The organism is Streptomyces sp. NPDC127097 (genome assembly GCF_042724075.1).
Classification (GTDB): domain Bacteria; phylum Actinomycetota; class Actinomycetes; order Streptomycetales; family Streptomycetaceae; genus Streptomyces.
Map to the genome: position 1 here is coordinate 1 of NZ_JBHXFI010000008.1, position 115,343 is coordinate 115,343.

88 protein-coding genes, 1 pseudogene and 1 riboswitch (1 of these 90 running past the window's edge) are annotated in these 115,343 nt (G+C 72.2%); of the genes and pseudogenes, 56 read left to right on the forward strand and 33 right to left on the reverse strand.

The window, feature by feature from the left end; genetic code table 11:
* Positions 1–191: 191 nt before the first annotated feature.
* From ACFWJW_RS09225 to ACFWJW_RS09245, 5 genes are all read right to left on the reverse strand, one after another.
* Positions 192–1,700, reverse strand: a complete 1,509-nt coding sequence (locus ACFWJW_RS09225) for a maltokinase (RefSeq protein WP_387236999.1) — start codon at positions 1,698–1,700, stop codon at positions 192–194.
* 375 nt (positions 1,701–2,075) lie between these two features.
* On the reverse strand, positions 2,076–3,806 hold the full coding sequence (gene treS, locus ACFWJW_RS09230) for a maltose alpha-D-glucosyltransferase (protein WP_387237001.1): 1,731 nt from the start codon (positions 3,804–3,806) through the stop codon (positions 2,076–2,078).
* Positions 3,803–5,806 (reverse strand): maltotransferase domain-containing protein, encoded by a 2,004-nt coding sequence (locus ACFWJW_RS09235; RefSeq protein WP_387237003.1) that lies wholly within the window; start codon positions 5,804–5,806, stop codon positions 3,803–3,805. The genes treS and ACFWJW_RS09235 overlap by 4 nt, the downstream gene beginning before the upstream one ends.
* Positions 5,807–6,480: 674 nt before the next feature.
* Complete coding sequence (locus tag ACFWJW_RS09240) at positions 6,481–8,049, reverse strand: sensor histidine kinase (RefSeq protein WP_387237005.1); 1,569 nt, start codon at positions 8,047–8,049, stop codon at positions 6,481–6,483.
* Positions 8,046–8,735 carry a response regulator gene (locus ACFWJW_RS09245; protein WP_387237007.1) on the reverse strand — a complete coding sequence of 230 codons (690 nt, stop codon included), beginning with the start codon at positions 8,733–8,735 and terminating at the stop codon, positions 8,046–8,048. The genes ACFWJW_RS09240 and ACFWJW_RS09245 overlap by 4 nt, the downstream gene beginning before the upstream one ends.
* A 170-nt stretch (positions 8,736–8,905) precedes the next feature.
* Here ACFWJW_RS09245 and ACFWJW_RS09250 point away from each other — a divergent pair, with 170 nt between their 5' ends.
* Positions 8,906–9,505: a hypothetical protein gene (locus tag ACFWJW_RS09250; RefSeq protein WP_387237008.1), complete on the forward strand. Its 600-nt coding sequence runs from the start codon at positions 8,906–8,908 to the stop codon at positions 9,503–9,505.
* A gap of 134 nt (positions 9,506–9,639) precedes the next feature.
* Here ACFWJW_RS09250 and ACFWJW_RS09255 read toward each other — a convergent pair whose 3' ends face one another.
* The 7 genes from ACFWJW_RS09255 to glgX all read right to left on the reverse strand — a co-directional run bounded on the left by ACFWJW_RS09255 (position 9,640) and on the right by glgX (position 24,169).
* Entirely contained in the window at positions 9,640–11,271 is a 1,632-nt protein-coding gene (locus ACFWJW_RS09255) for a M4 family metallopeptidase (RefSeq protein WP_387237010.1), read from the reverse strand.
* Between the two features lie 286 nt (positions 11,272–11,557).
* Complete coding sequence (locus ACFWJW_RS09260) at positions 11,558–13,837, reverse strand: M4 family metallopeptidase (RefSeq protein ID WP_387237012.1); 2,280 nt, start codon at positions 13,835–13,837, stop codon at positions 11,558–11,560.
* Between the two features lie 385 nt (positions 13,838–14,222).
* Positions 14,223–16,067 carry an ABC transporter ATP-binding protein gene (locus ACFWJW_RS09265; RefSeq protein WP_387237014.1) on the reverse strand — a complete coding sequence of 615 codons (1,845 nt, stop codon included), beginning with the start codon at positions 16,065–16,067 and terminating at the stop codon, positions 14,223–14,225.
* Positions 16,067–18,001, reverse strand: coding sequence for an ABC transporter ATP-binding protein (locus ACFWJW_RS09270; RefSeq protein WP_387237016.1), 1,935 nt, complete (start codon positions 17,999–18,001; stop codon positions 16,067–16,069). Before ACFWJW_RS09270 ends, ACFWJW_RS09265 begins: the two co-directional genes overlap by 1 nt.
* 25 nt (positions 18,002–18,026) lie before the next feature.
* On the reverse strand, positions 18,027–19,913 hold the full coding sequence (locus ACFWJW_RS09275; protein WP_387237018.1) for an ABC transporter ATP-binding protein: 1,887 nt from the start codon (positions 19,911–19,913) through the stop codon (positions 18,027–18,029).
* On the reverse strand, positions 19,910–21,829 hold the full coding sequence (locus ACFWJW_RS09280) for an ABC transporter ATP-binding protein (protein WP_387237020.1): 1,920 nt from the start codon (positions 21,827–21,829) through the stop codon (positions 19,910–19,912). The genes ACFWJW_RS09275 and ACFWJW_RS09280 overlap by 4 nt, the downstream gene beginning before the upstream one ends.
* An 84-nt stretch (positions 21,830–21,913) precedes the next feature.
* The gene (glgX, locus tag ACFWJW_RS09285; RefSeq protein WP_387237022.1) at positions 21,914–24,169 is read right to left on the reverse strand and encodes a glycogen debranching protein GlgX; all 2,256 of its coding nucleotides are present in this window, start codon (positions 24,167–24,169) and stop codon (positions 21,914–21,916) included.
* Positions 24,170–24,408: 239 nt separating this feature from the next.
* Here glgX and ACFWJW_RS09290 point away from each other — a divergent pair, with 239 nt between their 5' ends.
* From ACFWJW_RS09290 to ACFWJW_RS09320, 7 genes are all read left to right on the forward strand, one after another.
* Positions 24,409–25,719, forward strand: a complete 1,311-nt coding sequence (locus ACFWJW_RS09290; protein WP_387237025.1) for an Ig-like domain-containing protein — start codon at positions 24,409–24,411, stop codon at positions 25,717–25,719.
* Positions 25,720–25,895: 176 nt separating this feature from the next.
* Entirely contained in the window at positions 25,896–27,134 is a 1,239-nt protein-coding gene (locus tag ACFWJW_RS09295; RefSeq protein ID WP_387237028.1) for an Ig-like domain-containing protein, read from the forward strand.
* Between the two features lie 95 nt (positions 27,135–27,229).
* Entirely contained in the window at positions 27,230–27,997 is a 768-nt protein-coding gene (locus ACFWJW_RS09300; RefSeq protein ID WP_387237031.1) for an enoyl-CoA hydratase/isomerase family protein, read from the forward strand.
* A gap of 264 nt (positions 27,998–28,261) precedes the next feature.
* On the forward strand, positions 28,262–28,807 hold the full coding sequence (locus ACFWJW_RS09305; protein ID WP_387237034.1) for an ATP-binding protein: 546 nt from the start codon (positions 28,262–28,264) through the stop codon (positions 28,805–28,807).
* A gap of 126 nt (positions 28,808–28,933) precedes the next feature.
* Positions 28,934–29,428: a hypothetical protein gene (locus ACFWJW_RS09310; protein ID WP_387237037.1), complete on the forward strand. Its 495-nt coding sequence runs from the start codon at positions 28,934–28,936 to the stop codon at positions 29,426–29,428.
* Between the two features lie 58 nt (positions 29,429–29,486).
* Complete coding sequence (locus tag ACFWJW_RS09315) at positions 29,487–30,269, forward strand: DsbA family protein (protein WP_387237040.1); 783 nt, start codon at positions 29,487–29,489, stop codon at positions 30,267–30,269.
* Positions 30,266–31,102 (forward strand): cytochrome c biogenesis CcdA family protein, encoded by an 837-nt coding sequence (locus ACFWJW_RS09320; protein WP_387237043.1) that lies wholly within the window; start codon positions 30,266–30,268, stop codon positions 31,100–31,102. Before ACFWJW_RS09315 ends, ACFWJW_RS09320 begins: the two co-directional genes overlap by 4 nt.
* A gap of 191 nt (positions 31,103–31,293) precedes the next feature.
* Here ACFWJW_RS09320 and dgt read toward each other — a convergent pair whose 3' ends face one another.
* The 5 genes from dgt to ACFWJW_RS09345 form a co-directional block, all read right to left on the reverse strand.
* Positions 31,294–32,619: a dGTP triphosphohydrolase gene (dgt, locus tag ACFWJW_RS09325; RefSeq protein ID WP_387237046.1), complete on the reverse strand. Its 1,326-nt coding sequence runs from the start codon at positions 32,617–32,619 to the stop codon at positions 31,294–31,296.
* Positions 32,620–32,682: 63 nt separating this feature from the next.
* Positions 32,683–33,036: a hypothetical protein gene (locus ACFWJW_RS09330; protein ID WP_387237049.1), complete on the reverse strand. Its 354-nt coding sequence runs from the start codon at positions 33,034–33,036 to the stop codon at positions 32,683–32,685.
* A gap of 215 nt (positions 33,037–33,251) precedes the next feature.
* Positions 33,252–34,082, reverse strand: coding sequence for an ammonia-dependent NAD(+) synthetase (nadE, locus tag ACFWJW_RS09335; protein ID WP_387237051.1), 831 nt, complete (start codon positions 34,080–34,082; stop codon positions 33,252–33,254).
* Positions 34,083–34,213: 131 nt separating this feature from the next.
* Positions 34,214–34,768, reverse strand: a complete 555-nt coding sequence (locus ACFWJW_RS09340) for a GH25 family lysozyme (protein ID WP_387237054.1) — start codon at positions 34,766–34,768, stop codon at positions 34,214–34,216.
* 331 nt (positions 34,769–35,099) lie between these two features.
* Entirely contained in the window at positions 35,100–36,320 is a 1,221-nt protein-coding gene (locus ACFWJW_RS09345; protein ID WP_387237057.1) for a glycosyltransferase, read from the reverse strand.
* A gap of 234 nt (positions 36,321–36,554) precedes the next feature.
* Here ACFWJW_RS09345 and ACFWJW_RS09350 point away from each other — a divergent pair, with 234 nt between their 5' ends.
* Both ACFWJW_RS09350 and ACFWJW_RS09355 read left to right on the forward strand, forming a co-directional pair.
* Entirely contained in the window at positions 36,555–37,346 is a 792-nt protein-coding gene (locus ACFWJW_RS09350; protein ID WP_387237060.1) for a response regulator transcription factor, read from the forward strand.
* A 1-nt stretch (position 37,347) separates the two neighbouring features.
* Positions 37,348–38,937, forward strand: a complete 1,590-nt coding sequence (locus ACFWJW_RS09355; RefSeq protein WP_387237063.1) for an ATP-binding protein — start codon at positions 37,348–37,350, stop codon at positions 38,935–38,937.
* 31 nt (positions 38,938–38,968) lie between these two features.
* On the opposite strand, the gene ACFWJW_RS09360 is transcribed toward ACFWJW_RS09355, so the two are convergent.
* On the reverse strand, positions 38,969–39,385 hold the full coding sequence (locus ACFWJW_RS09360) for a BlaI/MecI/CopY family transcriptional regulator (protein ID WP_387237066.1): 417 nt from the start codon (positions 39,383–39,385) through the stop codon (positions 38,969–38,971).
* Positions 39,386–39,517: 132 nt separating this feature from the next.
* Here ACFWJW_RS09360 and ACFWJW_RS09365 point away from each other — a divergent pair, with 132 nt between their 5' ends.
* The 3 genes from ACFWJW_RS09365 (at position 39,518) to ACFWJW_RS09375 (ending at position 40,930) form a co-directional block, all read left to right on the forward strand.
* On the forward strand, positions 39,518–39,688 hold the full coding sequence (locus ACFWJW_RS09365; RefSeq protein WP_387237069.1) for a hypothetical protein: 171 nt from the start codon (positions 39,518–39,520) through the stop codon (positions 39,686–39,688).
* Complete coding sequence (locus ACFWJW_RS09370; RefSeq protein WP_387237071.1) at positions 39,685–40,410, forward strand: phosphatase PAP2 family protein; 726 nt, start codon at positions 39,685–39,687, stop codon at positions 40,408–40,410. The genes ACFWJW_RS09365 and ACFWJW_RS09370 overlap by 4 nt, the downstream gene beginning before the upstream one ends.
* A 220-nt stretch (positions 40,411–40,630) precedes the next feature.
* Complete coding sequence (locus tag ACFWJW_RS09375) at positions 40,631–40,930, forward strand: hypothetical protein (protein ID WP_387237075.1); 300 nt, start codon at positions 40,631–40,633, stop codon at positions 40,928–40,930.
* Positions 40,931–41,000: 70 nt separating this feature from the next.
* On the opposite strand, the gene ACFWJW_RS09380 is transcribed toward ACFWJW_RS09375, so the two are convergent.
* The 4 genes from ACFWJW_RS09380 to gcvT all read right to left on the reverse strand — a co-directional run bounded on the left by ACFWJW_RS09380 (position 41,001) and on the right by gcvT (position 45,868).
* The gene (locus tag ACFWJW_RS09380; RefSeq protein WP_387237078.1) at positions 41,001–42,386 is read right to left on the reverse strand and encodes an L-serine ammonia-lyase; all 1,386 of its coding nucleotides are present in this window, start codon (positions 42,384–42,386) and stop codon (positions 41,001–41,003) included.
* A gap of 465 nt (positions 42,387–42,851) precedes the next feature.
* On the reverse strand, positions 42,852–44,111 hold the full coding sequence (gene glyA, locus ACFWJW_RS09385; protein WP_042149005.1) for a serine hydroxymethyltransferase: 1,260 nt from the start codon (positions 44,109–44,111) through the stop codon (positions 42,852–42,854).
* A 127-nt stretch (positions 44,112–44,238) separates the two neighbouring features.
* The gene (gcvH, locus tag ACFWJW_RS09390; protein ID WP_042149008.1) at positions 44,239–44,616 is read right to left on the reverse strand and encodes a glycine cleavage system protein GcvH; all 378 of its coding nucleotides are present in this window, start codon (positions 44,614–44,616) and stop codon (positions 44,239–44,241) included.
* 124 nt (positions 44,617–44,740) lie between these two features.
* Positions 44,741–45,868, reverse strand: coding sequence for a glycine cleavage system aminomethyltransferase GcvT (gcvT, locus tag ACFWJW_RS09395; protein WP_387237082.1), 1,128 nt, complete (start codon positions 45,866–45,868; stop codon positions 44,741–44,743).
* A gap of 151 nt (positions 45,869–46,019) precedes the next feature.
* Positions 46,020–46,115, reverse strand: a riboswitch (glycine riboswitch).
* Positions 46,116–46,413: 298 nt separating this feature from the next.
* Between gcvT and ACFWJW_RS09400 the strand changes: the two genes are divergently transcribed.
* From ACFWJW_RS09400 to ACFWJW_RS09440, 9 genes are all read left to right on the forward strand, one after another.
* Positions 46,414–47,061: an AAA family ATPase gene (locus tag ACFWJW_RS09400; RefSeq protein ID WP_387237363.1), complete on the forward strand. Its 648-nt coding sequence runs from the start codon at positions 46,414–46,416 to the stop codon at positions 47,059–47,061.
* A gap of 90 nt (positions 47,062–47,151) precedes the next feature.
* The gene (locus tag ACFWJW_RS09405; protein WP_387237085.1) at positions 47,152–47,958 is read left to right on the forward strand and encodes an enhanced serine sensitivity protein SseB; all 807 of its coding nucleotides are present in this window, start codon (positions 47,152–47,154) and stop codon (positions 47,956–47,958) included.
* A 74-nt stretch (positions 47,959–48,032) separates the two neighbouring features.
* Positions 48,033–48,824 (forward strand): enhanced serine sensitivity protein SseB C-terminal domain-containing protein, encoded by a 792-nt coding sequence (locus ACFWJW_RS09410; RefSeq protein WP_387237088.1) that lies wholly within the window; start codon positions 48,033–48,035, stop codon positions 48,822–48,824.
* 383 nt (positions 48,825–49,207) lie between these two features.
* Positions 49,208–50,206, forward strand: a complete 999-nt coding sequence (locus tag ACFWJW_RS09415; protein WP_387237091.1) for an ABC transporter permease — start codon at positions 49,208–49,210, stop codon at positions 50,204–50,206.
* 125 nt (positions 50,207–50,331) lie between these two features.
* Positions 50,332–52,083, forward strand: coding sequence for an ABC transporter substrate-binding protein (locus ACFWJW_RS09420; RefSeq protein ID WP_387237094.1), 1,752 nt, complete (start codon positions 50,332–50,334; stop codon positions 52,081–52,083).
* A 78-nt stretch (positions 52,084–52,161) separates the two neighbouring features.
* On the forward strand, positions 52,162–53,172 hold the full coding sequence (locus ACFWJW_RS09425) for an ABC transporter permease (RefSeq protein WP_387237097.1): 1,011 nt from the start codon (positions 52,162–52,164) through the stop codon (positions 53,170–53,172).
* The gene (locus ACFWJW_RS09430; protein WP_387237100.1) at positions 53,169–54,305 is read left to right on the forward strand and encodes an ABC transporter ATP-binding protein; all 1,137 of its coding nucleotides are present in this window, start codon (positions 53,169–53,171) and stop codon (positions 54,303–54,305) included. The genes ACFWJW_RS09425 and ACFWJW_RS09430 overlap by 4 nt, the downstream gene beginning before the upstream one ends.
* Positions 54,302–55,411 (forward strand): ABC transporter ATP-binding protein, encoded by a 1,110-nt coding sequence (locus ACFWJW_RS09435; protein ID WP_387237103.1) that lies wholly within the window; start codon positions 54,302–54,304, stop codon positions 55,409–55,411. The genes ACFWJW_RS09430 and ACFWJW_RS09435 overlap by 4 nt, the downstream gene beginning before the upstream one ends.
* Before the next feature lie 98 nt (positions 55,412–55,509).
* The gene (locus ACFWJW_RS09440; protein ID WP_387237106.1) at positions 55,510–56,916 is read left to right on the forward strand and encodes a M1 family metallopeptidase; all 1,407 of its coding nucleotides are present in this window, start codon (positions 55,510–55,512) and stop codon (positions 56,914–56,916) included.
* 15 nt (positions 56,917–56,931) lie between these two features.
* Here ACFWJW_RS09440 and ACFWJW_RS09445 read toward each other — a convergent pair whose 3' ends face one another.
* Positions 56,932–57,567 carry a trimeric intracellular cation channel family protein gene (locus ACFWJW_RS09445; protein ID WP_387237109.1) on the reverse strand — a complete coding sequence of 212 codons (636 nt, stop codon included), beginning with the start codon at positions 57,565–57,567 and terminating at the stop codon, positions 56,932–56,934.
* A gap of 96 nt (positions 57,568–57,663) precedes the next feature.
* Between ACFWJW_RS09445 and ACFWJW_RS09450 the strand changes: the two genes are divergently transcribed.
* The 7 genes and pseudogenes from ACFWJW_RS09450 to ACFWJW_RS09480 all read left to right on the forward strand — a co-directional run.
* Complete coding sequence (locus tag ACFWJW_RS09450) at positions 57,664–58,512, forward strand: thioesterase family protein (protein WP_387237112.1); 849 nt, start codon at positions 57,664–57,666, stop codon at positions 58,510–58,512.
* Positions 58,513–58,621: 109 nt separating this feature from the next.
* Complete coding sequence (locus ACFWJW_RS09455; RefSeq protein ID WP_387237116.1) at positions 58,622–59,089, forward strand: CU044_2847 family protein; 468 nt, start codon at positions 58,622–58,624, stop codon at positions 59,087–59,089.
* Positions 59,086–61,254 (forward strand): trypsin-like peptidase domain-containing protein, encoded by a 2,169-nt coding sequence (locus tag ACFWJW_RS09460; RefSeq protein WP_387237119.1) that lies wholly within the window; start codon positions 59,086–59,088, stop codon positions 61,252–61,254. The genes ACFWJW_RS09455 and ACFWJW_RS09460 overlap by 4 nt, the downstream gene beginning before the upstream one ends.
* Before the next feature lie 41 nt (positions 61,255–61,295).
* Complete coding sequence (locus tag ACFWJW_RS09465; protein WP_387237122.1) at positions 61,296–62,309, forward strand: AAA family ATPase; 1,014 nt, start codon at positions 61,296–61,298, stop codon at positions 62,307–62,309.
* Complete coding sequence (locus ACFWJW_RS09470) at positions 62,306–67,186, forward strand: SAV_2336 N-terminal domain-related protein (RefSeq protein ID WP_387237125.1); 4,881 nt, start codon at positions 62,306–62,308, stop codon at positions 67,184–67,186. The genes ACFWJW_RS09465 and ACFWJW_RS09470 overlap by 4 nt, the downstream gene beginning before the upstream one ends.
* 130 nt (positions 67,187–67,316) lie before the next feature.
* Positions 67,317–67,982: an ArsR/SmtB family transcription factor gene (locus ACFWJW_RS09475; protein WP_387237128.1), complete on the forward strand. Its 666-nt coding sequence runs from the start codon at positions 67,317–67,319 to the stop codon at positions 67,980–67,982.
* A pseudogene (locus tag ACFWJW_RS09480) lies at positions 67,979–68,212 on the forward strand (MFS transporter); the annotation flags it as partial. The gene ACFWJW_RS09475 and the pseudogene ACFWJW_RS09480, both read left to right, overlap by 4 nt.
* A gap of 255 nt (positions 68,213–68,467) precedes the next feature.
* Here ACFWJW_RS09480 and ACFWJW_RS09485 read toward each other — a convergent pair.
* On the reverse strand, positions 68,468–69,460 hold the full coding sequence (locus ACFWJW_RS09485; protein WP_387237131.1) for a helix-turn-helix transcriptional regulator: 993 nt from the start codon (positions 69,458–69,460) through the stop codon (positions 68,468–68,470).
* A gap of 92 nt (positions 69,461–69,552) precedes the next feature.
* On the opposite strand from ACFWJW_RS09485, the gene ACFWJW_RS09490 reads away from it, so the two are divergent.
* Positions 69,553–69,960, forward strand: coding sequence for a VOC family protein (locus tag ACFWJW_RS09490; RefSeq protein WP_387237134.1), 408 nt, complete (start codon positions 69,553–69,555; stop codon positions 69,958–69,960).
* Positions 69,961–69,992: 32 nt separating this feature from the next.
* On the opposite strand, the gene ACFWJW_RS09495 is transcribed toward ACFWJW_RS09490, so the two are convergent.
* Positions 69,993–70,853, reverse strand: coding sequence for an alpha/beta fold hydrolase (locus ACFWJW_RS09495; RefSeq protein WP_387237137.1), 861 nt, complete (start codon positions 70,851–70,853; stop codon positions 69,993–69,995).
* A gap of 178 nt (positions 70,854–71,031) precedes the next feature.
* Between ACFWJW_RS09495 and ACFWJW_RS09500 the strand changes: the two genes are divergently transcribed.
* The gene (locus tag ACFWJW_RS09500) at positions 71,032–72,201 is read left to right on the forward strand and encodes a cysteine desulfurase family protein (RefSeq protein WP_387237140.1); all 1,170 of its coding nucleotides are present in this window, start codon (positions 71,032–71,034) and stop codon (positions 72,199–72,201) included.
* Between the two features lie 46 nt (positions 72,202–72,247).
* Here the strand turns inward: ACFWJW_RS09500 and ACFWJW_RS09505 are convergent, their stop codons facing one another.
* Positions 72,248–72,976, reverse strand: coding sequence for an N-acetylmuramoyl-L-alanine amidase (locus tag ACFWJW_RS09505; RefSeq protein WP_387237143.1), 729 nt, complete (start codon positions 72,974–72,976; stop codon positions 72,248–72,250).
* A 45-nt stretch (positions 72,977–73,021) separates the two neighbouring features.
* Here ACFWJW_RS09505 and mnmA point away from each other — a divergent pair, with 45 nt between their 5' ends.
* The 15 genes from mnmA to ACFWJW_RS09580 all read left to right on the forward strand — a co-directional run bounded on the left by mnmA (position 73,022) and on the right by ACFWJW_RS09580 (position 91,744).
* Entirely contained in the window at positions 73,022–74,152 is a 1,131-nt protein-coding gene (gene mnmA, locus ACFWJW_RS09510) for a tRNA 2-thiouridine(34) synthase MnmA (RefSeq protein ID WP_387237146.1), read from the forward strand.
* 270 nt (positions 74,153–74,422) lie between these two features.
* Positions 74,423–75,106 carry a VC0807 family protein gene (locus ACFWJW_RS09515; protein ID WP_387237366.1) on the forward strand — a complete coding sequence of 228 codons (684 nt, stop codon included), beginning with the start codon at positions 74,423–74,425 and terminating at the stop codon, positions 75,104–75,106.
* A gap of 456 nt (positions 75,107–75,562) precedes the next feature.
* Complete coding sequence (gdhA, locus tag ACFWJW_RS09520; protein WP_387237149.1) at positions 75,563–76,939, forward strand: NADP-specific glutamate dehydrogenase; 1,377 nt, start codon at positions 75,563–75,565, stop codon at positions 76,937–76,939.
* Positions 76,940–77,168: 229 nt separating this feature from the next.
* Positions 77,169–77,711, forward strand: a complete 543-nt coding sequence (locus ACFWJW_RS09525) for a TIGR00730 family Rossman fold protein (protein WP_387237152.1) — start codon at positions 77,169–77,171, stop codon at positions 77,709–77,711.
* Positions 77,712–77,758: 47 nt separating this feature from the next.
* The gene (locus ACFWJW_RS09530) at positions 77,759–78,448 is read left to right on the forward strand and encodes an SDR family oxidoreductase (RefSeq protein WP_042149069.1); all 690 of its coding nucleotides are present in this window, start codon (positions 77,759–77,761) and stop codon (positions 78,446–78,448) included.
* A 144-nt stretch (positions 78,449–78,592) separates the two neighbouring features.
* On the forward strand, positions 78,593–78,970 hold the full coding sequence (locus ACFWJW_RS09535) for a MarR family winged helix-turn-helix transcriptional regulator (RefSeq protein WP_042149983.1): 378 nt from the start codon (positions 78,593–78,595) through the stop codon (positions 78,968–78,970).
* 169 nt (positions 78,971–79,139) lie between these two features.
* A complete protein-coding gene (locus ACFWJW_RS09540) occupies positions 79,140–80,624 on the forward strand; it encodes an MFS transporter (protein WP_387237155.1) in 1,485 nt (494 codons plus the stop codon).
* Between the two features lie 215 nt (positions 80,625–80,839).
* Entirely contained in the window at positions 80,840–81,853 is a 1,014-nt protein-coding gene (locus ACFWJW_RS09545) for a methionine synthase (RefSeq protein WP_387237158.1), read from the forward strand.
* A 31-nt stretch (positions 81,854–81,884) separates the two neighbouring features.
* A complete protein-coding gene (gene ligA / locus ACFWJW_RS09550; RefSeq protein WP_387237161.1) occupies positions 81,885–84,101 on the forward strand; it encodes an NAD-dependent DNA ligase LigA in 2,217 nt (738 codons plus the stop codon).
* 156 nt (positions 84,102–84,257) lie between these two features.
* Complete coding sequence (locus ACFWJW_RS09555; RefSeq protein WP_387237164.1) at positions 84,258–86,366, forward strand: putative bifunctional diguanylate cyclase/phosphodiesterase; 2,109 nt, start codon at positions 84,258–84,260, stop codon at positions 86,364–86,366.
* Positions 86,367–86,868: 502 nt separating this feature from the next.
* Entirely contained in the window at positions 86,869–87,165 is a 297-nt protein-coding gene (gene gatC, locus ACFWJW_RS09560) for an Asp-tRNA(Asn)/Glu-tRNA(Gln) amidotransferase subunit GatC (RefSeq protein ID WP_006602950.1), read from the forward strand.
* A gap of 5 nt (positions 87,166–87,170) precedes the next feature.
* Entirely contained in the window at positions 87,171–88,664 is a 1,494-nt protein-coding gene (gene gatA, locus ACFWJW_RS09565; protein WP_387237168.1) for an Asp-tRNA(Asn)/Glu-tRNA(Gln) amidotransferase subunit GatA, read from the forward strand.
* Positions 88,665–88,669: 5 nt separating this feature from the next.
* Positions 88,670–88,903: a hypothetical protein gene (locus tag ACFWJW_RS09570; protein ID WP_033266953.1), complete on the forward strand. Its 234-nt coding sequence runs from the start codon at positions 88,670–88,672 to the stop codon at positions 88,901–88,903.
* A 16-nt stretch (positions 88,904–88,919) separates the two neighbouring features.
* A complete protein-coding gene (gatB, locus tag ACFWJW_RS09575) occupies positions 88,920–90,428 on the forward strand; it encodes an Asp-tRNA(Asn)/Glu-tRNA(Gln) amidotransferase subunit GatB (RefSeq protein ID WP_387237171.1) in 1,509 nt (502 codons plus the stop codon).
* A 413-nt stretch (positions 90,429–90,841) separates the two neighbouring features.
* Positions 90,842–91,744, forward strand: a complete 903-nt coding sequence (locus ACFWJW_RS09580; protein ID WP_387237175.1) for an LLM class F420-dependent oxidoreductase — start codon at positions 90,842–90,844, stop codon at positions 91,742–91,744.
* Between the two features lie 124 nt (positions 91,745–91,868).
* Here the strand turns inward: ACFWJW_RS09580 and ACFWJW_RS09585 are convergent, their stop codons facing one another.
* The 3 genes from ACFWJW_RS09585 to ACFWJW_RS09595 are packed head-to-tail and all read right to left on the reverse strand — an operon-like array spanning position 91,869 to position 93,984.
* A complete protein-coding gene (locus ACFWJW_RS09585; protein WP_387237370.1) occupies positions 91,869–92,873 on the reverse strand; it encodes an aldo/keto reductase in 1,005 nt (334 codons plus the stop codon).
* Between the two features lie 17 nt (positions 92,874–92,890).
* Positions 92,891–93,154: a DUF397 domain-containing protein gene (locus ACFWJW_RS09590; protein WP_387237178.1), complete on the reverse strand. Its 264-nt coding sequence runs from the start codon at positions 93,152–93,154 to the stop codon at positions 92,891–92,893.
* The gene (locus ACFWJW_RS09595) at positions 93,151–93,984 is read right to left on the reverse strand and encodes a Scr1 family TA system antitoxin-like transcriptional regulator (protein WP_387237181.1); all 834 of its coding nucleotides are present in this window, start codon (positions 93,982–93,984) and stop codon (positions 93,151–93,153) included. Before ACFWJW_RS09595 ends, ACFWJW_RS09590 begins: the two co-directional genes overlap by 4 nt.
* A 112-nt stretch (positions 93,985–94,096) precedes the next feature.
* On the opposite strand from ACFWJW_RS09595, the gene ACFWJW_RS09600 reads away from it, so the two are divergent.
* Positions 94,097–94,525: an ATP-binding protein gene (locus ACFWJW_RS09600; protein WP_387237184.1), complete on the forward strand. Its 429-nt coding sequence runs from the start codon at positions 94,097–94,099 to the stop codon at positions 94,523–94,525.
* 25 nt (positions 94,526–94,550) lie between these two features.
* Here the strand turns inward: ACFWJW_RS09600 and ACFWJW_RS09605 are convergent, their stop codons facing one another.
* Positions 94,551–95,576 (reverse strand): hypothetical protein, encoded by a 1,026-nt coding sequence (locus tag ACFWJW_RS09605; RefSeq protein WP_387237186.1) that lies wholly within the window; start codon positions 95,574–95,576, stop codon positions 94,551–94,553.
* Positions 95,577–95,761: 185 nt separating this feature from the next.
* On the opposite strand from ACFWJW_RS09605, the gene ACFWJW_RS09610 reads away from it, so the two are divergent.
* The 6 genes from ACFWJW_RS09610 (at position 95,762) to ACFWJW_RS09635 (ending at position 107,801) form a co-directional block, all read left to right on the forward strand.
* The gene (locus ACFWJW_RS09610; protein ID WP_387237189.1) at positions 95,762–97,873 is read left to right on the forward strand and encodes a phosphocholine-specific phospholipase C; all 2,112 of its coding nucleotides are present in this window, start codon (positions 95,762–95,764) and stop codon (positions 97,871–97,873) included.
* Positions 97,874–98,110: 237 nt separating this feature from the next.
* A complete protein-coding gene (locus ACFWJW_RS09615) occupies positions 98,111–100,345 on the forward strand; it encodes an MMPL family transporter (RefSeq protein WP_387237192.1) in 2,235 nt (744 codons plus the stop codon).
* A gap of 141 nt (positions 100,346–100,486) precedes the next feature.
* The gene (locus ACFWJW_RS09620; protein WP_387237195.1) at positions 100,487–101,131 is read left to right on the forward strand and encodes a hypothetical protein; all 645 of its coding nucleotides are present in this window, start codon (positions 100,487–100,489) and stop codon (positions 101,129–101,131) included.
* Positions 101,132–101,327: 196 nt separating this feature from the next.
* The gene (locus ACFWJW_RS09625; RefSeq protein WP_387237198.1) at positions 101,328–104,045 is read left to right on the forward strand and encodes an ABC transporter substrate-binding protein; all 2,718 of its coding nucleotides are present in this window, start codon (positions 101,328–101,330) and stop codon (positions 104,043–104,045) included.
* A gap of 230 nt (positions 104,046–104,275) precedes the next feature.
* A complete protein-coding gene (locus tag ACFWJW_RS09630) occupies positions 104,276–104,473 on the forward strand; it encodes a hypothetical protein (RefSeq protein WP_387237201.1) in 198 nt (65 codons plus the stop codon).
* A 187-nt stretch (positions 104,474–104,660) separates the two neighbouring features.
* A complete protein-coding gene (locus ACFWJW_RS09635; protein ID WP_387237204.1) occupies positions 104,661–107,801 on the forward strand; it encodes an AAA family ATPase in 3,141 nt (1,046 codons plus the stop codon).
* Here ACFWJW_RS09635 and ACFWJW_RS09640 read toward each other — a convergent pair.
* The 3 genes from ACFWJW_RS09640 to ACFWJW_RS09650 all read right to left on the reverse strand — a co-directional run bounded on the left by ACFWJW_RS09640 (position 107,798) and on the right by ACFWJW_RS09650 (position 110,630).
* Positions 107,798–108,091, reverse strand: coding sequence for a DUF6191 domain-containing protein (locus tag ACFWJW_RS09640; RefSeq protein ID WP_387237207.1), 294 nt, complete (start codon positions 108,089–108,091; stop codon positions 107,798–107,800). The genes ACFWJW_RS09635 and ACFWJW_RS09640 overlap by 4 nt on opposite strands.
* 85 nt (positions 108,092–108,176) lie before the next feature.
* The gene (locus tag ACFWJW_RS09645) at positions 108,177–109,349 is read right to left on the reverse strand and encodes a PQQ-dependent sugar dehydrogenase (protein WP_387237210.1); all 1,173 of its coding nucleotides are present in this window, start codon (positions 109,347–109,349) and stop codon (positions 108,177–108,179) included.
* Positions 109,350–109,592: 243 nt separating this feature from the next.
* Positions 109,593–110,630 (reverse strand): aldo/keto reductase, encoded by a 1,038-nt coding sequence (locus ACFWJW_RS09650; RefSeq protein WP_387237213.1) that lies wholly within the window; start codon positions 110,628–110,630, stop codon positions 109,593–109,595.
* Positions 110,631–110,718: 88 nt separating this feature from the next.
* Here ACFWJW_RS09650 and ACFWJW_RS09655 point away from each other — a divergent pair, with 88 nt between their 5' ends.
* The 3 genes from ACFWJW_RS09655 to ACFWJW_RS09665 form a co-directional block, all read left to right on the forward strand.
* The gene (locus ACFWJW_RS09655; protein WP_387237216.1) at positions 110,719–111,681 is read left to right on the forward strand and encodes a 2-hydroxyacid dehydrogenase; all 963 of its coding nucleotides are present in this window, start codon (positions 110,719–110,721) and stop codon (positions 111,679–111,681) included.
* A 305-nt stretch (positions 111,682–111,986) separates the two neighbouring features.
* Entirely contained in the window at positions 111,987–114,905 is a 2,919-nt protein-coding gene (locus ACFWJW_RS09660) for a putative bifunctional diguanylate cyclase/phosphodiesterase (protein ID WP_387237219.1), read from the forward strand.
* Between the two features lie 206 nt (positions 114,906–115,111).
* Positions 115,112–115,343 carry the start of an acetolactate synthase large subunit gene (locus tag ACFWJW_RS09665; RefSeq protein ID WP_387237222.1) on the forward strand. 1,640 nt of this gene lie beyond the right edge of the window, so only the first 232 of its 1,872 coding nucleotides appear in the window; it begins with the start codon at positions 115,112–115,114; its stop codon lies off the right edge, out of view.

Consider the following 115,343-nt stretch of genomic DNA (forward strand, 5'->3'; position numbering starts at 1 on the left):
GATGGCGCAGCCATTCCGGCCGGGGTGGTGGCGGGTGACGGAGAGGCGGAGGGGGATGGCGCAGCCATTCCGGCCGGGGTGGTGGCGGGTGACGGGCGGGCGGTCACGAGAGGGCCTCCTCGGGGCGGGGCATGGGTCAGGTCTCGGGGACGGACGGGCGGGCGGCGGTGGGGCGGTTCGGCTGCGGGCCCTCACCCCCGGCCGTCGGGCCCGGTGGCCCGGGCCGGGCCGGTCCCGTCCCTTCCCATGGCCCGCTCCCCGCCCGCCGCCAGGCGCCGGACGGCGGCCATCGGGACGGCCAGCCAGTCGGGCCGGTGCCGGGCCTCGTAGAGCACTTCGTAGACGGCCTTGTCGGTCTCGTAGGCGCGCATCAGTTCGGGCGCGGAGCGCGGATCGAGCCCGCCGGCCTCGGCGTATCCGAGGCAGAAGGCGTCCCGGGTGCGCCGCGCCCACTCCAGCGACCAGGGGTCGCCGCCCGCCGGTCCGCTGCGCGCGGCATAGTCGAACGAGCGCAGCATCGCCGCGACATCACGCACCGCGGGCTGCGGCCGGCGCCGCTCGGCGAGCGGGCGGGCCGGTTCGCCCTCGAAGTCGATCAGCGACCAGCGGCCCTCGTCGGCGGAGCGCAGCGTCTGGCCCAGGTGCAGATCGCCGTGGATGCGCTGGGCGGCCCAGCTGCGGCCGTCGTGACCGACCGCGGCCAGCGCGTCGAAGGCGGTACGCAACCGGGCCCGGTAGGGCTGGAGCACGGGCACGGCGCGGGCGGTGGCCGTCAGCCGCTCGGTCATCTGGGCCGCGATCACCTCCAGCTGCGGGCGGCGCAGCTCGGTGGTCGGCAGCGTCTGGGCGAGCGCGGTGTGCACCTCGGCGGTGGCATGGCCGAGCGCCCGCGCCGAGCCGGTGAAGTCGGCGCGTACGGCCAGCGCGTTCAGCGCCAGCTGCCAGCCGTCCGCCGAGCCCGGCAGGAAGGGCTGGAGCACGCCCAGCGTGGTCGGCTCGCCGCCCTCGTCGGGGGCCGCCGACTCGAACCACGCCGCGGGCGCGGGCACCCGTGCGCACTTGGCGTCCGCGAGGGCGCGCGGCAGCTCCAGATCCGGGTTGATGCCCGGCTCGACCCGCCGGAAGACCTTCAGGATGAAGGAATCGCCGTAGACGATCGAGGAGTTGGACTGCTCGACGGCGATCGGCCGGCCCGGCAGCCCGGCGGGGATGACGGCATCGGGCTCCCGGCAGAAGCGCAGCGCGCCGAGCCGGCCCGGGACCCGCAGCCGCTCCAGCAGCACCCCGCAGAGCCTGCTGTCGAGCAGCGCGTCATAGACGGTGCGGCCGCGCAGCGGTCCGCCGCCGGGGCGCCCGACCACCGCGGGCGCCAGCTGGGGCGGCGGCGCGGGGTGCACTCCCAGCAGCAGCTGGTAGCGGTCGCCGCCGGCCGGGGTACGGCTCGGTGGCGCGCTCTGCTGGGCGCGGACGAGCAGTTGCAGCAGGCCCGGTGCGGTGCCGTCGCCGGTGCACGGCAGCAGCTCGGTCGCCGAGAGCAGGGTGAAGCCGGTGACCAGCCGCCCCTTCCCGGCGAACCAGCGCTGGCGTGGCACCCAGTCGGCGAGCAGCGGAACCAGCGAGGACAGCAGATCGGGGGCCGAGACGAGCGGGCGGCGATCTGGGGTGTTGCGGGTGGCACGGGTCGAGGCGGTGTCCGACATGGCGTCGAGTCCTTTCCCCGGGCACACGACATATAGGACGAAGTGTCCCGGAATGCGGCCTTGACTGTGCGGCGGCGCGGTGGGGGTACCCCCAGACGGAGTCCGGGGCTCGGGCGTATCCGCAAGGTCCCGTCCGGCTCGCGGCGGACGACGGGACCTTGCGGACACGCCCGGGCGGGCGAGAGCGTCCGTACGGCAGCGGTCTTCCGGCGTGCGCTGCTTCCGCTGCGCGGCGGGCCCCTCCCGAGCCGGGGGGACCGACGATGGCTCACCCGGCCCGTGCGGTAGTAGGGAGGCTGCCCGAGCGAAAGGTCAAAAAACGCCCGTACGTGCCAGGTGGCCGCGTACGGGCGTCTTTCCGGCGCCCGTGCCCGGTCAGGGCACCGGCTGACTTGCGTTTCTGCGCAGCCGGAACCAGTAGAACCCGTGGCCGGCGAGGGTCAGCAGATAGGGCAGCTCCCCGATGGCCGGGAAGCGGACCCCGCCGATGAGTTCCACCGGATGGCGGCCGCTGAACGACCGCAGGTCCAGCTCCGTGGGCTGGGCGAAGCGCGAGAAGTTGTGCACGCACAGCACCAGGTCGTCGTCCGCGCCGCCGGTGCCCGGCGCCTCCCGGAGGAAGGCCAGCACCGCCGGGTTCGTGGAGGACAGCTCGGTGTAGCTGCCGAGCCCGAACGCCGGATTCTGCTTACGGATCTCGATCATCCGCCGGGTCCAGTGCAGCAGCGAGGAGGGTGAACTCATCGCGGCCTCGACATTGGTGACCTGGTAGCCGTAGACCGGGTCCATGATGGTCGGCAGGAAGAGCCGGCCCGGGTCGCAGGAGGAGAAGCCGGCGTTGCGGTCCGGCGTCCACTGCATCGGAGTGCGCACCGCGTCCCGGTCGCCGAGCCAGATGTTGTCGCCCATGCCGATCTCGTCGCCGTAATAGAGGATCGGCGAACCCGGCAGGGAAAGCAGCAGGGCCGTGAAGAGCTCGATCTGATTGCGGTCGTTGTCGAGCAGCGGGGCCAGTCGCCGGCGAATGCCGATATTGGCCCGCATACGCGGGTCCTTGGCGTACTCCGCGTACATGTAGTCGCGCTCTTCGTCCGTGACCATTTCGAGGGTCAGCTCGTCGTGGTTGCGCAGGAAGATGCCCCACTGGCAGCCGGACGGAATCGCCGGGGTCTTGGCGAGGATTTCCGAGACCGGATAGCGCGATTCGCGGCGTACCGCCATGAAGATGCGCGGCATGACCGGGAAGTGGAAGGCCATATGGCATTCGTCGCCGCCGACGCCGTAATCGCCGAAGTAGTCGACGACGTCCTCCGGCCATTGATTGGCCTCGGCCAGCAGTACGGTGTCCGGGTAATGCGCGTCGATTTCCGCGCGGACCCGCTTGAGGAAGGCGTGCGAGGCCGGCAGGTTCTCGCAGTTGGTGCCCTCTTCGGCGTAGAGATACGGCACCGCGTCCAGCCGGAAGCCGTCGATCCCCAGGTCCAGCCAGAACCGCAGGGCGGAGATCATCTCTTCCTGGACCGCCGGGTTCTCGTAGTTGAGATCCGGCTGGTGGGAGAAGAAGCGGTGCCAGTAGTACTGCTTGCGGACCGGGTCGAAGGTCCAGTTGGAAGCCTCGGTGTCGACGAAGATGATGCGGGCGTCGGCGTACTGCTTGTCGTCGTCGGCCCAGACGTAATAGTCGCCGTACGGCCCCTCGGGGTCGGTGCGCGATTCCTGGAACCACGGGTGCTGGTCGCTGGTGTGGTTCATCACCATGTCGATGATGACCCGCATACCGCGATGGTGTGCGGCGTCCACGAATTCCACGAAATCGGCCAGGTCACCGAATTCGGGGAGCACCGCGGTGTAGTCGGCGACATCGTAACCGCCGTCCCGCAGCGGGGATTTGAAGAACGGCGGCAGCCAGAGGCAGTCCACCCCCAGCCATTGCAGATAGTCGAGCTTGGCCGTGATGCCCTTGAGGTCGCCGATGCCGTCGCCGTTGCTGTCCTGGAAGGAGCGCACCAGGACTTCGTAGAAAACGGCCCGTTTGAACCAGTCGGGATCGCGGTCCTTCGCCGGGGTGTCCTCGAATGTGTCGGGGACAGGCTCATTGACGATCAATTGGGTGACCCTCCGATCGGTGAGGACGGTCGCAGCGACAGCACATGGGCGGGCGCGAGAGAGCGGCCCGGCTCCAGGCGCACATAGTTGTCCCTGCCCCAGTGGTAGGTATCGCCGGTGAGCTCGTCGCGCACCGGAAAGGACTCGTGCCGGCCGAGGCCGAGTTCCGGCATGTCCAACGACACCGTCGCCTCGTGGGTGTGGTGCGGGTCGAGGTTGACCACCGTGAGCACCGTGTCGGCCCGGTCGCCGTGCCCCTCGCGCTTGGAGTAGGCGAGGACGGCCTCGTTGTCGACGTGGTGGAAGCGCAGATTGCGCAGCTGCTGAAGGGCAGGGTGCCGGCGGCGGATGCGGTTGAGCGTGGTGATCAGGGGGGCGATGGTGCGTCCCTCCCTGGCCGCCGCATCCCAGTCGCGCGGCCTGAGTTGGTACTTCTCCGAGTCCAGGTACTCCTCGCTGCCGCGGCGTACCGGCGTCGACTCGCAGAGCTCATATCCGGCGTAGACGCCCCAGGTGGGGGACAGGGTGGCGGCCAGTACGGCGCGTACCTCGAAGGCGGGGCGGCCGCCCTCCTGGAGGTAGGCGTGCAGGATGTCCGGGGTGTTCACGAAGAAATTCGGCCGCAGGTAGGAAGCGCTCTCGCCGGTCAGTTCGGTGAGGTAGTCGGTCAGCTCCTGCTTGGTGTTGCGCCAGGTGAAGTAGGTGTACGACTGGTGGAAGCCGATCTCGGCGAGGGTGTGCAGCATGGCCGGGCGGGTGAACGCCTCGGCGAGGAAGAGCACGTCCGGATCGGTCCGGTTGATGTCGCCGATCACCTTCTCCCAGAAGGCCACCGGCTTGGTGTGGGGGTTGTCCACCCGGAAGATCCGTACGCCCTTGGCCATCCAGAAGCGCAGCACGCGTTCGGTCTCGCGGACCAGCCCGCGGAAGTCGGTGTCGAAGGCGAGCGGGTAGATGTCCTGGTACTTCTTCGGCGGGTTCTCCGCGTAGGCGATCGAGCCGTCCGCGCGGTGGTGGAACCACTGGGGGTGCAGGGTGACCCAGGGGTGGTCCGGGGAGCACTGGAGCGCGAAGTCCAGGGCCACCTCCATCCGCAGGTCACGGGCGGTGCGGACGAAGTGTGCGAAGTCGTCGAAGGTGCCCAGGTCCGGGTGGAGGGCGTCATGGCCGCCGGCCGGTGAGCCGATGGCCCAGGGGGAGCCGACATCGTCCGGGCCGGCCGTGAGCGCATTGTTGGGGCCCTTGCGGAAGGCGGTGCCGATGGGGTGGACGGGCGGGAGGTAGACCACGTCGAAGCCCATGGCGGCGACGGCCGGCAGCCGGTCGGCGGCGGTGCGCAGGGTGCCGCTGACGGCCGTGCCGTCCGGGGTGACGGTGGCGCCCTCGGAGCGCGGGAAGAGCTCGTACCACGAGCCGAACAGCGCCCGCCGGCGCTCGACGACCAGCGGCATCGGACGCGAGACGGTGAGCAGTTCGCGCAGCGGATGGCGGGCCAGCGCCTCGGTGACCTGGGGGGTGAGCGCCGCGGCCAGCCGGGTCGCGGCGGACAGCCCGGCGTCGCGCAGCGCGTCCACGGCGGCGAGCACCGCCTCGCGCCCGTCGCTCTTGGGGACCTCGGCCGCCGCCCGCTCATGGAGCTCGGCACCCTCGGCGAGCATCAGCTCGGTGTCGATGCCCGCCGGGATCTTGATGGCGGCATGCCGCCGCCAGGTGGTGACCGGATCGGACCATGCCTCGACGGTGAACGTCCAGCGGCCCTCGATGCCGGGGGTGACCTCGGCGCTCCACCGGTCGGTGCCGGGTTCCCGCTCCTGCATCGGCGTCCAGGGGCCGCAGCGCCCGGCCGGATTGCGCAGCACCACATTCGCCGCGACGGCGTCATGCCCTTCGCGGAAGACGGTGGCCGAGACCTCGAAGGTCTCACCCACCACGGCCTTGGCCGGGCGGCGGCCGCAATCGATCTGCGGGCGGATGTCCAGAACAGGAATGCGACCGATCATGGGCTCACCTGGGCTTGTGGTGCTTTGCAGGGTTTTGTCCTTTGTATCCGCTTCACGGCAGGCGGACCGGCTGCGGGCATGGGCGCTCCTGTCCGCTTTCACTCGGCTGGCGGATGGCACGGCGGGGCGGATCGGTGCTTCCCCGGCCCCTGGTCGGCGGTTCCCCCGCGGGACCCGGTGCGGGTGGGCGCCGCGGGTGCCGGACGGATACGGGGCGCCCCGCCCCGGACGACGACCGGGACGCGCGGCGGAACGGGCCTCACCGGCGGCCGGTCATCATGCGCCCGCCATGACCCGGCGGACGCCTTCCCGCCCCCGCGCGGACGACTGCGGCGCTGCGCTGACACGGTCGGCGTTCGCCTCCTCAACTCGGTCTGATCACAGCGGAGTTGCGGTGTGCGGATGTCCGGTGCCGCGCCGGGGCCCATCGGCGCCACACCGCAGCCTCTCTCCAGGAGGGAGTCCGTACAAGAGCGCATGAGGGGGTGGAATCAGCCATATCGGCGGACGGGGCGGTAGGAGGCATCGGAGCGGAGTCCGGGCGGGGGACGGCGGGGGAAGGCGCCTGTGACGGGGGCGAGTTGCGGGCGCCGGTCCGCGGGTTCGGCGCCGGCGGGGTCGGCTTCGGCGGGGCCGGTCCGGCGGGCCTACGGAATGGCGCCCGGCGCGGCCGCCTAGCGGTCCCGGCGCTTCACCACGCTCTTCTTGACCAGCCGCTCGTCGTCGCCGAAACAGAGCTCGTAGGCGGAGTCGGAGCCGGGGCGGACGCTGTAGTAGACGCAGGTCCAGTCGTGCGGGGGCGGCGGGGTGCCGTCCGGCGGGGCGTCCAGGGCGAAGAACGGCAGCTGGGACGCCACCCGGGAGCGGTCGGCGCCGAGGCGCAGCGCCGTGTAGTGCTGCCGCTCCAGCACCGTCCAGGACGGGCTGACCAGGTGGTAGATGCTGCTCAGCACCACTACGGCCGCCAGCAGCGCCACCGGGGCCGCCACCATCTGCCGGAGCCGGCGCCGCAGCTGCCGCCGGGCGTGCGCCAACTCCCGCTGGGCCGCGGTGGGTTCGGGGCGGGCGAAGGCTTCCGGGCGGGCGCCGCCGGCGGTCGGCAGCCGGGCCGAGACCATGAAGCCGCCCTCCGGGGTGGGGCCGGCCCGCAGCGCGCCGCCCGCCAGCCGTACCCGCTCGTCCAGTCCCACCAGCCCGCTGCCGCCGGAGACCGGCCCGGCCCCCGGACCGGCCGATCCCGCGGTGTTGGCCACCGTGACCTGCACCTGCCCGTCGGCCCGTCCGATCCGCACCCGGACGGCCGCGCCGGGGGCGTGTTTGGCGGCATTGGTCAGCGCCTCCTGGACGACGCGGTGCAGGGCGTGTCCGGTCATGGCCGGAAGCGTGCCGTTCCCGGTGCCGTCCGCCTGCTCCAGGGTCACCGTCATCCCGGACGCCCGCGCCCGCTCCACCAGCCGCGCCACGCTCTCGTCCGCCGGTACCCGGGGCGCGCTCTCGTCATCGGTGCGCAGCACGCCGATGATCTCCCGCAGCCGTTCGGTCGCCGTCCCGGCCGCGGCCCGTAGCTCACCGGCAGCCGCCTGTCGGTCCGCGTCCAGCCGCGGATCGACCTCCAGCGCCCCGGCCCGCAGGGCGATCAGGGCCAGGTCATGGCCGAGGGAGTCATGCATGTCGCCGGCGATCCGGGCCCGTTCACGCAGCCGGGTGCGATCGGCGACGGCCTGTTGTTCGCGCTCCATCCGCTCGGCGAGCTGCCAGCCGGTACGGGCGAGTTCGGCGTACTGCCGGCGGTAGCGGCCCAGCAGCCACGGCAGCACCACATTGAGCAGCAGCGTCAACAGCAGCGAGAACCACGGCCACACCGTGCGGCCCACCACCGCGGCCAGCGGCAGCCCGCCGGCCGCCACGGCGGAGAAGAACCACAGCGCCGGGCGGGCCCGGGACAGCCGGACCCCGGCCAGATAGCCGAACGCCGCCAGCGCGACGCAGTAGCCGGTGGTGAACAGATCCAGCGAGATCACCAGGCTCGGCGCGATCGGCAGCGCCAGCGCCGTGAGCGGACTGCGCCGGTGCAGCAGCACACAGACGCCGAGCAGCGGGAAAGCGGCCGCGGTGGCCCACCGCTGGGCGCCGTCGAGGGAGGCGACGACGAGCGCCGCCGGACCGCACAGCGCGAGCCAGAGTCCCAGCGCGGGGGCGAGGGCGCGCAGCCGCCGGGCGTCCGGGCGCGTCCACGGCGTCATGACGCCGGGACCAGGCCCGCCTCGTACGCGAGGATCGCCGCCTGGACGCGGTTCCGGAAGCCCAGCCGGGCGAGGATCGCGCTGACATGCGCCTTGACGGTGCCCTCGACCAGGAACAGCCGCTGGGCGATCTCCGCGTTGGACAGCCCGGCGCCGACCAGCCCGAGCACCTCGCGCTCCCGCCCGGTCAGCTCGGCGACCCGCGTGCGGGCGGCCGCTCCGCGGCCCAACTGCCCGCCGCCCAGGTGCGAGATGACGCGCCGGGCGACGGACGGCGAGAGGCAGGAGCCGCCCTCGGCGACGGCCCGCACCCCGGCGATCAGCTCCCGCGGATCGCCGGACTTGAGCAGAAAGCCGGCCGCGCCCGAGCCGAGGGCGCCGGCGATGTACTCGTCCTCGGAGAACGTCGTCAGCATCACGACGGCGGTGGCGGGCAGCGCCCTGGCCAGCTCCGCGGCGACCCCGAGGCCGTCCAGCCGCGGCATCCGGATGTCCAGCAGACAGATATCGGGCCGGTGCCGGAGCGCCTGGTCGATCGTCTCGCGGCCGTCGGCGGCCTCCGCGACGACCTCGATATCGGGCGCGGTGCCGAGGATCGCGCGCACACCGGCCCGCATCAAGGGCTCGTCGTCGGCGAGCAGGACCCTGGTACGGCTGACGGGCGGGCCGCCGCGGGACTCAGTCATACCGTCAGACTAAGCGGCGGGCAGGGTGCTCCGGCCTGCTCCCGGCCGCGCCGCCGTGGTGTGCGGTTCCTCCCCCAACCGGGCGGGCTCCCGGGCCCGTCCGGCACGGTGCCGGGGCCGGCGGCGCGGGGTGCCGGATGCTGAGGGCCTCCGACCCGCAGGAGCGGCCCGTGAACCAGCCCAGCCCGCACGGCACCCGGGAACCGGCAGGCCCCGGCGCCGGCCGGGCCGCCGGCGGTGAGGCCGGGGTCATCGGCATCGCCCTCGCCGCCGTGCTGACGGCCGCTCTCGCGCAGGGCTCCTGGCAGTGGTTCGCCACCTACGTAGGGGTGACGCTGCTCGCGGTGGTCTGCTCCTTCTACGCACTGCCGGCCTGGACGCCCGGCCTCCGCACCGCGTATCTGCGGAAACTGACCGCGTTCGCGCTGACCGTCGGTCTGTGCCTCGCGATCACCTTGGCGCCGATGCTCCAGCGCTGGGCGTGGCTGTTCCCGATGGAGGGGACCCGCAGCGGGTGCGGTGAACTGGGCAGGTACGAGAGCCTCCGGACGGAGGCGGAGCTGGCGCAGCTGAGCGGTCGCGACCGGGCCGCGCTGGCCCGCGCGCAGCAGGCCCGCAGTCATGTGGCCGTCGCCGACTGCCTGTCCGCCACGACGACCCTCTGGCTGCCGCTGTACGGGGCCGGGGCGGCGGTGCTGGTGGGTGCGGGCGCATGGAGCTACGGCCGGGCCCGGGCGCGGAAGGAGAACGGGCCGGAGGCGTCCTGCTGAGGACCGTTCCGTCATCCCGGGCGGGTGAACTCCCGCCCCCGTCACGCGCGAAGGCGGTGCCCGGAGATCTCCGGACACCGCCCGCGCCGGGGTCAGATCACCCCGGGACGATCAGCACGTTCCCGCACGTTGCGTCACTTGACGGCGACACCGGTCCAAGCGGCCTCGACGCCCTTGACCTCGGCGCTGCCGGCCTTGTACAGGTCGGTGGCGGCCTTGACGGTCGCCTCACGGGCGGCCTTGTAGTCGGTGTTCGAGGTCATGTACTCGGTCAGGGCCTTGAACCAGATCTTCTCGGCCTTGTCCCGGCCGATGCCCTCGACCTTCTTGCCGTCCGCCGTCGGGCTGTCGTACTTGACGCCACCGATCTCCTTCGGGCCGCTGCCCTCGGACAGCAGGTAGAAGAAGTGGTTGGCGACACCCGAGGAGTAGTGCGGGTCGAGGTCACCGGTCTTGGAGTCCCAGTTGTCCTGCGACTGACCGTCCTTGGACGGCTTGTCCATGTAGCGCAGCGGGGTACCGTCACCGTTGATGTCGATCTTCTCGCCGATGAGGTAGTCGCCCGGGTCCTTCTCGCTCTTGGCGAAGAACTCGGCCGAGGTCCCGAAGATGTCCGAGGTGCCCTCGTTGAGGCCGCCGGACTCACCGCTGTAGGTGAGGTTGGCGGTGGCGGAGGTGACACCGTGCGACATCTCGTGCGCCGCGACGTCCAGCGCGGTCAGCGGGGCCTTGTCGCCCTCGCCGTCGCCGTACGTCATGCAGAAGCAGCTGTCGTCCCAGAAGGCGTTGACGTAGCTCTTGCCGTAGTGGACACGCGAGGAGGCACCCTTGCCGTCGCCCTTGATACCGCTGCGGCCGTGCACCTCCTTGTAGTAGTCCCAGGTCACGCCCGCGCCGTAGTGCGCGTCGACGGCGGCGGTCTGCGGGTTGTCCGGCTTGCCGGTGCCCCACTTGTCGTCCTCGTCCGTGAACGCCTTGCCGTCACCGGACTCGCCGTTCTCGAGGTTGGTGGTCTTGTGGCCACCGCGCTCCTTGTCGGTCAGCGTGAAGCCGTTGCCCTCCTTGGAGGTGCCCAGCTCGACGCTGCCGCTGTACTCGCTCTCGCCCTTGCCGGTACGGATCTCGTCGTACTGGAACAGCTTCTTGCCGCTGTTGGCGTCGGTGATGACGTGCATCCGGCTCGGGGTGCCGTCCTTCTTCACGCCCTTGACGACGGTGTCGTAGGCGAGCGTCGGGGTGCCGGAGGCGGCCCAGACGACCTTCTTGGGCGCCTGCGCGTCGGCCTTCTTCGCGCTGAGCGACTTCACCGCGGTGCCCTGGGCGGACTTCGCGGCGGCGGTCGGGGCGATCTTCGCCGTGGTGGAGGCCACCTTGACCGACTTCTCGGTCGACTTGGTGGTGCTCTTGACCGCGCCGCCCTTGGCGGTGTGCACGATCAGGTCGCCGCCCAGCACCGGCAGGCCGGCGTAGGTGCGGTCGTAGCGGGTGTGCGTGGTGCCGTCAGCGTCCTTGATGACGTCCTTGACGACCAGCTTCTCCTGTGCGCCCAGGCCCAGTTCCTTGGCGGTCTGCGCCTTGGTCGCGCTCGCGTCGCGCAGCAGTTCCGCGCGGTGCGAGGCGGTGAGCTTGAGGGGCGAACCGTCCGCGGTGGGGGGCTGGGCGGGGGAGGCGCCGGCGGTACCAGCGGTGATGCCGGCGGCCACGAGGGCGGCAACGGCGATCGAGGTACCGACGACACGGGTCTTACGGGATATGCGGGGGGTCACGCGTGCTCCTTCAACTTTGCCAAGTGGTGGGGGTGCAAAGCGATGCGGGTGTGACGTGCGTTCGGGAAGACTGCCATTCGAACGCGTGCATGTCAGGAGGGTGTTCGGGGATTGGCTGAAAATTGTCCGTAGAGAGGGACACGCCGTTCGCATAACGGAGCTGGGCGCCGCCCCCGGATTTCAGGGAACGACGCCCAACGCGCGTGCCGTGTGTGTCAGTTGTGCGGTGGCGAGATCTGTGACCCGCCTATGTCACACCTAAGTGACGGCTGAGTGCTGCCTCCGGTCAGAAGGTCAGCTTCCAGCCGTTGATGTAACCCGTGTCCTGGGAGTAGACGTCCTGGACCCGCAGCTTCCAGGTGCCACTGGCCTTCTCCGAGGAGGCGTTGACGGTGTACGTGGTCTTCACGTTGGCCGCCGAGTCGAACGCGCTGGCGTTCTTCAGCCGGTAGGCCGTGCCGTCCGGGGCGACCAGGTCCACGACCAGGTCACCGCGGTAGGTGTGCACGATGTCCACCGCGACCTTCAGCGTGCTCGGCGCGTTGCCGCTGCGGCCGACGTTGATCGGCGAGGTGACCGCCGAGCCCGCGTCCGGGATCTGCACATCGTCGGCGTTCTCGAAGACATTGCCGCCGCCGGCCGCGTTGACCGTCCAGGTGAAGGCGGTGGTGCCGGTCTTCTTCGCGGCGTCGGTGACCGTGACCGTCACATTGCTGGTGGCGGCCGTGGTCGGCGTACCGGAGATCAGACCCGTGGTCGCGTTGAGCGACAGCCCGGCGGGCAGCCCGGTCGCCGCGTAGGTCAGTGCGCCCGCGGTGCCGCTGGTCGCCTTGATCTGGAGGCTCGCCGCCTGGCCCACGGTGCTGGTCTGGTTGCCCGGGTTGGTGACGGTGACGCCGCCGCCGTCCGGGACGCGGGCGCCGACGTTGACCGCCGCCCAGGTGTTGGCGACCGTGTTGTACGAGGCGCTGCCCTCGCCGAACAGGTCGGCGGCGGCCTTGAGGGTGGCGGTGCGGGCGGCCGCGTAGTTGGTGTTGGCGCTCATGTACTGGCTGAGTGCCTTGAACCACACCTTCTCGGCGTTGGCCCGGCCGATGCCCGGGACCGGCAGGTTGTCGAAGGTCGGGCTGTCGTAGTGGACGCCGCCGATGTCCTTCGGGCCGCTGCCCTCGGACAGCAGGTAGAAGAAGTGGTTGGCGACACCGGACGAGTAGTGCACGTCCTTGTTGCCGACGTTGCTCGACCAGTAGTCGGCCGACGCCCCGTCCTTGGACGGCTTGTCCATGTAGCGCAGCGGGGTGCCGTCGCCATTGATGTCGATCTTCTCGCCGATGAGGTAGTCACCGGGGTCGGAGGAGTTGTTGGCGTAGAACTCCACCGCCGTACCGAAGATGTCGGAGGTCGCCTCGTTGAGGCCGCCGGACTCACCGCTGTAGGTGAGGTCGGCGGTGGCCGCGGTGACACCGTGCGACATCTCGTGGCCGGCCACGTCGATGGACGTCAGCGGGGCGGCGTTGCCGCTGCCGTCGCCGTACGTCATGCAGAAGCAGCCGTCGTCCCAGAAGGCGTTGACGTAGCTGTTGCCGTAGTGCACCCGGGAGTAGGCGCCCACGCCGTCGCCCTTGATGCCGCTGCGGCCGTGCACGTTCTTGTAGTAGTCCCAGGTCACCTGGGCACCGAAGGCAGCGTCGGCACCCGCCGTCTGGGCGTTCTGCGGGGTGCCGTCGCCCCAGGTGTCGTCGGCGTCGGTGAACAGCGAACCGGTGCCGGACGAGCCGTGCTTGAGGTCGTAGGTCTTGTGGTTGCCGCGGGTGGGGTCGGTCAGCGAGAAGTTCGGCGCCGAGCCCGACGAGCCGACGGTGACCTTGCCGCTGTACTGGGTGTTGCCGACGCCGTTCTCGATCCCCTGGTACTCGAAGATCTTGGCGCCGGTCGTGGCGTCCGTGATGACGTGCAGCTGGTTGGGGGTGCCGTCGTCCTGGAGCCCGCCGACCACCGTCTCGTACGCCAGCAGCGGCTTGCCGTCGGCGACCCAGACCACCTTGCGCGGGGCCTTCGCGGCCTCGGTCTTCTCCGAACCGCGGGCCTGCGCCGCCTTGACGGCCTTCGCCTCGGCCGCGGCCGGCTTCACCTTCGCGGTGGTGCTCGCGACCTTCAGCTGGGAGCGGACGGCCTTGGTGACGCCCTTGAACGTGCCGCCCTTGCTCTCGTGCACCACGAGGTCACCGCCGAGGACGGGCAGTCCGTCGTAAGTGCGCTCGTAGCGGGTGTGAACGGTGCCGTCGACATCCTTCGAGACGTCCTTGACGACCAGCTTCTCCTTCGCGCCGAGCTTCAGCTGCCGCGCGGTCTCGGCGGTGGTGGCGCCGGCTGCCCGTATCAGCTCCGCACGCTGGGACGGGGACAGCTTGGCCGGCAGGGCGCCGGGATCGGGGGTGGCATGCGTGCTGCCCGGCCGCGGGGCGGCCGCCGTGCCGGTACCGGCCTGAACGCCGACGGCCAGCATCGCCGTGACGGCGACCAGTGCGCCGGTCGCGACGGCGCGTCCATGGGGGGTGCGTCTCACACTGACTCCTTCTGCGGTGGCCGCCACATGACGCTGCGGCCGAGGGGGACCGGGCGGCGAAACGGCCGTCCGGGCAGAGCGAGGCAGAACTCTTGGAGCGTGTGGGGGGAGACGTACGTGAGGTGCTGGGTGTTCGGGTGGAACGGGTGGAACGGGTGGTGCGGGTGGAACTTCCGGCCGCGGGGTGTGGTGCTGTGGGGGCCCGTGCGGCGGTTGCCGGGAAGAGTCCCACCGTCAGCGGCTCGTTGTCAGGCTCCGTTCAACTAATTGGCCGGAAACCGTCCGTTGCCCGAAATCGGTGTCCGGAAGCCGGACGGAGGACTGAACGTCCGTACGAGCCGGGGCGGCCGCACCGGCCCGGACGGAGGTCTTCCACGGACACGCCCTAGCCGTGCCACGAGCGCCACAGGCCGGCGTAGGCCCCGTTCGCCGCCACCAGGTCGTCATGGGTGCCGAGTTCGGTCAGCCGGCCCTCCTCCATGACGGCCACCCGGTCCGCGTCGTGGGCGGTGTGCAGACGGTGGGCGATGGCGATGACCGTACGGCCCGTCAGGACGGCGGCCAGGGCGCGTTCGGTGTGCCGGGCCGTCCGCGGATCGAGCAGCGCGGTCGCCTCGTCCAGGATCACCGTGTGCGGATCGGCCAGCACCACACGGGCCAGGGCCAGTTGCTGCGACTGGGAGCCGCCGAGGCGCCGGCCGCCGGCGCCCAGCTCGGTGTCCAGGCCGGCCGGCAGCTCCGCGGCCCACTCCGCGCCCACGGCGGCCAGTGCGGCACCCAGCGCGGCGTCCCCGGCGTCGGGCGCGGCGATCTGGAGATTGTCCCGGAGGGTGCCCAGGAACACATGGTGCTCCTGGGTGACGAGGACGACCTGGCGGCGCAGCGCGGCCGGATCCAGCGCGGCGACCGGCACCCCGCCGACCGTCACCGAGCCGTGCCGCGGCGCGTCGATCCCGGCCAGCAGCCGCCCCAGGGTGGACTTCCCGGCGCCCGAGGGGCCGACCACGGCGAGGCGTTCGCCGGGGCGGACGGTCAGGTCCACACCGTGCAGGACATCCCGGTCCGCGGCCGGGCCCGGACCCCCGGCCCCGTAGGCGTAGTGGACGGCGGTGACCTCGATGCGGTCGTCGGCGGGGACGGTGGGGGAGGACTCCGCGGCAGGGTGTGGGAGGAGGGCGGCGGGGGCGGCGGGGGCGGTCCTCGTCCGCGGGGCCCGGCCCAGCCCCTCGACACGGGCGAACGCGGCGCCGCTGCTCTGGAGTTGCTCGGCCCAGAACAGCACCGTCGCCAACGGGTCGGACAGCTGCCGCAGATACAGCGCCGCGGTGATGACCACGCCCAGGCTGATCCCGCCCCGCCCGTGCAGCGCCCCGCCGGCCAGCAGGACGGCGACCACCGGGACGACATAGGCGACATCCACCGCCGGCAGCAGCACACTGCGCAGGAACAGCGTGCGGGTGCGGGTGCGGCGGCAGCGCTCGACGGCCTGCTCGCTCGCCGCCGTCCGGCGCTCCTGGAGCCCCAGCGCCTCGACCGTCCGCGCGCCCGCGGCGGTGGCCGCCAGCAGCTCGGCGAGCGCCGACGTCGCCGCGCCCTCCGCCAGATACGCGCCGTGCGCCCGGCGCAGATACCAGCGGACCGCGAACACCCCGCTGAACACGCCCAGCCCGCACAGGCCGAGCAGCGGATCGAGCACCACCACCGCCCCCAGCAGGAACAGGGCCTGTGCCGCGGCGACGCACACCTCCGGCACGGCGTCCCGCAGCGCCCGGGCGACCGAGGTGACATCGGCTGTCCCACGGGCCGTGAGATCGCCGGTACCGGCCCGCTCCACGACGGCGGCCGGCAGCGCCAGCGCCCGCTCCACGTACTGCACGCGGACCCGCGCCACGGTCCGCTCGCCGAAGCGGTGCCCGACGTACCGGGCGTAGCGCGCCAGCAGCAGCTGTGCCACCCCGCACGCCAGGATGACCAGCGCCAGCCGGTCCACCGTGTGCACGCCGCCGCCGGAGCGCACGGTGTCCACGATCCGGCCGAGCAGCCAGGGGCCGGCCAGTCCGGCGCCGGCCGCCAGGGCGTTCAGCGTGAGCATCAGGGCGACGGCCCGGCCGTCCCGCCGGACCAGCCGGAGCGCCGCCCGCCGGGTGGCGGCCGGATCGGCCACCGGCAGCGCCGCACCACCCGGCAGTGCGTCCTCGGGCCGTGCGGGCCGGGTAGCGGTCGCCGTCATCACACGTCCTCCTTGGTCACGGGGGCCTCGGGGCGGCGGGGGGCTGTGCCGTTGTCCGTGCGGGGCAGGTCCGTGCCGCTCCCGTTCGTGCCGTCCTCGTCCGTACGGTCTTCGTCCGTACCGTCCTTGTCCTCGCCGCGGGCCACCAGGCGGCGGTATCCGGGCTGTTCGGCCAGGAGTTGACGGTGGCTGCCGACGGCGGCGACCCGGCCGCCGACGAGGAAGTACACCCGGTCGGCCCGGTCCAGCAGCAGGGGCGAGGTGCTGGTGACGACGGTCGTACGGCCCGCCCGCGCGCGGTGCAGCCGGGCCGCGATGCCGGCCTCGGTGTGCGCGTCGACGGCGGAGGTCGGTTCCACCGCGAGCAGCACCTCGGGGTCGGCCAGCAGTGCCCGCACCAGGCGCAGCCGCTGCCGCTGCCCGCCGGAGAGATTGCGGCCCTGCGCCTCGACCGCCGAGTCGAGCCCGTCCGGCAGCCCGCGGACGATGTCCTCGGCCAGCGCCGTCCGGACGGCCCGGCCGATCGCCTCCTCGGTGCGGTCCCGGCGCCCGGCCACCACCTCGCGCAGCGTCCCCGCGAACAGGTCGGCTTCGTTGTCGGCGACCAGGATCCGGTCGCGGACCTGCGGGAGCGGGATCTGGTCGAGACGGACCGCGCCCCAGGTGGCGGCCGAATCCGCGAACCGGCCCAGACGGTCGACCACCGCCGCCGACTCGCCCGGCCGGGCGGCGGCCACCGCCGTCAGCAGACCGGGCACCACCTCGACGCCCGACGCCGGATCCCGCAGCACGGACGCGGCCTCGGGGGCGTCCCCGGCCGCGCTCCCGGCGTCGGGGGCGTCCCTGGCCACGCTCCCGGTGTCGGGGGCGTCCCCGGCGGCCACGCTCCCGGCCGTGCGCCCCGCCGCGTCCCCGGCCGTGCCCCCGGAGCCCTCCGCGTCATCCGGCTCCAGCCGCAGGAACCGCACCACCCGCCGGGCCGCGACCAGCCCACGGGTGAGGTCGTAGCCGCCCTCGATGAAGAACGAGACCGGCACCACCAGCGCCGCCGCGTATCCGTAGACGGCTACCAACTCGCCGACGGTGATGGTCCCCTGTGCCGCCATCCTGGCCGCGAGCCAGGTCACCGCGGCCAGGAACAGCGTCGGCAGGCCGACCCCGAGGGCCTGCACCCAGCTCGTCACCGCACCGACCCGGTAGCCCTCGTCCCGCAGCTCCCGCGCCTCGCGCCGGTGACGTTCGGCGAACACGTCCTTGCCGCCCAGTCCGTTGAGCACCCGCAGCCCGCCGACCAGGTCCGTCAACCGGGCCGCCAGCCCGCTCTGCCGCTTGCGGTATCGCGACTCGGCTCCCTGTAACCGCCCCAGCAACGGCCCGACCAGCAGTGCGAGCAGCGGGACACCCAGCAGCACCACCCCGGCCAGCAGCGGCGAGACGGTCAGCAGCAGCACGGCGACGACCCCGTAGGCCAGCACCCCGCCGACACCGGGCCCGGTCATCGTCAGCGTCTGGCTGATCACCCCGACATCGCCGATCCCGATCATGACGACCTCCCCGGCCGTCACCTTGTGGGGCAGCGCGGCCCCCAGCCGCAGGGTGTGCGCCACCAGGACCCGCACCGTACGGAAGGTGGCGTCCATCCGGATCCTGGTCATGGTGCGATGCCGCATGACCGCCAGCCAGGCGTTCGCCACCCCGACCCCGAGCAGCACCGCCACCCAGCCGAGCAGCACCGGCATCCGGCCCGGCACCAGCCCCTCGTCGATGGCCCGGGACAGCACATAGGGCGGCAGCATCAGCCCGACCATCCACAGGCTCCCGTAGGTGGCGCCCGCCGCCACCCGCCCCCGCTGACTGACCACCAGCCACCACACATAGCGTCCGGCACTGCGGAGGTCGGGGAATCCCGGCCCCCGTGCGGCCCCGTTCCTCATGGCGCCCCCTCGCGTCGTTGCCGCCCTACCCCACGCTGTCCCGCCACGCCTGGTGCAGCTGCGCGAACCGGCCCCGTGCGGCGATGTGTTCGTCCGGCGGGCCGTCCTCGATGATCCGGCCGTCGGCCATGACCAGGACCCGGTCGGCGATGTCGACGGTCGAGAGGCGGTGGGCGATCACCAGGGCCGTACGGCCCTCCAGGACAGTGTCCATCGCGCGCTGCACGGCGCGTTCGCCGGGTATGTCCAGGGAGCTGGTGGCCTCGTCGAGGATGAGCACGGCCGGGTCGGCGAGCAACGCCCGGGCGAAGCCCACCAGTTGGCGCTGGCCTGCGGAGATGCGGCCGCCGCGCTTGCGGACATCGGTGTCGTAGCCGTCCGGCAGGGCGGTGATGAAGTCATGGGCGCCCAGGGCCTTCGCGGCGCGTTCGATCTCCTCGCGGGTGGCGTCCGGGCGGCCGAGGGCGATGTTGTCGGCCACCGTGCCGGAGAACAGGAACGCTTCCTGGGTGACCATGACGACGCCCCGGCGCAGCGCGGCCGTGGACAGCTCACGCAGATCGACGCCGTCGAGCAGCACCTGGCCCTCGGTGGGGTCGTAGAAGCGGGCCAGCAGCTTGGCGAGGGTCGACTTGCCCGCGCCGGTGGCACCCACCACGGCCACGGTCGACCCGGCCGCGAGGGTCAGATCGAAGCGGGGCAGCACCTCGCCGCCGGTGCGGTAGGCGAAGCGGACCCCGTGGAAGGTGACCTCGCGGCCCGGCCGGCCGGCCACGACAGGCGGCAGCGTGGCCGAGGCGGCCGGTTCCGGGACGCCGGGGCGCCGGGCGAGCAGTCCGGCGATCTTGTGGAGCGAAGCGGCCGCGGACTCATAGGAGTTGAGGAACATCCCCAGCCGGTCGATGGGGTCGTACAGCCGGCGCAGATAGAGCACCGCGGCGGCGAGGACGCCGAGCGCCAGGCCGCCCGTGGCCACGCGGTAGGCGCCCCACAGGACGATCGCGGCGACCGCGATATTGGCCACCACCCGGGAGGCGACGACATAGCGCGCCATCTCCAGGAGCGTGTCGCCGTTGAGCCGTGCGTGCCGGTGGTTCAGCCGGGCGAAGGCGGCGTCGTTCGGGCGCTCGCGGCGGAACGCCTGCACCGGCCGGATGCCGTTGAGGGTCTCGGTGAACTTCACGATGACGGCCGCCATCGCCGTGGACTTCGCGCCGTAGGACCGGTGCGAACGGTGCCGGAAGGAGCGGACGAGGAGGGCGAGCGGCCCGGCGGAGGCGAGGGCGGCGGCACCCAGGCCCCCGTCCAGCCAGAGCAGCATCACGGTGATGTAGACCGACGAGAGGAAGACCGTGATCAGCTCTTGCAGCCCCTCGTCGAGGAGTTCGCGCAGTGCCTCCACATCGGTGGTGGCGCGGGAGATCAGCCGGCCGGACGTATAGCGCTCGTGGAAGTCCAGGCTCAGCGCCTGGCCGTGCCGGAAGATCCGGCCGCGCAGATCGAGCAGCACATCCTGGCTGACCCGCGCGCTGAGCTCGATGAAGCCGAACTGGAGCCCGCCGGACACCGTCGCGCACAGCACCGCCGCCACCGCCACGGCGAACAGCGGTCCGTGGTCGCCGGCCCGCAGCGCCGGCACCACCCGGTCGAGCGCGTAGGCGACCAGCAGCGGACCGGCCTGCACGGCGGCCTGCTGGAGCAGCAGCAGGACGGCCACCAGCCCGACGCGGCGCCGGTGCGGGGCCAGCAGGGAGGCGAGGAGGGTGCGCGCGGCCCCCTTGGGGGCGGGCAGCGCGTCCTGGGCGAGCGCGTCGGGGGCGAGGCCCGCGGACTCCGGGGGCTCCGGGGCGGGCCGGGGGCCGGGGCGGTCCTCGGGGTTGTCGGACGGGCGGCCGGTCGTGGTGGTGGTCATCGGGCGCCCTCTCCGTCGCCGGACATCAGCGTGGCGTACTCGGGGTGGTCCCGGAGCAGTGCGTGGTGGGTGCCGACGGCGGTGATCCGGCCGTCGGACAGCAGGGCCACCCGGTCGGCGAGCAGGACCGTGGAAGGCCGGTGGGCGACGACGAGGGCCGTGGTGGTCGCCAGGACCTGCCGCAGGGCCGCCTCCACCAGCGCCTCGGTGTGCACATCGAGGGCGGACAGCGGATCGTCGAGGATCAGGAAGCGCGGCCGGCCGACCACGGCACGGGCCAGGGCGAGCCGTTGCCGCTGCCCGCCGGACAGGCTCAGGCCCTGCTCGCCGACCTGGGTGGCCGCGCCCTCGGGAAGGGCGTCGACGAAGCCGGCGGCCTGCGCCACCTCCAACGCCCGCCGGAGGTCGCTCTCCTGGGCGCCCTCGCCGCCCATCAGGACGTTCTCCGCGGCGGTCGCCGAGAAGAGCGTCGGCTCCTCGAAGGCCATTGCGACCAGCGCACGGACCTCGTCCCGGCCGAGGGCCGCCAGATCGCGCCCGTCGAGGCTGATCCGGCCCGCGGTGGGGTCGTACAGCCGCGGCACCAGCGCCGTGAGCGTGGTCTTGCCGCTGCCGGTCGCCCCGACCAGCGCCATCGTCTCGCCGGGCCGGATGTGCAGGGTGATGTCCTTGAGCAGTGGCGGGGAGTCGGCCGGCGCGTCCGGGTAGCGGAACTGCACGCCGGAGAAGACCAGGCCGCCGGGGGCGGGTGGCTCCGGGGTGTGCCGTATCGGCGTGTTCCGTATCGGTGCGTCCGCCGCCCGAGCGTCCGCCGCTGGTGCGTCCGAGGCCCGTGCGTCCCGGGCCGCCGCATCCCGTGCCCCCGCGTCGCGGCCCGCCACGCCCCCCGCCGCCTCGTCCACGGCCGGCACGTCCAGCACCTCGAAGTACCGGTCGGTGGCCGCCGCCGCCTCGTTGCTCATGGCCAGCAGGAAGCCGATCGACTCCACCGGCCAGCGCAGCGCCAGGGCGGTGGACAGGAAGGCGACCAGGGTGCCCGCGGACAGCGCGCCGTCGGCCACCTGGAGGGTGCCGAGCACCAGCGCGCCGCCGAGCGCGAGCTCCGGCAGGGTGGTGTTGCACCCCCAGATCCACGCCAGCAACCGCGCCTTGCGGAGCTCGGACGTACGGAGCGCGCGGGTCAGTTTCCGGAAGTCCTCGGCCTGGCTGCGATGGCGCCCGAAACCCTTGATGATGCGGATGCCGAGCACCGACTCCTCGACCACCGTCGTCAGGTCGCCGAGCTGGTCCTGGGTCCGGCGCGCCGCGTGCCCGTACTTCGCCTCGAAGACGGAGCACAGCACCATCAGCGGCAGCACCGGCGCCAGCAGCACCAGCCCCAGCGACCACCGCTGGGCCAGCAGAAGCACCGCGCCCACCAGGATGGTGACGCCGTTGACCAGCAGAAAGGTCAGCGGGAAGGCGAGGAACAACCGCAGCGTCTGGAGATCGGTCGTGCCGCGCGACAACAACTGGCCCGAGGGCCAGCGGTCGTGGAAGGCGACCGGAAGGCGCTGGAGATGGCGGTAGAGCGCCTCGCGCATCGCCGCCTCCACCCCGGCCAGCGGACGCGCCACCAGCCAGCGCCGCAGCCCGAACAGCAGCGCCTCCGCGAGCCCGAGCAGCAGCAGATACCCGCCGCCGAGCCACGCCCCGCCGGGATCGCGCTCCGCCACGGGCCCGTCCACCAGCCACTTGAGCACCAGCGGAATGACCAGGCTGACGCAGGAGGCGAGCACCGCCACGAAGGCGGCCGTGAACAGCCGCGCCCGCACGGGCCGGGCGAACGGCCACAGCCGCACCAGCGAGCGCACGGCGGAGCGCCGGGGTAAGTCGGTCGGGTCGGTCCGGTTCGTCGTCTGCGCGGTATCAGCCATCACTCGCGAGCGTAAGGCGCGGCACTGACAACGCTCACCTGGATTTCGGCCGACGATCCGCCCGGCTCCGCCGCGCCGTATGCCTCAGTCCGGCACCGCCCGGAACAACAGCACCGACCGCCCGCCGAGCGTGATCGGCGCGCCTGCCGCGTAGGGCGCCTCCGCGGCCCCCGGCTGCTCCTCCCGCGCGGTGTCGACGAGGAGTTCGTAGCCGCCGGCCCAGGGCGGCCCGGGGAGGGTGAACGGGCGCGGCCGGTCGCCGGCGTGGAGCACGGCGAGGAAGCTGTCGTCGACGATCCGGAGGCCGCGGGCGTCGCGCTGCGAGATGTCGTTCCCGGAGAGGTACATGCCGAGCGTGGCCCCCGGGGTGTACCAGTCCTGTTCGGTCATCTCCGTCCCGTCCGCGGTGAACCAGGCGAGGTCGCGCAGACCGCCCTGCTGATGCGGCCGGCCGGAGAAGAACGCCCGGCGGCGCAGGACGGGATGGGCCCGCCGCAGGGCGATGAGCCGGGCGACGAGCCCGGCCAGCGGGCGCCACTCCGGGTCCTCCAGGAGCGACCAGTCGAGCCAACTGGTCGCGTTGTCCTGGCAGTAGGCGTTGTTGTTGCCGTGCTGGGTGCGGCCCATCTCGTCACCGGCGACCAGCATCGGTACGCCCGTCGACAGCAGCAGGGTGGTCAGCAGGTTGCGCAGCTGGCGGTGGCGCAGCGCGCGGACGGCCCGGTCGTCGGTCTCGCCCTCGGCGCCGCAGTTCCAGGACCGGTTGTCATGGGTGCCGTCGCGGTTGCCCTCGCCGTTGTCCGCGTTGCGCTTGTGCTCGTAGCTGACCAGGTCGCGCAGGGTGAAGCCGTCGTGTGCGGTGATGAAGTTGACCGAGGCGTACGGGCGGCGGCCGCCCCAGGCGTAGAGGTCGCTCGATCCGGAGAGCCGGTACCCCAGATCGCGGACATCGTGCTGGGCGCCGCGCCAGAAGTCCCGGACGGTGTCCCGGTAGCGGTCGTTCCACTCCGTCCACAACGGCGGGAAGGCGCCGACCTGGTAGCCGCCGTTGCCCACGTCCCAGGGCTCGGCGATCAGCTTGACCCGGCGCAGCACCGGGTCCTGGGCGATCACCGCGAGGAACGGGGAGAGCATGTCGACGTCGTGCATGGAGCGGGCCAGCGCGGCCGCCAGGTCGAAGCGGAAGCCGTCCACGCCCATTTCGGTGACCCAGTAGCGCAGCGAATCGGTGATCAGCCGTAGTACCTGGGGCTGGACGACGTGCAGGGTGTTGCCGCAGCCGGTGTAGTCGGCATAGCGGCGGGCGTCGTCCGCCAGACGGTAGTAGCCGCGGTTGTCGATGCCCCGGAGGGACAGCGTCGGCCCCAGTTCACCGGCCTCCGCGGTGTGGTTGTAGACGACGTCGAGGATCACCTCGATACCGGCGTCGTGCAGCGCCCGCACCATCCGCTTGAACTCGCCGACCTGCTGCCCCCGGGTACCGGTGGCGGCGTATCCGGCGTGTGGCGCGAAGTAGCCGATGGAGTTGTAGCCCCAGTAGTTGCGCAGCCCCCGGCGCACCAGGTGGTCCTCGTGCGCGAACTGGTGCACCGGCAGCAGTTCGACGGCGGTGACCCCGAGCCGGACGAGGTGCTCCAGCGCCGCGGGGTGCGCCAGCCCGGCGTAGGTGCCGCGCAGCCGCTCCGGGATACCGGGGTGACGCATCGTGAAACCCCGTACATGCAGCTCGTAGAGCACCGAATCCGGCCAGGGCGTCTTGGGCCGGCGGTCGTCCCGCCATTCGTCGGCACCGCCCTCGCCCCCGGTGTCGTCGCCGACCACGACGCCCTTGGGGACGTACGGCGCCGAGTCCCGGTCGTCGCGCACGGTGTCGGCGACCTGCTGCTGCGGCCAGTCGCGGACGTGCCCGTACAGCGGGGCGGGCAGCGCGGCCCCCGTGCCGGCCCCCTCCGTACGGGTGCCGAAGTCGCCGTCCACGGCTCTGGCGTACGGGTCGAGCAGCAGCTTCGCCGGATTCCAGCGGGCGCCGGACCAGGGGTCCCAGCGGCCGTGCACCCGGTAGCCGTAGCGCTGCCCGGGGCGGACACCGGGCAGGAAGCCGTGCCAGATCTCATGGGTGAGCTCGGTCAGCGCATGGCGCGTCTCGCGCTCCGCGTCGTCGAAGAGACACAGCTCGACCGCCTCGGCGCCGCCCGCCCACAGGGCGAAGTTGGTGCCGGCGATGCCATCGGGGGCGGTGCGGTAACGGGCCCCCAGGGGAGTGGGGCTGCCGGGACGGATGTCCGCGGGTGGGGCGAGTGGTTCGTCCGCCACTGCCTCCTGCTCGGGTGCGCTCGACACGTGCCCGCCTCCTGCGGCTCATGGCTCGGTCGGGCGGTGGGTCCCGGCATGGCGGTGCCCACCAGCGTGCGCTGGGGAGTCCGGCCGTGCGGGTGTCCGCCCTCCCCGTTGTTCTTCCCGCAACCGGGCGTTGCCGCACGCTTCCCGTGGGAGGCTCCGCGCGCCGCACCGTTCCGCCGATGACATCCCGTTACGCGGCATACGTCCTTACTCAGGCATCATCCAGCACAATGCGGTATATGACCGCCCATCAGCAGGACCGAGCAGGGGACCGAGCGAAGCGCCGCGGCGGCGCCCGGGTGCGGCTGCCGGACCGGTCGGGGCGCCGCGCGGCCCGTGGCACGGCGGTGCGGGCGGCCCGCCGTACCCGTCTCGCCCTCGTCGTCCTGGCCGGGCTCACCGGGGCGGCGGCACTGGCCGGCTGTGGGGACCCGGAGGTCTTCACCGGCGGCAAACCGCCCTCCCCGGAGGGGACGATCACGGTCGTCCCGCACAACGGCGCGCGCGGTGTACGGGCCGACGGGCGGTTCGAGGTCCGGGTGCCGGCGGGGCGGCTGGAGCGGGTGGCGGTCAGCCGGACCGGTGACGCCGCCCGGCGGCCCGTCGCCGGGCGGATCTCACCGGACGGCCTGACCTGGCGGCCCGCCCCCGGGCGCCTCCGGCTCGGCGCGAAGTACACCGTCGACGCGGTCGCGCTGGACGGCGCCGGCCGCCGCTTCGCCCGCCACACCAGCTTCACCACGGCCGCCCCCGCCCGCCACGTCGTCGGCCACTTCTCGCCCCAGCGCGATGCCACCGTGGGCACCGGCCTGATCTTCTCGATGGTCTTCAGCCGGCCGATCGCCGACCGCGCGGCCGTCGAACGCGCCGTCCGGGTCAGCGCCCGGCCCGGCGTCGAGATCGCCGCCCACTGGTTCGGCCGCCGGCGGCTGGACTTCCGGCCCCGCGACCGCTGGCGGCCGGGCACCGAGATCACCGTGCAGCTGCGGCTGCGCGGGGTGAAGGCCGCCCCGGGCGCCTACGGGACCCAGCGCCGCACCGTCCGCTACCGGGTGGGCCGGGATCAGGTCAGCACCATCGATGCCGCCCGGCACACCATGACCGTGCGGCAGAACGGCCGGGTCGTGGCGGTGCTGCCGGTCACCGCGGGCGACGACGAGAGCCCCACGTACAACGGGCGGATGGTGATCCTGGAGCGCCATTCGATGACGCGGATGGACGGCGACACCGTCGGCTTCGGCGGCGAGTACGACATCCCGGACGTGCCGCACGCCATGCGCCTCACCAGGTCGGGGACCTTCCTGCACGGCAACTACTGGGCGCCGCCCGAGGTCTTCGGCGGCGTCAACACCAGCCATGGCTGCGTCGGGCTGAAGGACATCAAGGGCGGCGGCCCGAACACCCCGGCCGGCTGGTTCTTCGGCCACTCGATCGTCGGCGACACCGTGGTGGTGCACAACTCCCCGGAGCGCACGGTCGCCCCGGACAACGGCCTCGGTGGCTGGAACATGCCGTGGGGGTTGTGGCGGGCCGGGACCGCGCTGCGCTGACCCGCGCGCGGCCGTCCGCGGCAAGTGCCCCGCACCACCCCCGCACTTGGGACTAAACAGTGACATTCACGGGGAGTTCACTGTCACCGCGGTGTGGTTATCTAACGGCAAGCGCGCGGCTGTCCGCATCCGCGGGCGGGGGACCGCGGGCCGTGCGAGGGGAAAAGGGGCCAGTCGTGAACGTCCAGCCGAATTCGGGGGTGCCGGCTCGCCGGCGTCGGTGGCCGCACCGGAGCGGGGGCCCGCTCGCCGTGCTGCTCGCCGCCGTGCTGCTGCTGGTGGCGGGCTGTGGTGGCGATGACGGTGACGGCAAGAAGGCCGGCAAGGCGGGCGGGGACAAGGACGCCTCGCAGGCCGCCGTGACGATAGCGCCCAAGGACGGCGCGGACGAGGTCGCCACGAGCGGCGCGCTGAAGGTGACCGCCCAGAAAGGCCGGCTCAAGTCCGTCAAGGTCAAGGACGGCAAGGGCAATGAGGTCGACGGGAAGATATCGGGCGACGGCGCCATGTGGAAGCCGAGCGGCCACCTGGGCGCCTCGACGAAGTACACCGTCGACGCGATAGCGGTGGACGGCCAGGGCCGGGAGGCCGCCGAGCACTCCGGCTTCACCACCCTCGTCCCCAAGAACACCTTCATCGGCCAGTACAGCCCCGAGAACGGCCAGCGGGTCGGCGTCGGGATGCCGGTCTCGATCCGCTTCACCCGCGGCATCACCGACCCCAAGGCCGTCGAGGACGCCATCAAGGTCAGCGCCAAGCCGTCGGTCCCGGTCGAGGGCCACTGGTTCGGCAACGACCGGCTCGACTTCCGCCCCGAGAAGTACTGGGCTCCCGGCACCAAGGTCACCCTCAAGCTCGACCTCAACGGCGTCGAGGGCCGGCCCGGTGTCTACGGCACCCAGGCCAAGGAGGTCTCGTTCACCGTCGGCCGCAGCCAGGTCAGCACGGTCGACGCCAAGTCGAAGCAGATGACCGTGGTCCGCGACGGGAAGACGGTCAAGACCATCCCGATCACCTCGGGCGCGCCGGGCACCGAGACGTACAACGGCAAGATGGTGATCAGCGAGAAGCACCTCGTGACGCGGATGAACGGGGACACCGTCGGCTTCGGCGGGGAGTACGACATCAAGGACGTGCCGCATGCGATGCGGCTGAGCACGTCCGGCACCTTCATCCACGGCAACTACTGGTCGGGCCGCGCGGCGTTCGGCACCCGCAACGCCAGCCACGGCTGTGTGGGCCTGTTCGACCAGCGCGGCGGCGGTGACGGCTCCACCCCGGCGGCGTGGTTCTTCCGCAACTCCGTCATCGGCGATGTGGTCGTCGTCAAGAACTCGCATGACGAAACGATCCAGCCCGACAACGGCTTCAGCGACTGGAACATGTCCTGGGAGAAGTGGAAGGCCGAGCAGTAGGCCGCCCCGTAGGACGGCCGGAAGGCGACCGGGCCCGCTGCACTGTGACCGAGTGCACCGGGCCCGGCGTCGTTAACGCGTACTAACCTTCCGGCATGACTGTGAATCTCGAGGTCGCCGACGGCGTCGGCACCATCCGCCTGGACCGTCCGCCGATGAACGCACTGGACATCGCCACCCAGGACCGGCTGCGCGAGCTGGCCGAGGAGGCCACCCGCCGCGATGACGTCCGCGCGGTCGTCATCTGGGGCGGGGAGAAGGTGTTCGCGGCCGGCGCGGACATCAAGGAAATGCAGGTCATGGATCACGCGGCGATGGTCGTGCGGTCCAAGGCGCTCCAGGACTCGTTCACCGCCGTGGCCCGGATCCCCAAGCCGGTGGTCGCCGCGATCACCGGCTATGCGCTGGGTGGCGGCTGCGAGCTGGCGCTCTGTGCCGACTTCCGGATCGCGGCCGACAACGCCAAGCTCGGTCAGCCGGAGATCCTGCTGGGGCTCATCCCGGGCGCCGGCGGCACCCAGCGGCTGGCGCGGCTGGTGGGCCCGTCCAAGGCCAAGGACCTGATCTTCACCGGCCGTCAGGTGAAGGCCGACGAGGCGCTCGCCCTCGGTCTGGTCGACCGGGTGGTGCCGGCCGCCGAGGTCTACGAGCAGGCGCACGCCTGGGCCGCGCGGCTGGCGGCCGGTCCCGCGCTGGCGCTGCGGGCCGCGAAGGAATCGGTCGACGGTGGTCTGGAGGCCGACATCGACACCGGCCTCACCATTGAACGCAACTGGTTCGCGGGGCTGTTCGCGACCGAGGACCGGGAGACCGGCATGCGCAGCTTCGTCGAGGAAGGTCCGGGCAAGGCCAAGTTCCGCTGAAACAACTGGTGTTGACGGGACATCTGAGGTTTGGCCGGGACGTGATGCCCCTTGTGGGGGAATGATGCATCACTTAATTACGCCTTAAGCCAGCCTTGTTGAGGCTTTCCGTCCGCCCTGTGGATGCCGAGCGTCGTCGCAGGTCAGCAGGTGCGACCCGGAACCTTAACTGCCTTTGGCATATGTCTCGGCGCGGGGATGGAACCGGCGATTCCGGACAGCGGATTCCGTCGGTTCCACCTTCGTGACCGTCAAGTAACGGCCATGATGGGGGGCATGGCGGGCCTCGAAGGAATGGAGCAGCCGCGGCCGCGGAGCGAACCGGCCGCCGCAGGGCGGGGCACCCCCGGCGCGGACCGGGACCGGGACCGGACCCCGGCTCCCCGCAGACCGGTGTCCGCGGCAGCCGAACCGGCCGGCGATCCGACCCTCGGTGAGGTCCGGCTCCCCTCCCGCCCCCAGTCCGCCGGTATCGCCCGCCGGCTCACCGCCGCCGTCCTCCTCAAGCAGTGGTCCCTGACGCCCCAGCTCGCCGAGCATGCCGTGCTGCTCGTCTCCGAGCTCGTCGGCAACGCCGTACGGCACACCGGCGCCCGCACCTTCGGGCTGCGGATGCTGCGCCGCCGTGGCTGGATCCGCATCGAGGTGCGCGACCCGTCCCGCGGACTGCCGTGTCTCATGCCGGTGCAGGAGATGGACCTCAGCGGCCGCGGTCTCTTCCTCGTCGACACGCTCTCCGAACGCTGGGGCGTGGATCTGCTGCCCCGCGGCAAGACCACCTGGTTCGAGATGCGGATCGCCGACCGCTGAACACCGGGCCCCGGCCCGGCCGGTCGGCCCGCGACAGGCGACGGGCTCCGGCGGTGCTCCGCTCGCGCGGGGACGATCCGTAGGATGGGTTGTTCATGCTCGTGCGAGGTACGGAGAGGGAGGGACATGCATTCCGTGCGCCGGTCGGCCGCGCTGACGCTGCTGCTCCTCCTCGCCGTCACCTTCGGGCCGCTGCTGTGCCGGATCGGCGGCGACCAGGCATGGCTGGCGGGCCGGGCGGCGACGGCCGCGGCGGACCGGCGGACGGGTGACGCGACGCCCGTGGCCGCCCCGGACACCACGGGCCCGGCGGACCGGACCGCCACCGCGCGCCAGGCCACCGCCCCTCCGGCCACCGCGCAGCACGGCCCGCGGCTCGACCCCGCCGCCCCGCTCGCCGTCGCCAAGGCGCCCAAGAGGTGCTCGGACCGGCATGCGCCGGGGCCCGACGAGACCGTCCCGCTGCCCGCACCGCACCGCGGTGAGCCCCTCGCCCCCGCCACCGTCGGCCCGGGGCCGCTCGCCGTGGATCTGCCCGCGCAGTGCGCGCTCGCCCGGCCACCGACGGACAGCGCGTCCGTCATCGACCACACCGCGCTCCTCCCCGTACTGCGGATATAGGCCGCTGCCCCGACGCACCCGGCCTTGAATTCCCCCTCCGTACGTCTGGAGCTTCCGCATGCCCGTTTCCGCCTCTCCCACCCGCAAACTGGCCGCCGTCGGCGCGGTCATCGCCCTCGTCGTCGCCCTGATCGCCCTCGCCGTCGCCGTCGGCTCGTCCGTCGAGGGCGACCGCGACACCGGCCGCACCGATGCGCCCGAGGCCGCCGCCTCCACCGACCCCCAGGTGGACCCCGCCCAGCAGAAGATGTTCGACGACCTCGCCAAGCGGACCAGCCGGCGCGCGGACGGCGACCCGCTGGCCATCGGCAAGAAGGACGCCCCGGTGGTCCTCGTCGAATACGCCGACTACCAGTGCTCGTTCTGCGGCCGGTTCACCCGGGAGACCCAGCCCGGCCTGATCAAGAAGTTCGTCGACAAGGGCACCCTGCGCATCGAATTCCGCAACTTCACCGTCTTCGGCGCGCACTCCGAGCGGGCCGCCCGCGCCTCCTGGGCCGCCGGGCAGCAGGGAAAGTTCTGGCAGCTGCACGACGAGCTGTACGCCAAGACCCGCAAGGGCGCGGCACTCGCCGAGGACAAGCTCGTCGAGATGGCCCGTAAGAGCGGCGTGGACGACCTCGACAAGTTCCGTACCGACATGAACAGCGCGGACGCCGAGCGGGCGCTGAAGAAGGATCAGGACGAGGGCTACCAGCTCGGGGTGCAGTCCACCCCGTCCTTCCTGGTCAACGGCCGTCCGGTGGCCGGGGCCCAGCCCCAGGAGGTCTTCGCACAGGCCATCGAGGAGGCGGCGGCACGGGCGAAGCACGGCACGGCGGACAAGGGAGCCGGCGAATGACCGACATCGGCTATCTCGCGGCGTTCCTGGGCGGCGCGCTCGCGCTGCTCAGCCCGTGCAGCGCACTGCTGCTGCCGGCGTTCTTCGCGTACTCCCTGTCCACGCCCGGCCGGCTGGTCGCCCGTACCGGCGTGTTCTATCTGGGACTGGCCACCACACTGGTGCCGCTCGGCGCGGCCAGTACGGCGGCCAGCCGGCTGTTCAACGGCCACCGCGATCTGCTGATCGCCGTCGGCGGCTGGGTCGTCATCGCGATGGGCCTCGCCCAGATCCTCGGCCTGGGCTTCGCCTCCCGGCGCGCCCAGGCCGCCGCCGCGCGGATCACCCCGCGGTCGGCCGTCTCGACCTTCCTGCTCGGCTGTGTCTACGGCCTGGCCGGGTTCTGCGCGGGGCCGATCCTCGGCGCGGTGCTGACGGTGACGGCGGTCAGCGGCTCACCGGTGTACGGCGCCTCGATGCTCGCCGTCTACGCGCTGGGCATGGCGCTGCCGCTGTTCGTACTGGCGCTGCTGTGGGACCGCTGCAAGCTCGGCACCCGGGGCTGGCTGCGGGGCCGTGAATTCACCCTCGGCAGGCTGCGGTTGCACACCACCTCGCTGCTGTCCGGGGTGTTCTTCATCGGTATCGGCGTGCTGTTCCTGCGCTTCAACGGGACCAGCGCGCTGCCCGGCATCCTCGACGCGGACAGCGAATTCCGGGCCGAGGAGTGGGCCACACGGATCGGCAACGGCGTCCCGGACGCCGTACTGATCGCGATCGCCGCGCTGGTCGTCGCCGGGGTGCTCGGCCGGCTCGCGCTACGGCCGGAGAAGAAGCGGGAGGGGGGCGAGTAGGGGGGCGGGACGGGGCGTTGGGGGACCGGCCGTTGGGGGACGGGCCGACGTGGCCCGACGGGCGGGAGGCGGGGCAGCGCGCGCCCCAGCCCCGTCCTCCCGCCTCGTCGTTCCCGGCCCCCCGGCGGTTCACCGCCCCGTCGTTCCCGGGCCCCGGCCGGTTCACCGGCCCGCGGTGCCGGCTCCCGGCCTCACAGCCACACGTTGTCGTTGACCGAGCCCAGGCCCGTGCCGGACAGCCGCCGGTGGAGGGCCAGCGCCTGATCCTCGGTCAGCGAGGCGACATGGTCCGCGGCGGCCCGCAGCCGGTCGCCGTGCAGCGCCAGCTCCTCGGCGCGGTCCGGCGGCAGCAGCTCGGGGGCGTCATGGCTCCAGCGCAGCAGCTCGCTCACCACCCGCCGCTTGCCGTGCTGCTGGGTGGCCAGCGCCGGCCGGTCGATGACATAGCACCACACCAGCTCCTTGAGCAGATCACAGGCGGCACGCCGGTCCGCCGGGATCACCAGCTGCGCCCCGTAGCGGATCGCCGCCGCGCCGCCCACCTCCAGCTCGATGCCGCGGGTGAAGTACGAGATCAGATCCGCGGTGCGGCGATTGACCGCCACCGCGTCCTCATGGCTGCCGCTGTACGGGGCGGGCACCGCCAGCCGCTTGCCGATGTCCTCCATCATCACCAGCGCGGCCGCCCGGTCGAACGCCTCGCCGGCCCGCGCCCGCTTGGCCTGCACATAGTCCAGGAAGCGGCGGGTCTCCCGCTCGGTGTCGCTGCCCGCGGCGCCGTCCGGCGGGAACAGCGCGGCCAGCGGGATCAGGCCCGTGCGGTAGAAGTCCTCGACGTCATGGCAGGCGTAGGTGACATCGTCCGCCCAGTCCATGACCTGTTCCTCGACCGGTACGGCGGTGTCCGTACGGCCGTACCGCACCCAGGAGAACGCCTCCCGGTCGGCGACGTACACGCCCCACTTCACATGCCGCGCCGGATCCTGGTCGACGGGCGCCCGCTCCCACGGGTACTTCGTGGCGGCGTCCAGACAGGCGCGGGTCAGATGCAGCCCGCGGTGGCCCGGGTATTTGTGGGCGGCGAGGAAGGTCAGCACCCGCAGGGTCTGTGCATTGCCCTCGAAGCTGTCGAGCACACCGTCCGCGAAGTGCAGTTCGTCCATCGTGGCGCGCAGCGCCAGCTCACCCGCGTGCCCGAAGGGCGGATGGCCGATGTCATGCGCCATGCACGCCGCCTCGACGAGCGCCGGATTCGGCCCGCCGTACTGCCGCTCCAGCCGCTCCGCCATCCGCCGGCCGAGCTGCGCCACCTTCATCGAGTGCGTCAGCCGGGTGTGGTACGCGCCCAGCTCGGCGCTCGCCACCACCTGGCTCTTGCCGGCCAGCGCCCGCCACTGCGTCGAGTACAGGATCCGGTCGACGTCATGCTCGAACCCGGACCGCTGCCCGTCGTCGGGCACCCGTCGCTGGAGAGAGTGCTGCTCTAGATCCTCATCGCTGTATGTGGCAGGTCGCATGCGCGGATGGTAGTCCTGCCCCGTTCACCGGGGCCCCTCCCGGGCCCCCGGCAGCCACCGGCTCTAGGCACTGAGGCGTCTCCGCCAGCGCGGATGCGGTCGGGCATACGGGCGGGTGTGCGGAGGGTGGGCGTCCGCCCGGCGGCGGCGGTCGTTGCAGAGCAGGCACTTTCCGTAGCCCGGCGGAAGGGGATCTTCCGGGTCGCCGTACAACGGGTCGACCGCACCGTGCGGATGCAGGGCGCAGCCGGTCGGGCCGGTCGCCGAGCCCAGCGAGCTGGCGGCGGTCAGTGCTTGGCGGAGGACGTCGACGAGCCGGTCCGCGTCACGCCGGGTGGGTGCGGACTGCATGGCCGAGGCAAGGTCGGAGGCGGTGGTCAGCGCGGTCTGGAGTTCGCGCAGGTTTGCGTAACCCATGTCCCGGAGCGTAGGCGGACCCACTGACAGTTGATCTTCCGATCGCACTTCGCGGCTTCCCATGGCCGGATGCATGCCCGCTCACACCCACGATTTAGCACCGGGATGATGACGGTCCCCTAGCCGGGCCATGACATGACGGTGCGGGGGCGGGGCGGGGCGGCGCTGCGAGCCCGTCCGCCCGGCCCCGCCCCAGCCCGCCGGCACGCATCCCCTCAAGGCGCGATCGGCAGTGCCCGCTTGTGCTCCGTGAGGTGGTAGCGGCGGACGATCGCCTGGGCGGCTGCGGCGTCGACCGGCTTGCCCTCCAGGAAGTCGTCGATCTGGTCGTAGCTCACGCCGAGCGCGTCCTCGTCCGGCTTGCCCGGGTCGAGCGTCTCCAGGTCGGCCGTGGGCACCTTGTGGACGAGTTCCTTCGGGGCGCCCAGTGCCGCCGAGACGGCGCGTACCCGGCGCTTGGTGAGTCCGGTGAGCGGTACGACATCGGCCGCGCCGTCGCCGAACTTGGTGAAGAAGCCGGAGACCGCCTCGGCCGCGTGGTCGGTGCCGACGACCAGGCCGTCGTGCGCACCGGCGACCGCGTACTGCGCGATCATGCGCTGCCGGGCCTTGATGTTGCCCTGGACGAAGTCCTGGTGGTGGGCGTCGCGGAAGGTGAGCCCGCCGTCCAGCGCGGCCTGGAGCGCCGCGTCGCTGGCCGGGCCGATGTCGACGGTCAGCTCACGGTCGGCGCGGATGAACTCCAGCGCCCGCTGGGCGTCCTTCTCGTCCGCCTGGACGCCGTACGGCAGCCGCATCGCGTAGAAGGTCGCGTCGTGCCCGGCGGCGCGGGCCCGCTCCACGGCCAGCTGGCAGAGCCGGCCCGTGGTCGTGGAGTCGACGCCGCCGCTGATGCCCAGGACGAGCGAGCGCAGGCCCGTGGAGGTCAGCCGCTCTGTGAGGAAGGTCACCCGGCGCTCGATTTCCTGCTCGGCGTCGAAGGACGCGGTCACCTGGAGATCCCGGGCGATCTCCTGTTGCAGGGCCTTGGACGCCGGGTCGGTCACGGATGCTCCTCTTGTCTCGTGCTGCGTCGCGCGGTGGTCGTGACGCGCTGTTCCTGTGCCCCGTACGCAGCGTTTTCCGCCCGCTCGCGTGCGGTGCCCGGCGACGCGAATCAGCGTGCCGGTAGGAAACCTTATGCCGGGTGCGCCCACTTCTTGAGGGCGGCCTTGGAGGAGAAGTCCGCGACGTCCTTGTCCAGTGGGTGGTCGGTGTACTGATGGATGCGCCACTTCGCCTTGATCCGCGGGTGCCCGGCGGTGACGTAGTCGGCGATCCACAGGCCGTCGGCCGCGTAGGACGTGGTGTCGTGGTGGAGCCAGAAGTCGCGGTTGCAGTAGAGCATCACCCGGTGCGTGGGGCGCAGCCTTTTCACCTCGCGCAGGAACTGGTCCTTCTGCGCATTGCTCGCATAGGTCCCCTCGCCGGTGCGCTCCCAGTCGCAGGCCAGAATGTCGCCCTGGACCGAGGCGCACTTCTCGACGAAGTATTTCGCCTGGGCGGCGATATTGCCCGGCCACAGAAAGTGGTAGAAACCGACCACGCAGCCCGCTTTACGGGCCTTTGACGCCTGCGCCGATTGGTGCGGGTTGATGTAGGAGCGGCCTTCTGTGGCCTTGACGAAAACGAAGTCCAGCCCCTCGGTGGAATACGAGGTGTTGTAGGAGCTGACATCGACACCATGCAGCATGAGCGGCCTCCTGCCCTCGGACCTGCGGATTCGAAGCGTCAACTGCTCGAAGCGCCAACTGCGTTGCCGTGTTCCGGGCGTCCGGTGATCGGCAATTCGGTGATCCGGTGGTGATCCCGTGCTGTGATCCAGCGATCCAGCGATCCAGCAATCCCGTGATCAAGTGATCCAGTGATTCCGCGTTCCGTGCGATTCCGTTCGTTTCCAGCAGTTCAGCATGTTCGCTACCGGGGACGCCAGAGAAGGGACGGGAAGTTCCTTGTGACGCGGTCAAGTTGAGGCGGGAACGGTCCCGCCGGCCGGACCGGCCCCGCCATCCGGGGCGGTCGCCTCAGTGCCGCAGGGCGCGTCGCAGCAGCCGTCGTGCGCGGGCGCGGATCCGAGCCATGGCGCGCTGCCGGGCCCGCCGTCCGCGCGTGGACCGCAGTTCCCCGAAGAGGAGTTGATACCGCTCGGCGATCGGCTCCGGGTCGTAGCGGTGCGAGCTCTCCCGCGCGGCCGCGGCCATCTCGCGGCGGCGCTGCGGGGCCTCGATGAGCTCCAGCAGGGCGTCGGTCAGCGCCGGGCCGTCGCCGCGCGGCACCAGCAGCCCGTCCGTACCGTCGTGAATGATCTCGGCCGGGCCCAGCGGGCAGTCGGTGCTGACGACCGGCACCCCGCAGCGCATCGCCTCGACGAGGGTCATGCCGAACGACTCGGCGTCCGAGGCCGAGGCGACGATCGACGCCTTGGCGAACTCCGCCTCGATCGGTGAGCGCGGCCCGGTCAGCTCGGCCTGCCCGCCCAGCCCGAGCCCGTCGATCAGCCCCTGGAGCCGGGCCCGCTCGGCGCCGCCGCCGTGTATCCGCAGCCGCCAGTCGGGGTGCTTGGCGGCGACCCCGGCGAACGCCTCTATCAGCAGGTCGAAGCGCTTGCCGCGGACCAGCCGGCCGGCCGCCGCGATCACCTTCGAGGTGCCCTCGGACGGCGGACCGGCCGGCGCGGGCACGATGTTGGGCACCGCCAGCACCCGTACGCCGGGCAGCGGCATCCGTGCCCGGTAGACGGCGGCGTCCGCCTCTGTGGTGGTGACCACGGCGTCCAGCGTCCGGTAGTGGCGGGCGAGTTCGGCGCGCAGCCGCTTGCTGTGCGCGTCGTGCCGGAGGTGCTCCTGGGCGATCCGCAGCGCCCGGCGGGGACCGAACCGGGCCAGGTAGACATTGATGCCGGGCCGGGTGCCGATCAGCACGTCCGCGTCGGTGGTCCGCAGCAGCTCCGCGGCGCGGACGTCGACCAGCCGGCTGTACTGGTGGTGCCGCTTCTCGGCGAGCGGGAAGTCCCGCGCGGGCTCACCGAAGAGCGGGTCGGCCATGTCCTCGCTGCCGACCCGGGTGTCCACCAGCGGGATCAGCCGCACCCGGGGGTCCACGGTGAACCGCGGGACCTCGCGGTGCCGCAGCATCGAGACGATCTCGACGTCGTGCCGGTCGGCGAGCGCGGCGGCGAGGTTGAGGGTGGTGCGGACCGTGCCGCCGATGGCATAGGCGTTGTGCAGCAGGAGGGTGATCTTCATGCGGTGTGGTGTCTTCCCCGAGGTGTGCCGAGTCATTCCGACCGGCCGGTACCTGCGCGGCCGGTCGCCGCGACCGGCCCGTCCGGCACGGGGCCACCGTGTCGCCACGGGGTAAGCCGATGGCGTGGCCCGGGTGAGAGCCCGGTAAGAACCAGGGGTGAGAGCCGGGTAAGAAAGCCGCCGCCCCACCGGCCGCCGGTCCGCGCACCGCCGGGCCCTTGGCAGACTTGCCGGGTGACCCATTCCGTACTGCTCGCCGAGGACGACCGCCCCATCCGGACCGCGCTGGAGCGTGCGCTGACCCTGGAGGGCTACCAGGTCACGGCCGTCGCCGACGGCATCCAGGCGCTGGCCGCCGCGCACCGCGAGCGGCCGGATGTGATCCTGCTGGACGTGATGATGCCGGGGATAGACGGGCTCCAGGTGTGCCAGGTGCTACGGGCCGAGCAGGACCGCACCCCGATCCTGATGCTGACCGCCCGGGTCGAGACCGCGGACCGGATCGCCGGCCTGGACGCCGGGGCGGACGACTACGTGGTCAAGCCGTTCGAGGTCGAGGAGGTCTTCGCCCGGCTGCGGGCGCTGCTGCGGCGGACGACGGCCGGGGCGGCCGGGGCGGACGACGGCGCGGGGCCGGGGACCGGTCCGGACGCTGCCGAGGAGCCCGGCGAGGCGGGTGGGGGCGCGGAGGCGGGCGGGGCGTACGAGGCCAGGGTGGCGGACAGCGGTGTCGTCGAGGCCGCGGATCTGCGGATCGACGGGCCCTCGCGCCGTGCCTGGCGCGGCGAGCGGGAGCTGGAGCTGACCCGGACCGAGTTCGAGCTGCTGGAGCTGCTGGCCCGTAACGCCGGGATCGTGCTGGACCATTCGACGATCTACGACCGGATCTGGGGCTACGACTTCGGGCCGGGCTCGAAGAACCTCGCGGTGTACGTGGGCTATCTGCGGCGCAAGGTCGACGTCCCGGGCAGCCGCCCGCTGATCCACACGGTGCGTGGCGTCGGTTACGTGCTGCGGGAGGACTGAGATGTCCGGGCCCCGTGACCGCGCCGGGAGCGGCACCCGCGGCGGAAGCGGTCCGCGCGCCGGCCGCCGCCGGCTGTGGGTCCGGCTGTGCGCCCGGCTGCGTTCCTGGCGGCGCGGCGGGTCGGCGGCCTGGGTGCGCACCCGCAGGCCGGCCAGTCTGCGCACCGCCTTCGCGGTGGCGTTCGCGGCCGGCGCCGCGGCGGTGACCGTCCTCGTCGGCTTCCTCAGCTACGACGCGGCGGCCCGGCTGGTACGGGTCGATGAGAAGTCGGTGTTCTCACAGGTCGTACGGGACCTGCGGACCCAGGTCCAGGAGAAGCCGTTCTGGCCCGCCGACTACGCGACCGCCGACCCCGACCACGACGGGCCGCGCGACGACCTCACCCGGCCCAGCCGTACCGAGGTGCAGATCCTGGGGGCCGGCGGCCAGATCGTGGAGCGGGGGCGCCCGGTGCTCCCGGCCGGTGCCGCGGAGCGCCGGATCGCCGACGACGACCGGGCGGGCCTGCACGCGGAGCGGGAGGCGGACATCGGCGACGAGGAGTACCACGTCGCGACCGTCGCGCTCGGCGGCGGCCGCGGGGCGGTCCAGGTCGCCCAGAAGTTCAGCGAGACCGAGGATCTGCTCTCCGCGCTCCAGCAGCGCACCGCCCTGCTGGCCGCCGTGGTCATCGCGCTGGCCGGTGCGGGCGGCTGGTGGCTGGCGCGGCGGATCACCGGCCGGCTGGTACGGCTGACCGCGGTCGCCGAGAGCGTGGCGGAGCACGGGCGGCTGGACGTCCCGGTGCCGGTGGCCGGGCGCGACGAGGTCGCCCGGCTCGGCCGGGCCTTCGACGACATGCTCGGCCGGCTGGCCAGCGCCGTCCAGGACCAGCAGCGCCTCGTCCAGGACGCCGGCCACGAGCTGCGCACCCCGCTGACCTCGCTCCGTACGAACATCTCGCTGCTGAAGCGGTTCGAGGAACTGCCGCCGGACGCCCGCGAGGAGCTGCTGGCCGATCTTGCGGGCGAGGCCCGGGAACTCAGCGATCTGGTCAATGAGCTGGTGGATCTGGCCGCCGGACAGCGGGACGACGACCCGCTCGCCGAGGTGGGGCTGGCCGAGGTCGCGGAGAAGGCGGCCGCCTCGGCCCGCCGCCGCACCGGCCGCGAGATCACCGTACGCACCGTGCGCCCGGCGGTGGTCGAGGGCCGGCCCGCCGCGCTGCACCGTGCGCTCACCAACCTGCTGGAGAACGCCGCCAAGTTCGACGCGGGCGGCACGGCGCCGATCGAGGTCGTGGTCACGGGCGCCCGGATCGAGGTCCTGGACCGCGGTCCCGGGATCGAGGACGCCGACCTCACCCGGGTCTTCGACCGCTTCTACCGCGCCGCGGCCGCCCGGGGTCTGCCCGGCTCCGGCCTCGGCCTCGCCATCGTCCGCGAGATCGCCACCGCCCACGGCGGCCATGCCTTCGCCACCCACCGCCCCGGAGGGGGCGCCACCCTGGGCTTCACGGTCGGCACCGGCACGGGGACGGGGGCGGGGCCGGGGAGCAGCACGGGTTCCGGCGGCGGCGCCCATGCGGAGACCGGGGGGCCGGGCTCCTAGGAACCGGCGTCACCCCTTGAGGGGGGCCGGATCAGGAAGCGTCCCCGGCCCCGGGCTGCGGCCCCCGGCGCGCGCCGTCCCCCGCCCCTCCGAGCAGCTTCCGCAGCAACTCCTCGTCCTCGCCGGTCAGTTGGGAGACGAAGCGGGCGAGCGCGGTGCCGCGGTCGTGCTGCTTGTCGAGCTCATGGCGCATCCGCCGGGCGGTGAGCCCCGCGGAGTCCTCTATGGGCGAGTACACGAAGCCCCGGCCCGCCCGGGAGCGGGACACCGCCCCCTTGTCGTGCAGTCGGGTGAGGATCGTGGTGACGGTGGTGCGCGCGAGCCGCCCGCCCAGGGCGGTCTGCACCTCGGCGGGGCTCAGCGGGCCCTCGGCCGCCCACAGCGCCGCGAGCACGCTCGCCTCCAGCTCGCCGGACGGGCGCCGCCGCACCGGTGATGTCTCCGCCATGGCACGCCCTCCACCTGTTCGTCGTCTACAGTGCCGTAGACCGTTACAGTGCCGTAGACCGTCTCTGTGACGGTAGTCGGTCGGGCCGGTCGCACGGCAGGCCCGCAACCCATGGTCAAAGGGGCCGCCGACATGGCCGTAGCCGCCGCCTTTCCGCGGGTGAGAAGGGTCGCCCAGGCCGTGGACGCGGCCGCCGTCGGCTCCCTGCCCGCGCAGCCCGGAGCGCTCGCCACCGCCGTCGCACCGTGTGCCGGGACCAGCCTCCAAGACACCCGCCTGCACTCTCCGGCGGCCGTACGGTGACCGCCTCGGGACGGGAATCGGGACCGGAATCGGGACCGGAACCGGCAGCGCCGGAGCCACGGCCGGCGCCGGTCCCGCGCCGCGATACCGCCGTCCTCCTCACCGTCGCCGCGGTCTGTGCGGCGCTCTTCGCCGCCACGGCCGTGGCCGTATCCGTACGGCACGGCGTTCCGTTCGCCGCCGAACAGGCCGCCGTCCGCTGGTCCGCCGCGCACCGCGGGGAGCCGGCGCACTCCCTGGCCGGGGCGCTGACCGCCACCGGCAGCGGTCCGGTCCCGTATCTGATGGCGGTGCTCGCCGGCCTGCTGGCCGGCCGGCGGGTGCGCGGGCGGCTGCGCGCGGTGTGCTGTGCCGTCGTGGTCCTCGCCGCCGGCCAGGCGATCCGCTACGGCCTGATGGAGCTGCTCGCCCGCCCCCGCCCGCCGGTCGTCGACTGGACCGGCCCCGCCTCCGGATACGCGTTCCCCTCCGGCCACGCCACCACCTCGGCGCTGGCGGCCGGAATCCTGGCCTGGGGCATCGCCCGCCGGGCCCGCCCCGCCGTGGCCCGCACCTGGTGCGTGGTGCTCGCCCTCTGGGCCGCCGGCGTCGGCCTCACCCGCGTCCACCTGGGCGTCCACTGGCCCGGCGATGTCCTCGGCGGCTGGTTCCTGGCGGCCGGGCTGCTCGCCCTCGCGCTGCTTCTGGAGCCGTTCGCCCTCCGCCGGCCGGACCGCGCCTGACCGGTCCGGTCCACGCCCCGCGCCCACACGGCCCGGCGCCCGGCCGCGCCCCGCGGTACCCATTCCCATGAATAGCTGACGATCGGACCAGGTCTTCCCCAAGGCGGCATGGACGTGTCCCGGGCCGAGCAGCACTGTCCTGGGCGCCGGGACGGCGAAGCGATCCGGCCACGGCGCCGCTCACGGCACGTACCACCGCACCACCAGGGGGAACGCACCGATGAACCAGCCACTCGACACCCCGCCGCCGTGGCGCACCGCCGGCGCGCACGCCGCGTCCCACGGGCGCTGTCCGGCCGCCGCCGCCAAGGACCCCACACCGTGCGAGGGACCACGGGACGCGGCCACCATCGTCGACCGCCACGGCCGGGAGTCCGCCGGCTGTGTCCACCACTGCGCCCGCCTGCTGGCCGGCCTCGAAGGCGCCCGGGTCCACCCCTTCGTCCCCGCACCCCAGGCCCTGGACGTCTACTCCCGGGCCCGCGAACTCCCGCCCTTCGCCTGGGAGATCGGCAGATAGCCCCCGGGAATGCCGGCTTGGTGCCGGGCCGGGGCGCGATGTCGGCCACCGCGCCCGGGCCCGGTACCTGTCAGCACTCGATGATGTTGACGGCCAGGCCGCCCCGCGCCGTCTCCTTGTACTTGACGCTCATGTCGGCGCCGGTGTCCTTCATGGTCTTGATGACCTTGTCGAGGGACACGTGGTGGCGGCCGTCGCCGCGCAGCGCCATCCGGGCGGCGGTGACGGCCTTGACGGCGGCCATGCCGTTGCGCTCGATGCACGGGATCTGGACGAGGCCGCCGACGGGGTCGCAGGTCAGGCCGAGGTTGTGCTCCATGCCGATCTCGGCGGCGTTCTCGACCTGCTCGGGGGAGCCGCCCAGGACCTCGGCGAGGCCGCCGGCGGCCATGGAGCAGGCCGAGCCGACCTCGCCCTGGCAGCCGACCTCGGCGCCGGAGATGGAGGCGTTCTCCTTGAAGAGCATGCCGATGGCGCCGGCCGCGAGCAGGAAGCGGACGACCCCGTCCTCGTCCGCGCCGGGCACGAAGTTGATGTAGTAGTGCAGGACGGCGGGGATGATGCCGGCCGCGCCGTTGGTGGGGGCGGTCACCACCCGGCCGCCGGCCGCGTTCTCCTCGTTCACGGCCATCGCGTAGAGCGTGGTCCACTCCATCGCGCGGGCGGTGGCATCGCCCTCGGAGCGCAGCTGCCGGGCGGAGTGCGCGGCGCGGCGGCGGACCTTCAGACCGCCGGGCAGGATGCCCTCACGGCTCGTCCCGCGGGTCACACACGCCTGCATGACCTGCCAGATCTCCAGCAGCCCGGCGCGGATCTCGTCCTCGGTGCGCCATGCCTTCTCGTTCTCCAGCATGAGGGCGGAGATCGACAGGCCGGTGTCCTGGGCCAGCCGCAGCAGCTCGTCGCCGGTGCGGAAGGGGTGGGTCAGGACGGTGTCGTCCGGCACGATCGGGTTCTCGCCGGCGACGGCGTCCTCGTCGACGACGAAGCCGCCGCCCACCGAGTAGTACGTCTTCTCCAGCAGGGGGGCGTCCGCGGCGTCGTAGGCGAAGAGCGTCATGCCGTTCGCGTGGTAGGGCAGCGCGCGGCGGCGGTGCAGGATCAGCTCGGCCGACTCGTCGAAGTCGATCTCGTGGGCGCTGCCTATTTCGGCGCCCAGCAGCCGCAGCCGCTTGGTGCTGCGGATGCGCTCGACCTCGTCGTCGGCGGATTCGACATCGACGGTGCGGGGGGAGTGGCCTTCGAGGCCGAGGAGGACGGCCTTGGGGGTGCCGTGGCCGTGGCCGGTGGCGCCGAGTGAGCCGAAGAGCTCGGCGCGGACGCGGACCGTCTGGGAGAGCAGGCCGTCCTTCTTGAGGCGTCCGGCGAACATCCGGGCGGCGCGCATCGGGCCGACGGTGTGGGAGCTGGAGGGGCCGATGCCGATGGAGAAGAGGTCGAAGACGGAGATGGCCACGGGGGCGGACTCCCTTGTCTGCTCGTGGTGGACGGTGGAGCAATGGGGCAGGAGGGGGTTTCTGCGCCGTTTGTCGAGCGTAACGCGGACGCGGCGCAGCGCCGTCGGACGGAAACCCTCGGGTGCCCGTCGTCAGGGGTAACAGTTGGTGTCGGGGTGGATACGGAGCCGGCAGCCGGCCGCGCGAGGGCCGGGCCGTCGAGGGCCCGGTGGCCGCGCGGGCGGGGGCCCGGCTTCCGGGTCCGGGTGGGGGCCGGGGCCCGGTGGACCGGTCCGCCGGCGGGGCTGTCGCCGTCCGCCGTGCCGGCATCGTGTGCCGCAGGTCTCACCGTAAGCCGCCGGGACCTGCGGAAGGGGGGAGGAGGGCCGGCGGCCGTGAGCCCGGGACGGTCGGCCCCGGGCTCACGCTCCGCGGCCCGTCGCCCGCCGGATGGCGGCGGGCGGGGGTTCAGCGGAGGTGACGCGTCACAGCGACGGGTAGAGCGGGAACTTGTCCGCGAGCGCGGTGACCCGGGCCTTGAGGGCGTCGGCGTCGTAGCTGGGCTTGAGGGCCTCGGCGATGATGTCGGCGACCTCGCGGAAGTCCTCGGCCTGGAAGCCACGGGTGGCCAGGGCCGGGGTGCCGATGCGCAGGCCGGAGGTGACCATCGGCGGGCGGGGGTCGTTCGGGATGGCGTTGCGGTTGACCGTGATGCCGACCTCGTGGAGGCGGTCCTCGGCCTGCTGGCCGTCCAGCTCGGAGTCGCGCAGGTCGACCAGGACGAGGTGGACATCGGTGCCGCCGGACAGGACCGAGACGCCGTGCTGCTTGACGTCGTCCTGCACCAGACGCTCGGCCAGGATGCGGGCGCCGTCCAGGGTGCGCTGCTGGCGCTCCTTGAAGTCGTCGGAGGCGGCGACCTTGAAGGAGACGGCCTTGGCGGCGATGACATGCTCCAGCGGACCGCCCTGCTGGCCGGGGAAGACCGCGGAGTTGATCTTCTTGGCGAGCTCCTGGGTGGAGAGGATCACACCGCCGCGGGGGCCGCCGAGGGTCTTGTGGGTGGTGGTGGTGACCACGTGGGCGTGCGGCACGGGGGAGGGGTGCAGGCCCGCCGCCACCAGACCGGCGAAGTGCGCCATGTCGACCATGAGGTAGGCGCCGACCTCGTCCGCGATCCGGCGGAAGGCGGCGAAGTCGAGCTGGCGGGGGTAGGCGGACCAGCCGGCGACGATCAGCTTGGGGCGGTGCTCCTTGGCGAGGCGCTCGACCTCCTCCATGTCGACCAGGTTGGTCTTCTCGTCGACGTGGTAGGGCACCACGTTGTAGAGCTTGCCGCTGAAGTTGATCTTCATGCCGTGGGTCAGGTGCCCGCCGTGGGCGAGGTTCAGACCCAGGATGGTGTCGCCCGGCTTGATCAGCGCGAACATGGCCGCGGCGTTGGCCTGGGCGCCGGAGTGCGGCTGCACGTTGGCGGCCTCGGCACCGAAGAGCGCCTTGATGCGGTCGATGGCGATCTGCTCGACCACGTCGACGTGCTCACAGCCGCCGTAGTAGCGGCGGCCGGGGTAGCCCTCGGCGTACTTGTTGGTGAGGACGGAGCCCTGGGCCTCCATGACGGCGACGGGGGCGAAGTTCTCCGACGCGATCATTTCGAGGGTGGACTGCTGGCGGTGGAGCTCGGCGTCGACGGCGGCGGCGACGTCGGGGTCGAGCTCGTGGAGGGAGCTGTTGAGAAGCGACATGAGAGTTCCTGGGGAGTCAGGGGCGCGAGGCGGCCTCTCCGGACGGCGTCCGGGGGAGCTTCCGCGCGGGCGGTGGCGGTCGGGGCTCCCGTCCGGGCGGGCCCGGGAGCGGAGGGAGAGCCGGGGCTCAGCTCTGGATGAAGGCGGCGTACTCGTCGGCCGAGAGCAGGTCGCCCGGCTCGCCGCTGATCTTCACCTTGAACAGCCAACCACCCTCGAACGGGGCGGAGTTCACCAGCGAGGGGTCGTTGACGACATCCTCGTTGATCTCGGCGATCTCACCGTCGACGGGCGAGTAGAGGTCGCTGACCGACTTCGTCGACTCCAGCTCACCGCAGGTCTCGCCCGCCGCGACCGTGGAGCCGACCTCAGGGAGCTGTACGTAGACGACGTCGCCGAGCGCGTTGGCCGCGTGCTCGGTGATGCCGACCGTCGAGACGCCGTCCTCGGCGCCCGACAGCCACTCGTGCTCCTTGCTGTAGCGCAGCTGCTGGGGGTTGCTCATGGCTCGATTCTCCTGTACGCGAGGGTGTGATCGTGAAGGGGGGCACCACCCGGACGAAGCCCGGGGGAACGTCGTGCGCGGTGAGACGCGCGGGCGCGCGCCTCCGCCTGCCGTAGGGGAGCGGTTACTTCTGCCGCTTGTAGAACGGCAGCGCGGTGACCTCGTACGGCTCATGGCTTCCACGGATGTCCACGCAGACACCCTCCGTGCCCGCCGTGGCGTAGGCCGCGTCGACATAGGCGATGGCGATCGGCTTGCCGAGCGTGGGGGACGGGGCCCCGGAGGTGACCTCGCCGATGACCGTGCCGTCGGCCGTGACGACCGGGTAGCCGGCCCGCGGCACCCGGCGGCCCTGGGCGATCAGCCCGACCAGCTTGCGCGGCGGCCGGGTCTCGGCGCGCTCGGCGGCCTCGGCCAGCGCCTCGCGGCCCACGAAGTCCCCGCCGTTGGTGGTCTTCTCGAACTTCACGACCCGGCCCAGGCCCGCGTCGAACGGCGTGGTCGCGGTGGTCAGCTCGTGCCCGTAGAGCGGCATGCCCGCCTCCAGGCGCAGGGTGTCCCGGCAGGACAGCCCGCAGGGCACCAGCCCGGCGTCCTTGCCCGCCTCGGTCAGCGCCTCCCAGAGGGCCACCGCGTCCGCCGGCCGGACGAACAGCTCGAAGCCGTCCTCACCGGTGTAGCCGGTACGGGCGATCAGCGCCGGCACCCCGGCGACCGTGCCGGGCAGCCCGGCGTAGTACTTCAGACCGTCCAGATCGGCGTCCGTCAGCTTCCTGAGGATGCCGGGGGACTCCGGGCCCTGGACCGCGAGCAGCGCGTAGGCGTCCCGGTCGTCACGGATCGCGGCGTCGAAGCCGCCCGCTCGCGCGCTCAGCGCGTCCAGCACCACCTGGGCGTTGGAGGCGTTGGCGACGACCATGTACTCCTGGTCGGCGAGGCGGTAGACGATCAGGTCGTCGAGGATGCCGCCCTTGTCCTCACAGATCATGGTGTAGCGGGCCCGGCCCGTTTTGACGCCGCCGATGTTGCCGACCAGCGCGTAGTCGAGCAGGTCGGCGGCCTGCGGCCCGGTGACGGTGATCTCACCCATGTGGGAGAGGTCGAAGAGGCCGGCGCGGGTACGGACGGCGAGATGTTCGTCCCGCTCGCTGCTGTAGCGCAGCGGCATGTCCCAGCCGGCGAAGTCGGTCATGGTCGCGCCGAGCGCGCGATGGGTGGCATCCAGCGCGGTGCGGCGGGGGGCATCAGTCATGGTTCTGGGCTCCCAGGCAGGGGTGACAAGACGTTCTCCCCATCTGTCATCGGAACCTGAGAGGTTCACCGGTATCCCGCGAACGGACCCGGTTTGCACCTTGGGTGGAGCCGCCCCGTCAGCCGGGCGGCGGCTCGCTTTTCAGATCTGCCTCGCCCGTGCGGTATAGGGGCCTGAGAGATTCAAGGGAGGACTTGCTCCTTCGGCGCCCCGCCGTGGCGGCCGGGGACTCTCCCGCGCGGGTTCAAGCGGCCGGTATGCAGTTGGCGGTGCACAGGTGAGCTGTGATGTGCACGTGGCGGCCACATCATTGCACGGGAACGCCGGATAAAGGAGCCCCCGCCGCCGCCCCGCCCACCACGTGGGCAGATCGGACAATCGCCTTGATGGGCATTACCTTTTCTTGACACTCTGCGGGTAGGGGACGGACGCGAACCGGACCAGAACGGGCGGGGAGGGCGATCACGGTGCACAGCGAAGCGGCATTCGGGGCGACTTCAGGGGTCGTGCCCCCGGACGTCGTGCCGACGGCGCCGTCCGCCGCCATGTCCCGGACCGGCCGTGCGCGGCGGGCCGTCATCCGGCCCGGACGCCGCACCGCGGTCGTGGACCTCCGGGGCGAGCGGCGCCCGCCCGGCGCCACCGAGCTGCGGTACCCGGCCGGCGACCTGGTGGTGGTCTCCGGGCTGCCGGGCAGCGGCAAGAGCACCCTGATGCACCGGGTCGTGCCGTCGCTGGACGGGCACGGCGCCGTCGTCCACCGCATCGATTCGCAGGACGTCCGGGAGCGCTGGGAGCACGGCAGGCTGCGCCGGCTGCCGTACGGCCTCTACCGCCCGCTGGTCCGCGCCGCCCACTATCTGGCCCTGGGCCGTGCGCTGCGCTCCGGCGACAGCGTGGTGGTGCACGACTGCGGGACGCTGGCGTGGGTGCGCCGCTGGATCGCGCGCGCGGCGCGGCGCGGCGGCCGCGGGGCGCATCTGGTGCTGCTCGATGTGGCGCCCGAGGTGGCGCTTTCCGGCCAGGAGTCACGGGGTCGCGGGGTGTCGGGGTACGCCTTCGCCCGGCACCGCGGGGCGGTGGGGCGGCTGGTCGGCGCCGCGGAGTCGGCCCGGCTGCCGGAGGGCTTCGGCTCCGCCGTCCTCCTCGACCGGCGGGCGGCGAGCGCACTGGAGACCCTCGCCTTCCACTGATGCGCCCGGGCACGCCCCCGCACACCACACCGCGCGTCTTCTCGTCTAGGGTCTTTGGCCAGATGGCGCGGTTTGGAACGGGTGGGACGAATGACATTTCCGGAGCAGGGGATACCGCAGCTGGCCTGGCCGGCGAACGAGCTCGAAGAGGTGCTGTCCGCGTCCGTCGGACACCCGGGCGCCGGCGGCCGGATCGTCGAGGTCCTCGGCCGTAGCCGGCTGTGGGTGCCGCTGCCCGAAGGCGGCGGCCCGGAGAGCGCGGGCCCCGGTGCCCGCGGCCTCGATCTGCCCACCGTCGAGCTCGACGGAGCGCACTACGTCCCGGTCTACAGCTCCGAGCAGGAATTCCTGCGGGTGATCGGCTCGCACATGTCCTTCACCGTCGCCCCGGCCCGGGAGTTCGCCCGCGGGCTGCCGCCGCAGATCGGCATGGCGGTCAACCCCGACGGCACGGTCGGCGTCCCGCTGCCGCCGCCCGCGGTGGCCGAACTATGCCGGGAGCGGCGGCTGGGGCAGCCGGAGTTCGAGGGGCTGCCGAGCGGTGGCCGGGTGCGGCTCTTCGAGCCGGACTGGCAGGACGAGCCGGTGGACTTCCTGGCCTCGGCCGGGCTGGAGTTCTCCGGTGCCGGAATTGTCCTGACTGCCCGGCGTGCCCTGGCAAGCGTCGAGGGCGACACGCCCGCGCTGTTCGTCGGTGTTCAGGTCGCGGCGGACGCCACCGCGCTGCACGACGGCACCGCCCGCGAGACGGTACTGTCAGCCCTCGGACGTGCGCTCGGCGCGGTACCGCTGCCCTGGCCCGTACAACTCGTCATGCTCGACCTCGCCCAGGGCGACCCGGTCGCCGACTGGATGCTGGAGCGGGTACGCCCCTTCTACTCCCGGGACCACCCGTAGGGCACGCCCTAAGCTGGTTGGATGACAGGCGGGCGCACCCCCACGTGCCCTGCTGAAGAGAAGGGACGGACCACGTGAGCGCGGGTGCGCATCAGGGGCCGGCGGCGGCGGGGCAGCTGGAGCAGCTGCTTCAGCAGGTCTCGCCCGGCCGTTACGACGCCTATGAGGCGCTGCTGCAATCGCTCGCCGCGGGCCAGGTCTGGATGCTGCTCTGGCAGGGCCGGGCCGGTATGCCCGATGCGCAGTACGGAAACATGGAGGTCGAGGGCCTCGGCTATGCGCCGTGTGTGACCTCGGCGCCCGAGCTCGCCGCCTCCGGCTGGAACCGCGACCACGAGGTGGTCACCGGTACCGAAATCGCCGCCGCGCTCTTCCCCGACCGCTGGGGCCTGTGGCTGAATCCGCATGCTCCCGGCGGCGGCGTCGGCATCCCCTGGCTGGATCTGCGCCGGATCGCCGGTGGTCTCGACCGGCTGCCCGCCGGGCCGTTGCGGATCTCGGAGCCGGTGATCGACATCCCGCAGTTCTACGCGCTCCTCGCCCAGAACGCCCACCGGACGCCCGCCGTCCGTTCGCTGCGCCGGGCCTGGGTGCAGCCCGCGCTGGGTGCCCCGTATCTGGCGATCGGTCTGGATCTGTACGACACCGGCCAACAAGCGGTGGATTCGGTGCGGTTGATGATCCAGCAGTCGATCGGCGCGGTTCCGGACGGTCTGCCCGTCTCCACGGTCGCGATGAACGACGAGTACGACCCGGTCGGCATGTGGATGCGGGCCTCCACGCGCCCCTTCTTCGACCGTGACGGCTACGTCCAGCCGCAGGCCCCCGCGCCCTCCTACGGCTACGGCTACCCGCGTCCGTACTGACGTCCGGCGCCGCCGCCCGGCGCCGGGCTTGCGGTGAATTCGCCCCATGCGCCCCGCCGTTGAGCGCCCTTCTCACGCGTATACACACCGCTCAGCCCGAACTTTTGTCCGTATAACGGAATGCCGCGGATCACATCACAGTTACGCATCCTTTCCCCTTCAGGGCTGGTGACTGATCGCGAATCGGATGAAGACTCCCGGCAAGCAAAGGGTCATCGGTCCTTTGTGCGAGCGTCATCCGAGAACGGCGTCGCACCTTTTGAATTTCCATAAAACGCGAACTTCCGCGATGCCTGCATGACTTGCACCAGTGATGTGAACAAGGCCGCTACCGCGGCGGGGCATGGGCCGGCCACTGTCGGCCGAGAGGGGTCAAAGGCACCGTGACCGCACCGATCGAGACCACCGGAGCAGCTGCTGAGGCGCAGCCGGAAGCGGTGCTGAAAGGCGTGGAAGGAAAGCGGATCGAGGGGCGCTCGCTCGGTCAGATCGCCTGGCTGCGCTTCCGGCGGGACAAGGTCGCGGTGGCCGGTGCCATCGTTGTCATCCTGCTCATCGCCGTCGCCGCGCTCTCCCGCCCGATCCAGGCGCTGCTGGGGCTGGATCCCAACAACCCCAACCAGTCGCTGATCGACCCCAACACCACGCTTCCCAAGGGCGACTTCGGCGGCATGAGCGGGGACCACCCCCTGGGTGTGGACCCGAAGTTCGGCCGCGATCTGCTCGCCCGGATCCTGGAGGGCTCCTGGGTGTCGCTGATCGTGGCGTTCGGCGCGACCCTGCTGTCGGTCGCCATCGGCACCGTCCTCGGTGTGGTGGCCGGCTTCTACCGTGGGCGGGTGGACGCCTTCATCAGCCGGATGATGGACGTCTTCCTGGCCTTCCCGCTGCTGCTGTTCGCCATCGCGATCTCCGCCTCGCTCCAGGGCGGCGCCTTCGGCCTGGAGGGCCTGCCGCTGCACATCTCGGTGCTGATCTTCGTGATCGGCTTCTTCAACTGGCCGTACATGGGGCGGATCGTGCGCGCGCAGACGCTGTCGCTGCGCGAGCGGGAATTCGTGGACGCCGCCCGCGGCATGGGGGCCCGCGGTCCGTTCATCCTCTTCCGGGAGCTGCTGCCCAACCTGGTGGGTCCGATCATCGTCTACTCGACGCTGCTGATCCCCTCCAACATCCTCTTCGAGGCGGCGCTGAGCTTCCTGGGCGTCGGTATCCAGCCGCCCCAGGCGTCCTGGGGCGGCATGCTCAACCAGGCGGTCAAGTACTACGAGGTCGACCCGCAGTACATGATCGTCCCCGGCCTCGCGATCTTCGTCACCGTGCTGGCGTTCAACCTGCTCGGTGACGGTCTGAGGGACGCGCTGGATCCGCGCAGCCGCTGATGGCCGTGCCTGGCACCCGCTCAGAAGTCTCACCAGCGTTTTTCGCAGTTCTGTAGTTCTGGCATACCGACGTACCGACGTACCGACGTACGACGTTTCTCGACGAACGAAGGGGACACCGACCCATGCGAAGGTCAGTTCCGGTCGCGGCTGTCGCGGCCATCACCAGTGCGGGCCTTTTGCTGGCCGGCTGTAGCGGGGGCAAGGGCTCCTCGGAAGGCTCCGGCGAGGCGAACGCCGCCACCAAGGGCATCGTCAACGCCTCGGACGCGAAGGGCGGCACGGTCACCTACGCGATCAGCGACGCCCCCGAGTCGTTCGACCCGGGCAACACGTACTACGCCTTCATCTACAACTTCAGCCGGCTCTACGCGCGCCCGCTCACCACGTTCAAGCCGGGCCCCGGCCCCAAGGGCAACGAGCTGGTCCCGGACCTCGCCGAGTCGATGGGCAAGCCCAGCGACGGCGGCAAGACCTGGACGTACAAGATCCGCAAGGGCGTCAAGTACGACGACGGCTCCGAGGTGACCTCGCAGGACGTCAAGTACGCCGTCGAGCGCAGCAACTTCGCGCGCGACACCCTCTCGCTGGGCCCGAACTACTTCCAGCAGTTCCTCAAGGACAACGACGGCGGCTACAAGGGTCCCTACAAGGACAAGAGCAAGGACGGCCTGAAGTCCATCGAGACGCCGGACGAGCAGACGATCGTCTTCCACCTGAAGAAGCCGTTCGCCGAGTTCGACTACCTCGTCAGCGCCCCGCAGACCGCTCCGGTCCCGCAGGCCAAGGACAAGGGCGCCGACTACACCAAGTCCGTGCTGTCCACCGGCTCGTACAAGTTCGAGAGCTACGAAGAGGGCAAGAAGCTCACCCTGGTCCGCAACCCGCAGTGGTCCGCGAAGACCGACCCGCTGCGCAAGCAGCTGCCGGAAAAGATCGTCCTGAACCTGAAGGTCGCCCAGTCGACCATCGACAAGGACCTCAAGTCCGGTAACACCCTGGTGGACCTGGCCGGCCGTGGTGTCGACGGGCAGACGCAGGCCCAGCTCCTGACCGACCCCAAGGAGAAGGCCAACACCGACAACACGCTCGGTCAGCGGCTCGTCTACACGGCGCTCAACACCAAGGTGAAGCCGTTCGACAACATCGAGTGCCGCAAGGCGGTCCAATACGCCATCGACAAGAAGGCCGTACAGACCTCGCTCGGTGGTCCGATACGCGGTGAGCTGGCCTCCACGGTCCTGCCGACCGACATCGACGGCTACCAGAAGTACGACCTGTACCCGCAGAAGTACGACGGCGACAAGCTGGATCTGACCGAGGCCAAGAAGCACTGGGACAAGTGCGGCGCCGGCAAGACCACGACCACGATCCTGGCCCGCAACGACCGCCAGGACGAGGTCGACGCGGCCACCACGGTCATCGACTCGCTCAAGAAGATCGGCGTCACCGCCAAGATCCAGTCCTACCCGACCAGCAAGTACTTCTCGGACTACGCCGGTGTGCCGAAGTTCAACAAGAAGAACAACGTCGGCCTGATCATGATGCAGTGGGGCTCGGACTTCCCCACCGGCTACGGCTACCTCCAGCAGATCCTCAACGGCAAGGCGATCAGCCAGTCCGGTAACACCAACCTGTCGGAGCTGGACGACCCGGAGATCAACAAGCTGCTCGACAGCGCCATCGCCAACACCGACAAGGCGGCCCGCGAGAAGGCGTACGCCGAGATCGACAAGAAGACGATGGAGCAGGCGGCGATCGTTCCGCTCACCTACTTCAAGGTCCTGATGTACCGCTCGCCCAAGGCCACCAACCTGGTGTCCACCTCGGCCTTCAGCGGTCAGTACGACTACCTCAACATCGGCGTCAAGAAGTAGCAGCCCTGGAAGGCAGGTGAAGGCATTGGTGTCCGCGGGCCGGCCCCGGCCGGCCCGCGGCGCCGAGGCCGCATCCCCGTGTTCTCGTACATCATCCGCAGGTTGATCAGCGCAGTGATTCTGCTGCTGATCGTCAGCGCGGTCACCTTCGGCATCTTCTTCCTGCTGCCGAAGCTGGCCGGGCAGAGCACCGACCAGCTTGCCCAGCAGTACATCGGAAAGGCCCCCACGCCCGCGGACATCGCCGCGGTGAAGAAGAATCTCGGCCTGGACAAGCCCGTGTACGAGCAGTACTGGGACTTCCTCAAGGGCATTTTCGTCGGCGTCGACTACAAATTCGGTCCGGAAGCGGCCAAGTGCCATGTGCCGTGCTTCGGTTACTCCTTCAAAACGCATATCGAGGTCTGGCCGGAGATCCAGTCCCGGCTTCCGGTGACCCTCTCGCTGGCCGGCGGCGCCGCCGTGCTGTGGGTCGTCTCCGGTGTCGCCACCGGTGTGCTCTCCGCGCTGCGCCCCGGCTCGCTCTTCGACCGGATGGCGATGGGCGTGGCGCTGGCCGGCGTCTCCCTCCCGATGTTCTTCACCGGCGCGCTGGCGCTGGCCCTGTTCACCTACCAGTGGCCGATCTTCGAACGCAGCGACTACGTACCGCTGCTGGAGGATCCGTTCCTGTGGGCCCGGACCCTGGTCCTGCCCTGGGTCACCCTGGCCTTCCTCTACTCCGCGCTCTACGCCCGGCTCACCCGGGCCGGCATGCTGGAGACGCTGAGCGAGGACTACATCCGTACGGCCCGCGCCAAGGGCCTGCGGGAGCGCAAGGTGGTCGTCCGGCACGGTCTGCGGGCCGCGCTCACCCCGATCATCACGGTCTTCGGCATGGACCTGGGCCTGCTGCTCGGCGGTGCGCTGATCACCGAACAGGTCTTCTCGCTCAAGGGCGTCGGTGCCTTCGCCGTCGAGGCGATCAACTCCAACGACCTGCCGAACATCCTCGGCGTCACCTTGCTCGCCGCGTTCTTCATCGTCATGTGCAATCTGGTGGTGGACGTTCTGTACGCCGCCGTCGACCCGCGGGTGAGGCTCTCGTGACCGACTCCTCCGAGGACAAGACCGAGACCGCGGCGGCCGGGGCCGCCGCGGCCACCACCACCGAGAAGGCACCGGCGCCGTTCCTCCAGGTACGCGACCTCAAGGTGCACTTCCGCACCGACGACGGGCTGGTGAAGTCCGTCGACGGCCTGAACTTCAGCCTGGAGAAGGGCAAGACGCTCGGCATCGTCGGCGAGTCCGGCTCCGGCAAGTCCGTCACCTCGCTCGCCGTGATGGGCCTGCACCGTGCCTCGCGTCAGCAGCGCAGCAAGGTGGAGATGTCCGGCGAGATCTGGCTGGACGGCAAGGAGCTGGTCTCCGCCGATCCGGACGAGGTGCGCCGGCTGCGCGGCCGCGAGATGGCGATGATCTTCCAGGATCCGCTGTCCGCGCTGCACCCCTTCTACTCGGTCGGCAACCAGATCATGGAGGCGTACCGGGTCCACCACGACGTGGACAAGAAGACCGCGCGCAAGCGGGCGATCGAGATGCTCGACCGGGTCGGCATCCCGCAGCCCGACAAGCGGGTCGACGACCATCCGCACCAGTTCTCCGGCGGTATGCGCCAGCGCGCCATGATCGCGATGGCGCTGGTGAACAACCCCGAGCTGCTGATCGCGGACGAGCCGACCACCGCACTGGACGTCACCGTCCAGGCGCAGATCCTGGACCTGATCCGCGACCTCCAGAAGGAGTTCGGCTCGGCGGTCATCATCATCACCCACGACCTCGGCGTGGTCGCCGAGCTCGCCGACGATCTGCTGGTGATGTACGGCGGCCGGTGCGTCGAGCGCGGCCCGGCCGAGAAGGTCTTCTACGAGCCCCAGCACCCCTACACCTGGGGCCTGCTCGGGTCCATGCCGCGCATCGACCGGGAGCAGACGGACCGGCTGATCCCGGTCAAGGGCTCCCCGCCCAGCCTGATCAACGTCCCGTCCGGCTGTGCCTTCAACCCCCGCTGCCCGTATGCGGACGTGCCGAAGGACAACCTCACCCGTACGGTCCGCCCCGAGCTGCGCGAGGCCGGCAGTGGGGGCACCCCCGCCAATGGGGGAGGGCACTCCTCCGCCTGCCATATGTCGCAGGAGGAGCGGGAGCGTATCTGGACCGAAGAGATTGCGCCGAAGCTATGACCGAGACGACTGACGACCAGAACAAGAAGATCCCGCTCCAGAAGGGGACCTCCGTGGCAGCCCCGGCCGACGCCGAGCCGCTGCTGAAGGTCCGCGGTCTGGTCCGGCACTTCCCGATCACCAAGGGCCTGCTCAAGCGGCAGGTCGGCGCGGTGCAGGCGGTCGACGGCATCGACTTCGACGTACGGCCCGGGGAGACCCTCGGCGTGGTCGGCGAGTCCGGCTGCGGCAAGTCGACGATGGGCCGGCTGATCACCCGGCTCGACGAACCGACCGGCGGCTCCATCGAGTTCCAGGGCCAGGACATCACGCATCTGTCCCAGGGCCGGCTCCGGCCGATGCGCCGGGACGTACAGATGATCTTCCAGGACCCGTACGGTTCGCTGAACCCGCGGCACACCATCGGCGGCATCGTCTCCACCCCCTTCCGCCTCCAGGGCGTCGAGCCCGAGGGCGGGGTGAAGAAGGAGGTGCAGCGGCTGCTGGAGCTGGTGGGCCTGAGCCCGGAGCACTACAACCGCTATCCGCACGAGTTCTCCGGCGGCCAGCGGCAGCGCATCGGCATCGCCCGGGCGCTGGCGCTCAAGCCCAAGCTGGTGGTCGCCGACGAGCCGGTCTCCGCGCTGGACGTGTCGATCCAGGCCCAGGTCGTCAACCTGATGGACGACCTCCAGGAGGAGCTGGGCCTGACGTACGTCATCATCGCCCACGACCTCTCGGTCATCCGGCACGTCTCGGACCGGATCGCGGTGATGTACCTCGGCAAGATCGTGGAACTGGCGGACCGCAAGGCGCTCTACGAGTCGCCGATGCACCCGTACACCAAGGCGCTGCTGTCCGCCGTCCCGGTGCCCGATCCCAAGCGGCGCACCCAGCGCGACCGGATCCTGCTGAAGGGCGATGTGCCGTCGCCGATCAACCCGCCCTCCGGCTGCCGGTTCCGTACCCGCTGCTGGAAGGCGACCGAGGTGTGCGCCACCACCGAGCCGCCGCTGGTCGCGCTGCGGACCGGTCACCAAGTGGCCTGCCACCACCCCGAGAACGCGCCCGACCCGGCGCCGGCCGGGGCGTCCGGCGGGGCCGGCCAGGAGCCAACCGGTAAGTAACACCGAGGAATTGGCAAAGTCCCGGGCAAAGCGGCACGGGAGGGTGCAGAGTCGGCGCGATTGTTCTTCATTCGCCCGTGTGTCCGAAAGGACGGCTCATGGCACTCTCCCGTTCTGCGCGTCGCACCTCCCGCTGGCTCGCCCTGGCCACCGCCGTGGCCTCGGCCGCCTCCATCGCCGCCGCTCCCGGCGCGTCCCCCGGCGCCCCCGGCGTCGGTGACCCGTACTTCCCCCGCCTGGGCAACGGCGGCTTCGACGCCCTGCACTACGACCTCGGGGTCAGCTACCAACCCGGCAGCGGCCGGCTCGACGGCCGCACGAAGCTCACCGCCCGCGCCACCAAGAACCTCTCCGCCTTCGACCTCGATCTCCAGAAGCTGACGGTCGACAGCGTCCGGGTGAACGGCCGGCGGGCGCACTTCGGCAGATCCGGCGACGAGATAACCGTCCGCCCCGACTTCCCGCTGCGCCGCGGCACGAAGTTCACCGTCACCGTCGCATACCACGGTGTCCCCAAGCCGCTGAGCGGCCCGATCGTCTTCGGCTCCGACTACGGCTGGATGAAGACCAAGGACGGCGTCTTCGTCGCCTGCGAGCCGAACGCCGCCTCGACCTGGTTCCCCTCCAGCGACCACCCGGGCGACAAGGCCACCTACGACATCCGCATCGACGCCCCCAAGGGGCTGACCGGTGTCTCCAACGGGCGGCTGGTCGGCACCCGGGAGGCACACGGCCGCTCGTACGCCCATTGGCGCGAGAGCCGTCCGATGGCGACCTACCTCGCCACCGCCACCATCGGGAAGTTCGACGTCCGTACGGGCACCACGCCCGGCGGCACGCCCATCTACGTCGCCACCGACCCCACCCTGCCCACCGGCAAGGTCGACGTCTACGGCATCACCGCGGAGGCCACCGACTACTGGTCGAAGGTCTTCGGGCCGTACCCCTTCGAGGAGACCGGCGCGATCGTCGACGACATGCCGCAGGCCGGCTTCTCCCTGGAGGTGCAGTCCAAGCCGGTCTACTCGGCGGTGCGCAGCGAGTCGACCATCGTCCATGAGCTGGCGCACCAGTGGTTCGGCGACTCGGTCTCCGTGAAGCGGTGGCAGAACATCTGGCTCAACGAGGGCTTCGCCACGTACGCGCAGTGGCTGTGGAGCGAGCACCGCGGCACCCGCAGTGCCCATGACGCGCTCCGTGCGCAGTACGCCGGCATCCCGGCCGACAGCGCCTTCTGGAAGGTGAAGGTCGGCGATCCGCAGCGGGACACCATGTTCGCCGACGCGGTCTACGTCCGGGGCGCGATGACGCTCCAGGTGCTGCGGGAGCGGATCGGTGACAAGGCGTTCTTCGAGCTGCTGCCGGCCTGGACCGCCCGCCACCGCTACGGCAACGCGGAGACCTCCCAGTTCATCGCGCTCGCCGAGAGGATCTCCGGGCAGCAGCTGGACGACCTCTTCGACGCCTGGCTGAACACGGACGGCAAGCCGGCGCTGCCGCAGTAGGCCCCGGCCCCCGGGTCAGCCGGCGTCCGGCCGGCCGCCCCGGGGGCGCAGCTGCTGCGGCCGCGGCAGATGCAGCCCGAGGTAGACGGCCCCCATCCGCAGGGCGAACACCAGCGCCGCCGAGACCACCGCGGCGGGGGTGGCGCCGGTGCCGAGGTGGTGCAGCAGCAGATAGCAGCCGCCGCCGGCCAGCGCGGCGATCGCGTAGACGTCCTCCCGCAGCAGCAGCGGCGGGAACTCCCCGCACAGCACATCGCGGATGACCTCACCGGCGACACCGGTCAGCACCGCCAGGATGATCACGGCGAGCGGGGTGGCGCCCGCGTCGATCGCGGCGCGGGCGCCGATCACCGTGACGACGGACAGCCCGATCGCGTCGACCACCAGCAGTGACTTGTGCGGCAGCTGCCAGAATCGCAGATAGATCATGGTGCCCACGCCGACGCAGATGATCACGGTCAGCAGTACCCAGTCGTGCGTCCAGTACAGCGGGCGCCGGTCGAGGATGAGATCGCGCAGCGTGCCGCCGGAGATGGACGCGGCGAAGGCGAGCACCAGCCCGCCGAAGGGGTCCATGTTGGCGCGGTAGGCCGCCAGCACCCCGCTCGCCGCGAAGGCCGCGACCCCGACCAGGTAGAGGACGTGAAGCATGGCGCACATCATCGCAGGCGCGGAAGGAGGGGTTCCGCCCGAGGCGGTAAAAACTGACACTACCGGTCGGTAACTATCCGGTGTAGCGTGCAACCCATGGCTCTGGCGACCCACCGCACCAGCGAGTTCGACCGCGATACGGCGGTCACCCGCCGCGCACCCGGCGTCTATGACGCCCACCTCTCCGCCGGCTGGACGATCATCCAGGCGGTCAACGGCGGCTACCTCCTCGCCCTCATGGGCCGCGCCCTGGGCGACGCCCTCCCGCACCCCGACCCGATGTCGGTCACCGCGCACTACCTCACGGCCTCGGTCCCGGGCCCCGCGGTGATCCGTACCGAAGTGGTCCGCACCGGCCGCACGATGTCGACCGGCACCGCCACCCTCGTCCAGTTCGCGGAGGACGGCAGTGAGGTCGAGCGGCTGCGGGTGCTCGCCGCGTACGGCGACCTCGGCGCGCTGCCCGACGACGTCCGCACCACCGCCAAACCTCCGGCCATCCCGCCGTACGAGCACTGCCTGGGCACGGACAGCGCCCCCGACGGCCGCCCCGCGATCCCCGGCAGCACCGCCATCGCCGAGCGGCTCGCCCTCCGTCTGGACCCGGCGACCGCGGGCTGGGCCGTCGGCGCCCCCTCCGGCAAGGGCGAGATGCGCGCCTGGTTCGGCCTGGCCGACGGCCGCGAACCCGACCCGCTCTCCCTTCTGCTGACCGTGGACGCGCTGCCGCCCACCGCCTTCGAGATGGGCCTGTCCGGCTGGGTCCCCACCGTCGAACTGACCGCCCACATCCGGCGGCGCCCGGCCCCCGGCCCGCTGCGGGTCGCCATCACCACCCGCAACCTCGCCGGCGGCTTCCTGGAGGAGGACGCCGAGGTCTGGGACTCCGAGGACCGACTCGTCGCCCAGTCCCGGCAGTTGGCGCGCGCGGTGCTTCAGGGGTAGGGAGGATGCCGCTTCCGTGCCCTTTTCGCAGGTGGCTGCGGGTGCGGAAGCGGAAGAAGGACGGGAAAGTGCGGGCGGTGACCCGGCGGCTCATGTCAGACTGACCGGCATGGGGGATGTGGCTCTCAGAATCGATGAGGCAACCGTCGTCTGGCTGCGGGCCGAGGAGCCGGCCGCCACCGGCCGTCCGGGCACGCACGAACACTCCGGCGCACAACCGCCGTCCGGCTACGGCCGACCGCAGCAGTCCGGCAGCGACGGCGAGTTGGAGCTCCCCGAGGAGTTCGGCTCCGCCCAGCCGGTCAGCGCCGACAGCCGGGTGGCCCGGGCGCTGACCCGCGGCGGGGAGGCCCTCGAAGAGGCCCTGCGGCCGCTCGGCGGCGTCCTCGGCCAGATCCATCGCTCGATCGCCGCCGGCAGCCACCGCCCCGACGCGGTCACCGTGGAGTTCGGGGTCACCCTCGGCTCCGATCTGAGCCTCGGGGTGTTCTCCGGCAAGGGAGACGCGAGCTTCAAGGTCTCGGCCACCTGGAATCTCGCCCAGGACGCGGGGGAACCCGGCGGGACGGCCCCGTGAGCGCAGGCGCAGGCCCGGACACCCCGCTCCAGCAGTCCTTCGCCTCCGTGCGCCATGGCGACCACGCCATCGGCGCGGGGGTGCTGGTCGCCGAACGGCTCGTGCTGACCTGCGCCCATGTCGTCAACAGCGCGCTGGGCCGGGACCGTTTCGCCCAGCAGACCCCCGGCCCCGGCGACACCGTCACCCTCCGGCTGCCCCATGTCGCCGCCGGCCGCGACCTGACCGCCCGGGTCTTACGGGAGATGTGGGTGCCGCCGCGGGCCACGGCGTCCGGGACCGCGCCCGTCGAGCCCGGCCGGGTGCCGTACCACGGCGATCTCGCCGTCCTGGAGCTGACCTGCGCCGCACCCGAGGGCGCCGAACCGGCCCCGTTCCTCCAGCACAACTACGCCAACGAGACCATCGCCTTATGGGCCAGCGGCAACCCGCTGCCCACGGTGCGCGCCGTGCCCCGGATCTCCGCGCCGCCCTGGATCGCACTGGACGTGCTCGGCGGCGCGCAGGTCACCGAGGGCTTCAGCGGCGGGCCGCTGTGGGACCGCGAGCGGCAGGCCGTGGTCGGTCTGGTCGCGGCCGTGCACCGAGCCCCGGAAGGCGCCGCCCCCGGGGCCCGGCCGACGACGATGTACGCCATCAGCGTCCCCGCCATCGAGGCCGAACTCCCCACCCTGCCGCCCTCGGCGGTGCCCACCGCCCGGCGCGGGGTCCAGCAGCTGCTCACCGCGCTGGAGCGGGTACTGAAGGGCCGCGAGGCGGTGCTCGCCTGCGAGGAGCGGCTCGCCGCCCGGCTCGGCAGGCCCTCGGCGGGCCCGGCCGCCGACCTGGAACGGCTGGTCGGCCTGGCGGCCGGCGTCCGCCGCGGCATCCCCGAACTCCTCGACCTGGTACGGGACCACGAGCCGCCGGTCGCCGACCCGTATGACCCGCACGCCCGGCCCGGCCTCTACGGTGCCCGCGAGGACTGGGAGCGCCTGCGCCGCGCCGCCCGTACGGTCCGCCCCGCCGAATACCTGACCACCCGCCAACGCCGCGACCTCTCCGGCCTGTTGGCGCACTGCACCCGTACGGACCCCCGCGACCTCCTGGCACGCGTCCTGCCGCACGCCCCGGAGCTGCCCGCCGTCACCGGCCTGGCCGACGCGATGGACGCCTTGGAGGGCTTCAGCTCCACCACCGGGGCGCCGGTGCCGCCGCTGCTCCAGGGCGTGGTGCGGATCAGCGTCGCCGAACGCGCGGCGGGGGCGTACCCGGCCGAGGACCTCGACGCATGGGTCGAGCGCGTCGCCGCCCGGTCCGGGGTCGACGAGGCGGCGGTCTGGCAGTTCCGCGCCGATGTCACGGCCGCCGCGGCCCCGGTCCGCGTCCCGGCCCCCGTCCGGCCGGCCACCGGCACCCCGGCGGCGCTGGCCCCCCGCGTCCAGGTGGAGCTGCTGCCCACCGCGACCGGACGCCGCTTCACCTACCAGATCTGGACCCTCGCCGACCGTCAGCCGCACCGGCTCGCGCTGGTCCGCGATGCCGAGGCGGGCAGTGAGCAGGTGGTCGACGACATCCGCCGGGTGCTGCGCACCGAGGTCCGGGAGGACCCGGAGACCGCCCTGGTGGAGTACTTCCTGCCGTCCGCCTGGCTCGGTCTGGACGTCGACTCCTGGGAGTCGCCCGACAGCGACGAGGACGGGCCGTTCGCGCCCGGGATCACCCGGCGGGTGGTGGTGCGCACCACCGAGCGCTCCCGGGAGAGCTACGCCGGCTGGAAGCAGCGCACCGCCGCCCTGCCGCACGCCAAACGCCTGGTCCTCGACCACCGGCACACCGACCGCAAGGTCGCCCGCGCACAACTGGAAGTGCACCGCGACGCCGGCACGGTCATCGTGTGCTGCGAACCGCACCACCACGGCACGCTGTTGCGGCAGTGCGTCCAGGCCGGCGTCCACACCGTGCTGTGGCACCGCGCCGAACACGGCGAACACATCGCCCAGGACCTGCTGGCCCTGGTCGACGGCACCGACCACGCCGAGGTCCCCGAAGTGGTGCGCCTGGAACGGGCCCGGGCGATGGCCGAGCCGGACCATGACACCCACCACGGCCGCCGGCTGTCCCTGCTCTACGACGCGCCCGACCATCGTCCCCCACAACTCGCCCCGGACGCCTGGGTGCCCTGAGTGCCGGAACCTGGACGCAGCAATGAACGAGGAGAAGTGCGGTGACCGGACAGAGCGCAGCAGGCCCACACGACGACCCGGGGGCGGCGCCGGAGGACTGGTGGGTGTTCCGCGGCCCCGCGCGGCTGCCCGCCCCGCCGCCCTGGCGCCATCTGCCCGCCGGCCGCGGGGAGACGCCCCGGGCGCCGTATCTGCTGGAGCGCAACGAGATCTCCGTCGTCAACGCCGCCCTGCATCTGCACCGTCCGCTGCTGGTCACCGGCCGCCCCGGCGCCGGCAAGAGCTCGCTGGCCCGCGCCGTCGCCGAGGAACTCGGGCTCGGTGACGTCCTGCGCTGGTCGGTCAACAGCCGCTCCACGCTCCAGGACGCCCTCTACCGCTACGACGCCGTGGGCCGCCTCCGGGAGGCTTCGCTGCGCCGGGAGCGCGAGACCCCGCACGGCTCCGCGCGCCGCCCCCGGGTCCGGCGCGCCACCGGGGCCGGCGACATCGGCCAGTATCTGCGCCTCGGCCCGCTCGGCAGCGCGTTGGCGGCCGGCCGGCCCCGGGTCCTGCTCGTCGACGAACTCGACAAGGCCGATATCGACCTGCCCAACGACCTGCTGGTGGTGCTGGAGGAGGGCGAGTTCGAGATCCCGGAGCTGGCCCGGCTGCCCGAGCACCAGCAGGAGGTCCAGGTCCTGCTGAGCGGGAGCCGGGAGCGGGTCGCCGTCCACCGCGGGGTGGTCCGCTGCACCCACTTCCCGGTCGTCATCATGACCAGCAACGGCGAACGGGACTTCCCGCCCGCCTTCCTGCGCCGCTGCGTACGGCTGGATCTGCCGGAGCCGACCGGCGACCGGCTGCGGAAGATCATCGAACACAACCTGGGGGAGCAGGCGGTCGCCGCGGCGGAGGACCTCATCGAGGTCTTCCACCAGCGCGCCAAGACCCAGACCCTGGCCACCGACCAGCTGCTGGCCGCCGTCCATCTGCGCATCAGCGGCGCCGACCTCACCAAGGAAGAGCTCCTCGCCGCCGTGCTGCACCGCCTCGACGAGTCCATGTCGCCATGATCGACCGACTGCGACAGGCGATGTCGGCCGCCGGCTACGACCTCGGGGCCACCGAACTCCTCGATGTGCTGTGGCTGTCGCGGGCGATGGAGGGGCGTGCGGCGGCCGGGGCGCCGGGGGATACGGGGGAGCCGGGGGATGCGGGGGAGCGTGTGGGTGGGACGGGGAGTACGGGCGGGGTCGGGGCCGAGGGGGCTGAGGGGGACGGTAAGGCCGATGGGACCGGTACGGCCGACGGGACCCGCAGCCGGCCGGCTGACGGGCGGCGTGGGGACGGGGGGTGGGACGCGTCCGATGCGGCCGAGGCGCCCGGTGAGTCCGACGCGGCCCACGCATCCGACGAGGCCCACGCGGCCGACGGAGCCGAGGCGTGCGCAGCTGCCGCCGAATCCGCAGGTTCTGCCGGCTCGGCCGGGACCGCCGCCGAGCCCACTGGCCGCACCGAGCCCACTCACCCCACCAATCACGCCGACTCCACCGATCACGCCGACTCCACCCACCGTACCGATCCCCACGACCCCAACGACCCCACCGACCCCCTGACCCCGGCCCTCCCGCCCCGTCGCGCGCTGTACGCGATGGGCAGCCAGGGCGGCGGGACGGGCGCGGAGCGGGCCCGTCCCGCGCGGGTCCCCGGTGGGCGGGCGCTGCCCGATGCCCAGCAACTGGGCCGGGCGCTGCGCCCGTTGCGCCGGTCCCGGGACCACCCGCACCGCACCGTCACCGATATCGAGGCCACCGTCCGGCTCGCCGCCGAGACCGGGTTCCTCGATGTCGTCTCCCGGCCGGACCAGGAGCGGTGCTGGTCGGCCGTGCTGCTGGTGGACTGCTCGCCGTCCATGCAGGTGTGGGGCCCGCTCGCGGCCGAGCTGCGCGCGCTCCTCGCCCGGAGCACGGTCTTCCGTTCCGTCCATGTCCTGCCCGTCGATCCCCGGAATCCGAGCGGCCCCGCGGGGCGCCGGCGGTCCGCGGGCGCGGCGGTGACCTTTCTGCTGACCGACGGGACGAGCCCGGGATGGCGCAGCCCGCAGGCCGTACGCGCGCTCGCCGCATGGGGCCGCGGCGGCCCGCTGGCCGTACTGAACCCCCTGCCCCGGCGGCTGTGGCGGGGCACCGCCCTGGACGCCCGTCCAAGGCTCCTGGCCGCACCGGGTGAGTTCGACCCCCTCGGCCGGCTCATCGTCTGCGACGCGCTGAGCGGCGAGCGCGATCCGGAGGCGGACGGCCTCCTCGCGCTGCCCGTATTGCACCCGACCGCCTCCGCGCTGGAGCAGTGGGCCGGGCTGCTCACCCGCCCCGGAGTGCCGCATCTGATCGAAACGGTGCTGCTGGACGAGGCGCCCCCGGCGTCCGCCCGGCCCGCCGTACCCCAGGGCACGGCCGAGGAGTTGCTGTCCCACTTCAGAGGGGCGTTCTCGCCCGAGGCATACCGTCTCGCCGTCCGCCTCTCGGCCATCCGTCCCCTGACCACACCCCTGATGCAGCTGGTCCGTGCCGCCACGATGCGGGACGCCGGGCCCACCCATGTCGCCGAGATCCTGCTCGGCGGACTCCTGGAGCGCACCGACCAGGCGCCGGACGCGGCCGCCGCCCACACCCTGGACCGCGCCCTGGGCGCGCCGCCCCCGGGCCAACTCGTCCAGCCCGTCTACGACTTCCGCCCCGGCGTACGGGAGCTGCTGTTCAGCGGGCTCGGCGCCGAACAGGCCGTGGAGGTCGTCGAGGCGGTGGGACGCTCGCTGGAGCCGTACATGGGGCGGTTGCCGGACTTCCCGGTCCTGATGGGGGACGAGGAGGGGGAGCTGCGGCTACAGGCGTCGGCGCGGGCCTTCGCGGTGCTGGCCAGTCCGGTGCTGGAGCGGATGGGGGGTGTGGTGCCCGAGCTGACCGACCACCCCGTGCCGGCCCAGCGCCGCGCCGCGCCCCCACCCCCGCCGCCACCGCGCTTCGGCGTCCTCGGACCCGTCCGCGCCTGGCGCGGGCCGACGCCGCTCGCGCTGGGCGGACCGGAGGAACAGGCGCTGCTGGCCGCCCTGTTGCTGCGCCCGGGACACTCCGCCGCCACGGCCGAGCTGATTCCCGGCCTCTGGGGCGCCCGGCCGCCCCGTAACGCCCTCTCATCGCTGTACGCCTGCGCCACCCGGCTGAATGCGGCCCTCGGCGCCGACACCGGAGCGGGCCCCGGCGCGGATCCCGGCCCAGACCTCCTGGTCAGGGAGCAGGACGGGGACTATGCCCTGCGCCGCCCCGACGGCAGCGCACCCGTCCTCGATCTCGACCTCGACCGGGCCGAGCAACTGATCGACCGGGCCCGCCGCGCCGGGGATCCGGCCGCCGCCCGCCAACTGCGCGACGAGGCACTGGCGTTGTGGGACGGCGAAGCACTCGCCGGCCTGCCGGGGCCGTTCGCCGCCGCCCAGCGGGCCCGTCTGGAGCGCTGGCGCAGCGACCTCAGGGACGGGCGCTTCCGCCCCCTCGCCGAGGAGCCCGCACCCGATCCGTCCGGTCCACGGGCCGACGCGGTCGCCCTGCCGCCCGCCCCGGAACCGTTCGCCGGCCGCAGCGAGCAGATCTCCCGGCTGGCCGCCGTACTGACGGGAGGGACAAGCGACGCCCCTCCCTGCCGCTTCCTCCACGGACCGGCCGGGACGGGCAAAACGGCGCTCGCGCTGCGCGTCGCCCACGAGGTGGCGGAGCACTTCCCGGACGGACAGCTGTTCCTGGATCTGCGCGGCAGCGCCGAGGCGGCAGAGGAGCGGGTCACGCCGACCGGAGCCCTCGAAGCGCTGCTGCGCGCACTGGGCGTGCCGGACGACCGCATCCCCCTGTGGCGCGACGGGCGGGCGGCCCTCTACCGCTCGCTGCTGGCCGAACGCCGCGTGCTCATCGTGCTGGACGATGCACCCGACGCCGACGGGACGGAGGGGGCCGACGCGGCAGCCGCCCTGGCCCCCCTCCTCCCCGGCCGCACCGGCAAGGCCGCGGCCCGCTGCGCCGCCGTCCTGGTCACCGGCCGTGGGCGCCCGCCGCTGCCCCCGTCCGCCGAGGCCCTCGAACTGGCCCCGCTGACCCCCGCCGAGGCGCAGGGCCTCTTCACCGACCCCGGCCCCGCGGCGCTCCGGTGGCTCGACGCACAGCTCTCCCCGGCGGCTCGGCGGGCCTTCCGCCTCCTCTCCGTGACGGACACCGCCGGGGCCTCGTCCACCGACCTCTCCTCCGGCGCCGCGGCCGCCCTCCTCGATGCCACGGCACAGCAGACCAACTCCCTCCTGGACGAGCTGCGTTCGGTCGGCGCGCTCCACAAGGCAGGCGCCGACCGCTATCGCTATACGGGCCAACTGCGGCGCCTGGCCTGCCGCTCCGCCGGTCAGGAGCTACCGGCGGCGGCCCGTGACGAGGCGCTGGTCCGGCTGCTGACCTGGTATCTGGCCATGGGCCGGCAGGTCCACGCCCTCCGCTGCCCGGGCGACCGGATGCTCCACGACCTCGCCCGCGTCCCCTCCGACGGACCCCGCCCCACCACGAAGGACCAAGGCCAAGGCCGGGACCGGGACCGGGCCCTGGCCACCTGGGCCGAGGAGACCCCCCGGCTGCTCGCCCTCGTCCGCCGTACCGCGCTCCGCACTCCGGGCATCGTCCGCCAGGCCGCCGACCTCCTGCTGCTCGCCCAGGTGACGGCGGACTCCGGGGTGCTCTCGGCCGCGTACGAGCCGGCCGCCCGGACGGTGGCGGCGCGGGCGGCCCGGGACGGCGACGCACGGGCGGAAGGCCGGGCCCGGCTGGCGCTCGCCGAGGCGTATCTCGCGCTGGGCAAGTGCGCCGAGGCCGAGCCGGAGGCGCGGCGCGCGGAGCAGCTGGCCGACCGTGCCGGAGATGCCCTCACGCGGTTCCGCGCCATGTATGCGCGCGGCCTGATCGCCCTCCACCAGGGGCAGCACGACACCGCGGAGCGGCAGCTCACCGCGGCCTGGGAAGAGTGCCGCCGCCGCAACGACCAGCTGGGCGAGGCCGATGCGCTCGCCGCGCTGGCCCGGCTCTGGGCGGCGACCGGCAACAGCGACGAAGCCGTGCTGTTCGCCGAGCGGAGCGTGGGCGTCCACCGCCGGCTCGCCGCCGGCTCCGCCCGCCTCGCACACGGCCGCTACGCACTCTCCGAAGCGCTGTCGGCGGCCGGCCGGCACGCCGACGCGCTCCGCGAACTCTTCCAGGCGCTGCCCCTCTTCGAGCAGGACCGCCAGCGGCTGTGGGCGGGGCGGACCCGCTGCCGGACGGCCGAGGCGATGGTCGCCCTGATCCGCCCCGGCGAAGCGGTGACCGCCGCCGAGGACGCGGCGAAACGGCTGCTGGTACCGGGCGGCGAACGGTGGCGGGCCGACGCCCTGACCGCCCTGGGCCACGCCGAGACCGCCCTGGGCCGCAAACAGAGCGCTCAGGCGCACTGGCGCGAAGCCCTCACCGCCCACGAGGCGTTCGGCACCCCGGAGGCAGACACCCTCCGCACACTGCTACGGGACAAGGAAGAAGCCCCGCCGGCCGCCGCCCGCCACCCCGGCCTCTCCCGCACCGCGGACCTCGCCCGCACCGGCACCGCCCTGCGCGACCTGACCGCCGCCGTCCGCACCCTGATCGACCAACTGCGCCTCCAGACCCCCGACGACGACTCCGCCCCGCCCACCCCCCTCCACACCCTCGACACCGAACTCACCACCATCCTCACCTACTTCACCCACACCCCACGCCCCTCCCGCCTCGACCTCCGCCGCCTCCGCACCACCCTGGAATCCCTGACCTCACCGGAGGCCCTGCCGACCTCGTCGGCCGCCGTGGCGGAGGCGGCGGCTGTGGTGCGCGGGCTGGGGAGGCGGATGGCTCCGTAGGGGGAAAGCGGCAGGCCCAAGTCGACTTGCCCGGCGGGTGGTTGAGCGGGCAGCGGTACCCGGTATTCCGCAAACACTTCTTTGCGAAGAAGTCTTCGCAAAGAAGTGTTTGCGGTCTAGGCTGCCCGGCATGACCGACCCACAGGAGAAGCCCCACGATCCGGACGCCGGGACGCACGCGGCCGTCCTCGATGCGAAGGGGCTGCGTGCCCTGGCGCACCCGCTCCGGTTGCAGTTGGTCGGGTTGCTGCGAAAGCACGGCCCGTCAACGGCCACCCGGCTCGCCGAGCGGCTGGGCGTCAACTCCGGCAGCGCCAGCTACCACCTGCGCCGGCTGGGCGCGGCGGGGTTCGTCGAGGAGGACGCCGAGCGCGGGAACGCACGGGAGCGCTGGTGGCGCTCGGTGCACCAGGTCACCTGGTTCAACGACCCCGAGCTGGCCGAGCGGGAGCCCGACGCCGCCCTGGCCTATCTCCAGTCCGTCGCGGCCACCTACACCCTGCGCACCCAGCGCACGCTCAACGAGCTCCAGACGATGCCCCGCGCGTGGCGGGAGACGTTCGACATGAGTGACTGGCCGCTGCGGCTGACGTCCACGGAAGCGGCGGCGCTGTACGGCGAATTGCGGGACGTCATCTCCCGGTACCGGCGGGATACGCCGGAGGAGGCGGCCGGGGCGCCCGAGGGTGCCGAGCGGATCTCCGTGATCACCCAACTGCTGCCCGAACCGGGGGAGCCCGCCGCGCCGTCCGGCCGTTCCGGCCTCGGGGAAGCGGCAGGACCGGCAGCCCCGTGACGGGCGAAGTCCCGGGCGGCGACGGCATATCGGGCAGCCGGTCCTTACGGCCGCTGGGCGGACTGCTCGCGGCGATGGCGGTTTCGTTGACCGGCACCCGCGTCTCGGCCATCGCGCTGCCCTGGTTCGTGCTCGTCACCACCCACAGCGCCACCTGGACCGGGCTGGTGGGTTTCTGCGAGATGGCGCCGTACGTCGTGGTCAAGGCGCTCACCGGGCCACTGGGCGACGCGCTGGCCTGGGCCGGCATCCCGCTTGGCGGGCTGATCGCCGGAGCGGCCGTCACCTCGTTCGGACTCGTGCCGGTGCTGCTGCTCGGAGGGGCGGCGTACTTCCTCACGACGAACGTGGCCGGACTGCGACCGGAATGGCGTGAGATGGACCGCCACCGCCACCGCCACCGCGCCCGCGACCTCCGGGAACGCCGCCCCGAGTCGGACGCTCACGAGACCGGCGGCAGCCTCACCTGGTGACGGCGCAGGACGTCATCGGTCTTGAAGCGCGCAGGACGTAAGACGACCGGCGAGGGCGACGACGAGGTCGCGCAGTTCATCGGGGCGTTCGATGACGAATGGCCGGTCGATCGAGGCGAGGGCCAGAGGCAGCCAGTCGAGTCGCTCCGCCCGTAGTTCGACGCGTAGCCAGCGCTCGGGGGCCGGGGCCGTGTCCGTTGTCGGCTCGTACTCCTCCAGGCGCGCGACGGCGGCGGGAAGGTGGGCGCGGATCTGCTCCGCCGTCCCGTGGATCCGCAAGGTCACCTCGTGCCGGTACTCCGCCGTGGCGAACCCTGACAGCACGCGCTGGGCCGGGCCGGGACCCTCGGGCACCTCGAACGAGCCGGGCAGGGTCCGCGCGTCCGTGAGGCGATCGAGCCGGAAGGTGCGGTCCTCGTCGATGCCGGCGTCCGTGCCCGTGACGTACCACCGGCCCGCATGTGCGACGACCCCGTACGCGTGCAGGGTGCGTTCGCTGCGTCGGCCGTGACCATCGGTGTATCTGAGGGAGACCGGTCGGCGGTGGCGTACCGCATCGGCGAGGGTGAGCAGGACTCCCGCGTCCGGGGCGGCGAACTCGCCGGGCTCGTCGGTGAAGGCGAGGGCCTCCAGGAGCGTGTCGAGCCGGCGGGCGAGGTGCTTGGGCAACACCCGCCGGATCTTGGCCGTTGCCGTCTCGCTCGCCGTGTGCTCCGTCGTCCGCAGCCCTGTTCGGCGGCCGGCGATCAGGCCGAGCAGTACGGCCAGCGCCTCGTCGTCGCTGAGCATCAGGGGAGGCAAGCGGTAACCGGGGGCGAGCCGGTACCCGCCGTACCGGCCGCGCACCGACTCCACGGGTACGTCCAGGTCGATCAGTTGGTTCACGTACCGCCGCACGGTGCGTCCCTCGACGCCGAGCCGGTCGGCGAGTTCGGCCACGGTCCGGGTGCCGCCCGACTGAAGCAGCTCCAGGAGTGTCAGTACGCGGCCGGTGGGTCGAGGCATGGCCACAGGTTACGGCGAATACCGGACCGATTCTGTCCCCTATTCCTCCTAACCTGCGAAGTCCCGTCACTCCGGCAGCCAAGGAGATCACCATGGACTTCGTCTCGATCCGCATCATCACCGGCGATGTCGCGCGCCTCGTCGCGTTCTACGAGCGCGCCACCGGAGTGCCGGCGAGGTGGGCCACCGAGGACTTCGCCGAACTCAGGACCCCGCGCGCCACCCTCGCGATCGCCGGCACCCGTACCGTCCCGCTGTTCGCTCCGGGCTCCGCCCGCCCGGCGGAGAACCGCAGCGTGATCATCGAATTCCTCGTCGACGACGTGGACCGCGTGCACCAGAACCTGTCCGGGTTCGTCACCGACGTCGTCACCGAGCCCACCACGATGCCCTGGGGCAACCGGTCACTGCTGTTCCGCGACCCCGACGGCAACCTCGTCAACTTCTTCACCCCCGTCACCACGGCGGCCATCGAGAAGTTCGGGGCACGGACGTCCTGAGGTGCCACGCCCAAGGGACAACGCCTTCGGCCTCACCCACCGCCCGTCAGGAACTCCCCCAGTACTGCCGCGAGTTCGGCCGGTGCGTCCTCCTGCACCAGATGGCCCGCGCCTTCGATGAGGTGGAGGCGGGCGCCGGGGATACGGGAGGCCAGGTCGTGGCCCTTCGTGGGCGGGATCCAGGTGTCCTGGGTGCCCCAGCAGATCAGGGTCGGGAGGGCGAGTTCGCCGTAGTGGCCCTGGATCTCGTCCGTGAAGCGCTGGTCGTTCTGCGCGATCTGGCGGTAGAAGGCCGGGCGGCCGGCGTCCGTGCACCAGGGTTCGACCAGCCGGTCGAGGACGGCCGGGTGGAGGCCGGGGTGGCTGGCGGAGGAGACGTACTCCCGTACCAGCGCGCGGTGGAGGTCCGGCGGCAGCTGGGCGAACACGTCGGGGTGGGCGCCCAGCAGCCGGTACGTGGGCGAGCCCCAGGGAGCGAGCGCCACCGGGTCGACGAGGGCCAGCCGCGCGTAGGGGGCGCCGTGCAGGAGATGCGCGCGCAGGGCGACACAGCCGCCGAAGTCGTGCGCGACCACGGCCGGCCGGGCTTCCTCCGTGGCCAGGTCCCAGTGGGCGAGCAGCTCCACGAAGACGCGGGCCTGGGCGGCGAGCGAGACGTCCTGGCCGGTCCGCTGCTCCGAGGCGCCGTAGCCCGGCATGTCCCAGACGAACACCCGGTGCCGGGTGGCCAGGGCCCGTGCCACGCCCCGCCAGACGTAGGAGGAGAAGGGCGTCCCGTGGAGCAGGACCACCGCCGGGGCGTGCGGCCGCGGGTCCCCGAGGGCGGCCCAGCGCACCTCGTCGCCCGTTGCGGTGCGGAACGTCCGGTCCAGATGCCACTGCCAGCGTGTCATGACCGTCAGGCTAGTGACTCCTTACAGGGGTGTCGAGGGGGTTTGGGCGGGCCGGCCCATGGGTCACCCGGGAGAGGCGGGCGGTGGGCCGCCCCCGGCATTCCGGCGTACGGCGCTCCCGCGCGCTGCGCATGCGCCCCCGGAGCCCAGCGCGCCGGCTCGTAGAATCGTGCGCACCATGGTTTACCTCGACCACGCCGCCACCACCCCGATGCTCCCGGAGGCGGTGCAGGCGATGACCGCCCAGCTGACCGTCACCGGCAACGCGTCCTCGCTGCACGCCGCCGGCCGGCGGGCCCGGCGTACCGTCGAGGAGGCGCGCGAGTCCCTCGCCGTCTCCCTCGGCGCCCGCCCGAGCGAGATCGTCTTCACCGCGGGCGGCACCGAGGCCGACAACCTCGCGGTCAAGGGCCTGTACTGGGCCCGGCGGGCCGCCGACCCGGCCCGTACCCGCCTCCTGGCCAGCCCCGTGGAGCACCATGCGGTGCTCGACGCCGTGGAGTGGCTCGCCGAGCAGGAAGGTGCCCGCGTCGAGTGGCTGCCGGTCGACAGCTACGGGCGGGTGCACGCCGAGGCGCTGCGTACGGCCATCGCCCGCAACCCCGCCGATGTCGCGCTCGCCACCGTCATGTGGGCCAACAACGAGATCGGCACCGTCCAGCCGGTGCGCGAACTGGCCGAGGTCGCCGCGGAGTTCGGCATTCCGCTGCATGCCGACGCGGTGCAGGCCGTCGGCCAGCTGGAGGTCGACTTCGCCGCCTCCGGTCTCGCCGCGATGACGGTCTCCAGCCACAAGATCGGCGGACCGTACGGGATCGGCGCGCTGCTGCTGGGCCGTGAGTACGCCCCGGTGCCGGTGCTGCACGGCGGCGGACAGGAACGGCACGTCCGCTCCGGCACCCTCGACACCCCGGCCATCGCCGCCTTCGCCGCCGCCGGCCGGCACGCCGTCGCCCACCGCGCGGACTTCGCCCGCGACATCGGCGCGCTCCGCGACGACCTGGTCAAGGCCGTCCGGGCCGCCGCGCCGGACGCCGTCCTCGGCGGCGACCCGGACCCCGCCGGCCGCCTCCCCGCCAACGCGCACTTCTCCTTCCCCGGCTGCGAGGGCGATTCCCTCCTGCTCCTCCTGGACGCCCAGGGCATCGCCTGCTCCACGGGCTCCGCCTGCACCGCCGGCGTCGCCCAGCCCAGCCATGTCCTGCTGGCCACCGGCATGTCCCCGGACCTCGCCCGCGGCACCCTGCGGTTCTCCCTGGGGCACACCTCCACCGCGGAGGACGTGGCAGCACTGGCGGAGGCCATCGGCCCGGTCGTGGAGCGGGCGCGGAGCGCGGGGCTGAGCTGAGGGGCCTCGCGCCCGTCGCGCGTCGCCCGTCGTCCGGCGCGCGCCCTCAGGTCTTCCGTACGGGCGGGCTCTCCCGCGCCCGTACGGGCTTGCGCAGCTCGGCCCGTACGAGCCGCAGATAGCGGTCCCAGTCCCAGTGCGGCCCCGGATCGGTGTGATCCGTCCCCGGCACCTCCACATGCCCGACGAGGTGCTCCCGGTCGGCGGGGAAGCCGTAGCGCCGGCATATCCCGGCCGTCAGCCGCGCCGACGACGCGTACATGGCATCCGTGAACGACTCCGGCCGGTCCACGAAGCCCTCGTGCTCGATCCCGATGCTCCGCTCGTTGTAGCCGCGGTTGCCCGCGTGGAAGGCCACGTCCAGCTCGCGGATCATCTGGGCGACATGTCCGTCCTTGCGGACGACGTAGTGCGCGCCGGCCTCGTGCTCCGGGTCCTGGAAGACGTCCAGGGCGGTCGCATAGCTGCCCTGGACGACATGGATGACCACCCGGTCGATCACGTAATCCGCCGGCCGGTCCGCCCGCCGGTAGTTCGCCGGGGACGCCGCGACCCACTGCGCGCCCCGATGGTCGACCGCGCCGGGCGTGCGCGGCTTGTCGTTCCCCGGCAGCCGCCACCACAAGTGGGCCAGCCCCTCGCGCCCCGCGAACGCCGCCGCCCCGGCTGCCACCACCCCGCCGCCCCCGACCCACAGGGCCCGCCGCCGCGTGATCCCGGCCGGGGCCGCCCGGCCGCCGTCCTTTTCCCCGTCCCTCTTCCCCATGCGCTGCATAACGCTTTCGGCCCTGTCGGCGGTTCCGTCTACTCTGGACTGGCTATGACTGATGACGCACCCCGCCGCCTCCGTGTGCTCGCCGCCATGTCCGGCGGCGTCGACTCCGCCGTTGCCGCCGCCCGCGCCGCCGAGGCCGGCCATGACGTGACCGGCGTGCATCTCGCGCTCTCCGAGAACCCGAAGTCGTTCCGCACCGGCGCCCGCGGCTGCTGCACGATCGAGGATTCCCACGACGCCCGCCGTGCCGCCGACGTCATCGGCATCCCCTTCTACGTCTGGGACCTCGCCGAACGCTTCCGCGCGGACGTCGTCGACGACTTCATCGCGGAGTACGAGGCCGGGCGCACCCCGAACCCCTGCCTGCGCTGCAACGAGAAGATCAAGTTCGCCGCGCTCCTGGACAAGGCGCTGGCCCTGGGCTTCGACGCCGTCTGCACCGGCCACTACGCCACGGTCGTGCTGCGCGAGGACGGCACCCGCGAGCTGCACCGCGCCTCCGATATGGCCAAGGACCAGTCGTACGTCCTCGGTGTCCTCGACGACCGCCAGCTCGCGCACGCCATGTTCCCGCTCGGCGACACCCTCACCACCAAGGCCGAGATCCGCGAAGAGGCCGCCCGCCGAGGTCTGTTCGTCGCCAAGAAGCCGGACAGCCACGACATCTGCTTCATCGCCGACGGCGACACCCAGGGCTTCCTGGCCAAGCGGCTCGGCACGGCCCCCGGCGACATCGTCGACGAGTCCGGCAACCGCCTCGGTTCGCACGAGGGCGCGTACGGCTTCACCATCGGCCAGCGCAAGGGCCTGCGCATCGGCCACCCGGCCCCCGACGGCAAGCCGCGCTATGTCCTCGACATCTCCCCGGTCGACAACACCGTCACCGTCGGCCCCGCCGCCTCGCTCGACGTCATGGCGCTGACCGCGATCCGCCCCCGCTGGTGCGGCCGCCCCCCGACGGCCGGCCCCGCGACGTACACGGCCCAGCTCCGTGCCCACGGCGGCGAGACCGAGGTCACCGCCGAGCTGATCGGCGACGCCGAGCTCCAGGTGTCCTTCACCGAGCCGGTCCGCGGAGTGGCCCCCGGCCAGGCGATCGTGCTCTACGACGGCACCCGCGTGGTCGGCTCGGCCACCATCGCCACCACGGAGCGAGCGGCGCGCGCGGAGGCGTAGCCGCCCTCCCGGAGGTGCTCCGGGGAGGCGCGGCGTACCACGGGCGTCGCGTCGATCTGACAAATGTCATGGCAATCCCAGGACAGCTGAAACTGTTGCCGGCCACGGCTGTGCCCGAAGCTGAAGGCACTGCAAGAAGCAGCAGTTCACCGCAACTTGGGGGAGTACGCCGTGCGCCGGAAGCAGTCCGTGGCCGAGTCCGCAGCCGAGGGGGAGCGCGGCAATCCGCTGGCGAGCTTCGTGCCGCTGATCGTGGACGCGGGGATCCCGATGGCCTCGTACTACCTCCTCAGCGACGGCTTCGGCTTCAGCACGGTGGCCGCACTGGGCTGGAGCAGCGTGGTGCCGGCGCTGCGCACGGTGTGGGGGCTGGTCAGCAGCCGCAGTGTGAACGGCCTGGCGCTGCTGATGCTGGTCGTCAATGTGGCCGGTCTGGCGCTGAGCGCGGTGGCCGGTGATCCACGGCTGATGATGGCCAAGGACAGCGGGGTGAGCAGCGTGGTCGGGATCGCGATCCTGCTCTCCGTGCGGACCAGGCGGCCGCTGATGACGGCAGGGCTCAAACCGTGGGTCACCAAGGGGAGCGCGGCCGGTGACGCCGCCTGGGACCGGCTCATGGCCGGCTCGGAGCGGTTCCGGCGGGCCGAGCGGCGGTTCTCGGCGATATGGGGGACGGCCCTGCTGACCGAGTGCGTGGTCAAGGTCATCGGCGCCTACACCGTGCCGGTGGACACCATGGTCTGGCTGGGCACGGTGCTGACGGTGGTGGCCATCCTGGCGGCCATGGTCATCGCGGGGGGCGGCTGCGCCGAGCCGATGGAGAAGATGATCGCCGCCGAGGTCGCGGCCGGAGCCGAGCGCGCCGCTGACGTGGACGGGGCGGACGGGGGCAGCGTGCCGGTCGGGGCTGCGGCCGGGGCGGCGGCGGGGGCAGCCGCTGGGGTCGCGAGCTGAGGAGGGGCGGCGGGGGCGCGGAAGGGCCGGTGGTGGGGGGAGCCGGGCGGGTGGGCCGGGTGGGGCGGACCAGGAGATGGGCGCGTGGGGGCGGGCCAGGGATGGGGCGCCTGGGGCGGGCCAAGACCGCTGGTCAACTGTGAGCTCCCGCACAGCGGGCGGTGCGGACGGCCGGTGCGCGCGAGCCGCCGGCGGTGCGCTGACCTGCGGGCATGCGGCGGGGGAGGGTGGGCCGGGGGACTCGGGCGATTGCGTACGTGAACGACGTGTCGTATATCCCACAGTCGATCGGCGGGGTGCCTCCAAATAGGGTCGGGAAAGCGACGGGACGTCAGCGGCTGTCGGGGCGAGAAATGGTGACGATAAGGACTGACAAGGAGTTGTAGACCTTGTGAGGACTCGTCAGGGTCCGGACCGCAGGCGGCCTTTCCGCGGCCACGAAAGGGAACGGAAGTCATGTCGACTGTTCAATCTCAGGTCAAGCCCGGCGTTCATTCGGCCGGGCCGGCATCCCTGTACGCCGAGCTGGTCCGGCGAAACCCTGGGGAGCCCGAATTCCATCAGGCGGCACTTGAGGTGCTGGAGACGCTGGCCCCGGTGCTGGCGGCCCGCCCGGAGTTCGCCGAGGCGAAGATCCTGGAGCGGATCTGCGAGCCGGAGCGGCAGATCATGTTCCGGGTCCCCTGGCAGGACGATTCCGGGGCGATTCACGTCAACCGCGGTTTCCGGGTGGAATTCAACAGTGCCCTCGGCCCGTACAAGGGCGGTCTGCGTTTCCACTCGTCCGTGAATCTGGGGATCGTCAAGTTCCTCGGCTTCGAACAAATCTTCAAGAATTCCCTTACCGGGCTCAGCATCGGTGGCGGTAAGGGCGGCAGCGATTTCGATCCGCACGGCAAGTCGGACGCCGAAGTCATGCGATTCTGTCAGTCGTTCATGACGGAGCTGCACCGTCATCTCGGCGAGCACACGGACGTACCGGCCGGCGATATCGGCGTCGGCGGCCGCGAGATCGGCTACCTCTTCGGCCAGTACCGGCGGATCACCAATCGCTGGGAGGCCGGGGTGCTCACCGGCAAGGGGCTGTCCTGGGGCGGCTCCAAGGCCCGTACGGAGGCCACTGGATACGGCAATGTGCTCTTCACCCAGGAGATGCTCAAGCAGCGTGGCGAGGAGCTGGACGGGCAGCAGGTGGTGGTCTCCGGGTCCGGCAATGTCGCGATCTACACCATCGAGAAGGCCCAGGCGCTCGGCGCCAACGTGCTGACCTGCTCGGACTCCGGCGGCTATGTCGTCGATGAGAAGGGCATCGACCTGGCCCTGCTGCGGCAGATCAAGGAGGTCGAGCGCGGCCGGATCAGTGCGTACGCCGAGCGGCGCGGGGTGTCGGCCACCTACGTACCCGGTGGGCGGGTGTGGGATGTCGCGTGCGAGGTGGCGCTGCCGTCGGCGACCCAGAACGAGCTGGACGCGGACGCCGCCCGGATCCTGATCCGCAACGGCGTCAAGGCGGTCTCCGAGGGCGCCAACATGCCGACCACGCCGGAGGCGGTGACGCTCCTCAAGTCGGCCGGTGTGGCGTTCGGCCCCGGCAAGGCCGCCAACGCGGGCGGGGTGGCGACCAGCGCGCTGGAGATGCGGCAGAACTCCGCGCGTGAGGCATGGGCCTTCGAACGCACGGAGGGCGAGCTCGCGGCCATCATGCGCGGGATCCACCACCGCTGCTACGAGACCGCGGAGCGCTTCGGGCAGCCGGGCGACTATGTCGCGGGCGCCAACATCGCCGGCTTCGAGCGAGTCGCGGAGGCGATGCTGGATCAGGGCTTGATCTGATCCGGGGCGGGGGTGGGGGTGGACGGGCTCGCGCTTGCTCCCCCCCACCCCCGAACCCACCCCCGCCCCCTCCCCCCGAAGGGGGAGGAGGGGGAGGGGGCGGGGGAGAGCCTTCCGGGACCTTTGCCCAGAGCTTCGGCCCCCACCCTCGGCCCCGAGCTCCGCCCCCAAGCCCCAGCCCCCACACCACCCCCACCCCTCACCACCCCCTCGCTCGTAAAGTGACCGCATGAATATCTGCGTCTTCTGCTCCGCCGCCGATCTCGACGACCGCTATGTCGCCGCTGCCCGTGAGTTCGCCGAGCTGATCGGCCGGGGTGGGCATGCGTTGGTCTGGGGCGGTTCGGACACCGGCCTGATGAAGGTCATGGCCGACGGGGTGCACGAGGCCGGCGGCAAGCTGATCGGCGTTTCCGTGGAGTTCCTGGCGCACAAGGCGCACAAGGGCGCCGATGAGATGGTCGTCACCAAGGACCTCGCCGAGCGGAAGGCGCAGATGCTGGTGCGCGCCGACGCCGTCGTCATCATGGTCGGCGGTACGGGCACCCTCGACGAGGCCACCGAGATCCTGGAGCTGCGCAAGCACGGGATGCACAGCAAGCCGGTGGTGCTGCTCAACACCGCTGGTTTCTACGACGGGTTGAAGCAGCAGTTCCAGCGGATGGAGGCGGAGGGCTTTCTGCCGCTTCCGCTCACCGACCTGGTCTTCTTCGCGGAGGACGGCGTCGGCACGCTCGCCTACCTGGAGGAGAAGGCGGGCATCCAGGGCTGAGCCGCCGCCCCCCGCGTCCGGCCGTCCCGCTCGTTAGGATCGGGCCCATGGGTACGCACTTGATCACGGGCGCAGGGTCGGGCATCGGAGCGGCGGTCGCACGGCGGCTCGCGGACCGCGGGGAGGACCTGTGGCTGCTGGCGCGCAACGCGGTCCGGGCGAAGGAGCTGGCCGCGCAGTTCCCCGGCGCCCGTACGCTCGTCGGTGATCTCGCCAACCCCGAGAAGCTGTCCTGGGCCTTCGGTCAGCAGCCGCTGCCGGACCGGATCGACTCCCTCGTGCACAGCGCGGGCGTGATCGAGCTGGGCGCGGTCGCCGATCTGCCGGCCAAGTCCTGGCAGCGGCAGCTCGCCGCCAACCTGGTCGCGCCCGCCGAACTCACCCGGCTGCTGCTCCCGCTGGTTCGGGCCGCCCAGGGGCACGTCGTCTTCGTGAACTCCGGGGCCGGGCTGAGCGCGCGTGCCCAGTGGGGTGCGTACGCGGCGACCAAGCACGGCCTGAAGGCGCTGGCCGACTCGCTGCGGGCGGAGGAGCACGACAACGGGGTCCGGGTCACGTCGGTCTATCCGGGGCGTACGGCCACGCCGATGCAGGAGAGCACCCACCGGCAGGAGGGCAAGGAGTACGACCCGGCCCGCTGGATCGACCCGGAGTCGGTCGCGACGGCCATTCTCACGGCCATCGATCTGCCGCGGGACGCGGAGATCAACGATGTGTCGGTGCGGCCCGGCCGCTGAGGTCCGGGGCCGCCCCGTCGGCGGTTGTCCACAGCTTTTGTCCGCGCACCGCTGCTTTCCGCCACGGCGACGTACGCTGCATGAGTGACCATAGAAGCGAAGGCGACCGCGGCGGGGTGCGGGTTCCGGGAGATCCGGGGGCTCGTGACGGAGCTGAGCCGACGGCTCGACGCGCATCAGCGCAGCCGGGTCGCCGAGCTCGATCTGACGCCGACGCAGGCCAAGGCGCTGGAGGAGCTCGGCGAGCCGAAGACGGCGCGGGAGCTGGCCGCGGTGCTCTGCTGTGAGCCGCCGAATGTCACCTATGTCATCTCCAAGCTGGAGAAGCAGGGCATGGTCGTGCGCCGGCCGCATCCTCTGGACGGGCGCGCCAAGCAGCTCGTACTCACCGAGGCGGGGCGGGAGTTGCGGCTCGATCTGCTGCGGCGGATGGGGACCGCCTCGCCGCTCGATCATCTTTCGCACGAGGAGCGGGCCGCGTTGCGCGAGGACCTGCTGAGGGCGCTGGGGCGCGGCGACTGACCGCTCGCGGGGGCTTGTCGCGCCGCTGCCGGGGCCTCGGGATGTGCACAACGCACCCCGGGCTCCGGCGTTTTCGTATGCGTGCTTCGTATGCGGACTTCGTATGCGTTCAGTAAAGTTATAGCTGTAACCATTGTCGCCAGGGATGGCTACAGCTTTAACTAAATCCATGATCAGTGAGAAGGCCGCGCCGCACGGGCCGGCGCGTGAGGACGGGACGATCACCCCGGGCCGGGGCCGGTTACAGGAGCAGGGCCGGCCGCCGGGTCAAGTACAGGGCCAGAGCAAGGACCGGACATCACCGCCCCGCCGGTCGCGCGACGGTGTCCAACTCCTCGTCCTGGCCCTCGGGTTCGTGATGGCGAGCCTGGACACCGGCATCATGAACGTCGCCGCGAACGATCTGCGGGCCCGGCTCGGACTGACCATGTCCGGCCTCACCTGGGTCGTCGACGGCTATGTCCTCGCCTTCGCCGCGTTGCTGCTGCTCGCCGGCTCGCTGGCGAAGCGGTTCGGCGCCCGCCGGATCTATCTCGTCGGGCTCGCCGTGTTCACCGCCGCGTCCCTGCTGGGCGCCGTCGCGCCGAACGGTGCCGTCCTGGTGGCGGCCCGCTTCGTCCAGGGGGCGGGCGCGGCGCTCTTCATGCCCAGCTCGCTGTCGCTGCTGATGCACGCGTTCCCCGAACCGGCGCGCCGGGCGAAGATCCTGGGCATCTGGTCGGCGGTGGTCTCCACCTCCGTGGGGCTGGCGCCGACCCTCGGCGGCGTACTGGTCGGCACGCTCGGCTGGCGCAGCATCTTCGTCGTCAACCTCCCCGTCGGGCTGGCCGGCCTGCTGCTGACCCGGCGGGTGATCGCGGCGGTCCCGGCCCGCCGTTCGGCGCTCGGCGGCAGTGGCCATGTCCTGGGGCTGCTGGCCCTGGGGGCGTTGAGTTACGCGCTCATCGAGGGGCCCGGAAGGGGCTGGTCCGCGCCGTACGTCCTGGGGGCGTTCGCGGTCGCGGCGGTCGCGCTGGCCGGCTTCCTCGTCCGTGAACGGGCCGCCCGCACCCCGGTCCTGCCGGTCTCGCTGTTCGCCGACCGCGGTTTCACGGCGGCCAATGTGGTGGGCTTCCTCTTCAACTTCGCCTTCTATGGGGCGCTGTTCGTCCTCGGCCTCTTCCTACAGGGTGCGCGCGGGGCGAGTCCGGTGACGGCGGGGCTCCAGATGCTCCCCGCCGTGCTGGTCCTCCCGTTCGGCAACATGCTCTACGCCCGGTTCGGGCCGCGGGTCGGCGACCGGACCGCGCTCACCGCCTCGCTGGCGCTCTCCACCGCGGGCTACGTCCTGCTGTTCCTGATCCTCGCGCCCGGCCTGCCGTACTGGGTGCTCGCGGTGGTGCTCGCGGCCGCCAACCTGGGCAGCGGGGTCAGCTCCCCGGCGCTGACCGGGGTCCTGATGGCGGCCGCCGGCCGGGAGCACGCCGATATCGGCAGCGCGACCCTCAACGCCAACCGCCAGATCGGCTCTCTGGTGGGGATCGCCGGTATGGGCGCGGTGCTGACGGGGGCGGGCGGCGGCTACCAGGGCGCGGCCCATGCCTTCGCCCTGACGGCGGTCGCGCTGGCGGTCGCGGTCGTGGCCGGCCGGACGGGCCTACGCACCCGGACCTGAGCGCCGTCCACGGCCCGGCGTGCGGGACGTACCCGGACCGGTGGGGCGGGGCGTACGCACCGGAGCGTGCCCGCCGTACGCATCCGGGCGGGAGGTACCCACCGGCGCGTGACCGCCCTACGCATCCGGGCGGGGCGGCCCTCGGCGGCGGGGGCCGTCCCGGGCGCGCACACCTGGCGCACCCGGCTCCGCACACCGGCGCATACCCTTCCTGGGTGAGCGAGAACAGCACGCAGAAGTGGACCGCGGGCGCGGCGACCGGGATCGGATCGATGCCGGGCGGTGACGCGCGGGAAGCGGCCAAGACCGTCACCGGATCGCTGGAGACCTTCCCGTATCTGCCGGAGCTCCCGGCCCGGGGGCCCGGCGCCGACATGATCGGCCGGACCCTCGGGATGCTGGTCGAGGTCTACGGCCATGTGGAGCCCAGTGGCTGGCGGATCAGTGACCGGCCCGGACGGGACACCCGGCGGGCCCACTCCTGGCTCGGGGAGGATCTCGACGCCCTGGAGGAGTTCACCCAGGACTACGAGGGTCCGCTGAAGGTCTCCGCGGTCGGCCCGTGGACCCTGGCCGCCGCCCTGGAGCTGCGCAACGGCGAGGCGGCCCTCGGTGACCCCGGGGCCTGCCGGGATCTTGCGGCGTCCCTGGCGGAGGGGCTGCGCGGGCATCTCGCGGACGTACGGCGGCGGATCCCGGGCGCGCGGGTCGTGCTCCAGCTCGACGAGCCGTCGTTGACGGCGGTGCTCCAGGGCCGGGTGAAGACGGCGAGCGGCTACCGCACCCACCGGGCGGTGGACCGGGCGGTCGTCGAGGGCGCGCTGCGTGATCTTGTCGGGGTGGCGGAGGGCGGCCCCGTGGTCGTCCACTCGTGCGCGCCCGAGGTGCCCTTCGGGCTGCTGCGGCGGTCCGGCGTCGCGGGCGTCTCGTTCGATTTCTCGCTGCTCACCGAGCGTGAGGAGGAGGCGATCGGGGAGGCCGTCGAGGGCGGTACGACGCTGTTCGCAGGCGTGGTGCCGGGCGTGGACGGCCGATTGTCAGACCCTGCCGGTAGCGTCATGGGTGTCAGGACGCTGTGGCGCAGGCTGGGGCTGGCGCCGGGGACTCTCAGCGAGTCCGTGGTGATCACTCCGTCGTGCGGACTGGCGGGCGCTTCGCCCGCTTATGCCCGCTCTGCTCTCGCCCACTGTGTCCGGGCGGCGAGATCACTCGCAGACAACCCTGAGTGACCGCACTCAAGGACCACGGGAGGACAAGACGGTGGCTGGCGAACAGCACGCAGCGGAATCCGAGGTGCCCGCAGCGGCGCGGGAGAAGCACGCGCGGCTCGCTGAGCAGATCGAGGAGCATCGCTTCCGGTATTACGTGAAGGATGCCCCGGTCATCAGTGACGCGGAGTTCGACAAGCTGCTGCGCTCCCTGGAGGCCCTGGAGGACGAGCACCCCGAGCTGCGCACCCCCGATTCCCCGACCCAGAAGGTCGCCGGGGCCTATGCCACGGAGTTCACCGAGGTCGAGCACCGCGAACGGATGCTCTCGCTCGACAACGCCTTCGACGACGAGGAGTTGGCGGGCTGGGCCGAGCGGATCGCCGGCGAGCTGGGCGGCGACCCCAAGAGCGCGAAGTACCACTTCCTGTGCGAGCTGAAGGTCGACGGTCTCGCCGTCAACCTCACCTACGAGCAGGGCCGGCTGACCCGCGCCGCCACCCGCGGCGACGGCCGTACGGGCGAGGACATCACCCCCAACGTCCGTACGATCGCCGAGATCCCGCACCGCCTGAAGGGCGACACGATCCCGGACCTGGTCGAGGTGCGCGGGGAGGTCTTCTTCCCGATGGAGAAGTTCCTCGCGCTCAACGAGCGGCTGGTGGCCGACGGCAAGCCGCCGTTCGCCAACCCCCGTAACGCCGCGGCCGGTTCGCTGCGCCAGAAGGACCCCAAGATCACCGCCAGCCGCCCGCTGCACATGGTCGTCCACGGCCTCGGTGCCCGCCACGGCCTGGAGATCGACCGGCTGTCGGAGGCGTACGACCTGCTCAAGGAGTGGGGCCTGCCGACCGCCACGCACAACAGGGTGGTCGACTCCCTGGCGGACGTGCGGGAGTTCATCGGCCATTACGGCGACGCCGAGACCCGCCGTACGGCCGTTGAGCACGAGATCGACGGCGTGGTCGTCAAGCTGGACGAGATCCGGCTCCAGGGGCGGCTGGGCTCGACCTCGCGGGCGCCGCGCTGGGCGATCGCCTGGAAGTACCCGCCGGAGGAGGTCAACACCAAGCTGGTCGACATCCGCGTCGGCGTCGGCCGGACGGGCCGGGTCACGCCGTATGCCGTGGTCGAGCCGGTGACGGTGGCCGGCTCCGAGGTGGAGTTCGCCACCCTGCACAACCAGGACGTGGTCAAGGCCAAGGGCGTGTTCATCGGGGACACCGTCGTCATCCGCAAGGCCGGCGACGTCATCCCGGAGATCCTCGGCCCGGTCGTCGAGCTGCGGGACGGCAGCGAGCGGGAGTTCGTGATGCCCGCCGAGTGCCCCGAGTGCGGGACGGCGCTCCAGCCCGCCAAGGAAGGCGATATCGACCTGCGGTGCCCCAACGCCCGCGCCTGCCCCGCCCAGATCCGTGAGCGGCTGTTCTACCTCGCCGGCCGCAAGTGTCTGGACATCGAGAACTTCGGCTATGTCGCGGCGACGGCACTCAGCCAGCCGCTGGAGCCCGCGGAGCCGCCGCTGAAGGACGAGGGCGATCTTTTCGGCCTTTCCATCGAACAGCTGCTGCCCATCAAGTCGTATGTCCTCGACCCCGATTCCGGTCTGCCCAAGCGCGACCCGAAGACCGGCGAGGAGAAGGTCGTCACCTTCTTCGCCAACCAGAAGGGCGAGCCGAAGAAGAACGCCCTGGCCATGCTGGAGAACATCCAGGCGGCCAAGCAGCGCCCGCTGGCCCGGATCATCACCGGTCTGTCGATCCGGCACGTGGGCCCGGTGGCGGCCGAGGCACTGGCCCGGGAGTTCCGCTCGATCGACCGCATCCGGGAGGCGGACGAGACGGAGCTGGCCGCCGTCGACGGTGTCGGGGGCACCATCGCCGCCTCGCTGAAGCAGTGGTTCGCCGTGGACTGGCACCAGCAGATCATCGAGAGCTGGCGGGCCGCGGGCGTCCGAATGGAGGAGGAGCAAACGGGTGATGAGGGCCCGCGGCCACTCGAAGGCGTCACCGTCGTGGTAACGGGCACACTTCAGTCACACACCAGAGATGGCGCGAAAGAGGCCCTCCAGAACCTCGGAGCGAAGGTGACCGGTTCCGTTTCGAAGAAGACCGGATTCGTAGTGGTGGGCGACAACCCTGGTTCGAAGTACGACAAGGCCATGCAGTTGAAGGTCCCCGTGTTGGACGATGATGGCTTCGCGGTGCTGCTGGAGCAGGGTCCTGACGCAGCGCGAGACGTAGCTGTCACTCCACCTGAGGAGGAGTGAGGTGTCACCTCATCGGCGCATACCAGATTGATCCGCGACGCCGGGTCGCATTCGGGCAACCGTCGTGGATGGCTGCCCGTCGCGGCCTTCCGCGGCCTACTGTTGAGGAGTGCGCCTGCCGTGGCGCGGGCACAGCCGGCTGTGAGAGGGATCGGAATGAAACCGACCGACAGCGCCGCTCCGGCGTCGCGGCTCCGGCGGCTCGTCGTGCCCGCGCTGCCCGCGACCATCGTCACCGTGGCGGGCCTCGCGCTCGCCACGGGCGTCATCGTGACCCTCGGCGAAGGTGACGCTCTGTTCCCCGGCCGGGCCGTGGGCTGGTCGCTGGCGATCCTCACCGGCATCATCGTCGGCCACCTGGTCGCCCTCGGCCGGGACCGCTGGTGGGGCGGCACGGGCTCCGGCGCCGCCCTCGCCCTCGCCGTCCTGCTGCTCTACGGCTGGATGCCCGCCGTCCTCGTCAGCCTCTCCGTGGTCCTCCTGGTCGGTGCCGCCCGGCGGCACCGCTGGCGACAGGCCGTGGTGCACGGCGCCGTGGACATCCTCGGCCTCGGCACCGCGGCGCTCGCCCTCACCGCCTTCGGTGTGGCCTCCAGCGTCCGCGACCCCTGGGCCCCGTCGTCCTGGAACCTCGCCGTCCTCCCCGAGGTCGTCGTCACCGCCGCCGGCTACCTCCTCGTCAGCCGCGGCCTGCTCTGGGTCAGCCTCACCCCCCGCACCGGCCAGCTGCCCGCCATCCCCCGAACGGCCGTGGTCCGCCAGGCGCTCGTCGGCATCGCACTCCTCGGCATCTCCCCGCTGATCGCCGTCTGCGCCGTCCACGCCCCCCTGCTGCTGCCGCTGTTCGCGGTCCCGCTGATCGCGCTGGACTCCACGCTCTGGATAGCCCGCGCCCGTGCCGAGGAGCAGCTGCGCGACCCGCTCACCGGCCTGCCCAACCGCCAGTGGCTGCTGGAGCGCACCTGGACCGCCCTGGACGACGCCGAGCGCGTCGGCGCCCGCTCGGCGCTGGTCCTCATCGACCTGGACCGCTTCCGCTCCGTCAACGACACCCTCGGCCACCTCGCCGGCGACCGTCTGCTGCTCCAGATCGCCGACCGCCTGCGGCACGCCCTCCCGCGCGGCGCCGAGGCGGCCCGGCTCGGCGGTGACGAGTTCGCCGTCCTGCTGCCCACCACCGACTCCCTCACCAGCTCCCAGCGGGCGGCCCGCCATCTCGTCGCCGCCCTCGGCTCCCCGCTGGACCTCGACGGACTGACCCTCGTACTCGAAGCCAGCGCGGGGGTCGCCGTCTTCCCCGACCACGCCCTCGACGCCGAGGGGCTGCTGCGCCGCGCCGATGTGGCGATGTACCAGGCCAAGCGCGACCGCAGCGGTGTCGAGCTCTACGAGGCCAAGCGGGACGGCAACACCCCCGACCGGCTCGGCCTGTTGGGCGATCTGCGCCGCGCCCTGGACGCCGGCGACGTCGAGCTGCACTACCAGCCCAAGGTCGGCTTCGACGGGCATGTCGCCGGGCTGGAGGCGCTGGTCCGCTGGGTGCACCCGGACCGCGGCCGGGTGCCACCGGACGAGTTCATCGCCATCGCCGAGTCCTCCGGGCTGATGCCCCGGCTGACGGAGTACGTGCTCGAGACCGCGCTCGCCCAGGTGGCGCGCTGGCGCGCGATGGGACTGGAGGTGCCGGTCGCCGTCAACGTCTCCCCGCGCGATGTGCACTCGCCGGGCTTCGCCGGCGCCGTCGCCGCGCGGCTGGCCCGGCACCGCGTCCCACCCGGCGCCCTCCAGCTGGAGATAACCGAGCATGTCCTCCTGGAGGACCCGCAGCGGGCCGCCGACACCCTCGCCGGGCTCACCGCGCACGGCGTCAAGATGTCCCTCGACGACTTCGGGACCGGCTACTCCTCCCTCGTCCATCTCAGGCGCCTCCCGGTCAGCGAGCTCAAGATCGACCGCTCGTTCGTGGCCCGGCTGGCCGTCGACACCGAGGACGCGGAGATCGTCCGCTGCACCCTCGACCTCGCCCACTCCCTCGGCCTCCTGGTCGTCGCGGAGGGCGTCGAGGACGACGAGACCTGGGAGCGGCTGCGTGACCTCGGCTGCGACGCCGTACAGGGCTGGCTGGTGGCCGCGGCGATGCCACCGGACGAAACCACGGCCTGGCTGAGAGCCCGCGGCGAGCGCGGCTGGCAGCGCGAATCGGAGACGGCCGCCCTGGCGGCGGAGAAGGCCGCCGAGCGCCCTTCGGGACAGGTCCTGAACTGACCCGGCCACCGGCCGTCCCTTGTCCCCGCTCCGAAGAAAACCCCGTGGAAGCCCTCCCGGAGGCTGCGGCCCCGCCCGCGGCGCCGGTTCACGGTGAGAAGGCCACCGATCCCGGCGGCGGCGAGCGTGACGTCGGCGTGCCTGAGGCGACCGATGCCGGGGCCGATGCCGCCGGGGCCGGCGATGCCAGGGCCGGTGATCCCCCCGGCCAGGTACCTGAGGCGATCGACCCCCCGGCCGATGATCCCCCCGGCGGCCCGTCGCCCGGCGACCACTGACCGCCCGCCGCGCGCCGGGCCCCGACCATTGCGGCCGCCGCGCGACAGGCCCCCGCCCGCCGCACGACGGGCCACCGGCCGCCGCGCGACGGCCCACCGGCGGGCCCGACGCCCGCCGGAAAGCCCCCGCGCAATTCCCATGCAGGTACGCAAGGGGAATGCGAATAGGATTGGGCCCGCATATACAGCCAAGAACACTCCGAGAACCAGCAGAGGATCGCTGCATGCCTGGCATCACGCGCGAGGAGGTCGCCCACCTCGCCCGGCTGGCACGTCTGGAGCTGAAGGCCGAAGAGCTCGACCACTTCGCCGGACAGCTCGACGACATCATCGGCGCGGTCGCCCGCGTCTCCGAGGTCGCCGATCAAGACGTACCGCCGACCTCCCACCCGCTGCCCCTGACCAACGTGATGCGGCCGGACGAGGTCCGTCCGTCGCTGACCCCCGAGCAGGCGCTCTCCGGCGCCCCGGCCCAGGAGCAGCAGCGTTTCAAGGTGCCGCAGATCCTGGGGGAGGAGTGACCGACATGGCAGACCTGATCAAGCTCACCGCCGCCGAGATCGCGGCGAAGATCGCCGCCGGTGAGGTCACCGCCGTCGAGGTGACCGAGGCCCATCTGGCCCGCATCGAGGCCGTCGACGAGAAGGTGCACGCCTTCCTGCACGTCGACCGCGAGGGCGCGCTCGCCCAGGCCCGTGCCGTGGACGAGAAGAAGGCCCGCGGCGAGAAGCTCGGCCCGCTGGCCGGTGTTCCGCTCGCGCTCAAGGACATCTTCACGACGGAGGGCATTCCCACCACCGTCGGCTCGAAGATCCTCGAAGGCTGGCTCCCGCCGTACGACGCCACGCTCACCAAGAAGCTCAAGGCCGCCGACGTCGTCATCCTCGGCAAGACCAACATGGACGAGTTCGCCATGGGGTCGTCGACGGAGAACAGCGCCTACGGGCCGACCGGCAACCCCTGGGACCTGACCAAGATCCCCGGCGGCTCCGGCGGCGGCTCCAGCGCCGCCCTCGCCTCCTACGAGGCCCCGCTCGCCATCGGCACGGACACCGGCGGTTCCATCCGCCAGCCCGCGTCCGTCACCGGCACGGTCGGCGTCAAGCCCACCTACGGCGGTGTCTCCCGCTACGGCATGGTGGCCTTCTCCAGCTCCCTGGACCAGGGCGGCCCCTGCGCCCGTACGGTCCTGGACGCGGCGCTGCTCCACGAGGTCATCGCCGGGCACGACCCGCTGGACTCCACCTCCATCGACGCCCCGGTCCCGCCGGTCGTCGAGGCGGCCCGCAACGGCAGCGTCGCGGGCATGCGCGTCGGTGTCGTCAAGCAGTTCCGCGGCGAGGGCTACCAGGCCGGGGTCATCCAGCGCTTCGACGAGTCGGTCGCGCTGATGAAGGAGCTGGGCGCCGAGATCGTCGAGCTGGACTGCCCGTCCTTCGACCTCGCGCTGTCCGCGTACTACCTCATCGCGCCCTCGGAGTGCTCCTCCAACCTGGCCCGCTTCGACGCCATGCGGTACGGCCTGCGGGTCGGCGACGACGGCACCAAGTCCGCCGAGGACGTCACCGCCCTGACCCGTGAGGCCGGCTTCGGTCCCGAGGTCAAGCGCCGGATCATGCTCGGTACGTACGCGCTCAGCTCCGGCTACTACGACGCGTACTACGGCTCCGCCCAGAAGGTGCGGACGCTGATCACCCGCGACTTCGAGAAGGCATTCGAACAGGTCGACGTGATCGTTTCGCCGACCACGCCGACCACCGCCTTCCCGATCGGCGAGCGCGCCGACGACCCGATGGCGATGTACCTCGCCGACCTGTGCACGATCCCCACCAACCTGGCAGGCAACGCGGCCATGTCGCTGCCCTGCGGTCTGGCTCCCGAGGACGGGCTGCCGGTGGGCCTTCAGATCATCGCTCCTGCCATGGCCGACGACCGGCTCTACAAGGTCGGTGCCGCGGTCGAGGCCGCGTTCACCGCCAAGTGGGGCCACCCGCTGCTCGAGGAGGCACCTGCACTGTGACCGCCATGACCAAGAAGGCCAAGAACTTCAAGAAGTCCAAGTCCGGTCTGTACCTGTCGATCGGCAGCACCGCGTTCGGCGCCATCAGCGTCGCCAAGCAGGCCAAGCTGGCCCGCAAGGAGAACGACACGCTCCGCCTGATCGACGCCGCCGTTTCGGCCGCGGCGATCGTCACCGGCCTGGCGATCCTCTACCGCGAACTGAAGCGCCTGGGCGACGACGACGTCCTGCTGGGCTGAGAGGGAAAGTTTCACCGTGACTGTCACTGACCTGGTGTCGTACGAGGACGCCCTCGCGACGTACGACCCCGTCATGGGCCTGGAGGTCCATGTCGAGCTCGGCACCAACACCAAGATGTTCTGCGGGTGTTCCACGGCTCTCGGCGCGGACGCCAACTCGCAGACCTGCCCGACCTGCCTGGGCATGCCCGGCTCGCTGCCGGTCGTCAACGCGACCGGAGTCGAGTCCGCGATCAAGATCGGCCTGGCGCTGAACTGCTCCATCGCCGAATGGTGCCGCTTCGCCCGGAAGAACTACTTCTATCCGGACATGCCGAAGAACTTCCAGACCTCCCAGTACGACGAGCCGATCGCCTTCGACGGCTACCTCGACGTACAGCTGGAGGACGGGGAGATCTTCCGGGTGCACATCGAGCGCGCCCACATGGAGGAGGACACCGGCAAGTCCACCCACATCGGCGGTGCCACCGGCCGTATCCACGGCGCCCGGCACTCGCTCCTGGACTACAACCGCGCCGGTATCCCGCTCATCGAGATCGTCACCAAGCCCATCGAGGGCGCGGGCGAGCGGGCCCCCGAGGTCGCCAAGGCGTACGTCGCCGAGCTGCGCGAGCTCATCAAGGCGCTCGGCGTCTCCGAGGCCCGGATGGAACAGGGCCAGATGCGCTGTGACGTGAACCTCTCGCTGCGCCCCAACGGCACCGAGAAGTTCGGTACGCGTTCGGAGACCAAGAACGTCAACTCCCTGCGCTCCGTGGAGCGGGCGGCCCGTTACGAGATCCAGCGCCATGCCGCGGTGCTGTCCTCGGGCGGCACGATCGTCCAGGAGACCCGGCACTTCCACGAGGAGGACGGCTCCACCACGGCCGGCCGCATCAAGGAAGAGGCCGAGGACTACCGCTACTTCCCCGAGCCGGACCTGGTGCCGGTGGCCCCCTCCCGTGAGTGGGTCGAGGAACTGCGGGCGACACTCCCCGAGCTGCCGCGGGTCCGCCGCAACCGCCTCCGCGAGGAGTGGGGGATCAGCGAGCACGACATGCAGTCGATCCTCAACGCGGGCGCGGTCGACCTGATCACCGCCACCGTCGACGCCGGCGCGGACTCCGCCTCGGCCCGTAAGTGGTGGATGGGCGAGCTGGCCCGCCGCGCCAACGAGGACGGCGTGGACCTGGCCGCCCTGCCGATCACCCCCGAGCAGGTCGCCCGGGTCACCGCGCTGGTCGCCGACGGCTCCCTCAACGACAAGCTGGCCCGCCAGACCATCGAGGGTGTGCTGGCCGGCGAGGGCGACCCGGACACCGTCGTCGAGAAGCGCGGCCTCAAGGTCGTCTCCGACGAGGGCGCCCTGGGCACCGCCGTCGACGAGGCGATCGCCGCCAACGCCGCCATCGCCGACAAGATCCGCGGTGGCAAGGTGGCCGCGGCCGGCGCCCTGGTCGGTGCGGTCATGAAGGCCACCCGGGGCCAGGCGGACGCGGCCCGCGTCCGCGAACTGATCCTGGAGAAGCTGGGCGTCGAAGGCTGACGCGCCGCTTCGTGCACGACGGTGAGCGGCCGTCCTTCCCGGGCACTCCTCGGGGAGGGCGGCCGCTTTCTGCTCACGGCCGGCGAACACGGCTGGCGAACACGGCTGGCGAACACGGCCGGCGAAAACGGCAGACGAGAACGGCAGGCCAGAACGGCCGACTGCCCGCCCTGCGGCGCCCCGCCGGGCGGCGTTCACTCCGCGAAGAGCCGGCCACCGCCGAAGACCGCGACCAGCAACGCGGCACCGGCGGTGAGACCGACCCTGTTTCGAGATCCTTCCCCGGGTACGGGGCGTCCGGGCATCCGGGGCACCGGGCGCCGGTGAGTGTGCGTGGCGGGAACGGAATGGGATGCCACGGCTGGATGCTGTAACGGGATGTCGGGCAACGTCCCCTGGACAGTGGAGGAATGATGTCGCAACACGCTCTCGTTTCCCGGATCGGCCGGGTCGGGGTCTGGCACGGCGGGCTCGGGCGGGTGCCGGCGGCCGCGGCGCGGCGGGCGGCGGGCGAGATCGAGCAACTGGGTTTTGGGGCGCTGTGGTTCGGTGAGACACCGGGCACCGAGTCGATGAGCCAGGCGGCTCTGCTGCTGGCCGCGACGGCGCGGATCACGGTCGCGACCGGCATCGCCAACATCTGGGTACGGGACGCCTCCGCCACGCACACCGCCGCCCAGACCCTGGCCGAGGCGTACGAGGGACGTTTCCTGCTCGGCCTGGGGGCCAGCCACGCCCCGCTCGTGGCCGCGCGCGGCCACAGTTTCGCCAGGCCGCTGGCGGCCATGGGCGAGTATCTCGACGCGATGGACGCGGCGCCGTACGCCGGCCCGGTGGCCGACCCGCCGCCCACCCGGGTGCTGGCGGCGCTCGGCCCGAAGATGCTGGAGCTGGCGCGCGACCGGGCGGCCGGTGCGCACCCGTACTTCGTCCCGCCCGAGCACACCGCCCGCGCCCGCGAGACCCTCGGCCCCGGCCCGCTGCTCGCCCCCGAACAGGCCGTACTCCTGGAGTCCGACCCCGCGACGGCCCGCTCCCTGGCCCGCACCCACCACACCGGCCTCTACCTGCAACTGCCGAACTACACCGCCAACCTGCGCCGGCTCGGCTTCGGGGACGAGGACTTCGCCGACGGCGGCAGCGACCGGCTGGTGGACGCGATCGTGGCCTGGGGCGACGTGGACGCCATCCAGCGGCGGATCGCCGAGCACCACGACGCCGGAGCGGACCATGTCGCCCTCCAGCCGATCGCACCGGACGGCGACCTCGGCCTGGATCAACTGCGCGAGCTGGCCCCGGCGTTGCCGGCTTCCTGAGCCGGACGGCGGACGGCGGACGGCGGAGGGTGGAGGGGCGGCGGACAGGGCGGCGGAACCTGACGGCGGAGGGGGCGGCGCATTCCCGGCGCGGCCCGACGGTCGTCGTCCCCTCCGGCCCGGCTCAGTGGCCCAGACGTTCCAGGGCGGCGAGCGGGTAGCGTTCCCCCGCTACGGCGCCGTCGGGTACGGCCGCTCGGAGCAGGGCCAGCTGCTCCGCGCTCAGCTCGGTCCCGGCCGCCGCCGCGTTCTCCTCCAGGTACGTACGGCGCTTGGTGCCGGGGATCGGCACGATGTCCTCGCCCTGGCCGAGCAGCCAGGCGAGGACGGCCTGGGCCGGGGTGCAGCCGAAGGACTCGGCGGTGGTCCGCACGGCCCGGACGAGGCGCAGATTGCGGTCGATGTTCTCCTCGGCGAACCGCGGCCACCGCCGTCGGGCGTCCTCGGCGGTGAGATCGTCCCGTGCGGCCAGCGCGCCGGTCAGCATGCCGCGTCCGAGCGGCGAGTACGCCACGATGCCGATGCCCAGCTCCCGGCAGGTCGCCAGCATCTCGCCCTCCACGACCTCGCGGGTGAAGAGAGAGTACTCCAGCTGTACGGCGCTGATGGGGTGGACGGCGTGCGCCCGGCGCAGTGTCTGCGGGCTGACCTCACTGAGGCCGAGGTGGCGTACGGCACCGTCGGCGACGAGCTCCGCCATCGCGCCGACCGTCTCCTCGATGGGGAGGGCCGGGTCGCGGCGGTGCAGGTAGTAGAGGTCGATACGGTCCGTGCCGAGGCGGCGCAGCGAGGCGTGACATGCCTCGCGCACCCAGGCGGCGGAGGAGTCGACCGCGTTCACCCGCCCGGTGGCGGCGTCGTGCCGCAGCCCGAACTTGGTCGCGAGGACGAGCCCGTCCCGCAGCGAGGCCGTACGGCTGTGCAGCCAGCGGCCGAGGAACTCCTCGTTGGCGCCCCGCCCGTAGGCGTCCGCGGTGTCGAGCAGGGTGATGCCGAGCTCGGCCGCGCGGTCGAGGGTACGGAGCGACTCGGCGTCGTCCGGGACGCCGTACGAGGCCGACATCCCCATACAGCCGAGGCCGAGGGGGGAGACGGCGGGTCCGTTCGTGCCCAGCTGCCGGAGCTTCATCGTCACGTCCGCTCCCGTCAGTTGGCGACGTCGGCCAGAAACGCGGACCAGGCGGCGCTGCTCAGGGTGAGTATGGGGCCGCCGGGGTTCTTGGAGTCGCGGATGTGGATGGCGGAGGGACAGGCGGAGACTTCGAGGCAGTCGCCGCCCTCATCGCTGCTGTGGCTGGACTTGCGCCAGGCGTAGGCGACTTCGAGGCAGTCGCCGCCTTGGCTGCCGCTGTAGCTCGACTTGAACCAAGTGAGTGCGTCGGTGACGTACGAGGAAGCTTCGCTGGTCATAACTCTCCTAGCAAGTCGTCCAGCAGACCCTTGCTTTCATTGGGCGAGTAGGCTTGCGAGCGCAGCATCCCATATTTCTGCTGGAGGGTACTGACCTGATCGGGGTCCTCGATGAGGTACCTGACCAACTGCCCCTCGATGTAAGCCAAGTGCTCGTGTTCAGGCGTCTCCAGCAGGATCATCGGCCCATCGAGACCAGCGTGGTTTCCGCGCTTCGTTGGCATGATCTGTAGGCCGAGAATGGGAAGTTCAGCGCACTGCCGCAGATGACGAATCTGCTCACGGAGCACGTCCGGCCCGCCGACCGGCCGATGCAGAATTACTTCCTCCAGGATGAAGTTGAGCATTGGACGTGGCTTCTTGCGTTCCAGCAGCTTCTGCCGATCGATTCGTGTGGCGATCCAGTCCGCGGCCTCGTCCGGGTCGGGCGGTGGATAGAGAGAGTCGACGACCTCCCGTGCGTACGCTTCGGTCTGCAACAGCCCCGGAACCACCTGGTTCTGATACGACAGCAGCGTCAGCGCCGCCTCCTCATGCTCCACCAAGTCCTGTACGAACGCGGGCAGCTTCTCCCGCTCCGGGACCTTCGCCACCGCGACCGCCAACGCGCCCTTGGTGTCGAGGATTTCGTCCAGGGTCTCGGCCAGGTCGAGCTTGAGTGGTCGGCGGCCCTGCTCGATGGAGCCGATGGTGTCCTCGTGGAGTCCCACCCGCTCGGCCAGTTCGGGCTGGGTGATGCGGGCGGCCCGGCGGAAATGACTCAGCTGGGCGCCGATGACGTGCCAGGAAGTGATTTTCTTCGGTTTGTTCGCCTTGTTCGCCTGGTGCATGCGCTCTGCCTTCCCCTCCCAGTGACGGCATGACACAGCCAGAAGTCGTACAGCGGATCTGTACGACCTGACACTGTGGTCCAGCATAGTTACGCACTGTGACAGTGGCGCCATGCAAAAGGAGATCCAGACGCTCTGTGCCCGTACGGTGCGCTACCGGCGGGAGCGCCGATCCGTGCCGCTGGCCAGGGAGTTCGCCCATAACGCGCTCGTCGAATGGGACCTGGAAGGCCGGGCGGACGAGGTGCTGCTGTGCGTCAGTGAACTGGCCACCAATGCCCTGCTGCACGGTGTTCCGCCCGGTCGTGAGTACCGGTTGCGGCTGTTGCTGGGTGAGGACGGGCTGCTGCGGGTCGAGGTGCACGACAGCGGGGGCGGGGAGCCGCGGGTTCCGGTGCGGGACGGCGCGGCGGAAGAGGAGTGCGGGCGGGGGCTGTTGCTGGTGTCCGCGCTCGCGGACAAGTGGGGGGTGGGGGAGCGTGCTCCGGGCAAGATCGTGTGGTGCGAGTGGTGGCCGGAATACGTGGGCGGCCCCCGTTGACCGGGCCGGGGCCTGCCGGAGCGGGTCAGTGGCAGCCCATGGTGGCGGCGGCCTTGGTGAGCACGGCGCGCTTGATCGCCGCGTACTGGGCGTCCGAACCCTCGGAGATCACATGGACATACCTGCGCTCGCGGCCGCCGGCGCAGGCCAGTTCCGTGGCGGCGTCGCGGTCGAAGCGGAGGTCGTCGGCCGTCAGGTGCAACGGCTTGCCGGGCCGCACGGGTATCCGGGCCCGGACGCCGGTCGGTGAGAAGGCGTCCAGGGTCGACCGGTCACGCAGTACGAGTGCCGAGAAGAGCCCCAGGTCGAGCTCGTCGTCGCCCGCGCCGAGCGCCGTGCACCGGCTGACCGGGTCGTCGGTGAAGCCGCCGAGCTGGGAGACCTTTCCGCCGGCCCACTTCCGTACGGTCCTGGCGTCCGCCACGTCGCACGGGGTCTCTCCCCGGGTGAGGTCCACCGGCCGGACCGTGGGCCAGTCGAAGCGCTCGGGCGCGGGGAAGGGCTTGCCGCCGCACCGGGCTATCTGGGCGTTGCCGACGGCGAGCAGGGCCCGGGCGGCGAGGTCCTGGGCGGCGCGCCGGTCGGTCAGCGCGCCGGGGACGTTGACGTTCACCAGCTTGTCACGGCACTGCGGCAGATGGAGCCAGCCGTCCGTGCGGTCACGGTTCGTTTTGATCATGCCGGGCAGGCCGTGGCGGATCGGGACGGTGCCGAGCCCCCACCACAGAGAGGTCTTGAGGGGCGTCTTGATCACGGTGGTGCGGAACTTCCAGTCGCCCCGCTCCACCGTGCACAGCGGGTCGCCCCAGTGGTCCTTCTCCTCCGTGACCTCCCAGGACGCATCGCCCGGTGCCGCCTTCGTCAGCAGCGAGCGGTCGAGGGAGCCCCAGCACGCCCGGTCCGGCAGGGCGCCGCTCCAGGGCCACGTGCCGTTGACCGTGGCCCAGGCGGCGAGGAGCAGTGCGGCCATGGCCAGGGCGACCGCGGCCCAGAGCCGCCCGCGGCGCGGCGCGCCGGGTCCCGCGTTCGCCGGACGTTCGATTTCCCCCATGCCATGGAACCTAAGAGGTGATCCTTCGACGCCGCAACCGTCTGTGGATAACCCGGAGTTGTCACCACGCTGCCTATCGCCGGTCATGGCGCTCCGCTAACGTCCCGGTCGCACCGGCTCAATGGGCCGAACGCAGACCATTGAGCGGTCCGTGGTGGTCGTGACTGTCGACTGGGAGGTCGGGCGTGGCACCGGAGATATCTCGTAGACGCGTACTGGGAGTTGGCGCGGCCGCGACGGGCGCGGCGATGGCCGGGTCGCTGCTGCCACCGTCGTTGCAGCAGGCGCTGGCGGACGACGCGGCCCGGCCGGGCCGGGGCGGCGGCGGGCTCGCGGAGATCGAGCACGTCGTCGTGCTGATGCAGGAGAACCGGTCCTTCGACCACTACTTCGGCACGCTGCGCGGGGTACGCGGCTACGCGGACCGCAATGCGATCGAACTGCCCGGCGGACGGAGCGTCTTCGAGCAGCCGGGGCCGCTGGGCCTCGGCACCGTGCTGCCCTTCTCGGTGCGCGAGGCGGCCGCCGCGCAGAAGAAGGACCGGCAGTACATCGGCGCGCTGGACCACAGCTGGTTCGGCGGGGCGGTGGCGTGGAACGGCGGCTGGATGAACGGCTGGGTCACCGCCAAGACAGCCGCCACCATGGCGCACTACGACCGGCAGGACGTCCCGCTGCACTACGAGCTCGCGGACACCTTCACCGTCTGCGACGCCTACCACTCCTCGATCCACTCCTCGACCAGCCCCAACCGCAACCACCTGGTGAGCGGCTGGACGGGCTACGAGCCCAACGGGAAGCGGGCGGTCGGCAACGACGCCTATGAGGAGGAGACCCACTCCGGCTACACCTGGACCACCTACGCCGAGCGGCTGGAGAAGGCCGGCCGCAGCTGGCGCGTCTACCAGGAGTGGGACAACTTCACCGACAACAACCTGGAGTTCTACGCGCGCTTCAAGGCGGTCGCGAGGAAGGCCCTGGCCAAGGTGGACGGGGTGCGGACCATGACCGCCTTCTACATGACGCTGGCGGGCGCCGACGAGGCCGGGCGCAAGCGGCTCACGGGGCTCCTGGAGGAGGGCGTCAAGGGGCTGAGCCGCGCGGAGCGGAGCCTGTTCGAGCGGGCGCTGCGACGGGGCGAGCCGGACACCCTGGCGACCGCGTTCGCCGCGGATGTGGCGAGCGGCAAGCTGCCCGAGGTGTCCTACCTCGTGCCGTCCGCCGCGGACTCCGAGCACCCCGGCTCCTCCTCGCCGGTCGAGAGCGCCACCCTCGTCTACAAGGTGCTGGACGCGCTCGGCCGGAACCCGGACGTCTGGCGGCGCACCGCGCTCTTCCTGACCTACGACGAGAACGACGGGTTCTTCGATCATGTGCCGCCCCCGGTGCCGCCCGCCGGGACCGACGGGGAATTCTGGGACGGCCGGCCGACCGGACTGGGTATCCGGGTGCCGATGCTCGTCATCTCGCCGTGGACGGTCGGCGGCTACGCCTGCTCCCAGGTCTTCGACCACACCTCGATCACCCGCTTCCTGGAGCGCTGGACGGGAATCGAGGAGCCCAACATCAGCGCCTGGCGGCGCACCGTCTGCGGCGATCTGACCGCCGCCTTCGACTTCTCCCGTGGGCGCCGGCAGCCGGCGGTGCGGCAACCCGGCGCGATCCCGGCGTTCAGCGGGCGCTGGGCGCCGCAGCCGCCGGCCCGGCAGGCGCTGCCGCAGCAGGAGCGCGGCGCCCGGCCGGCCAGGGCGCTGCCCTACCAGCCGGACGCCGACGGCGGCTTCGATCCGGGCGCCGCGGTCTTCCGGATGGCCGTCCGCAACACCGGCCGGGCCTCCGTCCCTCTGGCGCTCTATCCGTACGCCAAGGAATTCGGTGCGCCGCAGCACCGGGACGTCCAGGGGAAGGCGCGGTGGGAGGTGCCGGTGAAGGACGGCAGGTACCGCTTCACGGTGACCGGGCCGAACGGCTTCCGGCGGGAATTCGCCGGCACCGGGCAGGGCGCCGCCGCGGCCGTCAAGATCAGCACCCGGATCGACGCCGGGCGGCAGGAGCTCCACCTGACCGTCACCAACCCCGGCCACACCGAGCTGACCTGCACCCTCACGCCGCTGGCCTACACGGACACCGCGCCGCGCACGGTCAAGGTGAAGGCCGGCCGCAGCCGCACCGTCGGGTACCCCGCCGCGGCCGCGCACGGCTGGTACGACCTCGGCCTCACGGTCGCCGAGGACCGGTCCTTCCACCGCCGGCTCATGGGGCATGTCGAGAACGGCAAGGAGTCGGTCACCGGCTGATCCGCGGTATACGGGGCGGGGCGGAGTTCCCTGGGGAGGAGTTCCTATCCCCGCCTCTTTGTGGGGAAGTCCACAAAGAGGTCAAAGGATCTTTTCCGGCTGACATCCTGCCCCAGGGGTGGACCGGGTGCTTCCGCTTTCGCGGTGCGACGGCCCGCCCCGTCCCCGTACATCCGCGTTCGGCACCGCCCGCCCCCGGGAGATATCGACGCTCAACCCGGGAAGCAGACGAGGTCCGTGACCGCTCTGGCTCGGTGGTGTCTCCGGCGCCGCATCGTGGTGATCGTGCTCTGGCTCGCCGCCTTCGCGGGGGTCGCCGTCGCGGCGGGGGTGACAGGGGCCGCGTACTCGAACAACTACGAGGTGCCCGGGACCGAATCCGGGCAGGCGACCGCCCGGATGGCGAAGGCATTCCCGGACCGCTCCGGGGACGGCGACACCGTCGTATGGCACACGGACTCCGGAACGGTGCGCTCCGGCGCCGTAGTGAAGACGATGCGGCACACCCTCAAGGAGATCGCCGGGCTTCCGGGCGTCTCCGAGGTGCAGGGCCCCTACGGCAAACACGGCGCGGGCAGTACCGGTGCGCGGCAGATCAGCAAGGACGGGCACACCGCCTATGCGTCCGTGATCTTCGACCGGCCCATCGACGAACTGGACGTCGCCCAGGTCCGGAAGGTCGTCGACACCGCGCAGCAGGCGTCCGGCCGGGGCCTCCAGGTCGAGCTGGGCGGCGCCGGGATCGCGCTGACCGAGGCACCGCGCGCCCAACTGGCGGAGATCATCGGGCTGGGCGCCGCCGCCGTCGTGCTCTTCCTCGCCTTCGGCTCGCTCGCCGCGACCTTCCTGCCGATCATCACCGCGCTCGCCGCCGTCGGCACCGCCTCGGCCGGCATCACCCTGCTCAGCCACGCCATGACCGTCGCCGACTTCGCCCCGATGCTCGGCATGCTGATCGGGCTCGGCGTCGGCATCGACTACGCGCTGTTCATCGTCACCCGGCACCGTAAGGGACTGCGGGCGGGCCTGCCGGTAGAGGAGGCCGCCACCCGGGCCGTCGCGGTATCCGGGCGCGCGGTCGTCTTCGCCGGTGCCACGGTCTGTATCGCGCTGCTGGGCATGCTGATCCTGCGGCTGAGCTTCCTCAACGGCGTCGCCCTCGCCGCCTCGCTCACCGTCGTCCTGACCGTGGCCGCCGCCGTCACCCTGCTGCCGGCGCTGCTCGGGCTGATCGGGACGCGGGCGCTGAGCCGTCGCGAGCGGCGCCGGCTGGCCGAGCACGGACCGCGGCCCGAGCGGCCCACCGGGATCGCCGCCCGTTGGTCCGGCTTCGTCGAGCGGCACCCGAAACTGCTGGGCACCGTCGCGGCGGCCGTCATGCTCGTCCTGGCACTGCCGACCTTCGGCCTCCATCTGGGCACCTCCGACCAGGGCAACAACCCGGCCACCTCGACCACCCGCAAGGCGTACGACCTGCTCGCGGGCGACGGCCACGGGAGCGGCTTCGGCCCCGGCTTCAACGGGCCGCTGACGCTCGTCGGCACCCTGGACGGCGCCAAGGACCGGATCGCGTTCTCGGACCTGCCGGACCGGCTGCGGGACACCCCCGGCGTCGCCCAGGTCAGCCCTCCCACGTTCGACGGCAACCACAGCACCGGCGTGATCACCGTCGTACCCACCACCTCACCGCAGTCCCGGCAGACCTCCGACCTGGTGGAGCGTCTGCGGACGGAGGTGCTGCCGGAGGCCGGGGGCACGAGCACGCTGCGCGTACAGGTCGGCGGGATCACCGCGAGCTACGACGACTTCGCGTCCGTCATCGTCGGCAAGCTGCCGCTCTTCATCGGCGTCGTGATCGCGCTGGGCTCGGTCCTGCTGCTGCTCGCCTTCCGCAGCATCGGCATCCCGCTCAAGGCCGCGCTGATGAACGTCGCCGCCGTGGCCTCGTCCTTCGGGATCGTGGTCGCGGTCTTCCAGTGGGGCTGGGGCAGCGAACTGCTGGGGCTGGGCAGCGCCGGCCCGGTCGAACCCTTCCTGCCGGTCATCATGGTGTCGGTGCTCTTCGGGCTCTCCATGGACTACCAGGTTTTCCTGGTCTCCCGGATGTACGAGGAGTGGCAGCTGACGCACAACAACCGGCGGGCGGTACGGGTCGGCCTCGCCGAGACCAGCCGCGTGATCAACTCGGCGGCGGTCATCATGATCGCGGTGTTCGGGGCCTTCGTCCTCAGCGGCGACCGGATCATCGCGATGTTCGGCATCGGCCTGGCCGGCGCCGTCGCCCTGGACGCGTTCGTGCTGCGTACGCTGCTGGTGCCCGCCCTGATGCATCTGCTGGGCGGCGCCAACTGGTGGCTGCCGTCCTGGCTCGACCGGTGGCTGCCCCGGATCAGCATCGAGCCGCCGCCGGAGCCGGGCGGGGTGCGGCTGCCCGGTCCCCAGGACGGGGAGAAACCGCTGGTGGGGGTGTAGCCACCGGCCCTCGGACCGCCCTCGGACCGGCCCCGGACCGCCCCCGGGCGCGGCCCCCGCGGTCGGCGTGTCGCCGCCCGCCGTGCGCTCGGCGCCGCGGTTCTCATCCGACTCTCAGACGGGACGCCTACGGTCGCGCCCATGGGTACCAGGACGACCGAGAAGAAGACCGACGACGAGAAGACCGTGCCGGCGCAGACCGCCACGGAGACAGCCGAGATTCCGGAGGCCACCGAGGCCGAGGCGGCCGGCAAGGCCGCCGCCAAGGCCGACGAGCAGGCCGATGACAACGCCGCCCTCGCCGCGCAGGACGAGGCCAGTGACCTCGGCGCGGACGACGGCACCGACGAGCCGGACCACGGCCCGGACACCGTGCCCGTCGCGACCTCCACCGGGATCGCCGCCGGCGCCGGTGCCGTCGTCGCCGCGGGGCTCGGCCTCGCGTCCGTCACCGGCACCTGGCTCGGTACGACGCTGGCCGAGCGGGCGAACCTGATGGGGCAGATCAAGCTCCAGTCGGGCAAGGCCAGCGACCAGATCGCCGCCGTCTACGGCGCCTCGTGGCACACCAACGCCCTGGTCAACGGAGTCTTCGCGCTCCTGGCCGTGATCGCCGCCGCAGTGGCGCTGACCCGCAGCCGCGCCACTTGGGTGCGGGCCGTCGCCTTCGGCGGACTGGCGCTGGGCGTGCTGGGGATCCTGATCTCCGCGGGGATGTACCTCGACCTGTTCGGCAGCATGCCGACGGTGCCCAAGGCCCCGGCGGGCGGCCCGGCCGGTCCGTAGGCCACCGAAACCGACATCCCTCGAAGACCCACCGGTCCGTCCGGTGGGTCTTCGCCGTTGGCGGGGGCGCGGTGGCCCTGCCGGGCCCCGCCAACGGCGAGTCGACGGCGGCTGCCGCGCGTCATCCACAAATCGCGTAAGTCGATTGAGCCCGCGAGGTCACTCTTCTAACATGGGTAACTACCCTGTGTAGATCATGAGTTGGCCGGAAGGCCACCAGTCGGCCGATGAGGTGAGATCCGCGAACAACTCCGTCGAACCCTCCTCGTTCCCGGACGATGCGGGAGCGGACTACTTCATCCGCGAGTACCGCACCGCCGTGAACCCCGCCCGGCGCGACCTCCTGGAGAACAAGCCGCCGCTGCTCATCCTCGCTACATCGGCGGAATCCCCGGAGTCCCACACCCACCGCGTCCTCGAAGCGCTGCGCTGGGCGCTCGGCCCCGAGCACAAGCGCGTTCCGCACACCGTGCTGTACGCCGAGGGCGACGTGCCGCTGCTGACCGTCCAGGCGGGCGCGGGCCTCGGGTTCGACATCCCCCGGCGCTCGACCCCCGACCGGTTCCCCCACTTCTGGCTGATGGCGGATGTCGTCGCGCAGATCCAGGAGAGGCGTCCGGGCGGCGGCGGCCTCGGGGCGCGGAAGTTACGCGACCACGTCTACCGCCAGCGGGCCGAACGGGGCGGACTCCCCGGCCTGTTGTGGCACATGGGCGGCACGGACACCGCGCCCATCGGCGGTGTGCGCGGCTTCTTCGTCGGACTCGTGTGGCACTCGCTCACCCGGACCCTGCCCCGGTGGATCTGGGCCCGGCGGCAGAACCGCCGGCTCGTCAGGTCCAAGCGGAGCGGCTGGCTCGGCAAACACCTCAACGCGACCGCCGGCGGGGCGCCGGTGTTCGAACTCCTCGACCAGGTAGGGGCCCGCCAGTCGCCCCGGCTGAGCCTGGAGCCCAGCCACCCGCGCCACAAGGAGGGCCTCGCCGCCCTCGAACTCCTCCTGCTGCGCGCCCTGCTGGAGGACCTGCGCAAACCCGCCGTCGGACGGCTGCTGCCCAAGCGCCGCCGCCGGGTGGCCCGCCCCGTGCTGCTGGTGGAGATCCCGCCGGAGGGCGCCCCGGGGGCCGACGCGGCGGAGCGGTTCCTGCGCGCGTTCCACACCTTGCAGGCCGGGCTGGACGGGCCCGGCCCGCTCGTCATCGCGGTTGGCCACCCCTCCGGCTCCCTGCAAGCCGATCTGGGCGTGGAGCGCACCAACCTCCGCCGGGCGAGCAGCCTGCTCCACTCCAGCAACCCGCGGCCGGTCGTGGTGCCTCTGGAGGACGAGCCCTTCGAGCGCCCCGGACTCCAGATTCCCCCGGTGCAGCCGCGGAAGTTCACGATGGGCTGGCGCGCCGTGACCGCTGTCGAACTGGCCGCGCTGACCACGGTCCTGGTGGGTGGCGCCCTCGCACCCGCTTTCTGGGAAACGCCGCCGGACACCCGGTGCGTGGGCGGGGACCGGCCGGCCGCGGCCGGCAGCCAGACCGAGCGCGTCGAGGTCAGGCCGACGAAGTGGTACCAGGATGCGCTGGCCCGGATCGACAGGCAGAACGGGGAGGCCGAGAAGTACGCCAAGGACCGCGCGGTGCGCACCGTCGTGCTCTTCGAATCGGCCCCTCCGACGAGTGCCGACGACACCATCTTCGACGGGTCCATCCCCGAACTGCGCGGGGTCGGCATGTGGCAGCAGCGGCTGATCGAGGACGCCGCCTCGGACTCCTCCCGGGTACCGCTGCGGGTGGAAGTGCGGCAGGCCGGTGCGGGCTTCCACGGCGCCGTCCGCGCCGTGCGTGACCTCATCCAGCAGGTCGAGCAGGAGGACTCCGGAGAGGAGTACGAGCGGATCGTCGGCGTCCTGGGCTTCGCGCAGAGCACCAAGGAGACCCAGGAGGCCGTGAAGGAACTGGGCAGGATCGGCATGCCGGTGGTCGGCACGACCGCGACGGCGGACGAGATGCAACAGAGCGATTCCTACTGGCCCTTCACCCCGGCCAACAGCACGGAAGCCGGCATCGAGGCCGCCTTCGCGGCCCATTCCCCCCTCGTGGCGAAGCAGGGGCAGACGGACCCGCATGCGCCGGTGGAATGCGTTCCCGCCGGGCACGCGGTGATCGTACGGACCCCCGACGACCTCTACAGCGAGAGCCTCGCCGACAAGTTCCAGCAAGCCTTCAAGGGGGGTGAGACGGTCATCAGCTTCCGCCAGGACTCACAGCCCTTCGTCTCGCAAGCGGGTACGCAGAAGGCGACCACGGCCGACCAGCTCGTCGGCCAGGTGTGCCAGGCCCTGAAGGCCGAACCGGACACCGCCGTCTTCTGGACCGCACGGGCGAAGGACTTCACGGCCTTCATCAGGGCCATGGACACCAACGGGACCTGCATCGAGAACGATCTCACCGTGCTCGGCGGCAATGAGCTGACGAATGTGGCGCTCACCGGCCAGTTCGCCGACAAGGACTGGCTCCGGCTCTACCACTCCGCGCACCGCCTCCCCGAGGAGGACCACCGCGCCAGCGCGAAGACCAAGGAGTTCGTGCGCCAGTACAACGGGCAGTATCCGCAGGACCCCTGGCGGCAGGACGGGCACTCCGCGGTCTCCTACGACGCGTTCCACGTCCTCTCCAGGGCGGTGGACAACGCGGGCAGCACCGTGCGGCGGGAATCCGTGCTGACCGCCCTGAGGAACAACATCACCTTCGACGGTGCCACCGGGTTCATCAGCTTCTCCGAGTTCAGCAGTGGCCCCCCGAAGCGGAAGACCCTGGTGATCCTCCGGCAGTCGGACGGCGAACCCACGGCGGTGGTCGCCTGCGGTGCCTACAGCCAGAAGGCGGCAAAGGAGAAGCACCAGGGGGCGCCCTGCGTCGACTGAGGGTGCTCACGGCGGGAATCCGGGGTCGCTACGGCCTCCGGGCCCCGTCCCTACGCTCCCCGGGCCCCCTCCCTAGGCACCCCTCCGTCCGCCGCTGCCGCTTCCTAAGGACCGCCCGGGCACGTAGATCGGGAACTCTCCCGATGTGGCCGACCCCCCTTGGAGACGAGGCTGGAGCCACTCGACGAACCGCGTCGGGGCACCACCTCACCACCATCAGGGGAGACACCATGTTCCACTCCGAGCTGGAGCTGCGGATCCGCTACGAAGAGCTGCGCCGCCGGGCCGACCGGCAGCGCCTGGAGCGCGAGGCGACCGAGGCCGGGCGTGCCGGGCGCCGCGGCGCCGCCCGCTCCGGGGCCGACGAACCCGGGGGGCGGGTGAGCATCTGGGGCCGGCGGGCGCGGATCCGCCGCGCCACCGCCTGACCGCGAGGCCCCCGTGCCACCCCCCACGCCGGCCCCGCGGCCGGCCCGGCCACCGCACGCCCGGCCCCAGGTGCTCGCCGCACCGGGCCGGGCGTTCCGCGTACCGGATCACTCCCTGCCCTTGCGCGTGCCCGGCCACTCCCTCCGCGCAGCGAAACCCACTGCCGGATTGTCAGACCCCTGTGCGATGCTCAGCGGCGTGCAGACCAGGTCCGTCAGTCCCGTGTTCGTCGGCCGAGCGGCCGAACTCGCCGTGTTGGAAGGCGCGCTCGACCGCATCGCGGCGTCCGGCGAGCCCCAGGCCCTGCTGATCGGGGGCGAGGCAGGGGTCGGAAAGACCCGTCTCATCGAGGAGTTCGCCGAGTCCGCGCGCGCCCGGGGCGCGCTGGTCGCGCTCGGCGGCTGCATCGAGATCGGCTCCGAAGGTCTGCCCTTCGCCCCGTTCTCCGCGATCCTGCACACCCTCAACTGGCATCTGCGCGACGAGCTGGCCGCCGCCGTCGCCGGACAGGAGGGCGAACTCTCCCGCATCCTGCCCGAATTGGGGGAGACCCCGGGCGAGGCCCATGACGAGGAGATCGGCCGCGCCCGCCTCTTCGAGCTGACCGCCCGCCTCCTGGAGCGGCTCGCCGCCCACCGCACCCTCGTCCTCGTCATCGAGGACCTCCACTGGGCCGACCGCTCCACCCGCGAACTGCTCGCCTACCTCCTGAGGGCGCTGCACGACGCCAACGTCCTCCTGGTGGCCACCTACCGCTCGGACGACATCCACCGCCGCCACCCCCTGCGCCCGTTCCTCGCCGAGATCGACCGGATGCGCACGGTCCGGCGCGTCGAACTGGCCCGCTTCAACCGCGAGGAGGTCCGCTCCCAGATCGCCGGGATCAACGGCAGCGACCCCGAAGAGGACACCGTCGACCGGGTCTACAAGCGCTCTGAGGGCAACGCCTTCTTCGTCGAGGAACTGGCCCGCGGCCTCGCCGACGGCGCGCTGCACGGCCTCAGCGACCCCCTGCGCGACCTGCTGCTGGTCCGCGTCGAGGCGCTGCCCGAGGACGCCCAGCGGGTGGTGCGCACGGCCGCCGAGGGCGGCTCCACCGTCGAACACGAACTCCTCTCCGCCGTCTGCCGGATGCCCGAGGACGACCTCATCGAGGCGCTGCGGGCGGCCGTCGGCAGCAACACCCTGGTGCCCACCCAGGACGGCACGGGCTACCGCTTCCGGCACGCCCTCGCCCGCGAGGCGGTCGTCGACGATCTGCTGCCCGGCGAGCGCACCCGCCTCAACCGCCGCTACGCCGAGGCCCTGGAGGCCAACCCCTCCCTGGTCCGCGCCGAGGTCTGCGCCGCCCGGCTGGCCAGCTACTGGTACAAGGCCCATGACGCCGCCAAGGCCCTGCCCGCCGTCCTCGCCGCCTCCGTCCAGGCCCGCCGCCGCCATGCGTACGCCGAGCAGCTGCGGCTGCTGGACCGCGCCCTGGAGCTGTGGGACGACGCACCCACCGAGGTCCGCCAAGGGGTGCGCCCGGTCGATTACGCCGAGGCGTATCCGGCCTGCGGCTGCCACGACGGCGACGCCCTGCGCTTCCTCGACCTGCTCGCCGAGATCGCGGTGGCGGCCCGGCTGTCCGGCGACATCGAGCGGGCCTTCACGATCACCAAGCGCGCCCTGCGCTCGCTGCGCAGCGAGCAGGACCCTCCCCCAAGCTCTCAACACGGTTCGAGCAGGGGGGACCCCCTTCGCACGGCCTGGTTCCTGGTGCAGCGCTCCCGCCTCTGCCAGGGCACCGGCCGCGGCAACGGCTGGGAGGACCTCGGCACCGCACAGGAGCTGGTCCGCGGACTCCCGCCGTCCTCCGTGCATGCCGAGGTACTGGCCGCCGTCGCCAGCTGGGAGGTCCTGCACGAACCGGGACCGGGCACCTTCGCCACGGCCGAACGCGCGGTGGAGCTGGCCCAGTTGGTCGGCGACGAGGAGGCCGAGCTCAACTCCCGGCTGACCCTGGCGGGGCTGCGGGTCGACGCCGGCCATGTCGACGAGGGCATCACCGAGTTCCGTACGAGCCTGGAGCGCGCCGTCGACCGCGGCTACTTCGCCGTCATCGGCCGCGGCCAGGTCAACTTCGCCTCCGCGCTGGAAGGCGTCGGCCGCTCCCGGGAAGCCGTCGAGGTCACCGACCAGGGCGTCGAACTCACCACCCGCTACGGCCTCAAGGACAGCACCAGCTGGGTGCTGGGCAACCGCGCCGAATCCCTTCAGTCGCTGGGCCGCTGGGAAGAGGCGGGCCGGGCCGTCGCCGACGCCCGCCGCCTCGCGCAGAACCCCCGCGCCATCGCACTGGCCGCCAGCCGCCGCACCGATCTCGCGCTGGACGAAGGAGACCTCGCCGAGGCCGAACGCGAACTGGCCGTCGCCCAGGAGTACTACGGCACCCACGACCCCCAGCCGCAGCACGCCCTCGTCATGGCGCGGCACGCCCTGCGCATCGCCGCCCGTCAGGGCCGCCTCCTGGACGCCCGCAGCATCCTCCAGCAGGCCCTGGACGCCGGCTTCCCGCCCGGCACCCAGCGCTACACCTGGCCGCTGCTGTGGGCGGCCGCCACCGCCGAGGCGGACGCCCGCGGACTGCCCGCCGCCGAGCCCGGCCGGCCCGCGGTCCTCGCCCGCATCCGGGACGCGGCCAAGCGGCTGCCCGAGCTCTGCCCGGTCTGGTCGGCGTACGACCGCGCGGTCGACGCCGAACTCCGCCGTGCCGAGGGCCGCGAGACCCCCGACGCCTGGGCCGAGGCGGTCGCCGCCTTCGAGCCCCTGGAGCGCCCGCACGAACTCGCCCGTGTCTGCTACCGCTGGGCCGAATCACTCCTCCACGGCAGCGAGCGGGCCACCGCCGGACTGCACGGCCGTACCCCACGGGAGGCCGCCGTCCTCCTGCTCACCCAGGCGCACACCGCCGCCGTGACGATGGGCGCCCGCCCGCTCGCCGACGAACTCGAACTCCTCGCCCAGCGGGCCCGGGTCCCGCTGCCGGGCCTGATACCGGACTCCACGGCCGGGACGGTCGCCCACGGCACCCGCGCCACCGCCGAGGCACCCCCGGCCGCCGCCCCCGCCGAATCCCTCGGCCTGACCCCGCGCGAACGCGAGGTGCTGCGGCTGGTCGCCGACGGCCGCAGCAACCGCCAGATAGCCGACGCCCTGTTCATCTCCCCGAAGACGGCCAGCGTCCATGTCTCCAACATCCTCGCCAAGCTGGGCGTCTCCGGCCGGGGCGAGGCGGGCGCGGTGGCACACCGCCTGCGCCTCTTCGGCGAACCGGCAGCCGGCTAGGGCACGTTCGACGAGCCGGCGCCCGGCCGGGGCACGTTCGGCGAACCGGCGCCCGGCCGGGGCACGTTCGGCGAACCGGCGCCCGGCTCGGCCACGCCCTGGGACGACTCCTTCTCCCGGTCCTGCCGCGGTGGCGCCATCCGGACGACGACCGTGCCCGAGGCGAGATCGATCGGGCCCTTCCCGGGGTCGCCGTCGCCCACGTCATCGACGACGAGCGACATCCGCTGCCGCTCCTCGTCGGTGTTCTTGCGCCCCGGTGCGAACAGTTCTTCCGCGATGTTGAACATGGTGCCCTGCCCCCTCTTCGGTGTGCGCGCACCCGTCCCCCTGCCCCCGAGTGTAGGCAGGACACCCGAAAAGGGATCTGCCGGATCAGCTCACCTTGAGGCGGAGAATCCGGTCATCGCCCTTGTGCGGGGTGCCCCGTCCGTCGGTGTTGCTGGTGACCAGCCACAACGTGCCGTCGCCGGCCGCCACGACGGTCCGCAGCCGTCCGTAGGTGCCCTTCAGGAATGCCTGCGGAGCGGCCACCGGCTTCGTCCCGTTCAGCGGGATCCGCCACAGCCGCTCGCCGCGCAGCGACGCCATCCAGATCGAGCCCTTCGCGAAGGCGATACCGCTGGGCGAGGCGTCCGCGGTCTTCCACTGCTCGACCGGGTTCACGAACCCGGGGCCCTTCGCCCCGCCCTTGGCCTGGCCCTCGACCTCCGGCCAGCCGTAGTTCCTGCCCGGCTCGATGAGATTGAGCTCGTCCCAGGTGTCCTGCCCGAACTCCGAGGCCCACAGCCGCTTGTCGCCGTCCCAGGCCAGTCCCTGCACATTGCGGTGGCCGTAGTCGTACACCACCGAATCAGCCTCGGGGTTGCCGTGCGCCGGCTCGCCGTCCGGCGTCATCCGCAGGATCTTGCCGGCCGGGGAGTCCTTGTCCTGGGCCAGCCCGCCGTCACCGGTCTCGCCGGTGCCCACGTACAGCATCTTGTCCGGGCCGAACGCGATCCGCCCGCCGTTGTGGATCTGTCCCTTCGGAATGCCCTTGAAGATCGTGTCCGGCGCGCCCAGCTGATTGCCCGGCGGGCGCTTCTCGTCGTAGTTCATGCGGGCGATGCGGTTGTCGGACGCGGTGGTGAAGTACGCGTACACCTGGTGGTCCGCGCCGAACGTCGAGGACACCGCGATCCCCAGCAGCCCGCCCTCGCCCCCCGGGTCCACGCCCGGCACCGACCCCAGCTCGGTCTTCTTCCCGCTGCCCGCCGCGACCCGGATGATCTTTCCGGTGTCACGGGAGGCGACCAGCAGATCCCCGCCCGGCAGCACCGCCACCCCCCACGGCGACGTCAGCCCGGTCGTCAGGGTGCGGGTCACCTTCACCGAGCCCTTGGCGGGCGCAGCGGTGGACTCCGGTGTGGCACCCGGCGAGGCGGCGCTCTTCGACGGGGCCGCCGAGGAGCTGCCACCGCCCTCGGGCTGCGCGCCGCCGGACGAGCAGCCCGCTGCCAGGAGCAGGGAAGCGGCGGCCAACACGGCGGTCTGGGAACGGCGTTGCACGGCAGGGTCCTCTCGTCGGCAGGGCGTGGACAAGAACACCACATCGCGCGCCGCGGCGCCGCGCCTTACACGCTCCGGAGCCACTCCCACCTGCCATGATCCGGCGCGGACGGCGGGGCCGCGAGCGGGCCGGACGGGCCCGCCGGACGGCTGGCGGCCGCGCCCAGGGGCCGGGCGGGCCGTCGCGGCCGCGGTGGGCTGCCCCGGAGGCCATGCCGTCCGCCCTGCCCCTTTCTGCCGTCCCTAGTACCAGGACCCGCGCGCCGGCGGCAGCGCGGCGATCTCCGCCAGATCCTCGCGGGTGAGCGTCAGCTCCACGGCCTTGGCGTTCTGCGCCGCCCAGCGCTCCTTCTTCGTGCCCGGCACCGGGACGACATGCCGGCCCTGCGCCAGCGTCCAGGCCAGCGCCACCTGCCCCGGCGTCGCACCGTAGCGGGCACCGACCCGCCGCAGCCCGGCCACCACCGGCTGGTTCGCGGCCATCATCTCGGCGGTGAATCGGGGGTGGCGGGCCCGTAGGTCCTCCGGTTCGAAGCCCTGCCCCGGGGTGAGGGTGCCGGTCAGATAGCCGTTCCCCAGCGGCATCGCCGCCAGGAAGCCGACCCCCCGCGACTCGCACCACGGCAGCAGCCCCTCCAGCGCCTCCGGCGACCACACCGACAACTCGGCCTGCACACTGCTGACCGGGAACACCTGCTGGATCCGCTCCAGTTGGGCCAGCGTCCCGTCGTGCATCCGGGACCGGGGACGCGCCCGCCCGGCCGGCCGCCGCTCCGTACGGGCCGCGCGGGCCGGCCGGACCGCCCGCGCGCCCACCGCGCAGAGCCCCAGCGACCGCACCTTCCCGGCCGCCACCAGCTCCGCCATCGCCCCCCAGGTCTCCTCGATGGGCACCTCGGGATCGGCCCGGTGCAGCTGGTAGAGATCGATACGGTCGGTCTGGAGCCGGCGCAGCGAGGCGTCGCAGGCCCGCTTGACGTAACCGGGCCGCCCATTGGCGACGATGTGCTGCTCACCCACCAGCAGCCCGCACTTGGTCGATACGAACGCCTCCGCCCGCCGCTCCTTGAGCACCCGCCCCACCAGCAGCTCATTGGTGAACGGGCCGTACATGTCGGCGGTGTCCAGCAGGCTGCATCCCCGGTCCAGCGCGGTGTGCACGGCCCGCAGCGAGCTGTCCAAGCTGCGCTGCGACTCGGTGTACCCCCAGCTCATCGGCATACAGCCGAGCCCGATGGCCCCCACGTCAAGGGCCGCCGCACCGATTGTCCTGCGCTCCACCTGGTTGTGCCTCCGTCCCCTCGCCCCCGGTCAAGGGCCTGACCAAACTAACGTCTGAACAGAACGTCTCTTCGCATAGCCTCGGGGCATGGCAACAGCGGACCAGCACACCGAGGCGCACGACGTATGGCTCCCGATCCCGCCCGAGGAGATCGGGGGACTCCCCGACGGGCTCCACTACGTCCACTGGGACGCCGGCCCCGACTATCCGGCCGACCCCGCCCGCTGTGCCTTCTACGCCGTCCCCTACATGAAGAGCGCGGAGATCCTCCTGCGTCCGCTGCGCCGGATGAGCCGGGTACGGGTGGTGCAGGCGCTCACCGCCGGCACCGAGAACCTGCTCCCGGGGCTGTCCGACATGCCGTCCGGCGCCCAGCTGTGCAACGCCCGCGGGCTGCACGACGCCAGCACCGCGGAGCTGGCGCTCACCCTGATCCTCGCGGCGCTGCGCGACATCCCGGGCTTCGTCCGGGCCCAGGACGCGGGGGAGTGGCGGCCGGACCTCCGGCCCGCGCTGGCCGACAAGTCGGTCCTCATTGTGGGCTATGGTTCGATCGGCAGTGCCATCGAAGACCGGCTCACACCCTTTGAGTGTGCGCGGGTCGTACGCATCGCACGCACCGCTCGTGACACAGTGCGCGGTCCTGTGCATCCACTCTCCGACCTGTCCGCCCATCTGCCCGACGCGGACGTCGTCGTGCTCGCGACTCCGCTCACCGACGCCACTCGTGGCCTGGTGGGAAGCGGTTTCCTGGCGCAGATGAAGGACGGTGCACTGCTGGTGAACGTCGCGCGCGGCCGGGTCGTCGACACCGAGGCGCTGCTCGCCGAGCTGGAATCCGGACGGCTGTACGCGGCGCTCGATGTCACCGATCCGGAACCCCTGCCCACCGGACATCCGTTGTGGCACGCTCCCGGCGTACTCGTCACTCCACACGTCGGTGGCCCCAGCTCTGCCTTCCTGCCCCGTGCGAAGCGGCTGATCCGGGACCAGTTGACGCTTTTCGCGGCCGGCGAGCCCCTGCGGAACGTGGTCGCCACCGCCGACTGAAACCGCTTGCGCGTAGCACTACGAGGCCGTACGACTGCAAGGAGTGTTCGCCATTCGCTCGTAGTCACGCTCCGTAGAGACGCTATGTCCCTGAGTGACGGAACTGGTGTATCGTCCGAGCGGGGACGACGCCGGGAACGACGCGGCGCGTGCGAACGATCCGGGACTCGAGGGGGGCGACGGGCGATGTACGGCCGATGGACGAGTAGCGAGAAGCACGATCCACGAGCGCCCGCGGGAATACTGCGCGGCCCCCAGGAGCACCGCTCGCGGCGACGCCCGGTGCGGGTGAGCGGGAGAGTCCGGTGAGCGCCCCCGGGGCGATGCTCTCCAGGTCGCCGGCGCCGGCCGGCAACCCGCCGGGCGTCGTGCCGCAGATCGTGCTGGCGGTGGTCTGCGGCGGCTATGCCGTCGGCGCCGCGTTCGGCTGGGGTTCGCGCGAAGTCGCCGCGATCATGGGGGACTTCGGCCTCAGCTTCGCGGCATTGCTGGCCGCCGTCTCCTGTGGGCTGTACGCACGCAAGCGCCGCAGCCGGTTCCGCCCGGCCTGGATGCTGTTCGCCGCGTCCTCCGGGATGGCCGGCCTCGGCAACGGCGTATGGGGCTGGTACGAGGTCATCGAAGGGGTCACGGTACCCAGCCCCTCCCTGGCCGACTTCTGCTTCCTGCTCTTCGCGCCGCCGGCCATCGTGGGCCTGCTGGTGCTCGCCAAGAGGCCGGTGACCAGGGCCGGCTGGGTCTGCCTGGGGCTCGACTCCTGGCTGATCGCCGGATCGCTGGTCACTCTCTCATGGAGCCTCGCGCTCGCGCACACCGCCCACTTCCAGGGCCGCAGCGTGGCCCAGAGCGCCCTCTCGCTGGCCTATCCGCTGCTGGACATCGTGCTGGTGAGCATGGTGCTCGTGCTGCACTTCCGGCGCTCCTCGGTACACCGCTCGGCCATCAACACCGCTGTCGCCGCACTGGCGTTGACGGTGCTGTGCGACGCCCTGTTCAGCTCCCCGCTGCTGCGCGAGCATTACCGCTCCGGCCAGATCCTGGACGCCGGATGGTTCGCCGGCTCGATGCTGCTCGCCTACGCGCCCTGGGTCGCCCGCCGCGCGGGGGAGGAGCGCACCGAGGAGGACGTCAAGCCCGCCGCCCGCCGGGTCCAGCCGCACGGCAGCCGCCCCATCGCCGGCTCGCTCGCCGCCCTGACCCCGTATCTCGCCGCGGCCGTCTGCACGCTGGGCATCCTCACCAACGTCCTGGACGGGCGGCGCATCGACCGCGTGGTGCTCTTCACCGGCTGCACGGTCGTCCTCGCGCTGGTCGTCCGCCAGGGCATCATGCTGCTCGACAACATCACCCTCACCCAGGAGCTGGCGCAGAAGGAGAACCACTTCCGCTCCCTGGTGCAGGGCTCCAGCGACGTCATCATGATCGCCGCCCCGACCGGTGTGCTCCGCTATGTGAGCCCGGCCGCCGCCGGTGTCTACGGCCGCGACGCCGAGGAGCTGGTCGGCTCCGAGCTGGCCTCGCTGATCCACCCCGAGGACCTGGGCCGGGTGGTGCACGAGGTCCGCAGATTCCTCGCCGCGGCCCCCGAGGACGAACCGACCACCCGTATCGAGTGCCGCTTCCGCGCCGGTGAGCGGCGCTCCGGCGGTGACGGCTGGCTGAACGTCGAATCCACCGTCAACCGCCACCACGGCGGCCTGATCTTCAACTCCCGCGATGTCACCGAACGCGTCCGCCTTCAGGCCCAGCTCCAGCACAACGCCTCGCACGACGCGCTCACCGACCTGCCCAACCGCGCGCTGTTCACCGAGCGCGTCACCCAGGCCGTCACCGGCCGCCGGGCCAGCGACCACGACACCGCGGTGCTCTATATCGACCTGGACGGCTTCAAGCAGGTCAATGACACCATCGGCCATCAGGCGGGCGACGAACTGCTGGTGCAGGCCGCCCGCAGGCTCGCCGACTCGGTGCGCTCCGGCGACATAGCGGCCCGGCTGGGCGGCGACGAGTTCGCCGCGCTGATCACCGGCGACGGCACCCGCGACCTCGCCGCCCGCGAATTCCGTATCCACGAGATCGCCGACCGGCTGCGCATCAAGCTCTCCGAGCCGTACCGCATCGACGGCCGGGACGTGCGGGTGGCGGCCAGTATCGGCGTCGCGTTCGCCGAGCCCGGGGTGAGCCCCGCGGGCCTGCTGCGCAACGCCGACCTCGCGATGTACCGCGCCAAGCAGGCCGGCAAGGGCCGGGTGGAGCTCTACGCACCCCAGATGCAGGACGAGGTCGCGCACCGCGCCGAGCTGGTCGGCAAACTCCGTACGGCCCTGAGCGACGGCGCCTTCGCGCTGCTGCACCAGCCCGTCGTGGAGCTGGCCACCGGACGGGTCACCGCGGTCGCGGCACACGCCCGCTGGCGCTCCGCCCAGGGCATCCTCTTCACCCCGGCCGAATTCCTGCGGGTCGGCGACCGCGGCCGGTTCGTCGACGACGGCGACCGCGCCGCCGAACTGGACCGCTGGCAGCTGGAGGAGGCCGTCGAGCAGGCCGCGGCGCGCCACCGGGCCGGCTATCCGGTGCCGGTCGCGGTCCGGCTCTCCGCCCGCCGGCTGCTGGACCACGCCCTGTCCCCCAAGGGCGTCGAGTCGCTGCTCACCCGGCACGGCCTGCCCTCGCGCGCGCTCGTCGTGGAGCTGTCCGAGAGCGATCCCCGTCTCCCGCTGGACGACCTGGAGCGCCGGCTGATCGCGCTGCGCCGACTGGGCGTACGGATCGCCCTCGACGGCTTCGGCAGCGGGTACGCCGCCATCAGCGCGCTGCGCCGGCTCCCGGTCGACGTCCTGCGGCTGGACCGCGGGCTGGTGGACGGTGTGGTGGAGTCCGCCCGGCTGCACAAGATCACCGCAGGGCTGCTGCGGATCGCCGGTGACCTGGGCATGCAGTCCGTCGCGGACGGTGTCGATCTGCCCGAACAGGTCCTCGCCCTGCGGTCCATGGGCTGTACGCACGGGATGGGCGCGGCCTTCTCCGGGCCGCTCGACGAACACCGGCTGCGGCGGTCCCTGACGCACGCCCAGTATCCGGTGCCGGACCTGGCGGGCAAGGGCCGCGCGGTGGTGCTCACCGGCAGCGGTCTGCCCGCCCGGCAGGGCGGTCCGGTGGGTCCGGAATCGCTCGTGCATCCGCCATTGCGCTCAAATAGTGAGACCTCCGTCCCACCCACTTGACACTCGGTGCACGGCGGGGGGAGGGTCAGTGCCATGCGCACCCGAATTCTCGTACTTGGAAAGCGCGTCGGCTGAAGCCGGGTCCTGACGAACCCGCTCATCGCACCGACGCGCTCCCCTCGCTTGCCACCTGGCACGGGGGGTTTTTTGTTGCACAGCAACCTCACAAATCCCGTCAAAACCCTCAGCTTCGAGAAGAGACGCAGATGACCGAGCAGGCCCCCGGGGCCCACCATCCGCAGCCGCGGGCCCGTACCGCAGGCGGACCGCAGCAGCCCGCCACCGTCGAGCACGTCACGGGTGCGCAGTCCCTCATCCGTTCGCTCGAGGAGGTCGGGGCCGACACCGTGTTCGGCATTCCCGGCGGTGCGATCCTTCCCGCGTACGACCCGATGATGGACTCCTCGAAGGTCCGGCACGTCCTGGTGCGCCACGAGC

Excerpts from the sequence above, each read along its gene's own strand:
- ACFWJW_RS09225 (WP_387236999.1), bottom strand. The coding sequence starts at position 1,700 with ATGTCGGACACCGCCTCGACCCGTGCCACCCGCAACACCCCAGATCGC.
- ACFWJW_RS09235 (WP_387237003.1), bottom strand. The coding sequence starts at position 5,806 with ATGATCGGTCGCATTCCTGTTCTGGACATCCGCCCGCAGATCGATTGC.
- ACFWJW_RS09240 (WP_387237005.1), bottom strand. The coding sequence starts at position 8,049 with ATGACGCCGTGGACGCGCCCGGACGCCCGGCGGCTGCGCGCCCTCGCC.
- ACFWJW_RS09245 (WP_387237007.1), bottom strand. The coding sequence starts at position 8,735 with ATGACTGAGTCCCGCGGCGGCCCGCCCGTCAGCCGTACCAGGGTCCTG.
- ACFWJW_RS09265 (WP_387237014.1), bottom strand. The coding sequence starts at position 16,067 with ATGACGGCGACCGCTACCCGGCCCGCACGGCCCGAGGACGCACTGCCG.
- ACFWJW_RS09270 (WP_387237016.1), bottom strand. The coding sequence starts at position 18,001 with ATGAGGAACGGGGCCGCACGGGGGCCGGGATTCCCCGACCTCCGCAGT.
- ACFWJW_RS09275 (WP_387237018.1), bottom strand. The coding sequence starts at position 19,913 with ATGACCACCACCACGACCGGCCGCCCGTCCGACAACCCCGAGGACCGC.
- ACFWJW_RS09280 (WP_387237020.1), bottom strand. The coding sequence starts at position 21,829 with ATGGCTGATACCGCGCAGACGACGAACCGGACCGACCCGACCGACTTA.
- ACFWJW_RS09290 (WP_387237025.1), top strand. The coding sequence starts at position 24,409 with ATGACCGCCCATCAGCAGGACCGAGCAGGGGACCGAGCGAAGCGCCGC.
- ACFWJW_RS09300 (WP_387237031.1), top strand. The coding sequence starts at position 27,230 with ATGACTGTGAATCTCGAGGTCGCCGACGGCGTCGGCACCATCCGCCTG.
- ACFWJW_RS09305 (WP_387237034.1), top strand. The coding sequence starts at position 28,262 with ATGATGGGGGGCATGGCGGGCCTCGAAGGAATGGAGCAGCCGCGGCCG.
- ACFWJW_RS09310 (WP_387237037.1), top strand. The coding sequence starts at position 28,934 with ATGCATTCCGTGCGCCGGTCGGCCGCGCTGACGCTGCTGCTCCTCCTC.
- ACFWJW_RS09315 (WP_387237040.1), top strand. The coding sequence starts at position 29,487 with ATGCCCGTTTCCGCCTCTCCCACCCGCAAACTGGCCGCCGTCGGCGCG.
- ACFWJW_RS09320 (WP_387237043.1), top strand. The coding sequence starts at position 30,266 with ATGACCGACATCGGCTATCTCGCGGCGTTCCTGGGCGGCGCGCTCGCG.
- dgt (WP_387237046.1), bottom strand. The coding sequence starts at position 32,619 with ATGCGACCTGCCACATACAGCGATGAGGATCTAGAGCAGCACTCTCTC.
- ACFWJW_RS09330 (WP_387237049.1), bottom strand. The coding sequence starts at position 33,036 with ATGGGTTACGCAAACCTGCGCGAACTCCAGACCGCGCTGACCACCGCC.
- ACFWJW_RS09340 (WP_387237054.1), bottom strand. The coding sequence starts at position 34,768 with ATGCTGCATGGTGTCGATGTCAGCTCCTACAACACCTCGTATTCCACC.
- ACFWJW_RS09345 (WP_387237057.1), bottom strand. The coding sequence starts at position 36,320 with ATGAAGATCACCCTCCTGCTGCACAACGCCTATGCCATCGGCGGCACG.
- ACFWJW_RS09355 (WP_387237063.1), top strand. The coding sequence starts at position 37,348 with ATGTCCGGGCCCCGTGACCGCGCCGGGAGCGGCACCCGCGGCGGAAGC.
- ACFWJW_RS09360 (WP_387237066.1), bottom strand. The coding sequence starts at position 39,385 with ATGGCGGAGACATCACCGGTGCGGCGGCGCCCGTCCGGCGAGCTGGAG.
- ACFWJW_RS09365 (WP_387237069.1), top strand. The coding sequence starts at position 39,518 with ATGGCCGTAGCCGCCGCCTTTCCGCGGGTGAGAAGGGTCGCCCAGGCC.
- ACFWJW_RS09375 (WP_387237075.1), top strand. The coding sequence starts at position 40,631 with ATGAACCAGCCACTCGACACCCCGCCGCCGTGGCGCACCGCCGGCGCG.
- glyA (WP_042149005.1), bottom strand. The coding sequence starts at position 44,111 with ATGTCGCTTCTCAACAGCTCCCTCCACGAGCTCGACCCCGACGTCGCC.
- gcvH (WP_042149008.1), bottom strand. The coding sequence starts at position 44,616 with ATGAGCAACCCCCAGCAGCTGCGCTACAGCAAGGAGCACGAGTGGCTG.
- gcvT (WP_387237082.1), bottom strand. The coding sequence starts at position 45,868 with ATGACTGATGCCCCCCGCCGCACCGCGCTGGATGCCACCCATCGCGCG.
- ACFWJW_RS09400 (WP_387237363.1), top strand. The coding sequence starts at position 46,414 with ATGTCCCGGACCGGCCGTGCGCGGCGGGCCGTCATCCGGCCCGGACGC.
- ACFWJW_RS09405 (WP_387237085.1), top strand. The coding sequence starts at position 47,152 with ATGACATTTCCGGAGCAGGGGATACCGCAGCTGGCCTGGCCGGCGAAC.
- ACFWJW_RS09420 (WP_387237094.1), top strand. The coding sequence starts at position 50,332 with ATGCGAAGGTCAGTTCCGGTCGCGGCTGTCGCGGCCATCACCAGTGCG.
- ACFWJW_RS09435 (WP_387237103.1), top strand. The coding sequence starts at position 54,302 with ATGACCGAGACGACTGACGACCAGAACAAGAAGATCCCGCTCCAGAAG.
- ACFWJW_RS09440 (WP_387237106.1), top strand. The coding sequence starts at position 55,510 with ATGGCACTCTCCCGTTCTGCGCGTCGCACCTCCCGCTGGCTCGCCCTG.
- ACFWJW_RS09445 (WP_387237109.1), bottom strand. The coding sequence starts at position 57,567 with ATGCTTCACGTCCTCTACCTGGTCGGGGTCGCGGCCTTCGCGGCGAGC.
- ACFWJW_RS09450 (WP_387237112.1), top strand. The coding sequence starts at position 57,664 with ATGGCTCTGGCGACCCACCGCACCAGCGAGTTCGACCGCGATACGGCG.
- ACFWJW_RS09455 (WP_387237116.1), top strand. The coding sequence starts at position 58,622 with ATGGGGGATGTGGCTCTCAGAATCGATGAGGCAACCGTCGTCTGGCTG.
- ACFWJW_RS09470 (WP_387237125.1), top strand. The coding sequence starts at position 62,306 with ATGATCGACCGACTGCGACAGGCGATGTCGGCCGCCGGCTACGACCTC.
- ACFWJW_RS09475 (WP_387237128.1), top strand. The coding sequence starts at position 67,317 with ATGACCGACCCACAGGAGAAGCCCCACGATCCGGACGCCGGGACGCAC.
- ACFWJW_RS09485 (WP_387237131.1), bottom strand. The coding sequence starts at position 69,460 with ATGCCTCGACCCACCGGCCGCGTACTGACACTCCTGGAGCTGCTTCAG.
- ACFWJW_RS09490 (WP_387237134.1), top strand. The coding sequence starts at position 69,553 with ATGGACTTCGTCTCGATCCGCATCATCACCGGCGATGTCGCGCGCCTC.
- ACFWJW_RS09495 (WP_387237137.1), bottom strand. The coding sequence starts at position 70,853 with ATGACACGCTGGCAGTGGCATCTGGACCGGACGTTCCGCACCGCAACG.
- ACFWJW_RS09500 (WP_387237140.1), top strand. The coding sequence starts at position 71,032 with ATGGTTTACCTCGACCACGCCGCCACCACCCCGATGCTCCCGGAGGCG.
- ACFWJW_RS09505 (WP_387237143.1), bottom strand. The coding sequence starts at position 72,976 with ATGCAGCGCATGGGGAAGAGGGACGGGGAAAAGGACGGCGGCCGGGCG.
- mnmA (WP_387237146.1), top strand. The coding sequence starts at position 73,022 with ATGACTGATGACGCACCCCGCCGCCTCCGTGTGCTCGCCGCCATGTCC.
- ACFWJW_RS09515 (WP_387237366.1), top strand. The coding sequence starts at position 74,423 with ATGGCCTCGTACTACCTCCTCAGCGACGGCTTCGGCTTCAGCACGGTG.
- gdhA (WP_387237149.1), top strand. The coding sequence starts at position 75,563 with ATGTCGACTGTTCAATCTCAGGTCAAGCCCGGCGTTCATTCGGCCGGG.
- ACFWJW_RS09525 (WP_387237152.1), top strand. The coding sequence starts at position 77,169 with ATGAATATCTGCGTCTTCTGCTCCGCCGCCGATCTCGACGACCGCTAT.
- ACFWJW_RS09530 (WP_042149069.1), top strand. The coding sequence starts at position 77,759 with ATGGGTACGCACTTGATCACGGGCGCAGGGTCGGGCATCGGAGCGGCG.
- ACFWJW_RS09540 (WP_387237155.1), top strand. The coding sequence starts at position 79,140 with ATGATCAGTGAGAAGGCCGCGCCGCACGGGCCGGCGCGTGAGGACGGG.
- ACFWJW_RS09555 (WP_387237164.1), top strand. The coding sequence starts at position 84,258 with ATGAAACCGACCGACAGCGCCGCTCCGGCGTCGCGGCTCCGGCGGCTC.
- gatC (WP_006602950.1), top strand. The coding sequence starts at position 86,869 with ATGCCTGGCATCACGCGCGAGGAGGTCGCCCACCTCGCCCGGCTGGCA.
- gatA (WP_387237168.1), top strand. The coding sequence starts at position 87,171 with ATGGCAGACCTGATCAAGCTCACCGCCGCCGAGATCGCGGCGAAGATC.
- ACFWJW_RS09570 (WP_033266953.1), top strand. The coding sequence starts at position 88,670 with ATGACCAAGAAGGCCAAGAACTTCAAGAAGTCCAAGTCCGGTCTGTAC.
- ACFWJW_RS09580 (WP_387237175.1), top strand. The coding sequence starts at position 90,842 with ATGTCGCAACACGCTCTCGTTTCCCGGATCGGCCGGGTCGGGGTCTGG.
- ACFWJW_RS09585 (WP_387237370.1), bottom strand. The coding sequence starts at position 92,873 with ATGAAGCTCCGGCAGCTGGGCACGAACGGACCCGCCGTCTCCCCCCTC.
- ACFWJW_RS09590 (WP_387237178.1), bottom strand. The coding sequence starts at position 93,154 with ATGACCAGCGAAGCTTCCTCGTACGTCACCGACGCACTCACTTGGTTC.
- ACFWJW_RS09595 (WP_387237181.1), bottom strand. The coding sequence starts at position 93,984 with ATGCACCAGGCGAACAAGGCGAACAAACCGAAGAAAATCACTTCCTGG.
- ACFWJW_RS09600 (WP_387237184.1), top strand. The coding sequence starts at position 94,097 with ATGCAAAAGGAGATCCAGACGCTCTGTGCCCGTACGGTGCGCTACCGG.
- ACFWJW_RS09605 (WP_387237186.1), bottom strand. The coding sequence starts at position 95,576 with ATGGGGGAAATCGAACGTCCGGCGAACGCGGGACCCGGCGCGCCGCGC.
- ACFWJW_RS09620 (WP_387237195.1), top strand. The coding sequence starts at position 100,487 with ATGGGTACCAGGACGACCGAGAAGAAGACCGACGACGAGAAGACCGTG.
- ACFWJW_RS09625 (WP_387237198.1), top strand. The coding sequence starts at position 101,328 with ATGAGTTGGCCGGAAGGCCACCAGTCGGCCGATGAGGTGAGATCCGCG.
- ACFWJW_RS09630 (WP_387237201.1), top strand. The coding sequence starts at position 104,276 with ATGTTCCACTCCGAGCTGGAGCTGCGGATCCGCTACGAAGAGCTGCGC.
- ACFWJW_RS09635 (WP_387237204.1), top strand. The coding sequence starts at position 104,661 with ATGCTCAGCGGCGTGCAGACCAGGTCCGTCAGTCCCGTGTTCGTCGGC.
- ACFWJW_RS09640 (WP_387237207.1), bottom strand. The coding sequence starts at position 108,091 with ATGTTCAACATCGCGGAAGAACTGTTCGCACCGGGGCGCAAGAACACC.
- ACFWJW_RS09655 (WP_387237216.1), top strand. The coding sequence starts at position 110,719 with ATGGCAACAGCGGACCAGCACACCGAGGCGCACGACGTATGGCTCCCG.